Below are 115,343 nucleotides of genomic sequence, written 5' to 3'. Positions count from 1 at the left end.
CAAGACGGTATCGACGAAGTCCGTGAAGCCGTTGATTTCTGTCGTTACTACGCAGTACAAGCCAAGAAGATGATGGCAAAACCTGAACTACTTCCAGGCCCAACGGGTGAACTGAACGAACTGTTCCTCCAAGGCCGCGGCGTATTCGTGTGTATCAGCCCATGGAACTTCCCATTGGCCATCTTCCTCGGTCAAGTCTCTGCGGCATTAGCGGCGGGTAATACCGTCATCGCAAAACCCGCGGAGCAAACCTCAATTATTGGTTACCGTGCGGTGCAACTCGCTCATCAAGCAGGTATTCCTGTCGAAGTGCTGCAATTCCTACCGGGTACTGGTGCGACTGTGGGTAGCGCAATTACGGCCGATGAACGTATCGGTGGCGTGTGCTTTACCGGTTCAACTGGCACAGCAAAACTGATTAACCGCACACTCGCCAACCGCGAAGGCGCGATTATTCCATTAATCGCCGAAACTGGCGGCCAAAATGCCATGGTAGTGGACTCTACCTCTCAACCCGAGCAAGTGGTTAACGATGTGGTTTCATCGTCATTCACCAGCGCGGGCCAACGCTGCTCCGCACTGCGCGTGCTCTTCCTCCAAGAAGACATCGCCGATCGCGTGATCGAAGTCCTGCAAGGCGCCATGGATGAGTTAGTGATTGGCAACCCAAGTTCAATCAAAACCGACGTAGGCCCCGTGATTGACGCCACCGCCAAAGCCAACTTAGATGCGCATATCGATCATATCAAGCAAGTCGGTAAGCTTATCAAGCAAATGCCGCTGCCTGCTGACACTGAGAACGGTCACTTCGTGTCGCCAACTGCCGTGGAAATCGACTCAATTAAAGTGCTGGAGAAAGAGCACTTTGGCCCAATCCTGCACATTATCCGCTACAAGGCAGCGGATCTTAGCAAAGTGATCGATGAGATCAACAGCACAGGCTTTGGTTTAACCTTAGGTATCCACAGCCGTAACGAAGGCCATGCCCTTGAAGTTGCAGATAAAGTGAACGTGGGTAACGTGTACATTAACCGCAACCAAATCGGCGCTGTGGTGGGTGTACAGCCTTTCGGTGGTCAAGGCCTGTCAGGTACAGGCCCTAAAGCCGGTGGCCCACACTACTTAACCCGTTTTGTGACTGAAAAGACTCGCACCAACAACATCACCGCCATTGGTGGTAATGCGACATTGTTATCACTGGGTGATGGCGAAGAGTAATATCGCTCACCTGTGAGAGTTGAAAAAAAGCCAGACTAAGTCTGGCTTTTTTATTTGGTAATGAATGCTTATACCTAAATTCAATTCGAGAAATGAACACAGGAATCAGTGGCACCTTCTAAACTTCCGTGGTCTTGGTGTCGGCAGTTAATCCTAAAAGAGTGACGCCCATATTTTGCTTACGTACATGTCTCGATAAACTTATCAAATCAATGATTAAGCACCGTCATTTCAGTGACTCGCAGCAAGTACGACCGTGACATCCATGTCACTAACGGTCACTTCCATGTAGACGCTTAATCCTGCTAACCACAGAGTATCCTGTTAGCCTGAACATGCCTCAATTTTGTCTTTTCATTGCAAAATTTAACAATGTGTGTCTTGATAGATTTCACTTATGAATCTTCTTTTTCTTAGATAATATAGACTTATCTATTTATAATCATTAGTAAATATTAAATAAATTCTATTTAGGGACATTTAGAAATGTCAAAAGCTCATTTTTAAAAAGCCTAACCCCATCTTCTGATCTAGTTTCCAAATAAGAATAAATATCGCCAAATGTTATGTTCCTGCCATTATATTGAGTTCTTAACAACATTTTGAATAGACTTTTTGCTCGTTTTGAATCAGAACCACCATGAAACTCAATTGGTTTTAAAAATGGAAATTCTGGCGACTCATTATAGGCTCTAAAAATTTCCATCTCAATATTATCAAATGGTAGAAAAACTACATTATCAATATCCGAAAGATAACCTTTACCGACTTGATCTCCATCCAAAACAGCTAAGACATGTTGTTGTTCACCAAAACAATTCATTTCTATATTTCTATTTTTAAGGTCTATTACTTGCGTAGCCCCACCAATGTATATGACTTGAAACTTGTAAAAACAAGTTTCATTTGACACTAGGTACTCAATATAATCTTGAAGGCATTCATCCTCAGTAAGAATATATCTATCCCACCCTTTAAAACCATACATTATGCTTTTTATATAATTGTATGACCTCTGAAATATTTTCACCTCGAGCTCTTCTGCCTCAGCATAGTACAACTCTTCCTCTAATAAAGTTTTTATTAAAGCTAAAGAGTGAGTAGTAAAAAGGATATTAACCTGGTATCGTTGGCAATATTTCCTAAGCATTTCAACTAATTTAACTTGTGCACTTGCATCTAGAGATATGTCAATTTCATCGACAACTATAAGTTTTGTTCTTTTCCTAAACTGTTTATAAAGATTTATCAAAAAATATTCACCTGAGCTAAGATAATCCTCCCTAATATAATACCTTTGCTCATCATCTTTAATAATGAAATAATACAACTCCCTTCCAATTAATATTTCTTTTAAACTGTCAAATCTATTCCCACCATAAATCGAGTTTAAAAATATAATCAGATCATTGGGTGTATTATAGTCACCAACAGAAATCCTAGCTCTTAACTGCTCATCCATTCCAGCAAGCCGCTGAAAGTGGTTAAATCTCTCCCCGTGCGGTATAGGTAGCTCTACAGTAATTAACCCTCTAATATCACTAGGAATATTCTGTTTCGTATCGATCGAATTTACAAATTTGCTATACGAAAAAACTATCGGTTCACGCCCATCATCGAAGCTATAAGTAATTGAACTGTCGCGATTAAAAATGTAAGGGGCAGCGGTTTCCTGGAAAGTATTATTTATAGACAAATTTCTGATTGCACGAACTAATGTAGTTTTCCCAACACTATTCTTACCTGCAATGCAAATTATTTTGTTCTTAGTTAAATCAACCTCAACAGTCAAATTGCTAATATGCTGAACTTCCTTAAGTGTTACTGTAAATTTCATCTTAATTTACCGACTGTCTAAGAAACATTTCAATCACTGTATTCCCGTACTTACGCCTCAACTTATTAACATATTCAGGATCCATTGAGTTAAATGCAACTAATTTATTCGTAATATATCTAGTACCTACCTCTACAACAGTTCTCTCTTTACTTTCCTTGTTATATTTAATGTTATTATTTGTGAAATCAATAAATTTATCTTTATCTGTAAAATAAAGATATATTAGTGTTTCTAACTTTTTCTTTTCTGAACTAGGAATTGTAACTGTACCATTAGGCAATATATTCAATCCTAATAGTTTAAATGAATTTCCAATGTGGTTAAATTTTGTTTTAGACTGATTTAACGAAATACTATCATTTACATGCTCACATAATAAACTTTCTATTTTTAATACAATGTCATTATCAAGCCTATCGTTCACACTTGATATGATAAGGTCATCAGAATATCGAGTGTATACTAATTTATTTTCATTTGCATATTTTAGCAGTGCAGTGTCAAAATCTAAAAGACACAAATTACTCAAAAGAGGAGACGTTGAAAAACCAGCTGGTAACTTATCCTCAACAACAGTAAGATAAACTATCAAGTCAATATAGTCTTCTATATCTGAAATTGGGAAGTTATCAATCTGATAGCGTAATGAAATTTCAATATTATCCCTATTCAAACTACCATAGAAATTAGATATGTCCGTCTGAAGAAAAAACTTACTCCCAGAGTGTTTCTCGATAGCATCTCTTATACTTACACCTTTCGTGTACGAGTACACAACATCTTTATTATATTTAGCATAAGCAAGGATAGAACTATTGATAAATTTATGGATATACTTCAACTCTTTTGATGCCGAAAAAACTTCTCTGTTGTTAACCATCAACTTTTTATAATTACTTGACAGATCAAAAACAATAAAGTCGTTGAAAGAAAACTTATCATGAAAAATCGACAAAAAGACTTTATCTAAACTTCTTTTTTCCACAATGAAAGACCAACTTAACGATGAAATTATGGAATTATATTATAATTAATCGCTGTTATAATCTAGCAATAGGTTTATGTATATTGAAATATAATCAAACTAAATATAACGACATTATCAAATAGAGGTTATGCAAGCGTTTCGCAATGCAGACTGTTTACACTGAATAGTTCGAGGAATTGGCTTACTTTCATGCACTGTATCTGAATAAGTAATAGCACTTAATCAAGATACGAGTGCATTCAGTAAAATGGTTCATGACCCGTAGTGACCTGCTTAATGACTGGAGATGCTCCTAGTCGCGAGGTATGGGTCGAATCTAATTGAATCCAGATAAAATTGCAACGAAAAATACTGAATTAAATGCGCGGTAAAGAGACAGGACGTCTGCGTAGCTTTCGGGGGGACTTTCGGGGGGAAGGGACACCCCATAGGAAGCGTTAGCGATTTTCGAATAAGCACGAAGCCACTAATCAATGCATGTAACTTCGTTAAGGGCGTCTTGGAGCATCCAAAGAGGATAGGACGAGCAGTCCTCCTTGGTCAGGTGTGGGGTGAAGCCCCACGACCTTGATTCACCTCGGCCGAAAGGCCGCAATCAAAAGATGGAACACAACGGTCAGGGTCAAGCGTCTAACGCAATAGCATAAGGACGCTTAATGCCCAAGTGGCTTGCTTCGAGATATGACCAGTACAAACGCACTTTTCTAACTAACTTACCTGACAATAATTTCTCCAAAACTGAGTCTCACTAAGCAAGAGGCTTCAAAACCAATGTGAGCGGCTTCAAATTGTGAATAGGATGGATTTCAAAGTGATACTAGGGGATTGCGCATAAGAGATAAAAACCTTCATAATCAGCCTTCAATCGATTGATTAATTTTCACTTTATCAAGGTCACTTTCTCAAGGTAGCTATGACATTTTCGTTGTTAGATATTTCTGCATTGGTGTGGTTTATCGTTTCTTGGGCTGGCTACACCGCCTTTGCCCGTAGCAAGGCGAGAGATACAGACTGTATTGCCCGTGGTCTGCATAAGCATAGAATTTACTGGATGCTAGAGGTAATGACCCGCGGCGTGCGTGTGGGGGATGCGGCGCTACTGGCCAACCTTGAGCGCAATATTGCCTTTTTTGCCTCAACAACCCTGTTTGTGCTCGCGGGTGTGCTGACCTTATTTGCCCAAGTTGAGCGACTAGAAAGTGTTATTGCGACGATTCCCTTCGCCACGCCACCGAATCATGCGCTGGTGCAAGTCAAGTTAGCCCTGCTAGTCGGCATTTTTGTGATGGCCTTCTTCCAGTTTACTTGGTCGATGCGCCAATACGGTTTTGTGAACGTGATGATAGGCGCGGGTCCTCTGGACACCGATGGCTCAAATGACAATCTCAAAGCCTATGCAAGACAAATGGCAACAGTGCAAGATCAAGCGGCACACTCCTATAACTATGGTTTACGCGCCTATTACTTTTCAATGGCGGTATTGTGCTGGTTTGTACACCCGATACTCTTTATCTCGGCCAGCTTATTTGTGGTCGCAACCTTATATCGCCGCGAATTCAAGTCCCGTGCCGTTCTGGCGATCACAGCGGCAAAAGGCCATCTGCAAATAGAGAGCCAAGTGCGGGAAACCGCCCGCAACCACAAAATAGAATCATAGCCTTGGCGGTTTAGGCTGCCGCGTCATCTTGATTGGAATTATTGTTCTATACTCTTTGGGTTATGTTTCTATTGAATTACTGGGAGAGTGCCATGAGCGATAACTTATTAACCTTAGATGAAGTGTGCAAAATGCTAGATAAAACACCAGCGACCATTAAACGCTTCGCTCGGGAGAATTTACTCTCAAGTGTTCAAGATGGTGACGAATTAAAATTCCCTGAAGCGGAAGTTAAACGCTACCTCGCCTTTTCACAACGCTTAGGCTAAAACGCATCAAGTAACTCACGGCAAATAAAACTGAGTAATCAGTATGTAAGCCGCTTGAATTTGAATTTGTAAAGGTGGCTTGAATTGAAATGTGATACTCGAATTAAAGTACGCTGCTTAAGTTTAAGTCGTCGATAGCGAGTTAAAACAAACGGTGAATGCGATATGGACAGTGACGCTCAAAGGGATTTGAACTTAGCCATAGCGGTTTGTTGCGAAGGATTGGTTAGGCAAAATCTAGCGGTGTAAACCATAAAACTTAAGCTATGAAACTTTAAGCTATTAAGCCCCAAGCTGTTAATCCAAAAGATTGAACCATTACTTATTATTTAAAGCCTGCTGCAACTGCCGATAGGATAACCACTCCCGCTGCACTTCACTTAGGCCTAAGTCAGCGGCGAGTTGTTGTAATTGCACTTCATATTTAGGCAATAGGGTTTCATCATTGGTCATAATCGCGAGTTCAGCAAAATCCCCTAAACCTTCGATATGATCGATTGTTAGATGAAATTCACCCAGAAAATAGATACTGCGGCGCTTTTTAATTTCCAGTACACACTCATAGCCTAAGGTCTGCAGCATACTTTTTGCTTTTGTTGCTTCAGTGATATTCACGGCTTCACAGCGGTCTTTTTCTGGCCCTTTCACTATCCACAGCATTATCCCCGATGGCTGCATCTCACGGATACACAAGCTCTTGTGCTCACCTTTAAGTGACTGTGATGGCAGATCAAAGTAACAGTCATGCTCAAGGTTATCTTCGAGCATGACCTCGGGATTTCTCATTTGTAAGGCAGCGAAAAAAGCGTGGCGATCCAGTAAGTGGTATTTAAGCTCGACCTCAAACTTACCATTAAAATGGGCATTAATTTGTGGGGCTAATGCTTCCGGCATCGCAGGGTTCATAGATTCATATCCGCTTTTAATGGGTAAAATATATCGCTATTTATAATATTGAGCGCCAACGTCTTAATTCTAAAAGATTAAATAAAAAACCTTAAGCGAGTCTTTGGTACAAGGCCTGATACTCTACACTGTCTTCAATTAAGCTCTGGTGAGTACCAGACGCAATAATCTTCCCCTGACCGAGTAAATGAATTTGATCCATCTTCGCCATAGCCGTTAAACGATGGCTAATCATCAGCAAGGTTTTATCCTGAGCAAATTCAAACAGTAAACTTAAAATTTCCCGCTCGGTGCGTTTATCTAGCCCTTCTGTTGGCTCATCGAGCAATAACAGCGGCGCATCACGCAGCAGCGCCCTAGCAACACCAATTCGGCGCTGCTCACCACCCGAAAGCTGACGTCCACCTTCACCTATCCACATATCCAGCGGCTTATCACCCGTGAGTAAAGCGCCAAGTCCGACCCGCTGTAACACATCAATCAAGCGTGCGTCGTGGGCAGTGCGTTTCTCGCCCTCGATGACAGGTAAGGCTAATACTAAGTTTTCCCGCAAAGTACCCGAAAACAAATAGATGCGTTGGCTAATCACAGTAATCGCATCCCTAAGACCGCGCTCACTGTACTCTGAAAGTGCATGACCATCGAGCTTGATGTGCCCTTGCTGCGCTTGCCATTCTCGGGTAATCAGCGTCAATAAGCTCGACTTACCGCAACCCGTTGGCCCAAGTAACGCGACTTTTTGCCCGGCTTTTATCTCAAGGGACAAACCTTGCAGCACGTTTTGATCGTCTCGATAACCAAAGTGGATATCTTCAATCTGTAATGCGCCAGACTTTGCCCTCAGGCCAGTATCGACAGCAAATTGAATATCGGCCTTTTGTTCAGTGATTTCATTAATTCGCGTTGCGGCCAATACGCAGCCTGATAAATGCTGAAACGCGCCCGCGATCGGCATCATCATCTCGACGCAGGCCATAGTCGCAAACACCATAAGTGCAAACATGGGCCCCGGCGGCACAGCATCACCCACACCTTGAGCGGCTAAATACAGCATCATGATCAAGGCTGAGCCCGTGGAGAGGATCAACATGGCTTGGCTGAGTGCAGTAATATTGGCCATCGCGCCTTGGCTGCGAAAAAGTGCAACTTCAGCATCATTCAGTTTTTGCCTGAATCTGTCGTTCGCGCCAAATAGGCTAAGTTCGGCTTGGCCTTGCAACATATCGAGCAACTGCACCCGATAATGACGCTTGGTCTCGAGCATAGTTCGGCTTGGCGCGTGTCCAAGGCGATAAAATAGCAGTGGCATCACCAGCCAAACAGCGACTAAGAATAAGCAAAGACTCAGTGCAAGTTTGGCATCGAACCAAGCAAGAAACAGATACAAGAGCCCCGTCATCAGAAGGGATGCTGCCATAGGCGTGAGCAGTCGCAGGTAAAGATGATCTAGGGTATCGATATCGGCCACTAAGCGATTGAGCATGTCGCCACGGCGTAGCCCCTGCAGATTTTTAGCACTTAGCGGCAAGAGTTTACGCCACGCCCAAACACGAAGTTCAGTCAGCAACTTAAAGGTCGCCTCATGGGTCGCTAAACGCTCGCCATAACGACTAGCTGTTCGGGCAATTGATAAGAAACGTACCCCGCCCGCGGGAGTGAAAAAGTTAAAGGACTGCGCCGTGACTATCGTCAAACCTGCAACAGCGGTAGCGGAAAGAAACCAGCCCGAAAGTGACAGTAAACCTATGCCAGCCATCAAAGTAATAATGGTCAGCAGCAAGCCCACGGACATCATTAGCCACTGGCGCGAGAACAATCGAATAAAGGGGATCAGCACTTTCATTGGGCATCTCCTTTAGTAGACTCGGCGGCAATGTCGAGTGGAGCGTCACTATCAAGCTGCGTCTCACTTGCGCTTGCCGATAACGATACAAGTTCAATATCCGCCACGGACTCAACATTTTCACGCAGTAAAGTTTGGAATAAGCCGTGTGTGTTAGACAAAGTGGTAAAGTCGCCCCGCTGTACTATCAAGCCTTTATCAAGCACAAGAATAGTATCCATTTGATCTAACTGATCTAATCTGTGGGTCACCATAATGCACATTTTACCCGCCATGGCGCGATTCAGCGCAAAACTCACCGCCTGCTCACTCTGGCTATCTAAACTGGCTGTGGGTTCATCAAGGACAAACAAACTCGCCTGCTGCCCAAGCGCCCTTGCTAAAGCAATACGTTGAGCTTGGCCAACGGATAAACCGGAGGATTGTTCACCGACTGGGGCATCTAAACCCAATGGCTGCGCCTTAACGAAGTCGCCAATATTGGCCTCTGCCAGCAAGTGCCACAGCCTATCGTCGGGCAGAGTTGGGTCGGCTAAGGCAACGTTATCCCGCACTGTGCCATGAAATAACTGCGGTTCCTGTCCAAGCCAAGCTAAGTGCTGTCGCCAATGGGCTAAGTCTAATGCGGATAACTCATGGCCATTAATCAACAAATGGCCCTTGTAGGGTAAAAATCCCAATAAGGCGTTGAGTAAACTGGTTTTACCCGCTCCGCTCGGACCAACTAAAGCTAAGCGTTTCCCCTCTTTTAACTCAAAACTCAGCGGGCCAAGTAAACGCGTGCCATCGACACTGAACACCTCAAGATTGTCGGCACTCAGCGTCTCTATGCTATTGATACGGACGTGGCCGGCAAATTCAGGTTCCGGATGTTCGAGCAAGGTAATCAAAGCTTCTGCCGCGCCTATAGCCTGCGCCTTAGCATGGTAATGAGTCCCCATGTCGCGCAACGGTTGATAAAACTCAGGAGCTAAAATCAGAATAAATAACCCAGTAAATAAGCTGAAAGGAATACCGCCCATGTCAGGATCTGTACTTGAACTAATATTGGCATGGGCGCCATAATAGCCAAAATCTAAGTGACCTAAGTAACTGAAACCAAAGTAAACCGCCAGCACAGCAATCGAAACCGCGGCAAAAAACTCTAAGACTGCTGAGCTTAAAAATGCCATGCGTAGCACCGACATAGTGCGGCTACGAAACTCTTCTGAAGCACTCGCGATCATCTTAAGCTCGGCATCACCACGGTGAAAAAGTTTCAAGGTGCTTAAGCCTTTTAATCTATCCATAAAATGGCCGCTCAATCTTGCAAGCGCACTGAAGTTTTTGCGATTAGCATCGGCAGCGCCCATGCCAACTAAGATCATAAACATAGGGATTAATGGCGCTGTGAGTAACAGGATTAAGCCTGCCGCCCAGTTAATCGGGAATACCGCCGCTAAAATGAGTACGGGAATAAAACCAGCAAGGCTGATTTGCGGAAGGTATCTGGCATAAAAATCTTGTAAATCTTCGACTTGCTCTAAGACTATGCTTGCCCAACTCCCTGCGGGTTTACCTTTAATAAATGCCGGACCTAGCTTAGTCAACTTGTCCATCACTGCCGCGCGAATATGGCCACGTAGACGCTTACCCGCCTCAAAACTGGCGCGTTCACGCCCATAAGCCAGCAAGGCACGCAGTAACATCAAGGCAATTAGCGCAATAAAATGAGGTGTATAGGTATCAATATTCACGCTGGAACTGATCGTTTGGGCATTGTCAGTTAGCGGTATAACTTGCCCTATGATCACGCCATCCAGAATCGTCGCGATAATATAAGCCTGCGCCACCATAGCGACGGCGCTTATCATCCCAAGCCATAACGACAATTTAAGGAACAGGCCACAGGCTTTTTTCTGGGCTTTAAGCCAAACGAGAAGGGATTTTTCTAACGACTTATCCATGGTGCTCCAACAAGAAAACAATTAAGCGACTCGTAGCGGGGATCGACTATCGATAACAACTCAGTTTAAGGGGCTTGCAACAGTTAAAAATTTCCGATAGGGACGCAGTATCGCAGGCATCTACAACAGATGAAACCCTATCACAGACTTTTGCTAGCGGACTCACAAAAACAAGCTAAAGATAAATAAATCTAAGAGTTAACGGAACTTTACCTAGTACTAGCCTGATTTAAAAAACTTAGGTAGCATGAAGCTCTTTGTATTGAATGTCCTCTATCTATGCCAAATAAAAATGCTGGTTTCACCCTGATTGAACTCGTTGTGGTTATTATTATTCTTGGCGTATTAGCCGTAGTAGCTGCACCTAAATTCATTAATTTACAATCAGATGCCTATAAGAGTCAGCTCTCAGGTGCACTGGCTTCGATGAAATCCGCCGTCACTTTATTCAAGGCAAAGTCGGAAATTACTAACAGCGGCACCACGAATAGAGTCGTTTACGACGAAATCCGTGGCGAAAACTATCAGCCTTGGGCTGCCAGTACCAGCGGTATAACGCCAAGTACAGCTTACACGACTCCGCCAGAAATTTTTAAAGCGGCAGGGCTAAATGTGAATGAGTGGTCCTACCGAATTTACACCACCAACGGTACCTATGAAGTTATCGCCACGCCAAAGCAAAAACTGAACCTTGCCACGCCCACAGAAGCGCAAGTCGAAGCGACAAATTGCTATATCGACTATAAATGGGAGACAACGGGCGTTCCCACTTATAAAAAAGTCGACACTGGTTGCTAGGCGACCTTAACGATAAAATATCTATAGAAAAAAACAGCGAGTTAACCAGAGGTTATCTCGCTGTTTTATTTACGCCCTAAACTCATTTAGTTGTTAATGCTTACGTTTACAATTAAGCATTTTTAAAGAGCTAGCGCTTATTGCACTCCACCGTATTTCACTAGCACATGCCAGAGCAACTTAAGTTCATGGGCGACTTGCGCACGATTACCGCGGTCACGCCAATGCTGGGGAGAATGGTATAAATCCCGCGCCGCCACGCCTATGGCATAGGCATCGACTCTGTCTTCTATGGCAATCCGATTAGCCAGCGATGGCATAGTTGGCCCACGGAAATCACTGGGGATCTGTGCCGTATGCAGGCTAAAGCCACCATGATATTGCAGCTCAATATCATATTTATCGCAAATTTTACTTAAGCTTGCGCCAATATCAGTACCCCTAAAGCTGGGGTCCGCCACCAGCATGGCGATATCTTCATCGAGGGAAACATCGCCATGGATCTGCGCCTCGATATAATGGTCAAGATTATTCGATAGCGGCCGCTCGAAACGAGACAGCAAGGAAGCATTGAGCTGATGTCCCAAATAATGGATCACATTCAGCGGCTTAAAGTCGGATTTGCCTAAGGCATAGTGACGCTCAAAACTCTCAGTCAGCAGCGCCGCTAAAATATCATCGAAACATGACAGCGTGCCTTTCTCTTTCGGATTACGATACGAGTCGAGATAACTAAAGGTTGAGCGCGCCATCGCACTCGTATGAGTCAAAAAATAACAGCTTCCAAAACGTGGGGCGGGACCGTCCTGCCACATCCCCAGATCGAGTGCACCGTATTTAGGCCGAGATTTAGTGCCCTTGTATACATCACCAAAAAGCTGATTTTCCCAATGATCCCGTGGGCCACCTAACTCAGGTGACAACTGACCATTAGAAATATGGGTCTCAAACTGGCTACGGTATTGACCATCGCGCAGTAAACCTTCGGCAACAGTCATACCACGGCTGTCGATTCTATCGGGGTGAAAATGCAGCGCAATTCGGCCACAGTTGAGCAATTGTTTAAGCGCGAGTTGCATCTCATGCATGGGGATATTTGACATCTGCTGCACATTTTTAATCACAGCGACGGCTTGTTCACTGCGTCCTCGTGCAAGGCGTTCAATATGCTGTATCGCTGTCATAATCCACCTATAAATGAGAGGCTTTTAACCGTTCCTACAATGCCTCATCCTAAAATAAACGTGAGATAAATCGCAAGCATGCAGAGAACTGCTCTTAAGCCACTCCATCTAAATGACTAAGTTAAACATGAATGACTCAGTTAAACGTGACCGTGAAAACACTCAATAATGCTTTCGCTTGGTTAATTGTTAAAAATTCAGCGAATGACATCAATCACGAACTGAACAGATAGCTAAACCAATTGCGTCATTGATTAATTCTACTCCAATCGACTTTAGTTTATACCACTCTCATTATTGTAGCGTGATCTACCGCTAACTCATTCTAACTCTAGATAAAAAATGCCTATGACTTCAATTGATATTATGAACTAAGCCTAATAGTCATCTTATTCCTTGAAATCAATTAACTTCCATAACCTCAAACTCTGCCATCTAAACTTGCGCCTAAAAGATAAGCGAGGCCGAGTGAAAGCCGCTGACAAGCGATTTATGTGCCAATATGAATGAAACCCTATGCAAAAGTCTTTATTCGATGGCACTTAGGGCCCCGATCCTGTAAGCTGCACGCCCGCCAGCAGACCTGGCTATTGACCATAAATGCAGCAAAGCGTTGCCACAAGAGACCAATCTATGAGTTTTACCTCCCTGGGCTTATCGGCCCCGATACTTAAAGCCGTTGCCGAACAAGGCTACGACACACCTTCGCCAATCCAAGCTCAAGCAATTCCCGCTGTGCTTCAAGGCAAAGATGTGATGGCGGCCGCCCAAACAGGAACAGGTAAAACAGCAGGTTTCACCCTACCTATGCTCGAACTCCTGAGTAAAGGTAACCGTGCCCAAGCAGGCCAAGTGCGCGCATTAGTGTTAACTCCAACACGCGAATTGGCGGCTCAGGTTGCAGAAAGTGTTGAAACCTATGGTAAAAATTTACCACTGCGCTCAGCGGTGATATTTGGTGGCGTGCCTATCAATCCACAAATCGCGAAATTGCGCCACGGTGTCGACGTATTAGTCGCCACACCAGGTCGATTGATGGATTTGTACAATCAAAAAGCGGTGAAATTCAGCCAGCTTGAAATCTTAGTATTAGATGAAGCCGATCGCATGCTCGACATGGGCTTTATCCGCGACATCCGTAAGATCCTGGCCATTTTACCTAAGCAACGCCAAAACCTGATGTTCTCAGCCACCTTCTCCGATGAAATTCGTGAGCTGGCAAAAGGCTTAGTGAACAATCCGGTCGAAATTTCGGTCACGCCACGTAACGCGGCGGCGACCACAGTAAAACAATGGGTTTGCCCTGTCGATAAGAGCCAGAAATCGGCACTGTTGATCCAACTCATCAAGCAAAACAATTGGCAACAAGTGCTGGTATTCTCGCGCACTAAACATGGCGCTAACCGTCTGGCGAAAAGCCTTGAAGATGCGGGTATTAAAGCCGCCGCTATCCACGGTAACAAGAGCCAAACAGCGCGCACTAAAGCCTTGGCCGACTTTAAAAATGGTCAAGCTCGCGTACTGGTTGCGACCGATATCGCCGCCCGTGGTTTGGACATTGACCAATTGCCACAAGTGGTTAACTTCGACTTACCGAACGTGCCTGAAGATTATGTGCATCGTATCGGCCGTACTGGCCGCGCTGGCGCATCGGGCCAAGCCGTGTCACTGGTAAGTAACGAAGAAATCAAACTGCTAAACGATATCGAGCGTTTAATCAATCGCGTATTAGACCGAGAAATGGTTGAAGGCTTTAACCATGAATTGCCAGAATCACGTTTGGGTGGCGGCGGAAAAAGTAGTGGTAAATCAGTACCAAGCCGTAGAAATACCCGCAGCTCAAACCAACCTAGCTCACGCGATGGTGCCCCAAGAAGCGCCGAGCATAAAGATGGTCAACGCAGCGGTGACGTCGCGCGCGGTCACAAGCCAAACGACAAGAATCCAAGACACAGCGGTGAAGCCAGTAGCGCACCCCGCAGTGATGCCAAGCCTCGTCCACCACGTTCAAACGATGGCCGAGCCAATAGCGCAGGCGCTAGTCGTCCAACTGAAAGCCGTTCAGGTGCTGGCGAGAATCGTGGCCAAGCGGGTGAGAATCCTTACGCCAATGGCCCAAAGAAAAACACCCGTCGCCCAAATAACGGTGCGAGTCGTCCAAGACATTCACAGGATTAATGCAAAAGCTAAGCAAACTTGCTTAGCGATTTAGTCGTATTAAGTCCTAAACAGAAACGCCCAACTCCGTATGGAATTGGGCGTTTTTGTTTGTCTTAGTTTGTCTTTATCGATGCTTAGCTCGTTATCTACGCTTTGAACAATAATCGGCTTGAACAATCACGGCCTTAAACAACCTAAAACGGCAACCTAAGCTAATTCGCCTTTGTATCTGGCAACTGCTGTAAGACTTCATCCGTAAAATAGGGTTCATCTTCAACCCAAAAAATGTAGTCTAAGCCTAGGTAGTTTTGCGCAAAATCCAACAGCTCAGGCACAGTATTCTTTTTACCCGTTTTAGGATTAATCTGCCGCAAATTACCGTCTTGCACCGCCATACCTTTCACCAGTGTCGCTGGGTACTCTTTAATAAAGGCATAACTTTGTGCCATATGACTTTTACGGTAAGGCATCAGATCTGGGCCACCCACACCCATGTTGAGCGATTTGGCTTGCGCAAATAAGCCTCGCATATAGCCTTTGTCATTCCATGGCAGCCATTCGTGCGGCAAAAAGTTCAAATACACCATAGCGGTTGAATGCTGAAATGACTCAGCTAATACCTGAATATTCTCGCCAATCGCATCGATATAGGCTTTAGGATTAAAATCACTGGGGAAGGTGGTCGTTCCATCGGCGTTTTCAGTCCCCACATCAATTGAGCTTTCACTAAAGTTAATGCCCGCAATTTTCCCATCAAACTCTTGGCCAAGCTGACGCACCAATTGTTGATAACGCGCACGCACTGAGGGCTCCCACATTTTGGCTGACCAGCCATACTCATCATCCGTCACCGGTTTATTGGGATCACGCTCTGGCGCGCTCAACATGCTTTGCTTCAACACACCGCCTTGATAAATAGGATCATCGAGCAAATAATGCGGCACGTTGACTCTGGGCGTAAAGGATTTCTCTTGCAGCTGGAACCACAATTTTTTGCCTATCGAATCGAGATACGCAATATCGGCCCTAATCGCGCTGAAATCATATTCGCCCTGCTTAGGCTCTAAACTGCGCCAAGTATAAACAATCTGCGCACCGCCAAAACGGGGATCGCGCAGCGCCTTGTCGGCACGAATGTTTTCTCCGTTGGCCTCACGATGATTAATGTAGATGAAGTGCTGTAACGGTTGCGACTCTGACTTAGACTCCGGTTGCGGCTCTGGCTAAATTGATGCAGCGCTCGCTGCGCTTAAAAAGATGCTTAGTAAAATAGTCCATCGAAACATAAATACTCCAAACCGATGCAGCCTTATCACCTGACAAAGCCGTTAATCCGCTCATTTATTTTTTACTCAGAATCACTTCTAACACAGGCAAGCTGAGGGGCATATCAATTAAGCAGACAAATACAAAGTGTTACTTAATCGCCCAATAAGATTCGAGGTGAAGTAGACACAAAGGTGTAGTGACTACAGCTATAAAACCCAACAAAAAAGGGAATAAACCTGAGTTTATTCCCTTTAAAAATAGAGCGAATTAAATCGAGGTACGATTCAACTCAAGCTAGGCCAAACTTACTTCATTGGCCAAGCGCGGTAAGATTTCCCTTTAATGCGGCCGCCAGTAATTTTGTTCAGTGCTTTTTTGGCAACCTTACGATTAACGGCCACATAGGCGCGGTAATCTGTCACTTGGATTTTACCCACCTGTGAGCCTTCGATACCGTTTTCGCCTGTCAGCGCGCCTAAGATATCCCCTGGACGCAGTTTTTCCTTCTTACCACCATCGATCTGCAGAGTGATCATGGTTGGCGCTGCAGGCGTGTTGCCGAGCAGGCTTTCAGATGGCAGTGATTCACTGGTAATTTCGCGCTCTAAATACTCTTCTAACAAGGCAATTTTATAACCGTCTTGGTCGTTATAGAAGGTATAAGCGGCACCTTTACTGCCCGCACGGCCAGTACGACCGATACGGTGAATGTGCACTTCGGTGTCATAGGCGACGTGATAGTTAAACACGGCATCGAGCGCATCGATATCCAAACCACGGGCAGCAACGTCAGTCGCCACTAATACACAGGCACTCTTATTAGCAAATTGCAGCAGGGTTTCGTCCCTGTCTCTTTGCTCTAAATCGCCGTGCAAAGCCAATACGCTAAAACCTAAACCTTCAAGCTCATCGGCCACTTTTTGGGTTTCGCGTTTAGTGTTACAGAACACCACAGCACTTTCAGGCTTATGTTCTAACAACAATAATTGCAGCGCTTGCATACGCGCCTTGTCATCGTCTAAATGATAAAAATGTTGGGCTATGCTTAAGCTGTCGTGATTACCTTCAACTTTAACCATGCTTGGGTCATACATGATTTGTTTAGCAATCGATTGAATTTGCTCAGGGAACGTCGCGCTGAATAGCAGCGTCTGACGCTCACGCGGGGCTTGTTCGATAATCGCATCTAGAGCGGGTTGGAAGCCCATTTCTAACATGCGATCGGCTTCATCGAGCACTAACATGTTGAGATTGCTTAAATCTAAGCGATTGCGATCTAAGTGATCGACGATACGACCCGGCGTACCCACAATAATGTGTGCGCCGTGTTCCAGCGAGCCAACCTGTGGCCCCATAGGCACACCGCCGCAAAGTGTCAGTACTTTAACGTTATGAATACCACGGGCAAGGGTACGGATTTCCTGCGCCACTTGGTCGGCCAACTCGCGGGTTGGACATAACACTAAGGTTTGAATGCGAAAGCGTTTAACGTCTAACTTGTTCAGTAATCCTAAGCCGAAGGCGGCCGTTTTACCCGAGCCAGTTTTACCCTGACCTATCACATCCTGCCCCGCTAAAATGGGTGGCAAACTTTGCGCCTGAATTGGCGTCATCTCGTTGTAGCCCATAGAAGAAAGGTTCTCAAGCAGTTCGGGTTTTAGCTTAAGAGTCGAAAAAGCCATTGATGGATTAGGCTTAGTATCAGAGTTGCTCAAGGTGAATATCCTGTGGTGGGTAACGAAGCGGCTGCTAGGTTACTGAAATTGCGTTACTTATCGATTAAACTGTTCTATCAAGATTCAGGTTAGCTTTGGACTAGCTTGAGTTTAGATTTAAGCTCTAGGCTCGCTCAACCCAAAAGCACGGCTATTGTAGCAACAAAGCGCGGCTTTTGCCTCAAGTCCTTAAGTAATAGACATAGCAGGCGTGAACAGCAACAAAAAAGCCCTGTAGCAATACAGGGCTTAGACTTAGATTTAGGTTTGGGTTTAGAATTCTCTCAGCGCGGCAGATTTAACAAATTACGCGATGTGGCCGAAACGCCCTGCTTGATAATCGCGAATCGCCTGCTGAATTTCCGCTTGGGTGTTCATCACAAAGGGCCCCATCTGGACGATTTTTTCACGGATAGGTTTACCCGCAAACAGTAACATCCCAGCGCCGCGCTCATCGGCTTTAAGCTTAAGCACACTTTGGCTATCGAGCACTAAAAACTCGCCCTGATGATATGACCACTGTGAATCTTCACCTTTACTTAAGTCACCTTGGTACAAGTACAAGGCGACAAACTCATGTTGAGACAAATCGAGCGTGGCCTCAGCATTTGGTGCTAGGCTCAAATCAGCAATGCCTGCTTCGCCCGCTAACCCTTGAATAGCTGCACTAATAAGCGGTTGATCTTTAAAGCCCCAATCACCCGCTAAGGCTTTTAAGCTAGCACCTGTATCATTGGCCACTTCAACGCTTGCGCTACCCGCGGTATCTTGATACTTCGCTGGACGCAGCTTGTCTTTGGCGGGCATATTGACCCAAAATTGGAATCCATGCAGACCATCGACAGCATCGGCCAGCGGCATTTCAGAGTGCACTACCCCGAACCCAGTACTCATCCACTGCACATCGCCGGCACGAATAGCCTTCACATTGCCCATTTGGTCACGGTGCTCAAAACCGCCCTTACGAATATAAGTGAAGGTCTCCATTCCGCGATGGGGATGTGCGGGGAAGCCACCAATAAAATCTTGTTCATCATCGGATTTTATTTCGTCGATCATCAAGAAAGGATCAAATTTAGTCGTCACAAAATCGGCGACACGGCGAATATTGACCCCATCGCCATCCATCGCGGCTTGGGCGGAAAACTGACTTAATACTTTCATTGCTGCTCTCCTATCGGTTGAGCAAAGCGATACGTGAAACGCCAAGACCGTACGGCTAACACAAGACGCAAACGCTTTGCTGATGGAGGCAGAATAACAAGGAAGTTTACAAAAGAATAACGCGAAATCACGACCTAAACATTCGAAAAAATAGAACGGTATGCAGGAAGGAGCGAGTAACCTAGTGTTCTAACTGGATAATAAAATAGTGGTTTAGTTGCCAAATCTTGCACTTCGGATTTGAACTCGTGGCTATCAAAAATAGCGTTAACAAAAAAATTTAAATTATTATGGTACATAAAAAACAAACCTTAAATCTGAATGAAATAACTTCCATTCATTAAAAATGTATTTCCGCACACTGTATACAAATACAACCAACACAAAAAATACTATAAAAATCTAATTTAGTTCATTTAGAAACAATGAGGATTTAACAATAATTGCTGCTTACCAAGCAAAATACATAGCGAATTACTGAAGTCTAAGAAGAAATAATAAATTATTACATTTGTTTCAATATAAACTTACTGACATCTGTCTACTTATCGGGAGACCATACGAAATAAATAAAAATCAAAACATTTACAATTAGCAACCAAATCTGTTACTTTTAGCGTTCATGGATTAATGTGATTACAGGAAGTACAATGAAACGCTTATTTATACTTTTAGCTTTACTCATTTCCACTACAGCATCTAGCGCAGACGAAACCCATGGTTTCTCTGCAGGCTTGGGTTTAGGCTCAACAGAAGACTATGGGGGCTTTACCCATTATGATTTTGCCTATCGCTATCAATTCACCCCAGATTGGGGAGTAGAAGTAGGTTACACACCATTTCAAAGTGAGCCTTTTACCGCAGCAATACATGGTATTTTTGACGATTACGTGTTGGAGAACTCTTATTCCTCTCGGCTTGCTGGCACATATACATACCAAATATCAGCAAGACATAATGCGATATTTAAGGCCGGATTATCTCAATCTAAAGCTAATTATCAATTGAATGACTACGGAAATAGTAGTGATGATGTTATAACTATAGAGGAGTATTCAGACGATGGCTATGGCTTATATGCCGCATTAGGTTGGCGTTGTCGTTTTTATAATGGCTTCGAAATTATGACAACATTAGCCTACCAGGATTCTGGAGTATTTGAAATGACGAGCTTCACTGTAGGAATAGGCTACAGTTTCTAAAGCTATAAATTTAAAACCCATAATGCCAGTAAATACTGGCATTATGTTCCCAATAAAAAATTTAACTTAGAATTATAGTAAAAACCCATTTTTATCATAATTAATTACGTTATTTCTATTAACGCTATATAAAATTTATAGCAAATGCTGAAGAAAAATTTCCCATTCCACAGCTGATTAAACTATATCCCATAACTATATTTCCTAAGAATAGTCATCTTATATTCACTGAAGACACTATTTTAAGCAAATATCTATACATAAAAAACGCTATTGCAGATTGGCAATAGCGTTATATTTGAGATGGCAAGTTAATAAGTCTAAAGTCTCATCATTATTCTATGGGTCATCGAATTTATTTTTAGTAACTTACTCCGCCCATTTACCCATAGTGCATCTGTCATTACTGCCAAAGTCTCGCACTGTGGCGACATTCTCGTAGCCCAGTTCGATAAGCTTAGCCCTGAGTTTCACAGCCTGCTCAAAACCATGTTCGAGCAGGATATAGCCGTTAGGCTTTAAGTAATCTCGGGCAGTGTTGGCAATATAATAAAGATCGGCAAAGCCTTCCTCGGCGGCGGTTAACGCGCTTTGGGGCTCGAAACGCACGTCACCTTGGTGCAAGTGTTCGTCTGATTCATCAATATAGGGCGGATTTGAAACGATTAAATCAAAGTCCCGTGACTTTACGGCACTGAACCAGTCACTCTGGAGAATTTCGACCTGTGGCAGCTTTAAGTTCTCGCGGTTCGCGATAGCCAAAGCCACGGCATCATCGACTTTATCGACCGCGGTGATTTGCCATGACTCACGCTCAGACGCCAACGCCAGCGCAATCGCCCCAGTGCCTGTGCCTAAATCGAGCACTTTGGCGTAGGTGGAAAGCGGCATGTTCAAGGCGGTTTCAACCAGAATTTCCGTATCAGGACGCGGGATCAAAGTGGTGTCGTTCACGATAAAAGGCAACGACCAAAATTCGCGCTCACCGACAATATGTGCCACAGGTACGCCTTTTTGGCGTTTCTGTACCATTTGCTGGAAGCGTTTCCACTGTTCAACCGTTAGGGATTTTTCAGGCCAAGTATACAAATAGCTGCGGCTTTTATTGAGGCAATATAACAACAAAACCTCTGCATCCAGATGAGCGGATTCAGAGGTTGATGCTAACTGCACATAAGCCCATTGCAGGGCTTCGGCTATGCTAGATTGATCTGACAAAATTACCCCTGCTCGTCAGCCAGTGCGGCTAACTGATCGGCTTGATGCTCTTGCATCAGAGGCAATAAAATAGCATCGAGATCGCCTTCCATCACTTCGTTCAAGCGATATAAGGTCAAGTTGATGCGGTGTTCGCTCACGCGGCCTTGCGGGAAGTTGTAAGTACGTACACGTTCGGAGCGATCGCCACTGGCAACCAGACTACGACGGGTCGATTCTTCGGCGCTACGGCGTTTTTCGTCTTCAACAGCTTGAATACGTGCGGCCAGTACACTCATGGCTTGGGCACGGTTCTTGTGTTGCGAACGTTGATCTTGGCATTCCACCACGATCCCAGTAGGAATATGGGTGATTCGAATAGCTGAGTCAGTTTTGTTAACGTGCTGACCACCCGCACCCGATGAACGATAAGTATCGACTTTCAGATCGGCTGGATTAATTGAAATTGCTTCCGCTTCAGGCACTTCGTGAAGTACCACAACAGTAACCGCTGAAGTATGCACACGTCCTTGGGATTCGGTTTCTGGCACACGCTGTACACGGTGGCCGCCGGATTCAAACTTAAGTTTGCCGTATACGCCGTCACCGCTGACCTTCATGATCACTTCTTTAAAGCCACCATGTTCACCTTCGTTACAGCTCATGATTTCAATCTGCCAGCGATTCGCTTCAGCATAACGGCTGTACATGCGGAATAAATCACCGGCAAAAATAGCCGCTTCGTCACCGCCTGCACCAGCGCGGATCTCAACGAAGGCATTTTTATCGTCGTCAGGATCTTTTGGCAATAATAGAATTTGCAATTCGTCTTCGAGCTGCTCGAGTTTGGCCTTAGCGGCTTTCATCTCTTCCTGCGCCATTTCACGCATTTCAGCATCGTCTTCTTCCAGCATTTCTTTGGCAGAATCGAGATCGGCCTGCGCTTGCTGATAGGCTTTAAAGCCAGCAACAACGTCTTCTAACTGAGCATATTCTTTCGATAACGCACGAAACCTGTCTTGATCGGAAATGACGCTAGCATCACCCAGCAAAGCCATGACTTCTTCATTGCGCTCGAGCAAGCCTTCCAGCTTGCGGATAACGGATTCCTTCATTTAACTCGCTAACCTTAGTTTTTATCTAATCCAAGCGCTGATCTTAACTGACCGAGAGTATTCAAATCGCCCTGACGACTCGCTGCCGTGAGGGCCTGTGTCGGTGCGTGGATAAGTTTGTTGGTCAGGCGATTGGCTAGTTCAATCAATACCTGCTCAGTGTCTGAGCCCTGGGCTAATTTATTCAAGGCGCGTTCCACTAACTCATCTTTTACCGCCATGCTCTGGCTGCGATACTCGCGAATACTGTCGACCGACTCTAAAGAACGGATCCAATCCATAAATAGGAAAGATTGTTCTTCAGTAATTACTTCAGCTTGCTCGGCGGCTTCTTTTCGAGAAGCCATATTCTGTTCAATAATGCTATGCAGGTCGTCCACTGTATACAGAAACGCGTCATCCAAATCGGCGACTTCCGGCTCAATATCCCGGGGAACTGCTATATCAACCAATAACATAGGTTGATGGCGACGCTGCTTTAGCGCTTTTTCGACCATGCCTTTACCTAGGATAGGCAGAGGGCTGGCGGTAGAGGATATCACGATATCGGCTTTTGGGAGATAATCTGGTATCTGCGCCAGTGTAATTGCTGTTGCGCCAAACTCCTCGCACATGCCTTGGGCACGTTCTAACGTCCGATTTGCTACGACCATTGAAGCCACGCCGTTGTCTTTAAGATGCTTCGCAACCAGTTCTATGGTTTCACCTGCGCCAATCAACAGTACTTTAGTGGTCGATATCGATGAGAAAATATGTTTCGCCATGCTTACCGCGGCAAATGCCACAGAAACTGCAGCGGCGCCAATTTCAGTGTCAGTGCGGACTTTCTTAGCGACTGAAAAAGTGTTCTGAAAGAGTCTATCTATGGTTAGTGCAACCGTACCAGCCTCTTTGGCCTTAACGAACGCTTGCTTTACTTGACCGAGAATCTGCGGCTCACCAAGGATCAAAGAATCGAGCCCAGAGGCTACGCGCATCAAATGCCTGACGGCATCTTGACCGTGATAGTTATAGAGACAAGGTGCTACATCCTCATGATCTAGGCCGTGATATTCTTCAAGCCACGCAATAATGTCGGCCTCATCGCCGTTGTTGCAATACAACTCAGTGCGATTACAGGTTGAGACAATAACGGCTTCACCCGAGCGTGTACGACTGGCCAGACTCTTCATAGCATCATGAATTTTGTCCGGAGAGAAGGCAACTTTCTCACGCAGGTCTACCGTGGCTGTTTTATGGTTAATACCGATTGCTACAAGGCTCATCTGACTCTTTCTAGATTCTTGGCGACTCTCTTAATAAGGGCATTCTACTGAATTGGCCCAACTAAAAACAGAATACGCTTAACAAAACCGAATAAAGGTCTAACTTCTTACCTAAATTTTCTATCAATAATAGGTAAGGCAAAATTTGCCCCAAGGGAGCAAATCTAAGTGACCGCCGATGGAAATTTTACGTTTGGCATTGGTATTCTTTCCAAGCCCTCGTATCATAAGGACTTTGGTATATCAGTCATAGATGAATAATTTGAAGCGCCTCACAAAAACCATTTTCTCTTGTTTTACCTTAAGCGCCCTACTCTTGCTGGCGGGGTGTGAAACCTTGCCGCCGATGACTGACTTAAGCCCAATCACAGTCAATGATGCGCGCCAAGCCAAAGCTTGGGAATTACAGGGAAAACTAGCGATAAAAACTCCCGACGATAAACTCAGTGCCAATATCTACTGGCGCCACAGTGAAGATCGCGATGAACTCACACTCACGACTATGCTAGGTACAACGGTGTTGACGCTTAATTCAACCTCGAACTCTGCTCATTTACATATCGATGGCAAAGATTTTCGCGACGATAATGCCCAGCGTTTACTCGAGCGCGTCAGCGGTTGGTCCATCCCCTTGGCCGATTTACCTTTATGGAGCACCGGCCAAGTTGGCCCGAATGATCAAGTACTTGAAAGCGATAGCCAAGGCAAACCTAAACAGCTCACGAACACTCAAACCCCACCGCCTTGGCAGGTCACATTTTTAAGTTGGCAATCCCAGAGCGGCGCCAACGTGCCCCATCAATTAAAGCTTGAGCGTGGTGACTTACAACTCAAACTACAATTGAATCAATGGCAAGCCCTCGGCAAGCCTGCAATCATACTCGAAGAGAAACCTTAGCATGCCCGCAGCAATTTCACGCCATTGGCCAGCACCAGCAAAGCTTAACTTATTCTTACACGTGAATGGTCGCCGCGCAGATGGTTATCATGAACTGCAAACCTTGTTTCAGTTTATTAATTACTGTGACATGCTCGATTTTAAGGTCACTGAAACCGCAGAACTGATTTTGCACTCCAATATCTCTAATGTTGTCGCTGATAGCGATAACTTAATTCTGCGAGCCGCAAAATCATTACAACAAACCACAGGCTTTACTGGTGGCGCCGAGATCTGGTTGGATAAACGTCTGCCCATGGGCGGCGGTTTAGGCGGCGGCTCGTCAGATGCCGCCACCACTCTCGTCGCATTAAACAAGCTGTGGGGCACCCAATTATCGACCGAAGCATTAGCCAGTATCGGCCTTAAATTGGGTGCCGATATTCCTGTTTTTATTCATGGTTTCGCCGCTTTTGCCGAAGGTGTAGGTGAACGCTTACAAGCGGTAAATCCGAGTGAGCCTTGGTACTTAATCATCGCACCTGATGCCCATGTTTCCACCGCTGAAGTATTCCAAGATCCACTTTTACCACGTGATACCCCGAAACTGGCCATAGATACCCTAATGAACCAACCTTGGGCAAATGATTGTCAAAAACTAGTCGTTTCTAAATACCCTCAAGTTGCCAAGGCATTAGGCTGGCTGCTAGAATATGCGCCGTCGAGAATGACAGGAACAGGCGCATGCGTGTTCGGGGAATTCACACAAAAGCAACAAGCTCTCGCAGCCTTGGCGAAATTACCGTCTGAAATGCAAGGATTTGTTGCACAAGGGATGAATCTTTCGCCGCTCATCACGCGACTCAGTCACCCTTAAACTACTTTCTTCTAGAGTAACCACTTAACGATAACGCCTCGGGTTCCTCCCGTCCCTACATCGTCGTTACTCTAGCCACTAAAATATAAAGCAAACGCCTGAGGTTCATACAGTGCCCGACATCAAGCTCTTTGCTGGGAACGCCACCCCCAGTCTCGCTAAAAAGATAGCCGATCGTCTATTTTGCAAACTCGGAGACGCAGTGGTTGGTCGTTTCAGCGATGGTGAAATCAGTGTCCAAATTAACGAAAATGTACGTGGGGCCGATGTGTTCATCATCCAATCCACTTGTGCGCCGACAAACGACAACCTGATGGAACTCATCGTGATGGTTGACGCGCTGCGCCGTGCATCTGCTGGCCGTATCACAGCTGTTATTCCTTACTTTGGTTATGCTCGTCAAGACCGTCGCGTTCGTAGCGCCCGTGTACCTATTACTGCAAAAGTGGTTGCCGATTTCCTGTCTAGCGTGGGTGTTGACCGCGTTCTGACCTGTGACCTGCACGCTGAGCAAATCCAAGGTTTCTTCGACGTTCCTGTTGATAACGTATTTGGTAGCCCAGTGCTACTAGAAGATATGTTAGCGAAGAACTTAGATAATCCAGTCGTTGTTTCTCCAGACATCGGTGGTGTTGTTCGCGCTCGCGCAGTAGCAAAACTGTTGGATGATTCTGATTTAGCGATCATTGATAAACGTCGCCCACAAGCGAACGTTGCGCAAGTTATGCACATCATTGGTGATGTTCAAGGTCGTGACTGCATTATCGTTGACGATATGATCGACACAGGCGGCACTCTGTGTAAAGCGGCTGAAGCCTTAAAAGAACATGGTGCGAACCGCGTATTTGCTTACGCAACTCACCCAGTGTTCTCTGGCAAAGCGGCTGAAAATATCGCTAACTCAGTGATTGATGAAGTGATTGTGACTGACACAGTTCCTTTAAGCCCAGAAATGTTGAAAGTGGCTAAAGTAACTCAGTTAACTATGTCTGCGGTACTGGCTGAGGCAATTCGTCGCGTAAGCAACGAAGAGTCTATTTCTGCCATGTTCCGTCACTAACTGTTCCGTCACTCATAGTAGTCACTGAACGTTCTGACTAATCAGAGTGGTTCCGATGCACAGCTTACTGTTTTAACGAATCACTAAGCTTGCAGAGCTAATTACTCAGACATAAAAACGCACTCCTCGGAGTGCGTTTTTGTTAGTGTATTTTTTAAGCAAGCTTCTGATCATCAGATGTAAACTGGCTTCTACGCATTAGATTTTAAAATTACTCACCGCACGGAATAAGAACTCAGCCTGCGCCTTAAGCTCATCCGATGCGGACGCATTTGCATCTGCCGCATGGGATGACTCCTCAGCGATATCGCGGATCACCACCACGTTCTTGTTCACTTCAGCCGCCACCATGCTTTGCTCTTCAATCGCCGCAGCAATTTGAGTACTCATATCCATGATGTTACGCACATCTGTATTGATAAGCTTAAGTAAGGCACCAGCACTTGCCGCTTGCTCCGCACTCTCAACACCTTGTTTTTGGCTCGATTCCATCAATTGCACAATCGAGCGAGTCCGCGTCTGTAAGGTCTGAATAATGTTCGCAATCTCTTGGGTTGACGATTGCGTCCGCATCGCTAAGTTACGTACTTCATCGGCAACCACAGCAAAACCACGGCCCTGCTCACCCGCACGCGCCGCTTCAATCGCGGCGTTCAAGGCTAAAAGATTGGTCTGCTCAGCAATGCCGCGGATCACATCTAACACGCTACCGATAGTCTCGCTGTCACGTTCCAATTCATTAACGACCGCTGCTGAGCTATTTAGCTGCTCAGCAAGTGACTGGATTTTATGTATCGTTTGCTCAACCTCTAATTGACCACTTTGAGCATTATCGTGGGTCTGACCCGCTTTTGATGCCGCTAATTCGGTTGTTTTAGCGATTTCCTCAATCGTTGCGCCCATCTCAGTGATTGCTGTTGCGACCATGTCGGTCTCATTAAGTTGTTGACCCACACCTTCGGAGGCGAGCATGGCATTTTCTGAAACACGTTTACAGGAAGTGTTAATCGTTGCGACCGACTCAATCACTTGCTCAATCAGCTGTTGGAAGCTACTCACCATGCTATTGAAATGCTGTGCAATTTCACCGAGTTCATCTTGGGTAGAAGCATCACACCTCAATGTCAGATCTTTACTCACCTCAATGCGAGAAATGATCTGAGTGATACGCTCAACAGGCGCGATAATACTGCGGATAATCAAGTAGGTAATGATTGATAGTAGTAACGCAATAAAGATAAACACAGTAATACCGACATTAACACTACTACTCTCAGCATCATCAATGGCCTTAAGCGCTAGGTTATGTAAGTCATTCGCACTACTTTCAGTTTCTAGGTTAGCAGCGATAAGACGCGCCATAGTGCCATCCTTCTCTGTCAAACCAAGCTGCTGCTCCTTATTAATTAAGCTTTTGAAATCTTTCTGATACTGAGTAATAAGCTCTTCAATTTTCCGTTGAGTATCAACATCAATACTCGAAGCATGGAGCTTGTCATTAAACTTACCAATATTGGTATCGAAGGTTTCAACATAACTTAACTCACGACGTAGCATAAAATCCTTTTCGTTACGCCTAAGTTGTAGCATAGCCACTTCGAGTGCGGGCTGATCAAATTCCTTCAGTAACGTTTCAACATTATGTACCGCAGTACGCAATGTGCCGTACAAACCTGTTTTAGGTGTTAAGCCAATTTCCTGCTGTAGTAACACCACTTCAGAGAAAGCGGCTTGATACTGATTTAAATTACGGTCAAAACTTTCAAGCGATGCCGTCGACATACCGTAGTCTTTAAACACTCTCTCTAACTCGGGGACAATACTGTCGATTGCCATGTGGCTTTGCTTATGCAGCTCGACATATTTTAAATCCTTACGAGCGAAGAAATCCTTTTCGTTTTTACGCAGCATCAAAACATCGCGCTCTAACTCAAGCACACTTTGAGCTGCATGAGAGAGTTCCGAATCAACCGAATTTGAATAGAGTTGTAATCCAAACATGGCAATTAGTGCCGAAATAGACACTGCAGCACTGAGTAACAACTTTGAGCGGATTAACATAGAAAGTCCCCGAATATATAATCTATCTTAAAAAGATAGCTGGAAATTAAGCCTTTAACAGCGCAAACATAGCAATACATTAAAAGTTCACATCAAATACTTTGATAGCTTGTCGATTTAAGCTCCCATACTGTGAGTAGCGCATTATTTTTAACTTATTTTTAGCTTGGTTCTTCAGGGTGATACCCTATCGTTCCTACAAAGTATTTCGTTTTAATTACATTAAATATACCGTCTTAAAGTGGATGTAATTGCCATAATATCAATTAGTATAAAATGAATTACTTCATTAGCTTAGCTGTACTTTCTCGATGGGATTCTACTACAAATAACAAAAATATTACGCTGGATAATTAATCTAAATAAAATATATTTTTTAAGGTTCCAAACCTTTTGTAGCGCCCACTGCGTCAAAACTACAACACTCAATCATTATGGCAGGAAATTACAGTGACAGCAGGGATCCTCCCACTCAATGGCTCAATGTCTGACTTTGAACTGGTCACCTTAGCGAGCCAAGGAGACAGAACTGCCTTCAAGTTGCTGTATCAAAGCCATTACCAACGTATTTACGCCCTATCACTGCGCCTTTGCGGCCATAGCGCTATGGCTGAAGAAATTACCCAAGAGTGTTTTATTTTAGTGTGGCAGAAGTTGCCACAATTTCGAGGTGAGAGTCAGTTTTCCACTTGGTTACACAGTATTTGTGTCAATCAGGCATTGAGCAGCATTCGTAAACAAAAGTCCTTTTGGTCACGATTTATTCCGCTGGAACATGAAACTGAACCCTTAAGCTCTGATAGCAGCTATAGCGGATTAGATAAGTTAATTTTCAAACTGCCAGAACGCGCTCGCATGGTTTTCGTACTCTGTGCAATCGAAGGTTATCAACATGATGAAATCGCTGACTTACTCGGCATTGCCGTCGGTACCAGCAAGACCCAATACCATAGAGCTAAGCAACTACTACAGGAGATGCTGTAATGACGTTAACGCCGCTTTCCCGTGAACAACAGCTTGAGCAACTGATCAATTGCGCGCCCAAAGAGATGTCGCCTACACATGATCTGTGGCAAGGCATTGAAAAACGCATGGATAAAACGCTGATACCCCAAACGTACAAATCCCAGAAGAGTCACGCTTGGGCGATAGCGGCCTCGTTTATTATTCTAGCGGCGTTGGGATATACCCAATTGCCCTATTTCAACTCATTCATAATGCAGCAGACAGAGCTTGCCCAGAACCAAGCTATGCCAGAGCAACCAGGGGATGCGGCCTTACATTTATTACTCACCCAAATTGCAACATCACACCAAGCGCAAGTGGACAACCTAGAACAGGCGCCAAATGCGCTAATGTGGCAAACGAGCAGCTTCAGCGCACCCGTTGAGCAAGGTTTAACTGAGCTAAGGCTCGCGGCAACACAGATTTACCAAGCTTTACAAGCGAATCCAACCGATAAACAACTTTGGCAACTGTGGCTTTGGGTGCAGCAGCGTGAGCTCGACCTATTACAACAGGGCCAAAAATTACCCATTAGAAACTCGACACAAGGAAACACCCTATGAGTAACCGCAATCTCACTAAAGCTAGCCTATTGGTTTCGACACTCTGTTTAGGCTTAATGGGCAATGTGTTAGCAGCACAAAGCGTTGATAAACAGTTAAGTGTCAGCAGCGACACTCAACTGCAGATCAAAGTCCAACGCGGTGATGTGACCATTCAAACATGGGATAAGAGTGAAGTGAGTGTCACTGGCACATTAGATGAATTGAGCGAAGGCTTTGTGTTTGAGCAACAGGGAAATAGTCTCAATATCGAAGACAAGATGCCTCGCCACTATAATGGCAATAATGACAAAGGATCACAGCTCACCATTAAAGTCCCAAAAACGGTTAAACTCAGTGCAGATACCATATCTGCCAATCTGCAAGTTGCCGAAACTCAAGGTGAACTAGATTTGAATACGGTAAGCGGCAATATCAACGCCAACAACTTAAGTGGTAAACCTGAGTTACATACAGTCTCTGGTGATATCACAACCAAAGCACTTGATGGAAAAATCAAATTAGAAACCGTATCCGGCACGATTCAGGACACTGACAGTAAAGGAGAAATGAATTATCGCCTCGTTAGCGGTGACTTAAAAAGCCACACTCAGGCAGAAAAAGTCACGATTGAACAAGTCTCAGGTGAAGTGAATGCTAACTTTAGTGTCACCAAGGAAATCGAGCTCAGAACCGTCAGCGGAGATTCACAAGTGTCACTCGCTAAAAACTTCAACAAAGCGAATTTAGAAAGTGTGAGTGGCGATATTACCGTGATCTTTAATGATGTCCCCGATGCAAGCTTCAACTTAGATGGGGGTCCTGGTGGAAAAATCAACAACGGTTTAACCCAAGATGTACCGCAAAAACAAAAATATGTACCAAGCACAGAGTTATCATTCCAAGCAGGCTCTGGTGCAGCCAACGTGAAGATGAATACCATCAGCGGTCATCTGATTTTAAAGAAACAGTAATAAAAGCTATTTAGCACAAATAAAAATGCCGCCAAAGTAAAACTCGGGCGGCATTTTTTATATCAAACTCATCAGACTGAAGCTATCTCTTCAGCCGTCAAATATCGCCATTCACCCAGTGCTAAGGTGGGGTCTAATTCAATTTGCCCAACACTTTCCCGATGCAACCCTTGCACATGATTGCCCACAGCGGCAAACATACGCTTCACTTGATGATACTTACCTTCGGTGATGGTTAATCGCACTAATTGTGGATCAATAATCTCCAGTAACGCTGGCTTAGTTAGACCATCTTCACCGCGCAATTCAACGCCAGCGGCAAATACCGCAATCAAACTAGCATCCACAGGCTCAGCGAGTTGCACTAAATAGCGTTTGCCACATTCTTTCTTCGGTGAGGTGATCTTATGCGACCATTGGCCATCACTGGTAATCAACACGAGCCCTGTAGTATCGGCATCTAAACGACCAGCAATGTGAAGAGTTTCTGGCTTAGGCACATCCACTAAGCTCAATACCGAAGGGTAGGTTTCATCTATCGTCGAGCAAATAGTGTCTACCGGTTTGTTAAGCATTAAATAACGCTCGCCCACTAAGACAATCGGCTCGCCTTCAAGGCAAACACACATACCTTCAGTCACTTTAAAACCCGAGTCTTTAACGACTAAGCCATCACAAGTAATATCACCGCGATGCAGGGCTTTTTTCGCTAATGAGCGAGTCAGTGAGGTACTCTCACAGATAAATTTGTCTAAACGCACGTTAATACTCAACTTCAATAAAGAAAACTGCCGTATTATGAAGCCGACCAGTTCAAAGGGCAAAGAATTGCTGCTCAACGCGACCTGTGTTTCTATATTAGCCCTTACGCATTGACAGTAATCACCATAGGGAAAGATGCTATGACTGAATTCCAAAAGATGATCACAGGCCAAGAATATGATTGTCTTGACAGCGAACTCTTAAGTTTAAGAGCACAACAGCAGCGACTGAATCGACAATTAAATCAAACGATTGCTCAAAATAGCACTGAGTACGGCCAACTCTGCCAACAACTTATGCCCCTTAAATCGCCAGCCGCAACTATCTCCACGCCGATTTTTATCAGTTATGGCATCAATCTCACTCTTGCTGACAAAGTGTTCATCAATGTCAATGTCACCTTGCAGGATAATGCCCCCATTTTTATTGATGAACAGACTATGATTGGTCCCAATGTACAGTTTTATACCTCAAGTCACCCACTTGATGCCGAGCTACGTTGCTCAGGTTTAGAAACCGCTAAAGCGATTCACATCGGTAAACGGGTATGGATTGGCGGCGGCGCAATCATAATGCCAGGAATCACTATTGGTGATGATGCCGTCATCGGTGCTGGCGCCGTAGTAACTAAAAATGTCGAAGCCAAAACAGTGGTTGCAGGCAACCCTGCAAAACGAATTAGGCAACTGAGTTAACCCTATTTTAAAATGATAAATCGAAGTGCTCGCTTACCTGAAAAGGCCTGCATACGGTAACTTTGCAGCTACTGACTTAAATATGCTCACTGGTAACCTTTAGTTACATATCACTCAAGATAAATCCACGATAAACAGTGTAATGACCTTGTTTCGATTCCTAGTAAGGCATTAACATAGTTCATTGCGCCTGAAGCAATCCCATTTTGCCAAAATAACAGCCCCAATAATGGGCACAATAATAAACTCGAAGGAAACAACATGAGAAAAGTACTCATTGGGGGACTGTGTGCCTCACTTATCGCAGGCCTGACTGCCTGTAATGACAAGGCTGCCGAAGTTAAAGCACCTGAAACTGCTAAAACAGCCACCGCAGCGGCAGTGACTCAAGCACTAGGTTCTGGAATTGAATTTGCTAATTTTGATAAAGCGATTCGTCCACAAGACGATTTCTATAAATACGTTAACGGCACTTGGCTAAAAAACACTGAGATCCCAGCCGATCGCACTAGCATTGGCGCTTTCTACGATTTACGTGAAAAATCACGTGACGACGTAAAAGCTATTATCGAAGAAGTGGCTGCAACGCCCAATCTCGCCGCTGGTACAGACGAGCAAAAAGTGGCCGATTTATATCGTTCATTTATGGATACAGAGACACTCAATAAACTGGGAGTCACACCAATCCAAGGCGAATTTGATGCTATTAATGCCTTAAAAGATAAGAATGAATTAGTGAAGTACTTCGCCCACAGCCAAATCGCTGGCGCGGGTACCCCAATAGCATTTTATATCGATATCGATGCGAAAAACTCTAGCCGTTACGCAACGCATCTCTATCAATATGGCCTAAGCCTGCCAGAGAAAGACTACTACTTTAACGAATCAGAACGCTTCGTTAATATCCGTAAGGCATATGTCGCCCATATCGAAAAAATGTTTACCCTTGCGGGTCTTGCTAACCCTAAAGCCAGTGCTGAAGCTATTTTAGCCTTAGAAACGGCCATTGCTGCCAAGCACTGGGATGTGGTTGAAAACCGCGACAGCACTAAGACCTACAATCTATATCAAGTCAAAGATCTGCCAACACTGGCACCGGATATCGATTGGGCAGGCTACTTAGCCGCTCTTGGCGCTGACAAGCAAACCGATATCATAGTGAACCAACCTAGCTATATCCAAGGGTTAAACGAAGTTTTAAAAACGACTGAGTTAGCCACTTGGAAAACCTATATGCAATGGCAAGTGCTGACGCACGCGGCGAGCAATCTGAGCGAAGCGTTAGACAATGAAAACTTCGCTTTCTTCTCTAAAACCTTGAATGGTCAAGAAGAACAAGAACCTCGTTGGAAGCGTGGCGTTGCAGCCGTCAATGGCGTTCTTGGTGAAGTCGTGGGTAAAGTGTATGTCAAACGTCACTTCACTCCAGAAGCCAAAGACCGTATGCAAGCACTGGTTGAAAACCTGCGTGGTGCTTACGGCGACAGCATCAAAGAATTAACTTGGATGAGCGACAGCACTAAAGTGGCTGCGGCGGATAAATTAGCAAAATTCAACCCGAAAATCGGTTACCCGAACAAATGGGAAGATTACAGTAAGCTGACCATCAAGGCAGACGACTTAGTCGGTAACGCTATGCGTGCCAGCGAAGTTGAACATGCTAAATCACTAGCCAAACTGGGCGCGCCAATCGATAAAGACGAATGGCACATGACGCCACAAACGGTTAATGCTTACTACAACCCAACCATGAATGAAATCGTGTTCCCTGCTGCCATTCTGCAACCACCATTCTTCAATTTGGCGGCTGACGATGCAGTCAACTACGGTGGTATTGGTGCGGTAATCGGCCATGAAATGGGCCACGGTTTTGACGACCAAGGCGCTAAATTCGATGGCGAAGGCAACATGCGTGATTGGTGGACAGAGCAAGACTTGAAAGAGTTCTCTGCTCGCGGCCAAGCGCTAATCGCACAGTACGATGGTTACGCAGTGTTTGATGATCTGCATGTCAACGGCAGCTTAACCTTAGGCGAGAACATTGGTGACTTGTCAGGTGTGACTATCGCTTATCGTGCTTATAAGAAATCGCTTAACGGTAAAGATGCACCCGTTATCGATGGCTTAACGGGCGATCAACGTTTCTTCATCGGCTTCACGCAAATTTGGCGCGCAAAAGCTAAAGAAGAAGCCATGCGTAACCGCGTAGCGACCGATCCACACTCACCGGCGGAATTCCGCGCACTGGGTGCACTATCTAACATGCCTGAGTTCTACACTACATATGATGTAAAACCTGGCGATGCCATGTATATCGCACCAGAGAAACGCGTAAAAATTTGGTAAGCCAAATTTAAATCACTGTTCAGCGGCATAAGCTGGCCAACAATGGCGCTCACTGTTACAGGTGGCGCCATTTTTATTTCCTTAAACCACTGAGTTATGAATGTGAACCCATGCGCAAGATGAACAAGTCTTCATGGTTGGTTCAGCTTTAATTAAGCAATAGAAGCCTATGGTGGATACGTGACCTGAATAACTCACCCATAAGGAAGTAGGCCGCATGACTAAGTTATTTCGTACCTTTTTTATTTTTCTACTCTTATTATCGAGCCGTGCTGGTGTAGCAAATCCTCTCGACATCAGTGACAGTAAAGCAGAACGTGGTAATTACAGTGCAAGACAGGCATCAAGCCATGACCTACAAGGTCTATATGCACTCAGCAGTCAGACCTTCGATGCGCCTCATCAATCCTCGAATGACTTATCAGTGCTCCATCACCAAGCCTATGATGCACAAGCTGAGCTCGCTCAATTACTCACCAATATTGCCCATTATTCACAGGCACAAGTGATTGTTCCGCCAGTAAAGAGTTACCAAAGAGCTGCCGATAAAGTGGCGACAAAATTTAACGGTGATGCCAGCCAAATTACCGACCTTGCAAGAGCAAGTATTGTGACCGACAGCATTCAAGATCTGATGCATGCCTACCAAACTTTGAATGAGCACACCCAAGTTGTGAAACAAAAAAACCGCTTTGCTGAACCTAAAGCCTCTGGCTATCGCGATCTCAATCTACTGGTACGCTTACCCCAATCAGGCATGATTGCTGAAGTGCAGTTACACCTACAGGATATCGCTGATATCAAAAATGGTCCTGAACACAAGGTATATGAAAAAATACAAAGGATTGAGGCCAATGCTCGTAAACAACAACGTTCACTAAGTGAGTTTGAACTCGCGCAGATTGCCCAATTACGTCAAGAATCACATAAGTTGTACCACAAGGCATGGCTTAACTATAAACGGGTTGATGAAGCCAGTTTATTAAGAGCCTCAGTCGCTTAACTAAAAAGCTTCCACTCTTGCGCTGGTTATCTGTAAAGGTGCCAGCGCCTTTTTTTATATTTTACAGTGCCTGAAAAAACATATTAAAAATAAGCTGAAAAATGCACTCTCTCGCATCAAAGTGCCATTTGAGTATATAATCCCGCGCCATAGCCCTATCAGCAGGAAATGCCATGCACGACATTATTGAGCAACTCCAAGAACGCAGCGAAACTGTTCCTGTACCACTCGAATTACCCACATTTGAGCAGCTCGTCGAAGTCGAAGAGCAAATCCTGATTTCATTGCCAAGGGAGCTAAAAGAATACCTGCTGTATGCCAGTGATGTGATTTACGGCACGATAGAGCCAGTAACAGCATCGGATCCCTACTCGCACACCTACCTGCCCGAAGTGACTTGCTATGCGTGGTCCATCGGTATGCCAAGGGACATGATTGCCATTTGTCAGCAAGGTGATGCTTTTTACTGTATCGACCAAGATGGTCAAGTACATTTCTGGAAAAACGGCGACTTTACCGATATCTATTGGGAGTCGTTTTGGGAATGGGTTGAAGAAATCTGGTTAAAGATCAAATACTAATTTTACTTTTATTGCATTGAGAACACGATTATGTCTAAGAACATTGGCTTGAATGCCATCGAAATGAGCTACTTACGCCAGTCACTCAGCTTAAGCGCGGCTCAAGTTGGTGCTCTGACTAACCATAGCGAAGCCGATGTACTCGCCTGGGAAAGCGGTGAACAACTAGCACCTGATCTGGCGCAAAAGAAACTGCTTGATATTGATGACATCATTGAGATGCAAGTGCTCAACACCTGCGATGGTATCGAAGAACTATTTAAGAAAGAACCTAAGCGTCACTTAGCCTTCGTGGTCTACCCCACTCAAGCGGTTTACACACAATACAACCCAGAATTCTTAAGTTCACTGCCTTTTACTGAGCTGTACAACACGGCCGCTTGGCGCATCAAGAAAGAGTGCAAACTGGTCCTAGAAGTCGACGTCAGCCTAGTGGCTCTCGAAGTGGAGGCCTACAAAGCCTTCCGTGAACCGACCAAAATGAGTGAAAGCCGCGAAAGTCGTGCAAAGTGGGCAGCGACGCAGTTATAAACTCAACCGTCACAAGTTTAACCCTATAAAAATAAAGGCCAATATCATTATTGGCCTTTTTTATTAGAGATCACACCACCCATCATAAATGACGCACCATTCCGAATGAAATGACGCTAAGCGGTAGTTAGAAGTTCATCGTGAATTTAGTGTAAATGTAGCGGCCCATAGGATTATGTACTGAAATAACATAGCCGTAGAGATCCGTATCACCGTCACCGATAGCAAATGGTGGCTCTTCATCAAATACGTTGTTCACGCCTAGTGTCAGCTTGAACATTTCATTGAAGCGATAAGTACCAGACATGTCGACCAATAATTGAGAGTCGATCATACGAGACTTATTACTGTCAAAATCAAGTACACCATCGAAATTGATATCTGGGGTATCTTCAAATTCACCGATGTAACTCAAATTAATATTGGCGGCAAAATTATCCATAGTCCAGTTAGTGGTGAGTAACCAGCGATGTTGAGGAAACTTATACTCACCCGTGTAATCCAGACCATCTTTCTCAAAATTATGTAAGTAGCTGTACTCTAAGCCAAACTTCAAATCCCCATAGCTATCTAACTCAAAACCATAATGACTAGAGACATCCATCCCTTGTACATCTTGAGAGCTTAAGTTGATAAAGCTTGAATGGATAATACTGATCGGTCCTAAAGTTTGACCTAGCTGTGGCGTTAAGCGCTCGCACACAGTGCTATTTTGATCGTTACAATTTGCAGTATAGATATCGCCTAATGGCTGTTTATCAATTTTGTTGTCTTGCGTGATGCTAAAGATATCAAAACCCACATCAAACGTCTGACTCGGCGCCCAGATCATACCGACGTTCCAAGTTTCGGATTCTTCAGCATCCAGCTCAGAGTTACCTTCAAATTCAGTGTTGTAATCTAAGGCTTCACAGTCAACATTATCGGCAGCGCAACGGTAAGTATCGACAAAGAAACTACTTTCGCGAGATGGACCAAGACCGATTTGCGCTAACGAGGGTGCACGGAAGCCCGTAGACCAAGACGCGCGCGCCGTTAGCTCGTCAGTCACTCCCCATTGAAAGGCGACTTTAGGGTTAGTCGTTGAACCAAAATCGCTGTAATGATCATATCGACCAGCGAGTTGCAACTCGAAGTTATCCGTGACTGGAATAGATAATTCCATATAAGCGGCATATTGCTCACGGGATGCCGCCGCAGAGACAGCTTCAGTACCAAAAATCAATCCACGTTGGAATTGCTCATCGGGCACATCACTGACATCTTCTTCGCGATATTCAGCTCCCGCCGCCATCATGATGTCGCGACCGGCCAAGGTAAATGCTTGACCAGATATGTTAGCCGCATAAGATGTCATGTTTGACAAACCTTGGCGTACTAAACTGGTGGTAATAGCGTCAATGACCTCTTGTGAGTTCATCGTGCCGCCGAAAGGATTGTAACGACCCGCATCAATTTCACGTTGCAAATAATCTGTTCTTACCCAGCCTTGGCTGCGATCACCCGTTTGAGTCGACTCACTGCGACCTTTTTGAACAGAAGCTTCCCAATCCCACTCTTTTACTACACCGCGTAAACCAGCAACTAAACGTAAACTATCGGATTCAATATCCCAGCGTCGCGCCCCCGCATCAACCGTACGGAAGCGACCAATTTCAATATCTTTCCCCCAAGGATTATTCGGGTGAGATCCAGGTACAGTTAAACCAGCATCCTCGTCAAGTGGTGTCGGTGCTCCACCTGCGATTGAGGTATTGTGCTGCGCCGCTAACTCTAAAAATGCTGTTAAATCATCATTAAAATGATAGTCAAATTGGCCAATAGCCCCTACGCGCTCCGCAGCCGGCGCAACAAAATTGTATGAGCCGTACTCAAATAAACAACTTCCACTCGCGGTTGCACTATCAGCGGGACAAGCAGGGTCGATAGTTTTAACACCATCAACATAGAAATACCCAGGAAAACCACGGGAAGAACGAAAATCTTCACCACCATAAGGTGATTGATTTGAAACACCAAAACGTCCTAAATCAGTCGCAGCTAAAGTATCATTTTTGAAATAGTCGAGGATAACCGATGCGCTACCCTTATCGGACTTCATCCCCCACACCATATTCGCTGTAGTTTCATCGTAGCCAGTGCCTGAAGCATCACCGTAACCAAGATTGACCTCAATGCCTTCAATATCTTTTTTCAGAACAATGTTAACCACACCCGCGATCGCATCAGAACCATAAATAGCCGATGCACCGTCCTTCAGTATGTCGATACGTTCAATAGCTGATACCGGAATATTATTGATATCAACAAAGGAATTAGTGATACCTTCGGCAAAAGCACTCGCCGCAACACGACGACCGTTAATTAACACTAAGGTCGCGTCTGGGCCTAAACCACGTAGACTGATAGATGCGCCGCCGTTGGCGGTTGAATCTTGGCTGTTTCCTCGGGTAGAAAACGCGCCAGCACCATTGGCAGGCATGCGTTCAAGTAATTGCTGCAGGTTATCAAATCCCATATTGGCAATATCGTCTTTACTGATCGATTGAATAGGGGAAGGGCCTTCAATATCGGTACGTTTAATACGGGAACCCGTTACTTCAATACGTTCAACTTTTTCTGCACCTTTATCGGCAGCATGGGCCACTGTTGGCGCACATGCCATAGCAATTGCGATTGCACAAGCACTGGGTAGAATCTGAGGTCTGTTCATACATTTCCCTTGTTTTATTTATCTCATTAAAATTATTTTAACAATAAGAAAACCCTAAATTAACAATAAACAAGGTAATGAGTTACAAACCAAAGTCAATGGCAGAGATATAAAAAGTTAAACTTTTGTTACATTTGAGGCGGTGTATTTTCCTCATACGAGAATCAAAGAAGGTCTAGGCACTAAAGATTCAACCTACAAGACAAGTCGCAGTATTTGAATATCAGAATTAAAGGAAGAAATATGGAAGACAAGATTATTTATCAAGCAGAGTTTGAACCCCATTTAGGTTGGTATTGGTTGCTTTCAGGGGCCGCCTATTTCAGCCTGAGCATAATAGGTATTCCCTTGTTATTACTTTGGTTTCCAATAGGGCTGTGGGGGACTCGCCGCTATATTAACAACATGAGTGCGCAGCTCACCAGCAATAAACTTATTGTCAGGAGGGGCATATTAACTCGTACTGAAAACACAGTGCCTTTGGACAAAATTACCGATATGGCATTGATCCAAGGCCCAATTATGCGCCTATTTGGTCTGCATAAACTCACGGTAGAAACCGCAGGGCAATCGGGCGCAGGCGCATTGATAAGCTTAGTCGGCATAGTCGATGCGCCTCAATTTAGAACCCGCGTATTAGAACAAAAAGAACGGCTTACCCAACCCTTGCACCCAACAATCCCATCGGCACAGCCAGATAATACGCTGTTACAAATCGTAGCCGAAATGGCTGCAAGCTTAAAACGCATTGAAACTTTACTCAGCCAAAAATTAAACGGATAAATTGAATAAAACAACTTTTAGTTCAATCACTTTACCTTTAATGTTGAGCCACTCACTTAGCGTTAGCGCAGCCTTAGCATGAGGGAGTGTTCGATTCCCCAGATTAATTTTCAACAGGCATTTTTAATAACGACATGACAGAATCTTCAGTAACTTCTCCTTCATCCTCTTGGATGACACACCTAACTCTCGGCATTAAAGCCATGGGCCCAGGTGTTCTTATGGCCGCAGCGGCGATTGGCGCATCCCATTTAGTCGCCTCGACTCGGGCGGGCGCCGAATTTGGTTGGCAACTGGCTTGGGTTATTCTTGGGGTGAATTTACTTAAGTATCCCTTCTTTGCAGCTGGCGCACGCTACACAGCTGCCACAGGGGAGAGTCTACTGCACGGCTACCAAAAACAGGGCCGAGGTTACTTACTGCTGTTTACTGGGCTCAATGTGATCGCCGCCATTGCCAGTACAGCAGGGGTGTGCATGTTAACCGCCGCTATGTTGACCCAATTTATTCCGCTCCCCATCGATTGGTTAGCCCTACTGGTATTGCTGAGTTCATTGGCTTTACTGATTTTAGGCCATTATCAACTGCTTGATAGACTCACTAAGATCATCATGTTCGCCCTAACCTTAACCACCTTAATTGCCGTGGCCTTGGCTTGGGATCACGCTCAACCATTAGCGAGCAATTTTGTCTCTCCTTCACCTTGGCAATGGGCCCATGTGGGATTTTTGGTCGCCATGATGGGTTGGATGCCAGCACCGATTGAAGTCAGCGCTTGGAATTCTCTCTGGTTGCTCGAAAAACAAAAAAGCCAGACGGTCACGAAAGCGCAGGCACTGCTCGACTTTAACTTAGGCTATATCATCACTGCGATCCTCGCGATCGTGTTTTTGTCCTTGGGCGCTTTAGTGATGCACGGCAGTGGCGAACACTTTTCAGATTCCGGCGCACAGTTTGCTAATCAATTGATTAATCTTTACAGCCAAGTGATGGGCGGCGAGAGTCGTTATCTTATTGGTATTGTGGCATTTCTGTGTATTTTCAGCACAACAGTAACAGTGATTGATGGCTATAGCCGTACCTTAGATATGGGCTGGCAGTTACTCACCTCAAAGACCAGTTCAGACAAACGCCTCACAGGGATTATGCTCGCCATCAGTGCCTTTGGCTTATTGCTGATCCTCTTCTTTAAAGGTGCACTCTTACCGTTACTCGAGTTTGTGATGATCTTGGCCTTTATGACCACAGTCATTTTTGCTTGGTTAAATTACCGCTTAATGACCAGCAAACAGCTTCCCGAGACAGACAGATATGGGACTAAGATGAAACTCCTCTCTTGGTTTGGCCTGATTTATCTACTGATTTTCGCGGCACTGTTTATCTATTGGTACAACATCATTAAAGGTTAATTGCCCAGAATGTTTATGCCGGAGCAATAAATGGCCTTAACTAACTGCCATTAAATTCCCGCTGAATTCTGCAATTAAGGTGGTTTGGGTATATAATGCGGGCTCTTAAACCAGACAGCGCAGCCGCGCCAAGAGATGACCATGATTAATAATGATATTTTGCGCCGTTTGCGCTTCGTGTTTGATTTTAGCAATGCAAAAATGATTAAAATTTTTGCTAAAGCTGGAAGAGAAGTGCCTGTCGAAGAGATGATTGATCTTCTACGTAAAGAAGAGGAAGAAGGTTATAAAGCTTGTAACGACACGACCTTATGTCAGTTTTTAGATGGTCTTATCATAGAGAAGCGCGGTCTACGTGAAGGTGCAGAAATTCCAGCGCCCGTTTCACGTTTAAACAACAACCTCATCTTTAAAAAACTGAGAGTTGCCCTCGAAATGCGTGAAGAAGACATAGTAGCAGCTTTGGCTTTAGCCGAAGTGCAAATGTCAAAATCAGAGCTAAGCGCCCTGTTCCGCAATCCAGACCACAAGAATTTTAAAGAGTGTGGCGATCAAATACTGCGTAACTTTATCCGCGGCTTATCACTTAAGTATCGCGGCGTATAACGCTAAACTTATGACATAAAACGCAGCTTAGGCTGCGTTTTTTTATATCCGTTTTTATCTACACCTGAGCTTGTTTGGATATAAACAAGACCTTAACAATTCCATCTCAACAACCTCAGAAATCCTGTTTAAAACAGCTGACTTTTTTACTGCTGCAAAAAAAACCACAAATACCTCGTTCCACGGACAACAAAGATCACATTTCATGATAACCTTACGTGACTTACAGCACGTATTGACCACTTAAACAATAACTCAAAAGGTTACCCATGGACGATAATAAACGCCCCCTCTATCTTCCGTTTGCAGGACCTGCCATTCTTGAAGCCCCACTGATTAACAAGGGCAGTGCATTTTCTGAAGAAGAGCGTATTTTCTTTAACCTCGAAGGCTTAGTCCCCTATGCCATTGAAACGATTGAGGAGCAGGCTTCTCGCGCCTACGATCAATTTAGAAGTTTCAATAACGACTTAGACAAGCATATTTACCTACGTAATATCCAAGACACAAACGAGACCTTATTTTATCGTTTAGTGCAAAATAACATCAGCGAGATGATGCCCATCATCTATACGCCGACGGTAGGTTTAGCTTGTGAACGTTTCTCGAAAAACTATCGCCGCAACCGTGGTTTGTTTATCTCCTATCCGAACAAAGATAGGATCGATGACATCCTCAATAACTCGACTCGTCAAAAAGTTAAAATTATCGTAGTCACTGATGGTGAACGTATTTTAGGTCTTGGCGATCAAGGTATTGGCGGCATGGGGATCCCTATAGGTAAACTGTCACTCTACACTAGCTGTGGCGGTATCAGTCCGGCTTATACTCTGCCTATCACCTTAGACGTAGGCACAGATAATCCGCAGTTGTTAGAAGATCCTATGTATATGGGTTGGCGCCATCCACGCATCGGTGGCGAAGAATATGCCGAGTTTATCGAAGCCTTTATGCAAGCCGTCCACGTGCGTTGGCCAGACACTTTAATTCAGTTCGAAGACTTTGCCCAAAAGAATGCCATGCCGATCCTAGAGCGTTATAAGGATCGCTATTGCTGCTTTAACGATGATATTCAAGGTACTGCTGCGGTTGCCGTTGGTTGCTTGCTCGCCGCGTGTAAGGCTGCGGGCACTGAATTGAATCAACAACGTATCGCCTTCCTCGGTGCTGGTAGTGCCGGTTGCGGTATTGCCGAAGCTATCGTGGCACAAATGGTGTCTGAAGGGATCAGCGACGAGCAAGCTCGCACTCAAGTGTGTATGGTTGACCGTTGGGGCTTATTGCTCGACAACATGCCTAACCTGTTGCCATTCCAGCAAAAATTGGCGCAGAAATGCACCAACATTCAAAATTGGAGCAATTTCAGCGACAATATTTCACTGCTCGATGTGGTTAACAACGCCAAGCCGACAGTGCTGATTGGGGTATCTGGCGTTCCAGGACTCTTCACCGAAGAAATCATCCGTGCTATGCACAGCCATTGTGCTCGCCCGATTATTTTCCCTATGTCGAACCCCACCAGCCGCGTAGAAGCGACACCGAAGGACATTTTGCATTGGACCTCAGGTCAAGCACTCGTCGCTACTGGCAGCCCGTTCGAGCCAGTCGTTGTCGATGGTGAAACCTATGAAATTGCACAGTGCAACAACAGCTTTATCTTCCCAGGTATTGGCTTAGGCGTATTAGCGTCTGGCGCACGCCATGTATCCGATGCCATGCTGATGGCTTCAAGTCGCGCACTTGCCGAATGTTCGCCACTGGCAATCGATGGTACAGGTCCATTGTTACCTAAACTCGAAGATATCCATGCGGTGAGTAAGCATATTGCTTTCGCCGTAGGTAAAGTCGCAGTTGAACAAGGGTTAACGCTGCCAATGAGCGATGAGATCTTACAGCAGTCGATTGAAGGCAATTTCTGGAGTCCAGAATATCGCCGCTACAAACGCACTTCGTTCTAAGCATAGCGTTGCCGCGACCCAAGTCGCAGTAAAGCAGCTTAGTTGAGCGTTTGTGCTAGCCAGCAAAAAGCCCGTTACTTTGCAGTAACGGGCTTTTTCATTTCAGGCACAGTTTTTCATTTCAATAGAACACTAAGGTGCCATCACCTGTTTAAAGCTATTGAGCAAAGCACGATCGGTACGCGCTTTCTTTAACTTACGTAGGCTTTCTTTGAGCGATTCATCGGCTAAGCGCGTAAAAATACCGTTATATTCTTGCTCTTGGATTGCACTATCGGTATCGGCTTGCTCAGAAATTTCTTGGGCGACACGACTCAATTGCAACCAAGCATTCGCGATATAGAAACCGTGGAATGCGGCTTGTTCGATTAGATTACGCGCACTGGCAGGTAAAGATGTCCAAGCTTGGCTAAATTTACCCTCCCTGTCTTCCAACAGTTCGGCACACAAACCTTGGTACGCTGCTAATAAGTCACCCGGTAATTTAGCCATCGGTAACACTTTATTCGCAACATTGTAAGAAATCTGCTCGGCAGTTTCGCGGTAAACAGCTGATAATTCGCTCATAAAAATCTCGATTCGCATCCCAAAAATAGACTTAAAACTGGCCACTCACATATAAACCATAAACGCCGTTACCCGCAATCGGCGTAACTGTAATCCCCTCATAGGGTTGAGTAAAATACCAACCCGCCAGCGCTCCAATCGCCGCGCCAGCTAACACATCCTCGAGGTAATGTTGGTCGCTCGCCACTCGGGTGTAGCCCACATAAGATGCGGCAACATAGGCAGGTAAACCATATTGCCAACCATAGCGCTGCTGAATAAACGTCGCCGCCATAAAGCTGTCTGAGGTATGACCCGATGGAAACGAATCATCGCCACTATCGTCTGGCCTGTCTTTACTCACACCATACTTAAGACCTTCAACAATTAACCGACTCGACACCGCTGCCTGAATTAACTGCCAACTACCATCATAACCCTCTTCATAAAACAAGGTCGCGCCCATCGCAGTAGCGGGTAATAATAAATGCAATACATCGCCAGAGGTTTCTAAATCTGAGCCTGCCCAACTAGTGCCACTCATCATGAATAATGCAGCACAGAGTAATTTCTTCAAGGGTGATTCCTTTGTGGGATAATAACCAAGGCGGAGTTTATACCTTGATCATTAACCGAATGCAAAATTGCTATACATCTATATTAAAAATGAACAAACAAGTTATGCTAAGCTAATAATTAGCTATTGATTTTAATGCGAACAGGAATCTTTTTTGCTACATCAACTTAGGTATTTATCATTCTCCTTATTGCTGCTTCTACTGCCGCTTAGCAACGCTATGGCAGAAGAAAAAACTCAGGTTGATAAAATATTTGCAAGATTTGAAAGCGGCGTCCCTATGACCCGTGAAGAAATCGAAAGCAATCTAGTGTTATTAAGCAAACTAATTTCGACTGACGATGTCACCCGTCATGAAAAGCTGCAACTGCTTAAATGCTGGGATCAGAATACAGAAAACGACACAGCTATTGCACTGGCACTTAAAAATACTAACCAAGCACTGAGCAATATTCCGCCAACCGCCTCCCCCCATTTCATTACCGACCTCACGCTCTGCCGCTCTTGGTTTCTGCAATTAAGTGGTGATATGGATGGCGCGATGGAAGGCTATAATCTCAGTGTTAAACGTGCCTATGAGCATGAAGACCTTAAGCTAATCGCCGACTCGCGCAGCATTCGCGGCGCACTTTACTCTTATATTGGCGATTTTTCTGCGGCATTAGACGATCTCGTCACTGCGCAAGATCTCTATGAATCACTCAATTTAAGCGGTTGGGCTAACATTAACCTTGCCGATGTTGCTACCAGTTTTAGACGTTATGGTGATCCCCAAAGTGCAATCCGCTATTACACCAAACTCAAAGCTCTCTATCTAAAAAACAATAACCAAGAACAGGCAATGTATGTCAACTCGGACATTGGCCTTGCCTTAGATGAACTCGGTGAACATCAACAGGCCGTAGATAATTTCTTAGTAAGTTATCAATACTTCAAGGAACATCAGCAGGAAAAAGTGGCAGCAACTATGGCAACGAATATTGCCTACAGCTTAATCAAACTCAATCGTCTAAACGAAGCCGAAAAGTATTTAATCGAAGCCGATACTGTTATTAATGAAAAAGATCTGACCGATTACAGCTTCATGAAGCTTTTTATGGCCGAGATAAAGTTTCAACAAGCTCGCTATAAAGAGGCGCTTACCGAACTTGAGCAAGGGGAAAAAGCCTTTCGCACTCTGCAGAATAATCGGGGACTCACTCAACTGCTGCAGCTTAAAAGTAACATATATGTGGCGATGAATGATTTATCTGCCGCCTACGGAGCGCTGCAAGAATTTGTTACCCTAACAAAAAAAGTCGATGGCAATTCTCTCTCCCATCATACGACAGAATTAAAGGTCAAGTTTGATACCAGTCGGATTGAATCTGAAAATCAACGCTTGATTGAAAACCAAAACCTTAAAGAACAAGAGCTCGCGCTACTCGAAAAGAACAAATCACTGCAACACATTATCCTATTACTAGCGGGCTTTATCCTGACGATAGTTTCTATATTCGCTTATAAACAAGTACATAGAAATCGCCAACTGCAAGTTATTGCCCTCACTGATTATCTTACCAAACTCCCTAATCGTCGGCATATTTATGCCCAAGCCGCGAAATATTTTCAGCAAGCCTTAAAACATCAAAGCCCTTTTTCAGTGATTATTTTTGATGCTGATCACTTCAAAAAAATCAACGATAACTTCGGCCATGAATTAGGCGATCGCGCCCTTATGACCATTGCAAATGCAGGCCGAGCCTTATCAGGTAATAAAGACCTCGTTGGCCGCATCGGTGGTGAAGAGTTTTTAATCCTATTGCCTAACACTGATGCCACACGTGCGTTAGCGCTGGCGCATCAATTGCAGAACCATATTAGCCGCCTTAGCGCACAGAATTTACCAGCAGAACTCAAATTGACCGTTAGCGCTGGTGTCGCCACTTTAGAACCACAAAATAATACGGAAGATGCATATCAAGATAAAGATTTTGCCACCTTGCTAAAGCGGGCCGACAATGCTCTTTATGAGGCTAAAAATGCGGGCAGAAATTGTGTGAAATCAGCCAAGAATGAGGCTTTAAGAGAGAATTAAACGGCCTTATGCCAAAACACTTGATGTTGTAATGGCGGTGGCAAAGTGCCAAACCATGTCTGATACAAACGACTAAATTCACCTGAGTCTTTCATTTTCTCAAGCTCTGTTTGCCAACTGATAACGGTTGCCGCCGACGTCCCTTTAGAAAAAGCTAAATAGAGATTAATCTCCGATACTACAAACACTTGGCGGATATCTGTCTCACTCGCGCCTACTTCTTCGAGTATCTGCTTTACCGCAAGATCCGCTTGGCACCAAAAACGAATTCGAGAAAACAGCAACTGTTTCGCCGATTGCTGCGGAAAACTCGCCACCAGCAAATTATCCACGCCCGCTTGTTGTAGCAACTGCGCACCCGCCGATTCCCGATAAACCCCCACAATATCTGTCGATTGAAGTTCAGCAAGTTGATCGAGAGCGATAGGATCTGCCGCCCTTGCGTACAATGCAATTTTGCTGGTTGCAATAGGACCGATAAAATCAAACTGGTCAGCTCGCTCATCATTAATTGACGTAGCAAAAAGTAAAACGTTCGCAGAGGTATTGGCAATCGAATACGCCCGAGCCCAAGGTAACACATCGATTTTTTCACTCTGACCCAGTCTTGATTGCAAGGTATTGACTAAGTCCACCGCAAAACCTTGCGGCACACCATTTTGCTCGTAACTCATGGGAGGCCAAGCTTCGGTCACTAATTTCAACTTCTCAGGCGCCGCAAAAACAAGATTAGGCATCAGACCTAATAAGCTCATCGCAAGAAAACACGCCCTAAGGGGAAACGCACTCAGCATACGAATACCAAACGATAAACATTAGACCTAATCATAGACTCAATCCCAACAGCAAATAAACAAATACCCCAAAGAAAATATCGCCTCACACCCCCTTCTGAGTAAACTCGTCCTCAATAAGTGAAAACTGCTATCATATTGCCACCTAGCCAAGAGCCTCGCTGCCATCAATTCATGTCAACTTTAGCCAATCAAACCCCAAGCCAATCCTATGCCAGCATGCTGTCGCGGCTCGCTCTGCAAATTAAAACGTGGGGAAAAGCACTCGGATTTGCGCAGGTTGGTATTTGCGATACGGATTTAACCGCTGAAGAAGCCAAACTCCAAGCATGGCTAGACAAAGGTTTTCATGGCGAAATGGCCTATATGGCCACCCATGGAATGATGCGCGCTCGCCCGCAAGAACTGCATCCGGGCACAGTGCGGGTGATCTCCGTACGGATGGACTATTTGCCACCCGAAGCTGGCTTTGCTACGAATCTCACCGATCCCAACTTAGGTTATATTTCCCGTTATGCAGGAGGTCGCGACTATCACAAGTTGATCCGCGCTCGACTTAAAAAGCTGGGAGATCAAATCAGTGCAGAGTTAGTTGCTCTCGGTTTCGATGCTGCTGACTTTCGCCCCTTTGTTGACTCAGCCCCTGTACTTGAGCGCCCCCTAGCCGAAAAAGCCGGTATAGGCTGGACAGGTAAACACTCACTCATACTCAACCATGAGGCTGGCAGTTGGTTCTTTTTAGGTGAGCTACTGATCAATTTGCCTCTACCAGTGGATATTCCCATTCAAGAAGGCTGTAACACTTGTGTCGCCTGCATCACCTCCTGCCCAACGGGTGCAATCGTAGAACCTTATGTGGTCGATGGCAGACGCTGTATTTCCTATCTCACCATTGAACTGCAGGGCGCTATTCCCGAAGAATTTAGGCCACTCATGGGCAATCGCATCTATGGCTGCGATGATTGCCAACTCGCGTGTCCCATCAATCGCCAAGCGCCGCTGACTGAAGAAACTGACTTTCATATTCGTCCGCAGTTAAAGCAACCAGACCTTCTCAGCCTTTTTGCTTGGAGCGAGGCCGAGTTCCTTAAACAAACTGAAGGCAGCGCCATTCGCCGCATTGGACATAAACGTTGGCTACGTAATATTGCAGTAGCACTGGGTAACGCTCCCGCAAGCCCAAGGATTATTGCCGCACTTAACGCCCGCAATCACAGCGAAGATATCGATGAGATAGTGCGTGAGCATATTGAATGGGCGCTTAATGCCCAGCAATCGCGCCTTGCTGAAAGCGCAGCAACTGAACAACAAAAAGCCCGCCGCAAAACCGAGCGCATGGTGCGCATTATCGAAAAAGGCTTACCGCGAGATGCTTAAGTCAATCGGCAAGCAATAAACAACAACGGATGCATAAGCATCCGCTGTTACTAACTCAATAAACTCAGTAAAAAAATATTTCACTCAAGCATAATATTAACCAAGGCGGCGACGTAGTTCTCGCGTGGCATCGACCATGTTTTTCAGTGCGGGTTCAACTTCATCCCAAGTACGGGTTTTTAGGCCGCAATCTGGATTGACCCACAGCTGACGTACGGGCACTTTTTGCGCCGCTTTCTCGATTAAGTGCACCATGGCCTCCACACTTGGGGTGTTTGGTGAGTGAATGTCATACACACCGGGGCCGATTTCATTGGGATATTCAAAATCTTCGAAGGCATTGAGTAACTCCATCCGTGAACGCGAAGTCTCGATAGTAATCACATCGGCATCCATGGCGGCAATCGCGGCAATCGTGTCGTTAAACTCGCTGTAACACATGTGGGTGTGGATTTGAGTCTCATCAGTCACGCCAGCAGCGCTGAGTTTAAAGGCATTGACCGCCCAATCTAAATAGGCTTGCCACTCACTTTGTTTCAATGGCAGACCTTCACGGAAGGCGGGCTCATCGATTTGTATAATGCCAATACCTGCATTTTGTAAGTCCACCACTTCATCACGAATCGCCAGCGCCAGCTGAGTCGCAATCACATCGCGGCCGATATCTTCACGGGCGAATGACCAATGCAGAATCGTCACCGGGCCAGTCAGCATGCCTTTTACAGGCTTGTCGGTGAGACTTTGGGCAAACTCGGCCCAATCAACCGTCATCGCCTTTGGACGGCTAACATCACCATAGACCAACGGCGGCTTAACACAGCGTGAACCATAACTTTGCACCCAACCATTTTTGGTAAAGCCAACGCCCGCAAGCTGCTCACCAAAGTATTCCACCATATCGTTGCGCTCGGCCTCACCATGAACCAACACATCGATACCGAGTTTAAGCTGGCGGTCGATAGTATCGCGGGTGACTTGCTGCAATTGCTCTGTATATTGTGCATCACTCAGATCGCCCTTGCGCCAACGACTGCGTAGTCCACGGATTGCTGGTGTTTGTGGGAAGGAGCCAATGGTGGTGGTCGGCAACAGAGGTAAACGGTATTTCTGCTGCTGCACTGCTTGGCGTACGCTGAAATCACTGACGCGCTCATAATCGGCAGATGTCAACGCGGCAACGCGGGCAATCACTTGACTGTCGGCGGCCTGCGCTTTCGCCTCACGGCGCGCCAAACAGGTTTGCACAATCTCTTTTGCCGCGACCGATTCAGGTGCCAGTAGCAATTGGCGCACATTGGCCAGTTCGAGTAATTTCTGCTTCGCAAACGCGAGTTGTTGACGCAGCGCGGGCTCAAGCGTGGCTTCCACCTCTAAATCCACAGGGCTGTGCAGGAGTGAGCAAGAAGTACCGATCCACAAGCGATCTCCGAGATCACGGGCCACCGCGCCTATGCGTTCGGCAATCAAATCCGCCTCTGCCGCCCACACGTTGCGACCATTGACCACACCCGCCGACAGAATTTGATCTTGACCAAGCGCATTGGCAAAGACTGCCAATTGATCCGGCGCTGTGACTAAATCGACATGCAACCCCGCAACAGGCAAAGCCGATACCAGCGCTTGATGGTGTGCGATACCGCCGTAATAACTGGTAAGAAGGATCTTCACCTTCGTAATGCTGAGGGCTTGATACGCCTCAGTGATCGCCGCTTGCCATTCGCCATCCAATTCCAATGCGAGAATGGGCTCATCGAGCTGTACCCATTGCACTCCCTGAGCAGCAAAACGCGCCAAAATGTCAGCATAAGCAGTTAATAAATTGGGTAATAAACTTAACTTATCAAACTCTTGGCCCACGGTTTTAGCTAGGTACAAGTAGCTAACAGGGCCGAGTAGCACAGGTTTTGCTTTATAACCTAAGGACTGCGCTTCGCTGACTTCATCGAAAAATTGCTCATAGGCAATCGAAAACACTTGGTTTTGGCTGAGCTCAGGTACCAGATAGTGATAGTTAGTATTGAAATACTTGGTCATTTCAGAGGCTGGCGCATCTTGGCCCGTTGGCGCTCTGCCGCGGGCAACACGGAATAAAGTATCGAGATCGATTGCCCCTTCACCACGATGACGCTCAGGAATGGCATTTAAAGTCGCGCTTAAGGTCAGCACTTGATCATAAAAGGCAAAATCACCTACGGGAACTTGCTCAATGCCCGCAGCAGCTTGCCACTGCCAATGGGTGTGGCGAAGTTCACTCGCCACTTCACGTAATTGTGCCTGAGTGCTCTCACCACGCCAGTATTTTTCTAAGGCAAATTTCAATTCACGACGACGCCCAATACGGGGAAACCCAAGACTATTTAATTGCATACTCTATCTTCCTTTATTTGAGATAAGCCATATTCGGCACTTGCACCCACCAGATTGTTTTCTCTTGGCACTTTTCAGCATTTCAGCCTTGATAAATAACAATGGGCGTCTGGACGTCTAGAAGTTTATTGTGTTAGTCTCTATTCCAGCAACCGAATTGATTTCAAGCACAACATGAGCGAAATTCACTTGGAGTGAACATGATCGAACTAAGACACCTGCGAACCTTAATGGCCCTGAAAGAAAGCGGCAGTTTGGCGGGCGCAGCCAAAAAACGTTTTGTCACTCAATCCGCCCTCTCCCACCAGATTAAGGAGCTGGAGCAAAGGATTAACTCGCCCATTTTTGTGCGTAAGAGTAAGCCACTGTCATTCACCCAAGAAGGTGCACGCCTGCTGCATCTGGCCGAAGAAATTTTGCCTAAGGTGTTAGAAACCGAGACAGATTTGAAGAATGGGCTGGAAACCGAAACCAATCAGTTGCGTGTCGGCATTGAGTGCCATAGCTGTTTTCGCTGGTTAATGCCTGTAATGGAGCAATTTAGGCAAGATCATCCGGCAGCCGAGTTAGACTTGTCGAGCCGTCACCTATTCGACTCGCTCAATGCCTTAGAAATGAGTGAACTGGATATTGTATTAACCTCAGATCCTGTGCCTGGGCATTCACTCGCCTACCAGCATTTGTTTGATTTTGAAGTGAAGTTAGTGGTTGCTAAGGATCATCCTTTAGCGAAAGAAGCCTATGTCACCCCTAAGCAATTAGCACACTTGCCTATTATCAGTTATCCAGTGCCGTTGACACGTTTAGATATTTATCGCCACTTTTTAGAACCTGCGGGCATAGAGGCGGGCGAGCAAAAAACCTGTGATTTAACCATGATGTTATTGCAACGCATCGCCTGTAAAGACGGCATAGCCGCACTGCCAAGCTGGTCGATTAATGAAGGACATGGACTGAGTCTCGCTACGGTAAAACTCGGCCAAGAAGGTCTGAAACGACCGCTATTTGGTGCCTATCGCCGCCACAGTGCTAACTCTGCATTGATCCAAAATTGGTTACAACTGGTAGCGAGGGAAGGTTTATCCCGCCAGCAGAAGACGAATTAATGCGGGTGACATAGAGTAAAAAGCCTGCGAATGCAGGCTTGTTTATTGAGTCAAATGACTATTTCATAGCATCAACAAATTACAGCGGATTCATCAACAATCCACGCATAGACAAGACTCGGCGCAGTATCAACCCTGATGAATTAGGATTACGGGTCTGACGCAAATTATGGGCGATCATAAACTCTTGACGCAGATCCTGATCGAGATCTAACGCCTCGAACGCTTCGATGGTTAAGGTCTGTTGTTGATTATCAATCAATGACTTAATCACACTTAAAGGAAATGACTGTTCGGCATTAGCATTTAAATAGGCAAATGCGGTCAGTGCGATAATTTGGCCGAACACACTGAACAGAGCTAAGGTTTGTACTTCGTCAGCATCAACCTCCACACCTTCCATATCCGCTAAGCTATCTACCGCATCCGTTGCAATATCTTCAGTCAGCTTCCAATAACCTTGGACCAACTTTTTATAGGGCTGTGGCAGTTCATCGAGGCGTTCTTTTAAATAGAACGTAAAGGCGTAGCGATAGATATTAACTTGACCTAAGCGGATCAAAGCTTCTTTCAACGAGCGAGTTTTGTGATTTTCCACTACAGCAGCCTGTGCGGAATTACTGCGCATAAGCATGTGCGCTGCCAATGCGGGATCGCTCGAGATAATGTCAATCACATTACGAATGTCGCCTTCAGCAAGAATCGCTTTTTTGAGTGGAATTAGAATTCCTCGGCGGCCAATCACTTGCTCTTCGTTCGCTATGATAGCTCTAACTTGAGTAAAAACCTGTTGCTCAAGATCAGTCATAAGACACTTTACACCTGTTTATTAACAATAAGATGATTCGGTTACAGCTCACATCATACCTAAAATACTAAGAATTTCAGCCATAAACAGCAGAGTAAAATATAAATTACTCCTATTTAGTAATGACTGCCCGCTAACACTATAGATAACGACAATTAAACCACTCTACTAAAACGATATTCAAGACTATACCTATTTTAAGATTTATTCTTTGAACTCAGCGTAAAAAATAAAAAGCCAGACTGAGTCTGGCTTTGTTATTAAATAGCTCATTAATATTTAGAAGCGGTAGCCCACAGTGAAACGAATATCACGGCCTCGACCAGAATAGTAACTATCCCCCCAATCGCCACCGTAATAACCAGCACTGACATAATCTTTATCGAATACATTATCGATACGCAGACTGGCAAGCCAAGCATCACGATTATAATTCAAGGCTAAATTACCAAGCACGTAACTTGCTAGCTTATCACCTTGATTAGCGTTATCGCCTTCGATAAAACGATCACCCGTGTAGATAGCTTCGGCAAATACTTGGAAATGCTCAGCAAAATCCATGCTGACATAACCGCGTCCCGTGTGTTTTGCCACCCAAGACAGCTCTTTGCCATCGTTAGCACCATCGGTAAATTCGGCGTTGGTATAGTTATATTCCAGCCCTAGCTGCAGCGCTTTAGTGATCTGCCAATCCCAATCGGCACCCGCGCCATAACGACGAGATGCGTCAGCATTGACGTTTGCACCGTTGAAATTTCCACCTATGGGTTTAACTGCACTCGAGTCATAAACAATTTCATCCTCTAAATCGAGACGATATAGGCTGACTCGTAGGGTTTGACTAGCGACAGCCCAATCCCAACCCGCCTCATAAGAACGGCCTGTTTGCGGCTTTAAGCCAAATACGCCCGGCGATGTATAAGCTTGCTCATCCACTTTAGCAAAACGGAAGTTATCATCAGCGCGCACATAGAGTCTGTGCTCCGCAGTTGGTCGGTAATTTAAACCCAGTTCGAATGCATGGGCATTTTCATCTAAATCCATGCCATTAGGATAGACATTGCCATCGACTAACTCGTCGGTCACCCGCGCATAACGGCCACCCACAACGTAACTTAAAGTATGGCTTAAAGGCACTGTAGCTTGTAGATAGGCGCTTTGCATTTGCTGCACATTACTGCGCGCCATAGTGTCAAAATCAGCCTTGCCACGGCTGATGTCTAAACCTGTGACTAGGTTTAGCTCGCCTTGACGCGTACTGTAATTCGCTAACGCTTTAGGGCTAAACATTAACAGTGAGCGTGTGTTATGGCTGTTCGCCCCCCAATTAAGAGAAGACACTAAGGTATCGCTGTAATCTAAATCCGCCGCCAGCGCCCAGTTTTGATTAAGCTGATGCTGGTAACCCGTTCGCGCCGCAGTGGTCATCTCGTGGGCATACTCTACCTTATTTGATGAAGCACGGGGATCGTCTTTAAATTGCTTTTCAGTAAGCGAGCCCGGATTTTCACGATCGTTATCGTAGTAGCTGGTTTCAACAAAGAACGAGTCTGTGGCTGTTTTATATTGAATGCGGCCAAGAATAGAGCCGGTTTCATTGGCATTATGCTGGCGATAGTTGTCACCTTGGTTGTAACTACCTGTGAAAAAGTAACGCCAATCTTTGTTGATCGCGCCAGACACATCACCACGACCTTCATAGGTATCAAAACTGCCGCCGGATAACTGCACGCTGCCGCCAGTATTTTCAGGGGACTTAGTGACAATATTAATCACCCCGCCCACGGCTTGATCGCCATAAAGTACACCTGCACTACCCGATAAAATTTCAATACGATCCACTTGATTAAGCGGAATGGCATTAAGGCTAGGCGCTGCGATATCGATATTATTGAGACGACGACCATCAAGTAAAATCAGCGTGTTATTAACGGCAGTGCTGGCGCTAAAACCACGCATTGCAAAGCTAGTTCCAATATTGTTATCCGAAATTTGAATACCGCTTTGACCGCGTAAGACGTCGGTCAAATTAGTCGCGCCACTCATTTCAATAGCCGCAGCATCAATCACATTCACATTGGCGGCAATATTTAACGGGGTCTTATCAGAGCGGCCGATCACGACAAGATGCTCGTCGACTTTAGCTGTGCTGGTATCGTCAGCCGCCACAGCGGGCGCGATAATTGAAAAACTGCAAAGGCTGCCGATCAGCAGCGCGATTTTTGTTGGATTTGTTCCCATTTTACCTTTAACTCCTGCAAGGAAAACGGGGCATTGACGCCACGATACCGTTAATTCAGTCGTAAATACTGACGGTGATTATCGCATTTTGAGATCTGCCCACCGAAATCTCAAAAACACCTTTAGGGCCGGTCTCCGGACTTAGGCTATGTTAATCCCTTAAAAATTGGATTAACGCGAGACTGACCTTTGACATTCTGACTTTCGGGTTCAGTCTTGAACACACCAATCAAACGCGGTCTTCTCTCACCTTTTACCGTTGCGGGGGCAGTGCCAGAATTTCACTGGCTTCCCGATTATCTCACGACGCTATCATCGCAAGCACCACAGAAGGTTGACTCAAAATTAGGTTCAAAGGGCGTACAACCTGTTAACGCCCAACAAGGCTCAGGGCATATCAGACCTGAGCGCGCGCATTATAGACGTCTATACGGATGAAAGTCCATTAATCTCAAGTTAGCGAGAAAACTCACATGAGCTAGAAAACACCATCCCAGTTTTTTGCCGCAGGTTTTGGTCTGTCTTTGCTCAAAATCGCCTGACGCTGCTCAGGGGTTTCGCATTGGGCAACGGGGGTCAAATCCAGCGGTTTAATCACTAACGAGTCAGCAGGTTGCACTGGCGACTTGTCGAACATTGGCAAATTCATCGACCAAGAGACCAGCTCCCCCTTTTCACTGATGCCGACATACCCCTCATTTCCCCGACCTAACCAAGTCAGGCGAGGAATACGTGCAATCAACTTCTCCACATTTTCACGGTTTGCGCGATAACCAACGGGCACCACTTTGCCATCGGGACGCGTAAACACAAAAGAGGCTGGCCCTTGGGTAATTACGCTGCCTTCCTGCCAATATTTATCAAGAATCTCTTGGGCATAGTGAAAGCCAAACATATAAGCGTAGTCAGTATCGTCGGCCACTATTTGCGGCACGGCCTTATCCCGCAGTAATAAAAAGCCTGAGCCGATACTGATAATCTCCTTTACCCCTGTGATATCGGTTTTTTTAATCCAATCGACACCACAGTTAATCCCATCACCCCAAAAATGTGCATCCCCCGTAGGACTTAAAATCGCAAAGGCACAATTGTTTGCCGTGATACTCGCCACATCCTTTAAGGCGCTGCGAATAGGATAGGTATCACTGCGCCAGCCCCAACTCACCACAGAGCCATCCTTTTTTAAGGCGGCATAGGTGCTTTGAAAATATTCAATCTTTGCCACATCCGTAAGCTGCGGGAGCAACTTTTTCATATTGGTCGACTCTTCAACCTGCCCCCAAATCACTGCGCTACCTTCTTTTTTGAGAGCAACAAAACTGCGTCCCTTAGCAAAGATATCGACTACATCAACTAATTGATCCTGCACATGTAAGCTATTGCCGCCATAGGGGCCATAACCCCAAGTGTGCACCTTGCCGTTAGCATCGAGGGCGGCAATGGCCTCTTGATTAGCGAACAACTTGGTAATATTGGTCATGCGGTTTTGCAGGGCTTTGTCGAGGCTCAATTTCCCTACATTACCCCAGTAAACCACAGTGCCATCTTGACGTAGCGCGGCAAACCCGTCCTTGACTGGGACGATTTGCTTAACTTGCTTAAGCTGCTCCGTCACCTCCCGGCTATCACCGCCAGCATAACTGTCACCCCAAGTGATCACCTCACCGGATTTAGTTAACGCCGCAAAGGCCGAACTGTTGGTGACCACAGTCTCGACTGCGGGTAAATCACAGGGAATATGGCGATACTGTGGACTCGGATTTTCCTTAAGTTGGAGCAATTTGCCGTTATCAAACTGCAGCAATGACTCGTTATTACTTTCCACAACGGCCATAGGCTGAGGATCGCTACAGCCAGAGATCTGCATGGCAACCATGCCCGCGAGTAAAGCCTTAGGCCAAGTGATTCGATAAGTGAGCATTACTTATTTCCTTATATTTGCTTGGAGATGTCATTCAATGTTGTGCAGCGGACAGAGCGAGAATGGATTTACCTAACATCGCCTAATGTCAAAAATGGGCAGAATTCTAGCAGCTTGTTGATAAAAAGACGAAAATGCTCACAGTTTACTCTGCAAGTCCCCTCCTCAAGCTAGCGCCTAACTGATGGCATGCTATTCTAAGCACCCATCACCGCTGTTTAAAGGAGTAACAGTATGACTCGCCCTATTATTCTGGATTGCGATCCCGGCCATGACGACGCTATTGCGCTCATTTTAGCTCTCGCCCATCCAGAGCTGGTTCCACTGGCCGTCACCACCAGCGCCGGTAACCAAACGCCGGATAAAACGCTCAATAATGCCCTGCGGATCTTAACCTTATTAAATCGCAGTGATATTCCTGTCGCTGGCGGTGCAGTCAAGCCATTAGCTCGCGAATTAATCATTGCCGACAATGTCCATGGTGAAACCGGACTCGACGGCCCTGCATTGCCTAATCCAAGTTTTAGTCCTCAAGCCATTACCGCAGTTGAATTAATGGCGCAGCAAATTCGCCAAAGTCATCAGCCAGTAACCTTAATTCCCACAGGACCGCTGACTAACATCGCCCTTTTACTGGCGAGTCATAGCGAGTTACACGATAAAATTGAGCGCATAGTGCTAATGGGCGGCGCAGCTGGTGTCGGTAATTGGACCCCAGCCGCCGAATTTAATATTTTTGTCGACCCCGAAGCCGCCGATATTGTCTTTAAGTCAGGTATTCCCATCACTATGTGTGGGCTCGATGTGACTCATCAGGCGCAAATCATGGATGAAGACATAGAACGCATTCGCGCGATTCAAAATCCAATTGCTCAGTGCGTCGCCGAATTATTGGATTTCTTTATGATTTACCACAGAGATCCTAAATGGGGCTTTATTGGTGCGCCATTGCACGACCCCTGCACTATCGCTTGGTTGCTTAAACCTGAGCTATTTGAGGCGCAAGATTGCTGGGTAAGTATTGAAACCCAAAGTGAGTTGACCTTAGGCATGACAGTGGTCGATCGCTATCAGCTAACAGGTAAAGCCGCCAATGCGACTGTGCTGTTTGGGATCGATAGGCAAGGCTTTGTCGATTTACTGGTAGACAGTTTACGCGTCTATGATGCAACTTATCTCAATCGCAGATAAAAATAACAGTGAGTCTTCTATGAGCCAGATACTCGTTATCGGCAGTGCAAATGCCGACCATGTGATGAAATTTGAGTACCTGCCAGCTGCAGGGCAAACCTTAATGAGCCGAGATTATCGCCTCGAACTGGGCGGTAAGGGGGCCAATCAAGCCGTCGCCTGCGCGCGCTTAGCCAAATCAGGTTCACGCACTGATTTTATCTGCCATCTCGGCCAAGACAGTATCGGCGATGATATGCGTCAAAGCTGGATGAAAGATGGCATCAGTGCGGAAGGGATCCGCCAAATAGCCGGACTGAGCACAGGCACTGCCATGATTTTTATCGGTGATAACGGTGAGAATACGATTGGCGTTGCCGCAGGTGCTAACGCCAGCCTTTCACCTGATGACTTAGAAGCTCATTACGCCCTGTTTGCTAATGCTGAGTACTTGTTAACACAATTGGAAACGCCCGCTGCCACAGTGGCAAAGGCGCTGCAAATAGCCAAGAATCTTGGCGTGACGACTGTACTAAATCCAGCTCCAGCGACGGCACTTGGCCAAGATGTACTCAAGTGGGTAGATATTATTACCCCCAATGAAACCGAAGCAGAAGCCTTAACGGGAGTTGAGATCAACCATATTGATGATGCACACATGGCAGCGCAACTTCTCCACCAGCAGGGAGTAAAGATTGTGGTCATTACCTTAGGTAGCCGTGGCGCATTTATCAGCAGCCCAGGTTTTAATGGGCTAATACCTGCGTTTGAAGTGCAGGCCATAGACACAGTCGCCGCAGGGGATACCTTCAATGGCGCCTTAGTTGTGGGCTTAAGCGAGGGCATGTCGATTGCTGCAGCCGTTGGATTTGCCAATGCAGCCAGTGCCATTACTGTCACTCGCCCAGGCGCACAACGTGCGATTCCCTATCGACAGGAGCTTTCGTACTAAAAACGTAAGACGTTCTGAAATAGACGCCCTGCGTTAGAACAAAAAATTATAATTTATAAATCAAACACATAAATAATAGCTCCTGAGTACTTAGTTCACTAAAGCTAAGTACTCACCTATGTTTACCGCTAACAATTTTGCCGCCAATAACGATGCAAGCTTTCAACCTAAAGTTGCATATACATAATTTACACGCTGATTTCATTCCCATTTAATGAAGATTGCTTATGCTGGCAGGTGCATGTCCGAGTCAAAACGGCTCGGCTACCCTTGTTCAAATAAGGAAGTACCAGATGAAAGCAAAAAGCACAGCTTTACGTAACGTGACCAGCACTAGCCTAATCGGCCTAGGATTATTATTCGCTAGCCAAGCGAGTGCCAACGAATGTGAACTGAAAATTGCCGCCACTGATGCAATGCAATTTGACACTAAAGAGCTGTCTGTACCTGCAAGCTGTAAAGAAGTGACCTTAACCTTAACCCACTCAGGCACCTTGCCAAAAGCAGCAATGGGCCATAACTGGGTATTAACTAAGGCTGCCGATATGTCAGCCGTAGCGACCGAAGGTATGAGCGCCGGTCCTGATGCAGCCTATGTCAAAGCCGGTGATACGCGCGTTATCGCACACACAGATTTAGTGGGCGGTGGCGAATCAACGTCGATCACCTTTAGCACTGCCGGTATGAGCGCCACCGAAGCCTACCAATTCTTCTGCAGCTTCCCAGGTCACTGGGCGATTATGCAAGGCAGTTTCAAGTTAAAAGCTTAAAGGAATGGCTTAGCCTCACCTTAAGTTAGTCAATAAAAAAGCGGATCTTAGGATCCGCTTTTACATTTCAGCCATTGCACTAATCCATCATGGTCTTGGTTGGATGACTAATGGCGCAAAGCTCGTCATCGCATTGCCGTTAGCGCCGTTCAAGTTAGGATATTCAACCCCTTCCTGTAAGGTGTAATACACGTCGACAAAGTCATCGTCATTAGTGAACCAAGCATCCGGCATCACACTTAAAATACCATTGGTGATTTGCGGGATCAGCGCATAACCCTGAGCTTCAGGATCGGGGATCGACTTTAAGATCTGCTCCGCCGCTTCCAACAGCTTAGTGGCCAACACTTTATAGTTAGTACCATCGTCATGCTCCATTAAGATCATGTCCGCAGCCGCCCAACGATAACGCTCCCAATGTATGATGATTTGATTCGGATAATAGGTCGTATCCGCATAATCTAAATAGGGCATTTCGACGATATCAAGCACAGGCTCTTCACGGCTTGGATCAACCCCAGTCACTATGCCGTAAATTTCGGCACGACCAGAAATCCACGGCTCATGGTCATCCTTCAAGGATATTTGTTTGATCACTGTGGTTGAAATCGGCTTATCTGCCACCGCCTGTGTTTGTGCACGGCTCAGTAGCGCGCCCTCTTTTTTCGCCGATTGTGCTTCGGCAAATGTCGCCCGCATCACCTCTAAGCCAGCCACAAAGGCTTTTTTACTATCGATACCGACCACAAACACCGGCTGCTGCGGTAGGTTATACACGTCTAATTGATGCACTTGCCCATGAATATCAAAGGCTTCAATATAATCCCACTGACTCTCGTCACCATCGGGCTCATAGGCAAATAAAGGAGACTCACCTTGCTGCCATGAGGTCAGCATGGCTTCATCCGCTAGACGCACTTGCACCAGAGAATCCGCTTTGGCACTTAAGCCCTTCACTCGGCGAATTGATGCATCGGCTTTGGTGATCACATTATCATTGAGCCTATGTTGGGACAGAATCTCATCGGCATTTACTGCCAACTGATACTGGTTTATTTCAGTCTGTAAGATAGGTGCGAGCTGCGCATATTGATGGCTTAAATCTAACGCCAATGCCCGTTTAGTATTGGTTAACTGCGCTTGTGCATCCAAAGTCGAATCCTTTAGCGACGCTTGTAGTAAGCGTAACGCATCTCCATCTAAGGCTTGGCCATAACTCAGGGTTGCCGAAGCTGACAAACACAGCAATAAACTGGATTGAAGTAGTTTCATAGGAGTTCCCTTACCTTGATAAAGTTAAACGTGCGTTCGAATTACTTACATATGAGCACAGAGCAGCATCTAAGTAAATCAAATGATAATAGTTATCGTTAATTATTAATGGTATAGGGTACGTAATTCCGGCTAAATACGATAAAAACAAGCTAATGACAGCATCAACAGATCAGTCCAGCCGAACAGAGTGTATGAAGATAAACGAGGAAATAGGATGAAATGAATTAATATGCACAGTTTCGCGAGCGACAAAAACACAAAAGGCAGATCTTAAGATCTGCCTTTTGCTGTTCATCGCCAGAGTGACGTTTCAGAACGCTTTGAACGCTCCCTTACGATCACACTGGCTTGATAAGACAAGGTTAAACGAATGAGTGTTACTCTTCGTCGAAATCATCTTCATCAAGATCTTCGGCATCAGTAGCCGCTTCAGCCGCTAATGCTGCGGCTAATTTTGCTTTAGCTTGTTTCTCTGAGCGACGTTTATTGCGCTCAGTTAACGTGCCTAAAAACACTTGTAATTCAGTTAAGCCCCAAGCTTGCGCTTCGGCTTCAGTCGCAAAACCATCATGGCTCTTAGACACAACTGTTTTAGTTGATGTCATGCGACGAGTGATTTCAGTTTTCCAACCGTTGTCGCCCTGTGTCACGCGAAAATCGTATTTTTTGCCCTTGCTCATTCTGCTCTATTTCCTAAATGATGCTTGTCACGTTTGTCTTATCAAGCGAACCAAACGCTCATCATAAAACAAAAGGAGCGCAGTGTACTTGATTTCGGCCCAGAAAGATCGCCCAGATGAAAATATTCATGCCAGTTTCATCGACTCGCTCAGTGGAGTCAATGCTCACATCTAAAGCAACACTGTGCATATATCCCGACCATCCTCTGTCGAAGGCAGTTTATCGCAAGCTAGCGTGCCTTAGATAATCGTCGTGCAAACGGTATATATTCTTGTTTATGTCATACAAATAGGCTTTTTCAGTCACATTAACACTTTAGAGTTTCTGATTAATATTAATTATTTACATCATTACTCATAGGTAAATCTGATGAAACTACACCCTATTTCGTCGCTCTCACTCGGCCTGTTAATTGCCACGAGCGCTTTATTAGCCGGTTGCAATAATGACGATGATAACGCCGCTATCACGCCACCCACCAGCAAACCCGTTCCTGCTCAAGTGGGAGAAAGACCTTTATTCCTCGTACGTCAAATGCAAGACAGCACACTTAAAACCCGCTTAGAACAATGCACCACTGACAGTTTTTATCGCAGCGAATTTTCTATCGGTCACCGTGGCGCGCCAATGAAATTCCCTGAGCATACAAAGGAATCCTACCAAGCGGCTATCGATTCGGGCGCAGGCATAGTTGAGTGTGATGTCACCTTCACCGCCGATAAAGCTTTAGTTTGCCGCCACTCACAGTGCGATCTTGCCAGCACGACCAACATTTTAGCCATACCCGAACTTGCCAATAAATGTTCGATCCCATTCATTCCTGCCGATCCCGCCAATGGCGTCAGCGCATCGGCAACCTGTTGCACTAGCGATATTACCCTAGCCGAATTTAAAACTCTCAAGGGTAAGATGGAAGGCAACAATCCAAAAGCGACCACTGCGGCCGAATTCATCAATGGCACCCCAAGCTGGCGCACCGATCTTTATGCTGGCAATGGCACCTTGATGACCCACGCTGAAAGTATTGAAATGTTTAAAAAAGCCGGCGTGAAAATGACGCCAGAGCTCAAAGCGGCGAGCGTATCTATGCCCTTCGATGGTTTTACTCAGCAGGATTACGCGCAAAAAATGTTAGATGAATACACGGCGGCGGGCGTCGATGTTTCGCAAGTATTCCCCCAGTCATTTATTTTGGATGACATCAAATATTGGGTCGCCAACGCACCTGAATTTGCGAAGCAAGCCGTGTTTCTCGATGACAGATACGATTATAACAGCGCCTTTGATCCGCAGAACTCAGCCACTTGGTCACCATCAATGGCGGATTTAAAGACCCAAGGCGTCGAAATTATTGCGCCGCCACTCTGGGTATTAGTCGCCTTAGATGCGGATAAGAAAATCATTCCTTCGGAATACGCTAAGGCCGCTAAAGGCGCAGGGCTTAAGATCATCACTTGGTCGCTAGAACGTTCTGGTTTATTAAAAAATGGCGGCGGCTTTTACTATCAAAGCATTACCGAAGCGATAGATAACGAAGGCGATACCTTTGAATTACTTAATGTACTGGCGAAAGATGTCGGCGTGATTGGAGTGTTCTCCGACTGGCCCGCTACTGTGACTTACTATGCTAACTGTATGGATTTATAAGTCATCGATATAGAAAACAAAAAATGCGTTAACGATTAATCGTTAACGCATTTTTTTATTGCGAAAATAATCTATATCTCGCCGCGAGCTATTTAAACAGGTGCTGGATATTCTTTAAATCGCCCTTACCTTCGGCAATTTCTTCAGGCGTTAAACCTGTAACTTCGTGCGGGAAAACTAACCAGTCTTCAGAGGCATGAATGTAATAGTCGGGTTTTAAAGGCACTGCGGTATTTTTTGGCTTGTAATAAGGGCAAGCGATACGGATATCGGTTGGCATATTTAGGCGCATCAGTTGGCTGAGTTTTTCTTTTAATGCATGAATACTACGGCCAGAGTCAAACACGTCATCCACAATCAACAAACCGTCACTCGCGTTCGCATTTTCAACAATGTAATGCAGGCCATGCACTTTGATTTCTTTGCTTTGTTTGTCGGTGCCAATCCCATAATAAGAAGAGGTACGCACGGCAATGTGATCAGTTTCAACTTGTTTAAAATCGAAAAACTCCTGTACCGCGATCCCGATTGGAGCACCGCCACGCCAAATACCCACGATAAATTGCGGACGAAAGCCACTCTCATACACTTGCGAAGCTAATAAAAATGAATCTTCCAGCAATTGCTGCGCGGTAACAAAATACTTTTCTGACATGACACAGTCCCCATCACATTGATTTTATTCTTAGGTCGTTAAAGCAAAAGCTTATGACCCCTGTAAGGTCTGTTCGGCGGGTAAAGGTTCCCAAAACACTAGAACAGCTTTGCCTTAGCAAGTGTAGGCAGCCGCCGAATTTTGGGAGCGAATTTTATACCAAAAAAATGCGATGTGCTGCAGTAATAGTAAGAACTTGCGTGACAACAGACATTTATTTTGCCTTTTAAAGCCAAAAGCAACAAAAAGGCCACCCTAAGGTGGCCGATAAACAAGCGAACAATACCGCATTAAACGATAGGCGTAATCACATGCTCACCTACTTTTGTCTTAGTGCTATAACCACGGGCCGTTGCGACTTGGAAATCCTTCGACAAAATGGTATCCACATAATGCCAGTCGCTGCGCACCTCATCAGCGGTAAAGGTGAGCGTCATAAAGCCTCGGTCTTTTAAGTTAGCGTACTTAAGATCTGGCACTAACTCGACGATTGCCGCCTCGGTCGCGGGGATCTGTTCCGCTGGCAGATTCAAGTAATATTCAAGGCCTGGCGATGATACTGAGCTAGTCGCAAACTCAACACCCACAGTATCGCCTTGCACGTCTTTAAGCTCGTTTGCCCATGCATTATGGGTGTCACCCGCGATCACAACTAGATTGAGATTTTTCGATTTAGCCGTACCTAAAATCACTTCACGCTCATAGGCATAACCATCCCAAGCATCTAAGTTGTACGGGATTGCAGGTAATTGCAGCAGCCCGATAACTTCTGGCGTGAGTAAGGCTTGATTGGCTTGAAGATATTGCAGCTCTTGGGCGGTCAGCGTGGGATCATTTGCCGCCGCACGGGCCGCTAACTTAGCTAACGCACCTAACATGGCAAATTGGGGAATGCTCATCTGCTGAGTGGCAATCGCCGCCGGCAATGACATCTTACCCATTAATACCTGCTGTCCCAGTACTTGCCACTTGCCTGTCGACTGTAGCAATGTGCCCTGCAGCCATAATAATTGCGTCAACCCCAGCATAGTGCGAGTGGTCGAAGTGACATCGGCAAGGAAACGCTCACCCGCAAACGAGCCCGTGGTAGGATCCATATAATCGGCATAATCGAGCTGTTTATCACGGGCTAATACGCGAGTATCCAGCATATGCAGATCGACGAGATTGCCGTAACTGAAGCTGCGGTAAATCTCTTCATGGTTCCCTTCACGCCATGGGCGAATCGGTAACCACTCGAAATAAGCTTGTAGTGCCGCTTCTTTACGAACGGCAAAATCTCCTTCGCCTTCGTTGTGATTCTCGGCACTATCACGCCAAGTATCATTGGCCACTTCATGATCATCCCACACTGTGATAAAAGGCACTTTCGCGTGTAACTTTTGCAGACTCGCATCGGTATGGTACTGACCATGGCGAGTGCGGTAATCACTCAACGTCAGCAACTCATTGGCGGGTAACACTTCACGCCCCAATTCGGCAGCATGCTCACTGGCATAACCACCGCGGGCATATTCATAGATGTAATCGCCTAAATGCACAACAGCATCTAAATCATCCTGCGCCGCCGCTAACTCATAGACGTTAAAATAACCGGCAGGAAAGTTAGCACAGGACATCACGGCTAATTTGACTGAGCTAACGTCACCCTCAGGCAGAGTGCGGGTTTTACCCACAACTGAGGTTTTATCACCCGTCATAAAGCGATAAAAGTAGGTTTGCCCGGCACGTAAACCACGGGCATCAATCTTAACCGTGTAGTCACGGCTCGCATTAGTGACAGTCTCACCTGTGGTCACTAATTGATTAAAGGCCGCATCGCTTGCCACTTGCCAACTCACTTTTACATCGCCCTCAGACTCAGGCGTGACACGGGTCCAGAGGATCACGGCATCGACTGCCGGATCGCCACTGGCAATTCCATGTAAAAATTGCGCGGGTACAGAATTATCATCATTACTATCACTACAGCCCATCAAGCCGTAAGAGATCACAGCAACACCAACACCTTTGGCCGACATAGCCAAAAAATCACGACGAGTTACGGTACGATTCATTATTATTCCTTGTTAGATAAGGCTTCACTGGTATGAGGTCTAATAAGACCACGATTGTGAGATATCACTGTTACATATTTGTGACATCTTTGTCAGCCTTTTATGATATCTATCAATTCAAACACTTATACTGGATAGCGTACTTTATTTGTGCAGGACTGGCGTAGCTTACAGAGAAGCTGCTAACATCGGTGCAGGCTAACGCAGCGTGTGAAATGCACGCCAGAGAATGGCAAGAAAAGGAATTTATACAATGAAAGTCAGCGATATTATGAGTGATCAAGTCATCTGCATCAGCGATGGCGCCAGTTTGAAAGATGCCCACCATCTGATGCAAACCCGTGGCGTACGCCACTTACCTGTGATTTCTGAAATTGATGGCACCCTCGTTGGCGTACTCACCCATAAAAAGATGATCGCCAGCGTGATGACTATGTTGAACAAATACGGCCAAGGCGCGCTCGAGCGCAAGGAACGATACACGCCGATCACAACTGTAATGGATAAAGAGTATCAGCATCTCACCGCCGACGAGCCTTTAACTGTGGTGGTGGAATATTTTATCGAAAACAAACTCGGCTGCTTGCCCGTCGTCGATGTCGATAAAAAGGTACTCGGTATCGTCACTTCATCGGACTTTATTAAGCTGTGTCGTACTCTGCTGCAACAGCAAGTGTAACGTTTTACGCTCCCTTTCTGCCATGTCAGCCTTTTGCTACGCAAGGCTGACGCTGTCTTTTTTATAAACTGTGTTTTCTATAGAAAGAAAGGATTCCCTTGGCTAAATTACTCTCACAAGAACAATTTATTCGCGCCTATGAATGCGCAGAATTAGGCTGTATTGCCAATCAACAACTACTCGCCAAATTACTCGCCGATCCCGATTATGACGCTTTACATGAATACAGCGCCTACTTTGGCAAAGCGGCGGCGCAAATCACCTGTATCAGTGACTTACAAAGTATGGAGGAATTGCATTTTGTCGCGGGGAACTTGAATTGGGACGATCATGAACCAAACATGGTCAGGGCGATTATTGAACATCCACTCTGCGACGCAGGTACCGCCTTATTACTCTACTGGTACGGACAAGGCTTTTATTACTCCACGCCAGAGACGCTCGATACACCTTTTGGACAGCTATTCAAAACCATAACCGATAGATTTGTTGAGCGCGGCTATGCCAGTTATAAAATCCATTTTGACCCGATTAAAGAATGTTTCATGCCCTCATTAGAGGACGTTCTTACTAGAGGATGCCAAATTCCAGGGGCTATTTTTGCCCCTTATAGCACTATGGAAATCGAAACCTATGAAGGGCACCCAAGGTATCTACAATTTAAAAATGAACTACTGAAATCGGGCAAATGGGGCAACCAATAAGCGTTGACCTTTTGATATCAGAACAGTTTAAGCTGGGGTTACTGGCGGAATACGCGTAAAACGCTGCCAGCGACCCGAGCGCCAACGCTGCACCATAATCAATCCACGCACCCACTCATCTGCCGCAACGGCAAGCCATGCAGCAAGCACGCCATAACCTAAATGCAAGCCAAAGAACCAAGCAAAAAATACCCCAATACCCCACATGCTAAAAAGACCTATACGCACAGGGAACGCCACATCACCCGCGCCCTTGAGCGCCGAGATAATCACCAGATTAAACACTCGCCCTGTTTCAAGCGCGATGGAACCCGCAAGCAATAACGCTGTTAGTTGGATGACTTCTTCGTTTTCACTCAACCAGCCGACAATAACGAATCGCTGCCAGTAGAAGACTAATACTATGGTCAGTGAAGCGACAAAGCCCACCAAACAGTAACGCTGCACCCGAGTGGTGATTTCATCGAACCATTGTTTACCCACATAATATCCAGTCTGGATTTGCGTCGCCTGCCCGAGTGCGACTGCAAAACAATAGATAAAACGGCTAATGTTCAAGCCATAGGTGTAGGCCGTGAGCGATAAAGTGCCCATCTGGCTGATAAAGTAGATGATGGTCATCTGAGCCACATTGTAAGACAGCATCTCGCCAGCATTGAGCAGGCCAATACGCATCACACTCAAATAAGTGCTGCGCGGTAAAAGCTTAAGTCGTTGCAGTGGCAGCGGAATTTGCTTATGCCGGATCACCATCAGCATGATACACGCACCGATGATCTGGCTGGTCACTGTCGATATCGCCACCCCTGTTACCCCATAAACAGGTAAACCAAAAGGTGAATACAGGGCAATATAATTACCGATCACGTTCATTAAGCCAGTGCTCGAGGTGACTAACATGGCCGAGCGGGTAAAACCGTAACTACGCAAAATAGCGGCGAAGGCAATGTTCATCACTAGCCCTATGCTCAAGCTGCCGCAAATCACCAAATAGTCATATCCAAAACCAGCCACATCGTGCTCAAGCGCAAATAAGCCGATAATGCCCTTAGCACCAAAGAACATAGATGCACCCATGACCAAGGCTAATACCAAACTCAATACGACACTCGCCACGCCTATGTCTATAGCCTGCTGCGGTTGGCCTGCCCCATTGCTTTGGCTAATCAAAATACTCGCGCCCGTACTCACCATCATGGACATGACCATCATGAAGAACATCAGCTGAGTCGTGAGTCCCACTGCGGCAACCGCATTATCGGAATAATGGCTCAGCATAAAGATATCGCTGATCCCAAGCAGAGATTGCAGCAAGGTCTCGATAAAAATCGGCCACGTCAGGGCAACTATGCCCATACGCTGTTGCAATGTTTTGGGTGCTTTTGCCACGAAAGATTCCTGCAAATAGAGAACGAATAACGAGTGTGGTCGCTGGCTCAATGTGTCGCTCAAACAGCATCTTGGCAACCTATATTTTAGCCAAGAGACTGAAACCCACTTTCACAAATAGACACCAAAGTGCTATCGAACGCACAATCAGGCGGACATTTAACCGCATTAAGCCTGACAGTCAATTAAGTTGGTAATTTTCTTACAAGACACCCTACAACTCAATCTGTAATAGTGAAAAAGATGCCGACTGCAACCGTATTCATTACTAAGTTAATACCAAAGTTAATTTCCGCAATCATGATAGAGCTCATGGCTGAGTGTGAATCTAGGCTACCAATTCAATTAAGCTGCCGATAAACTCAGCCCATTGCAGAACAGCCGAGCGCACTAAAAATTGAGGGAGTATTAAATGAGCCAACTCTATTTAGAAGAGGGAATTAAACAATTGGTTAGCGAGTTTATCGCGGCGGGCTGCCCATCGGTGCGAGAGCAAAGTATTGAGCAACGTAGACAAGGTTATATTGCCAGCACTGTACTCGCAGGTGAGCCTGAGGAGGTGTTCGAGGTTAGATCGATTTCCATCGAAGGGGCAGAATTAACTCTGTTCAAACCCTCGGCGGCAGACAATTTACCTATCGTCATTTACTACCATGGTGGCTGTTTTGTCAGTGGCGGCGTTGAAACCCACAATCAACAACTGCGAAAACTCGCCAATGATTCTGGCGCACTGGTGATCGCCGTTCGCTATCGCCTCGCCCCAGAACATGTTTATCCCGCTGCCCACGACGATGCCTGCCATGCCGCAGAAGTCATCTATCAACATTGCCACCAATGGGGCGGTGATAACACCAAGATCACCCTAATAGGCGACAGCGCCGGCGGCCATTTAGCCCTAGTCACTTGCCTGCGTTTAAAAGCCAAAGGGCAATGGTTGCCACAGAAACAAGTGCTTATCTATCCTATGCTCGATGCCACCGCGAAGAGCCAAAGCTATAGCGACAATGGCGAGAAATACATCATCACCCGCGACACCTTGCTCACAGGTTTCGATCTGTATTTAGATTGGCACCCCAGAACCGATGCAGAAGCCAGTCCACTACGCCGTGATGACTTAACGGGACTGCCCGAAACCCATATCATCACCGCCGAATTCGATCCACTCGTCGATGAAGGTGAACAGCTATTTAGGAATCTATTAGAGGCTGGCGTCAATGCCCACTGCCGTCGTTATCTTGGCGTCATCCATGGCTTCTTCCAACTCTCGGGCGTGAGCCGTTCCGCTCGGGATGCCATGGTGCAGGTGACCAATATAGTGAAGACAGCCTAACGTCATACTTGATGATTAATTCATTCATAAAAAAGGCTTTCTATCAAGATAGAAAGCCTTTTTTAACCGTTTGATATTCAGATTTAAACGGTTTTCTTTCGATACGCCAAGAACAACAAAACTATACCTACGGCTAAAAACGGTAAGCTCAGAAGTTGTCCCGCACTTAAGAAAGTTTCAGAGTAAGCCGCTTGGCTAACTTTAATCGACTCAATCGCAATTCGCGCACTAAACACCGATACCAGAAACAGGCCGAAAATAGCCCCATGTCTTTGTTTAATCTGCGTGTATTGATACAAAGCATACAGACCAATAAAGATAGCTAAATAAGCGAAAGCCTCATAGAGCTGTGCTGGATGTCTTGGCAACATGTCGACACGGGCAAATATAATGCCCCAAGGTTGAGTCGTAGGATCGCCTAAAATTTCTGAGTTGGCAAAGTTTGCCATACGCACAAAAAAGCCAAAAATGGCGGTGGCGATCGCGAGTCTGTCCAATAAAAACAGGAAGGGTAGCTTCACTTTACGTTGGTAATAATACAAGGCCAGAATCGCGCCTAAACCACCACCGTGGCTGGCGAGTCCGCCTTCCCAAATCGCCAAGATCTTAAGCGGATGAGCAAAGTAATAAGTCGGATCGTAGAACATACAATGGGCCAAACGCGCACCCACAATAATGCCAACCACACAATAAATCAGTAAATTATCAAGGGACTCAAGATCGAGATTTTCCTTGATATAAATCCGCTTCATCACCTGAAAACCAGCAGTAATAGCAACAGCAAACAGGACTCCATACCAATGTATTTTTAGTCCCATAAACGAGATTAATACAGGATCGAGCTCCCACACTAAGTGTTCCAAATTCAATTACTCCATAACACTTGGTACATAGAGGTACGCCAAAAAGCATGTTTTACGTGGTTAAACGCCAATAGACAAGCCTTGTCGCGGGGATATCTTACTATTGAGTCAAATTTAATGACTCAGAGCGACCTTGGTTTAGCCGAATGAGGCAATGTCAACCAAGTTACCATTTAACGAATCAACTGGCTAAATTTAACTGACTTTAGCGCCCCCCCCTACCTGCTCAGACGTTGGATGATGTCACTATGCTGTGGATATTGGGCTAACAAAGTTTGTTGGCTAAACAGCTCAAAATCATCAAAGGTAAAACCAGGCGATACCATGCAGCCCACTAATGAAAAACCATCTTGATTCATGGCTGAACCAAAGATACAGCCCTTAGGGACTAAAAACTGTGGCCGCTCGCCTGCAGCTAAATTAAGCCCTAATTGCGCCGTCGTTAGCACCCCATCAGGATCAATCATGTAAATCGTCAGCGATTGCCCCGCATGGAAATACCACATTTCATCAGCTGTCAGACGATGGAAATGGGAAACCTCTCCCGTACGCAGCAAAAAATAGATACTGCTCCATAATGCCCGATTCTGATCAAATGCCGTTTCTGAACGATAGGATGAGCGGTAATAACCGCCTTCAACATGCTGCTCTAGCGCTAAATGTTCAATAAAATCATCTGCAGTATGCATTATAAATCCCTGTGTAAAATTAAAACCACAATTAAGGCCCTAGATTCTACTCGAAAATCATCTGTCCACTAAGCACCGCAATGAAGCTTTTTGAACATAAGCACAAACGCTAAAGTTCAAGACATCACGACTGACTCGATACGATCGCAAGGCTTAGGTTTTAAGCCTCAACAGGGATACAACTCTGCGCCATCGAACGCTCTGATGCCTTGGTAAAATCGCGACGACAAATAAATTGTACGGCATATTGTTATGGTTTGTTGTTACCCACAAAAGCGGCTAAATTGTAATGAGTTCGCAGGATGCATTCGCGGCTAAAGCGCCAAAGAGTAGTTTATCTATGATAACTTGGACACGCGGACTTAAGGTTGGGTGATTTTCCACAGGGATTTTAATCGATGATCAAAATAGAAGAAATGGCTTTAGTCCTTGATGCACTTCCTGATCCTACTTTTGTTCTGTCAAAAAGTGGTAAATACATTGCCGTCTTCGGTGGTAAAGATGACCGTTATTACCACGATGGTAGTGGCCTAATCGGCTTGTATCTTAGCGATGTGTTAAAGGCTGACAAACTCAATTACTTTTTACAGGTTATCGAAAGTGCATTAATCAGCCGAAAATTACTGATCGAAGAATATGAATTGAGCAATAAAGATATCAAAGGCTTACCCGATATAGGCCCTGAACAACCCATTTGGTTTGAGGGACGCATTCAAGCACTAGACTTTCTGGTTGATGATGAGCCAGTGGTGCTTTGGGTCGCCAGTAATATTTCCAAGCGGCATGAACTTGAACTGCAACTACGTCAACTAAGCGATACCGATCAGCTGACAGGGCTGTATAACCGTCGCCGCTTAGAACGTGATTTAACCTTTCAATTCGATATATTTCAGCGCCACCGTATTCCCACCTCAATCTTGATCCTCGATTTAGACCATTTAAAGTCCATCAATGATCAGTTGGGTCACTATGCTGGCGATCAAATCATCATCGCAGTTGCCGAAACCTGCCGAACTCAATTTAGAAAAACCGATAGCGCGTATCGTTTTGGTGGCGATGAATTTGTGATTGCCCTACCTGGGGTAGAGCATTCGCAAGCGGTTGAATTTGCAGAATACCTCTGCGATTGCTTTTACACTGAACTGCAAAAATATGCGGTCAATGGCTTGTTTGCCACCGTAAGCATTGGAGTCGCCTCTATCGAACCATTGGATAAGTCCTATGAAGAAACGCTTAAGCGGGCCGATACGGCCTTGTATGAAGCTAAACGTAACGGTAAAAATCGAGTTATATCAAATACAGCCTGAGCGGGCTGAACATTTCAAACCACACATAGCAATAACAAGCGCCCTTAATAAATGATAGCCACAAGTGCTCATAAGAAGCGCGAATCAAAAGAGCAACAAACAAAAAAGCGAACCAAAAGGTTCGCTTTTAAACACATTAAGCTAATGCCAAATAACAGAATTAATTCAGGTCTTTCGCAGCTTTACGGGCTTGATGCAACTTCTTATAGCTTTCAATCAATCTTAAATGCGGCTCAATGCCTTCGAGCTGCATGCTGGTCTTAGTTAAGCCATAAAAACGTACTTTACCTGTGACTGAGCCAACGACGTTGTCCATCACTTCTTTACCGAACATACGGTTGAAGTTATGGATAAAATCATCAAGTTCTAACTCTTCATCTAAGGTCACTTCCAGCACAGCATTCATGGCTTGGTAGAACAGGCCACGTTTAACGGTATTGTCGTTAAACTGCAGGAACTCACCGACCAGCTCAATCGCGTCTTCGTGTGCACCGAGTGCCAAATAAATCAGGATCTTAAGCTCAATAATCGTCAGTTTTCCCCACACGGTATTTTCATCAAATACAATGCCGATTAAGGTGCGAATATCCGTGTAGTTATCGAGTTGGCTTTCTTCTAAACGGTTGACCAAATTAGCCAATTGCTTAGTGCTTAACGAATGTAGATTTAAGATATCTTCACGGTACGCCAGCGCCTTGTTGGTGTTATCCCAAATCAAGTCATCAACTGGATAAATCTCAGAATAATCAGGAACTAAAATACGGCACGCCGATGCGCCTAAATCGGTAAACTCGGCGATATACACCTCTTTACCTAACGCTTCTAAGATCCCAAACAGGCCGTCAGCTTCTTCTTCGCTAGTGCCAGAAAAATCCCATTCGCAGAATTCATAATCAAATTTACTGCTAAAGAAGCGCCATGAAATCACTCCTGTTGAATCAATAAAGTGCTCAACAAAGTTTTCTGGCTCGCTGACCGCCATGCTGTTAAAGGTCGGTTTTGGCACATCATTTAAGCCTTCGAAGCTGCGGCCTTGCAGTAATTCAGTTAGGCTACGCTCTAACGCCACTTCAAAGCTTGGATGCGCGCCAAAGGAGGCAAATACGCCGCCAGTTTTCGGGTTCATCAGGGTGACGCACATCACTGGAAACTGGCCGCCGAGTGAGGCATCTTTGACCACAACCGGGAAGCCTTGCTCTTCTAAACCGTTAATGCCCGCGAGGATGCTTGGGTACTTTTCTAGTACAGACATAGGCACATCGGGCAGGACAATTTCTTGCTCAATGATTTGACGTTTTACAGCGCGCTCAAAAATCTCTGACAAGCACTGCACATGGGCTTCTTGCAGATTATTACCCGCACTCATGCCATTGCTTAAGAACAAGTTTTCAATCAGGTTCGACGGGAAGTAAACCGTTTCACCGTCGGATTTACGGGTGTAAGGAATCGCACAAATGCCACGCTTAATATTGCCCGAATTGGTATCAATCAGGTGCGAGCCACACAGCTCGTCGTCGGGATTATAAATCTCTAAACAATAGTCATCCAAAATACCCGCTGGCAGCGCATCGTCTTCTTCTAACGCAAACCACTTTTCATTGGGATAATGCACAAATTCGCTATTGGCGATTTCAGTCCCAAAGAATTGATCATTATAGAAAAAGTTATTATTTAACCGCTCAATAAACTCACCGAGTGCCGAACACAGCGCGCTTTCTTTGGTCGCGCCTTTACCATTGGTGAAACACATTGGCGAAGCCGCGTCACGAATGTGCAGTGACCACACGTTCGGCACGATATTGCGCCATGATGAGATCTCTATCTTCATTCCAAGATCGGCGAGCATGCCCGTCATATTGGCAATGGTTTGCTCCAGCGGCAGATCTTTACCCAGAATAAAGGTGCTCGATGCGCCATTAGGCTGGCCCATCAACATGGCATTGGCGTCTGAATCTAGGTTCTCAACGGTTTCAATTTTAAATTCTGGACCCGTTTGCACCACTTTTTTAACCGTACAACGGTCAATCGAGCGCAAAATACCTTCGCGATCTTTCTCCGAAATATCTTCGGGTAACTCAACTTGAATTTGGAAAATCTGATTGTAGCGATCTTCTGGATCGACAATATTGTTCTGCGACAGTCTAATGTTATCCGTTGGAATATCACGGGCTTTGCAATATACCTTCACGAAATAGGCCGCACACAGGGCTGACGACGCTAAGAAATAGTCAAACGGACTAGGGGCAGAACCATCACCTTTGTAGCGGATTGGCTGATCGGCGGTCACGGTAAAATCATCAAACTTGGCTTCAAGTCTAAGATTGTCGAGAAAATTAACTTTGATTTCCATTGAATATGATTTCCACTAAATATGCGAGTCTGTAGCAGCCCATCGACCAAGTCGCGTCATTGGTAATGAGTCATTAAGGGTGAATTATCGGTGTTTTTGGCCCATTAGTCTTGGGTTAATTATGTTAAAAACCATAATCAGGGCATTTACGGCTGAGCTTGACGGTTTGAATAGCAGGGTTAAGCGAGTACTTAGATTGAGTCTCAAGAAGGCGAGGAAACCAATGAATCGCAGAGTAACACTCTGCGCAAAAACACATTATGGATGTTTTTCAGTTTCTCGCTTAACCAACAGAAAGGTTAAATACATCTTAGTCGGTAATGACAAGGCCATGCCAAAGGCGACACACATAGCGCTGATAATAATCCCTTGCACGCCCATCGCCTCAACAGTTTCATTAAAGTTATGCAAGTAGATGCCCAGCGCAATAAGACAAATGCCTACAGTAATGCAGATTTTCAGCGTTAGGATCAACTTTTCATTCGTCACAACCCTGCCCTTACTGTTCGCCACTATCTACACCAGGCTGCACCAGCTCTAGCTAATTTTGCATCAATTTTAGCTAATATAGTGAACTCATTGGGCCCATATAGTGTTGATAAAGATCAAAAGAAAGGCCTAGATTCACAGCATAGTTAACAATTTTGGAATAAATCAACAGCGCGCATTTTATCGATTTCCATTACATTTTTGTTAACTTAAACACTTAAGAATGCGGGAAATTAGCTATACTGCCCTGCAATAAAAGAGATGTTCATCATGGAGTCGTCAAGCATGTCTAATTTCAGCCTACGTAATAAATTACTGCTGTTGTCGTTATTCCCTTTAATTTTTACCTTGTTCGTACTCATGACAGTTTCTTACTATGTCGAAAAAGACGCCCTTGCAGATGAAGTGACGACCTTTAGAACTAAGCTCATCGGTGAACGTAAAACACAAATAAAAGAAGCCACCGAAATTGCCGCAGGAATAGTGCAGTATCAGTTGTCTTTAAAAGAAAATGGCAATGTAAACCAAGCGCTACGTGATATCCGTTTTGGCAGTTCTGGTTACTTCTTTATTTACGACTCCCAAGGTAAAAACCTGTTCCATGCCGTCATGCCCAACCTCGAAGGGCAAAATAAAATTGATATGACAGATCCCCGCGGCACTAAAATCATTGTCGGTTTACTCGATGCCGCTAAAAAAGGGGACGGTAACTTCTCGTTCTACTTTCAAAAACCCAATACCAATGAGCAAATTGAAAAAATCGGTTACTCCATGATGATCCCTGGCACTGACTGGATGCTAGGCACGGGAGTCTATATCGATGATATCGACACTGTCGTTGAGGATTATCGTGCGACGGTCACTGAGCAGATGATCGAAAAATCCTATGCCATTCTGTTAATTGCGCTGTTACTCGCCGCGATTACTGTCGCTGTTATTCTGATCACCGCCCAACGTATGGTCGCGCCAATTAAAAATATGGCGAATAACTTAAACGATATCGCTAAAGGCGAAGGCGATTTAACCAAACGTCTTATTGTTAAAGGTGAAGATGAAATTGCACAACTAGGTCAATCCTTTAACCTATTTGTCGATAAACTCCAAACCATCATAGGCGATGTGGCAAACGCGACGGCTAAAGTTAAAACCGCCGCCAACGCGATTCACGATCAAACCAAAGTCATGTCGAGCCAACTCATCAGCCATAACAATGAAACCGATCAAGTGGTTACCGCTATTACTGAAATGTCAGCCACCGCCAGCGAAGTAGCGCAAAATACCACGCAAGTGGCTGAAGCGACTCACGCTGCCACTGGCGATGTAGCCAATGCTCAGCGCTGCGTCGATGCTTCTTTAGAAGAAATTTCGGCACTCATGGCGCAAATCAACAATGCGGCGGGCAGTATTCAATCCTTGAGCGAACAGTCTAAAAAAATCAACAACGTGCTGTCAGTGATTGGCGGTATTGCTGAGCAAACTAACCTATTAGCATTAAATGCAGCCATCGAAGCGGCCCGCGCCGGAGAACAGGGCCGAGGCTTTGCCGTGGTGGCCGATGAAGTGCGTAACTTAGCGAGCCGAACGCAATCAAGCACTTTGGAAATCAATGAGATGCTATCTGAACTGCACAAGCTTGTCGCACTGGCAGTAAAAACGATGGAAGAAAGTCAGCAAAGCTGCGTGCGCTCGGTAGACTCTTCCCGTGCAATTTCTGAAAGCCTAGGCTCAGTGACATCGGCGGTCACGGCAATTAACGACATGAGCACCCAAATTGCGACGGCGGCCACGGAACAAAGCTCTGTGACCGAAGAAATCAACCGTAATGTGTTCGCCATCCAAGAGATTGTGAATGAGTTACTCCATTCCAGCGAAGATGCTGCCAGAGTCAGCCAGACCGTGTCGCAGGAAGGAATTAACTTAGGTAAGCTCGTCGGTCAGTTTAAGATTTAAAATATTTTCAATGGGTTGCAAGCTAGAGAAGACATAGCAACCCATTGGTTTGCTGCAAATGTAAGATAAGGTCTCAGCCTTGCTGAGACCGATGGCAGTGGAATTGAAGGATTGTGGGATTTTTTAATTTCAAAAAGTAAAACTTAAATCCCATTGCCTACGTATATAAGTCCAAATACCCAATCCAATAGAAATGGCCATGTTCTCAATATTTAAGAAAAATCCCTTAAAAAAATTAACTCAGCAATACAATGCCAAGCTTGAACAAGCGATGCATGCCCAGAGAAAAGGCGATATTAGATCCTACTCAATGCTGACCGCTGAAGCCGAGCAAATCGAAAATCAAATAAAAGTGTTAGAAACAACAAACCATAAATAAACCTTCAAAGCAAAAACACTCAGCAGACAAACTACCAAGAGTCAGCTTGAAAACGTGCCAATCTGGCCTCTGTTACTGTGCATTGAGTCAATTGCATCAACTCACCTAAGGTAATCGCAGGATTGTCTGTGATAAGCCGAATCAGCTTAGCGTCTAAGGGCTCTAGCTTATCCACATGTTGCAGCAAGGCTGACTCCAACTTTTTGATAAGATAACCAAACTGGTCATCTTTGGCCGTTAACTGCTGTGCCTGTAACTGCTCGGCTTGTAAACGAGCGGTGCAGGATTGGATCTTGATCGCCGCGCCAACAATGCACCAATTCCTCGAACGCCGCACACGCTTAAGCTCGCAATCATATTGGGTTGCAATCGCTTGAGCTTGTTTAACCGCCTCCCGCCCAATTCGATGAATCAGCGAGGGCAGCGAGATACTAATGTCGTCGTTCATAACGCTTGGTTCATCGCCGCTCTTTTATGCCTGCATGGGAAAAGCCTGCTCGACTTTACATTCAAATACAAAAATTCAATGCGCGGCAGTGTACTCTGCCTCACTTTATTCTAAAAGCTCCGCCCTCTGCCGGATAAGATTTGATGCGATGACGCTTTGACTCATTAACCCACATATTTTGAGTGAGTTTCGCACCAAGTTTGTAGCTTATTTTGTAAATCGCGCAGCTTCTTTGGGTAATGGCTCTGCTTGGCATAAACCATGTACAACTCATGTGGATAGCATTGCCATTGGGGAACGAGCAAAGTGAGTTTGTGCTGAGCGATATCCTCCTCTACCAAATAATAAGGCAGGCTAGCGATACCTGTACCACTCAAAGTAAGCAGATGTGTAGTGGCATAGTTTGAACTACACAGTGCAGGCTCAAAAGTGAGCGTGAGACTGTCCCCTGCGAGCGGTTCAAACACCCACTGAGTTTCGCCCGAAGACAATAGACGATAATGGCGTAAATCATCAGGGTGATGAACTTCTGCGGCTGCGGGATGTGTGGGCGCAACCACTAAGACATGGCGAATTCTGCCAAGATATCTGGCGATCAGATTATCGCTGTGCGCAATGCTTGTTCTTAAGGCGAGATCAAACTTGCCGAACTCAACATCTTGAATATTCTGCTCAAAACACAGTTCGAGTTTCACTTGAGGATACTCAGCAATAAACTGAAGCAGCATAGGACTCAGCAATTTTTTGCCCAGTTCCGTTGGAGCGGTGAATTTTAAAGTGCCACAGGAGTCCTGTGTTAAATCCTGCACTAAACGCCCAGCTTCATTGGCCAGCCTCTCGATTTCGCAGGCTTTACCATATAACGCTTGCCCTGCTTCGGTCATTGATACTCGCCGCGTGGTTCGGTGGAGTAATTGACAACCCATTTCATCTTCAAGGGATTTAACATGGCGCGATACTAAACCTTTAGAAGCCCCGAGTTGTTCAGACGCAGCGCTAAAACTGTGCATTTTGGCAACCAGCATAAATGACTGCAGATGGGTGAGATTCATCAATTAAATCCATTAACGAAACAATGTGGTGATTATATGCGCTTTTTCTATTTAATTAACCAGACTATCCTCAATTCGTATTCAATTTAGGAGCATGTCATGAAAATAGTCGTAGTGGGTGCATCAGGCACAATCGGACAAGCCATAGTCCGCTTATTTCATTCAACTCAGCATGAAGTGATTCAGGTAGGGCGAACAACGGGGGATGTCCTGATAGACATTCGGGATGAAAATTCACTCCATCAAGGGCTAGAAAAAATCGGTAAAGTCGATGCAATGATTTCAGCCATGGGTGATGTTGTGTTTAAACCCTTCAACGCTATGACCCAAGCAGACTGGTATACAGGGCTCCAAAGTAAGTTATTGGGGCAAATACAGTTAGTGCAAATAGGTAGCCAATACCTCAACGCTGGGGGGAGTTTTACACTGACCAGTGGCATTATTGCCGATGTCCCAGTAAAAGATGGCATCAGTTCAGCCACAATCAATGGCGCACTTGAGCATTTTGTTACCGCCGTCGCGGGTGAATTACCTGCGCAGCAGCGGATAAACATTGTCAGCCCAACGGTATTAAGCGAGTCGTTAGCGAGCTATCAGGACTATTTTCCCGGTTTTAGTGCAATCAATGCCGACACATTAGCCAAGGTTTATTTGCGCTCAGTCATGGGCAGAGAAAACGGCCGAGTGCTGAAAGCCTTTTCCAGCTGCGGCACAGTGTCCTAACAGCAGTGTCCTAACAGGACAACCTAACCTTGTAACGCAAGGCGCGTAATCAGTCACAGTTAAAGTCTTGAGCGTTGCGCTGGGATTGCCTACAATAGCGTACGCTTTTTCACTATAGACAACGACAGATCACGACCATGACCGACACAACATCATTACCTGCTTTACCGGATCGCCTTTCCGTTAACCCACGCAGCCCACACCATGTGGCAGAAATTTTCGAGCACGATATCGGTATTAAGCTCAACGGCAAAGAGCGTTTTGATGTCGAAGAATATTGTATCAGTGAAGGTTGGGTAAAAGTGCCAAGCAAATCCTTAGACCGTCGCGGCCAACCTCTTTTGCTCACAGTAAAAGGCACAGTTGAAGCCTTTTATCGTTAAGCTTTAGTGCAAAGAGCTGGATCATAACAACGGCCAATCTAATTGGCCGTTTTTGTTTGCCCAGCAGCAAATGATACTAATTCAATACTACTTGCTGAAACTGCACCAGTGCAGTGAACGACTATTCGGAACAGCTATCTAGTCGGTTTTTGGCGAAATGGATTAAATCAAATAGCATTATGCATGCCTACTTATTTGAATATCATTAAGTTTATTTGGGGATTCGCTAGAGAAAAGCGTTAGAGAGAGAGGAGAAATAGTTGATGTCTCGGTAACTCCAATATATAAAGGTCCTTCCAGAATACCGGCAGGTATAACAGTAAATGCTCAAGGTAGTGGTGGTTTCTTTGAAAGCATTACTCTTCTTAATCCTCGTGGAATGTAGATCATGACCCTATCTGTATTAAATAGCATTTTAGTCCCCCCTAACTTCCCTAATGAATCTGGGATTGGTAACGTTTGGCCTTCTATAGATGAAGGTCTTAGTTTTCCCAGTGATTACATTGCGTTTATTAATCATTATGGCACAGGAAGAATTGCCGATTTTATTGCGATATTCAATCCATTTACTACAAATTATGACCTTGATTTTTTTGAGCAGAAGAAATCAATCATTGAGGATTTCAATTACCTTAATAATGAAGACCCAGAGTATTTTAAATATAACCTCTATCCAGAAATTAATGGCCTTTTACCAATAGGCGTAACGGATAATGGTGATTGCATATTTTGGGTTGTTTCCGATCTAAAAGACAGTGAGACATGGGGCACTGCAATAATCGCATCTAGATCGCCAGATGTAGAATATTTTGATGAAAATATAACCTCTCTATTGACTGGTTTATTGTTAAGAAAAATAAGATCAGGATCATTACCTAATAGTTTCCCTCCTAAAAATGTTACCTTTGAAAAAATTTAAACAAAAAATAAATGGTCATCCGCAATAAATCATGGACCGCCACGGCCAACCACTGCTACTCACAGTAAAAGGCACAGTTGAAGCCTTTTATCGTTAAGCCTTAGCGCAAAGAGCTGGATCATAAAATGAGTAAAGGCTAGCCGTGGGAACCCTAGCTAGCCTTAGATAACAAACACAGTCTTCCTTAGGTTATTGTTTGCGCACTAGTTTATCCGCAAGATAGTCAGCTAATTCAGCAAGAGGGATATGAGTCATCACACCGTCTTTGCGGCACTTAACTGACACACACTTCTCGGCCTCTTCTTTATCCCCAACCGTTAAGATATAAGGCACTTTTTGCTTGTGAAAGCGTTTCATTTTGCGGGCAACTGAGTTTTGACTGATATCAACCAACACTCGCATGTCTCGTGCTAAACATAGTGCGGCTAACTGACGGACAAATTGGCTGTTTGACTCATTTACAGAGGCAATAGCAACAGGTACAGGATGTAACCAAACAGGAAGGTTACCCTGTGAGACTTCCAAGAGAATCCCCAACCAACGCTCGATAGAGCCATACATAGCTTGGTGCATAATCACTGGCCGTTCGAATTCACCTTGCTCATTTGTGTACTGAACATCGAATCTTTCAGGCAAATTGAAATCAAACTGGATAGTGCCACACTGCCAGCGTCTTCCCATAGAATCTGTCAGTGACAATTCAATTTTGGGACCATAAAAAGCCCCTTCGCCAGCTTGATACTCGGCATCAAAGCCCTCAATCTGGCAAGCTGAATCCAATAGCTTTTGTGCTCGGCACCATTGCTCATCGCTGCCTAATGCCTTCTCAGGTTTAGTCGATATTTTTACGTCTAAATTATGGTAGCCGTAATCACCATAAACCTGCTTTGCACGCTGGAGAAAACCACGTATCTCCTCCTCTGCCTGAGACCAACAGCAAAAAACATGGGCATCATCCTGAGTGAACTGGCGTGCGCGCAGGCAACCATTTAACGAGCCTGAGGATTCATTACGGTGCACCAAGCCAAACTCAAATAGTCGCAGTGGCAAATCTCTATGGCTATGTACCCCGCGCTTAAACAGCAAAATATGGGCAGGACAAGACATAGGTTTTAAAACATATTCATCCATGTTTTCCTTTCCGCCACCGAAAAACATGTTCTCTGCAAACATGTCCATATGCCCAGACGTTTGCCATAACTCCTTCTTCATAAAAACAGGCGTGTTCACTTCCTCAAAACCATTTCGGCGATACACGCGCCTCATGTGTTCTTGAATATCTCGGAATAACGCCCAGCCATTCGGGTGCCAAAAAATCATACCCGGCGCCTGTGGTTCAGAGTGAAATAGGTCAAGTTGTTCTGCAATTTCGCGATGTGTTTTCATCATTATCTCCTGAGTAAAATCTGAGCGAAATACAAAACCAAGGTATAAAAAAACCCTCTGGCGATGTCGCTCAGAGGGTTTTTTTAAAGACGCAAAAAACTACCCCCCGAGAATTCTCGTGGTGGTAGTGGTGGTATTAATTGCGCTTATGTATATTTTTTTCATGCGCCAGTAATAACAAATCATCCCTATCGCAGCAAGCATTTTGTTTATAAAAAAAATAAATGGCAGACAAAATAAACGGCCATCCATAATGAATTATTAGACCGTCGCGGCCAACCTCTTTTACTCACAGTAAAAGGCACAGTTGAAGCCTTTTATCGTTAAGCTTTAGCGCAAAGAGCTGGATCATAACAACGGCCAATTAATATTGGCCGTTTTGTTTGCCTATTCTACTTCTGCGGCTAAACCATAGGCCTGGTAAATCTGTTTTACACGGCCCGATGCAGCCATATCAAGCAGCGCCCGATTAAGTTCATCGAAAATAGCAGCATGGGTAGAGTTACGGGACATACCAAAATAATGTTCGATCCGATTCGACTGACGGTAATCGGCATAGCTAAAACGATCGTAACCGAGATGCTTGAAGGCATTCTCAATGGCGGCACGATCGAGCACCACCATAGTGTCGAAACGCCCCATGATAAACATGCGAGCCATGTTTTCATCATCGGTAGACTCAATTTTACGTAGCGCGGGATCCGTATTAAAACGCTCAAAATAAACTGTGCCCCGTTTAACCCCTACAGTAACCTGATACAAATCCTCATAGGACTTAATCCGTCCTTCCTCGCCGGCTTTTACGAGAAACAAAATATCGCGAGTCTGAGTGCCGATAGGACCAAGAAACCGTACAAATGCCTCTCGCTCTTCGTCTCGTATCGTGCGCGGTACAATGTCGACCGTGCCTACCCGCAACTCATGAATGCTGCGTGCAAAAGGACGAGCGCTCCATTCGACGCGATAACCGACCTTAGCCGCCGCTTCCTCAAGAATATCCTTTAACGGACTCGTCATAGTATTAGTTCGCTCATCAAGCACCATCTCAGGAGGACGATGCCGAAAATCGGCACGCAACACGTTAGAAAAAGTAGCCGATTGCACCTCAGCGGCGACAATGATGCCCGAGAAAAAACCACAACCAAGCACACACAAAATTGCGTAAACAGAAGGCAACGAAACAAGGATACTTTTAAAATACATAGAGATGCCCGCGAATTTATATGTTGCATTTAGCATAACTCAAAAAATCGAAAACTAAAGTGCATAAAACATAGGCCCAGCCTGTAATTGTGATAAAGCGCATTGATTAAACCGTATAGAGCGGGTTAAAGTGTGACCACAAAGTAAAAAGTGTGACCACTTAAGGAAAATGCAGGGCAAACTCGAACTCAATCATCGAGCACGCCATTTAGGGAAGAAGAAGCAAATCAGCAATGTGCGCCCAAACTCTAAGCAGACAAGTCTGCCACCACTTTCCAAAATAATAAGTACATTTGATTAGCGGGTTATGTCATCGGGTTAACTATTGACTCGCATTACTTCAGGGACGTAAATGACCGATTTCAGCAGCATTCTTTTATCCTACGGGATACTTCTCTCTGGCCTTCTTGTCACAGTGGGTGTGATGTATGTGTTGCTCAAACATCGCGATGCAACCGTCAAGTTGCCCGTTGATCGTGAGCAACTGACCCGTATCCCCGCCTATGGCTTACAAGAGCAAATCCATGATCTGCAATTAGATTTAATCGGCTGCATGATGATGGGACTATTGATTGTTTGCCTTCCATTTGCCGCCAGCAGCATCCAAGCGCATATCACAGTCGGAAAATTCCCTTGGTTGTTCGCCTTAACAGGTTTAATAGGAGTAATTTACTTCGGCATTAAAACCTGGAAACTCTTTTCCAAACTAATCAAATTACGCCTCGGCCATACCGCAGAAATCGCCACAGCCAATGAGCTCATAGGCTTACAAGCATTGGGTTATCAAGTGTTTCACGATATCCAAGCCGACGGCTTTAACATCGACCATCTTGTGGTAGGCAAAAATGGCGTATTCGCCATTGAAACCAAAGGCCGCCATAAACGGAACAAAGACCTACTTCAAACCAATGGAAATGGCCCAGGCTCTGGTAAAAAAGGTTATCAAGTATTTTACAAAGACGGGCGATTAAACTTCCCCTCGTGGACAGAAACCAAACCAATCGAACAAGCAGAACGCCAAGCCAAGTGGGTCAGCCAATGGTTAACCAAGGCTACAGGGGCACCAGTATCTTCAACCCCAGTCCTCGTATTCCCCGGCTGGTATGTCACCTGTCAGACCAAGCCACCGTTCCCGATCGTTAACCACAAACAATTAGTCGGCACTATCCCGAAACTGAAAACCCAAGATCTTACCCAGCAACAAGTCGACACCATCATCTACCAAGTCGCCCAAAGATGCCTAAGTAAAAGCGAGGCGGGGAAATGAAATCCATGGAATGTTTCTAACACTATTAATTGAAATTAATCTGAGGCTTTCATCTTGAATATCTAAATAGTTATAAGTGTATGGTCATGGAAGCAACTCGAATAGTAATATTTCTATACTCGCCAGTAGGGTATAGGCGTTAACTTCAAAATAATAAGGAAGTGTAAATGGCTAATATATACCCCCGAGGCTCAGAGTGGCGTAAATGGGATCTACATATTCACTCACCAGCATCATTTCACTGGGATGGACAAAAATTTAACGCCGATCCCAATTCACCTGAAAACACTCGACTTATTGACGAAATGATTAAGACCTTGAATGAAGCAGAGCCTGCTGTATTCGCCATTATGGACTATTGGACTTTTGATGGATGGTTTGCTTTAAAGAAACGCCTAGCACAACCTGATGCACCAAAATTAAAAAAAACCGTTTTTCCAGGAATTGAATTGAGATTAGTCGCACCTATGGAAGGGCGTTTGAATGCTCATGTTTTGTTTTCAGATAAAATTGATGACCAAGATTTACAGGATTTTAAAACTGGACTAAATGTTGCGCTTATTAACCGGCCTCTATCTGATCACTCATTAAAATTCCTAGCACGGCATGTCGGTGCAGATTTACTAAGAGAAAAAGGATTCAGCAAAAATGATGTTGACCAGAATGATGAGAGCGCTCTTAGAGCGGGTTCTACTATTGCAGAGATCACCTGTGACAGTTACCAGAAAGCAATACGAAATGTTCCAAATCAAATGGCGCTTGGCTTCATGCCATTTGATACTAGCGATGGTTTAGCTGAAGTAAAGTGGAAAGAACATTATTCCTACGTTCTTGGTCTGTTCGATTCATCGCCAATATTCGAGACTAGAAATCCTGATCTATGGGCTGCATTTACTGGTATCGAAACAGAGACAAACTCACGTTGGTTCAGTAATTTTCAAGCTGCTTTAAGTAATATACCTAGACTTGCAGTTTCAGGTAGTGATGCTCATAGATTTGTAGGTGTCAAAGGTAATAACGATTGCAGAGGATATGGTGACTATCCCTCTGAAAAAGCTACTTGGATCAAAGCAAATCCAACATTCGAAGGACTTAAACAAGCTATAAAAGAACCTGCAAAGCGTTCGTTTATAGGAAAAACACCATCGAAGATACAGCTAGTAAATGAAAATCGAAGTCGTTTTATCGAAACTTTAGAAGTGAATAAAACTGAAAACTCAACATTTGCAGACTCTTGGCTTGATAAAACAAAGCTTCAATTAAACCATGACTTAGTCGCCATTATTGGTAACAAAGGGAGTGGAAAAAGTGCTTTGGCAGATATTGTCGCATTACTAGGTAACTCCAAACAAAGCCATCATTTTTCCTTCTTAAAAGCAAACAGATTTAGAGGGAAAACTGGCGAACCAGCAATCCACTTCAATGCAAAAGTAACATGGGGGGATACAAAAGAACTGGCTAAAAACCTAAATGAAAATCCTGCTACAGAAAATGTAGAACTAGTAAAGTATATTCCTCAAGGCCATTTTGAAGAACTTTGTAATGCACATGTTTCAGGTCAATCCGACGCATTCGAAAATGAGCTTAGAGCTGTTATTTTCTCACATGCTGATGACTCAATAAGATTGGGTGCCTTCGATTTTGAGCAATTAATAGAGCAGCAAGAAAGTTCATTACGCAGCCAAATTGAAAGTTGTCGTAGTCAACTGCACAAAATAAATGAGCAAACTGCATTCATAGAAAATCAGTTAACCGATGAAGTACGGAAAACATTAGAAGAACTATTATCTGAAAAGCAAAGACTGCTAGATGAGTTAGCCAACACTAAACCTGAAGATGTGCCAGAACCAAATACAGATCTTAGTCCAGAACAACAACAAGTATCTAATCAACTTGCTGCTATCAATCAAGAACTGGAAGAAATAAATAATAAACATGAATTAAATAAAATTGAATTGACCAATTTAGCAGTTAAAAACAAAGCATGTAAGAATATAAAAACAGGTTTTGAAATTTTAAAACGAGCAATTGACCAATTTCACTCTGATTATTTATCTGACGCAACAACTCTTGGCTTACAAATTGATCAGCTAGTAAAAATAGAAGTAGATGAAAAACCAATTACTTCTATTGAAATTCAAAATATCAATAGGGACAGTGAACTAAAAGAAGCCCAGCTTAGACTGAACACTGAAAAACTGGAACTGATAGAAAGAAAAGTTCCATTAAGTGCTCAATTGAATGCTCCGCAACAAGCTTTTCAGCAATATCAAGATCAACTTAAATCTTGGAATGAAAAGAAAAGCGCACTGCTAGGAACAAATGAAGATCCTGATACTCTTGAGGGGCTAAGACATAGAAAAATTCAATTGGAACAACTACCTAATCAACGAAAAATTTTGCATGAACAGAGACTAGATTTGACTCGTCAGATCTTTAGCGCCCTCGAAGAGCAAAAAGCTTACCGAGAAGCACTTTTTTCTCCGGTTCAATCCCTAATTCAAAGTAATGCCCTTATACGTAATGAATATAAATTACAATTTCGAGCTGAGCTAAGTACAACTAGCGACCTCATATCAAACAAATTATTCTCTTTAGTAAAGCAAGCATCAGGAGAGTTTAGAGGTGAGCTAGAAAGTATATCTGTCATAAAAGATTTAATGGATAAGCATGATCTGAATGATGTTGAATCTATGCTAAGTTTCACTGAAGAATTACATAAAAAGTTAGAGATTGCATCAAAAAATCAAGTTGGAATATCTTCATTGCTAAGAAAAGATCGGACTGCTGATGAAGTTTATGACCTAATTTATGGCTTAGAATACATTGAACCTCGATATACTTTAATGTTTCAAGATGCACAAATAGAGCAGTTATCACCAGGACAGAGAGGAGCATTACTTTTAATTTTCTATCTACTTGTTGATAAAGGTGACACACCTATTATCTTAGATCAACCCGAAGAAAATTTAGACAATGAAACAATTGTTAGCTTGCTTGTCCCTGTATTGACTGAAGCTAAACAAAAAAGACAAATTATAATGGTCACGCATAACCCTAACCTTGCTGTTGTCTGTGATGCTGAGCAGATTATTCATAGTGAGTTCGACCGAACAAATGGCCATAAAATCAAATATACTTCAGGTGCAATAGAATGTAGCGCAATCAATAGTAAAGTCGTTGATGTTCTCGAAGGCACGATGCCAGCATTCAATAACAGAAGAATGAAGTATTTGTAATGCTATTTTGTCTGTAATTGGCCTAACTTATTGATATGGAAATCTGAGCTAAAAATTACACATTAGTCAAAAGTTGCACCAAATACAGCATTGTTGCACCAGTGACCTTCTAAAACATGGATGTTTTAGCAGAGCTTACAGGGATGTATTTACAGCGAGTCACTGGTGTAACAGTGCGAGAGCCTGCGGCAGGCAATTGGGAAGTACAGTTGCCAAAAGCCATGCAAAAGTAACTTCGCACCACTCAATTCAGCAGAAACAATTCTTCTGAAACCCATTTAGGTAAACATAACTAAACCCCAAATTGCAGGCAATAAAAAAGCGAAACGCTAAGGGTTCGCTTTTCATCAAACGTTAGACCTGAATAACGATTTAAAGTGGGGGTATGATTCCACACCACTATTGGGATTTATAATGGGTGGACAATTTAACTAAAGTAGAAAGTTGTGATTGGGGTGATAAGATATTGGATGATGCTCTTTCTATTCTAAGAGGTAAAAGATTGTGAAAATTAGATATCAAGAAGGTGATATTTTTATTATTCCTACAGAGGGTAAATTTGCCATCTGCCAAATTGTTTTTGCCCCAAAAGGGAAGTTTAAGCAAGTCATAGGTTTCTGCGTCCTATTTGTACAGGATAATAAAGTTTTTAAAAGTGATAATGTACTTCGCCCTCTTCCTATCATGGATATGGGGAAAGAGATAAAAGTTATATTTACTGGGAATCAAAATGTAAAAAATGGTTCTTGGGAGATAATTGGACATGCAGACCTGACCGAAGATAAAGACGAGTTAAGGATCTTTAATTACGCAGGAGGACTATATAAGGGAGAGGAAGAAATTAAACGAATCCCTGTCTCTGAGTATAATAACTATACCCCAATGGAGGTGTATGGTTTCGAGCTTGTTAATAGCTTATTGGCAAGCCTGTAACACCTCCGTTTTATCAGCCAGCGTCTCGTATTTGGGAAATGTCAGAACAAGCATAACTCTGTACTAAACCGTTACACCAGAAGAGGCATTGTTGCACCAGTGACCTTGGTTCCTACAAGGACGCTAATGTCACTGGTATGGCTAATATAAGAACATCAATAGCATGCAAAAAACTACGGCAGGCAATAAAAAAGCGAACCAATCGGTTCGCTTTTTCATGCTTCAAATTCGCTGAAGCCGAAGAATGATAATGGCGTTACTGCCGACGATAAGGCAAGGAAGCCGATGCTTTTCGCCACGGAGTTGACTGGTGTCAATGAGTAGCGAAAAGTGTTGGCTGACGCCGAATTATCTAGGCCAAGTAGCCATTATTAATTACTCGTAGTCTGATAATGGTGCACACGAACACATTAGGTTACGGTCGCCGTAAACATCATCAATACGATTCACGGTTGGCCAGAACTTGTTAGTGCGCACTGCTGCACTTGGGAACACGGCCACTTCGCGGCTGTATGGACGCGTATCGAACTCTGGGTCCATGATATCGGCCATAGTGTGCGGTGCGTTGTGCAGCGGGTTGTTGTCTGCTGGCCATTCGCCCGATTCCACTTTGGCGATTTCAGCGCGGATTGACACCATAGCGTCGATGAAACGATCGAGTTCCACCTTAGATTCAGATTCCGTCGGCTCAATCATCAGGGTTCCCGCAACAGGGAAGCTCATGGTTGGTGCGTGGAAACCGTAGTCATTCAAACGCTTAGCGATATCCATTTCGGTCACGCCTGACGCTTCTTTCAGTGGACGTAGGTCGATAATACATTCGTGCGCCACGCGATCGTTACGGCCACGGAACAATACTGGGTAGTGTTCAGACAGCTTCTTCATCACGTAGTTAGCGTTTAGCAGCGCAGTTTGGGTCGACTTTTTCAGGCCCTTTGAACCAAGCAGCTTAATGTACATCCAGCTGATCGGCAGAATGCCCGCGCTACCGTAAGGTGCTGCTGATACGGCGCCGTTGTTGTCGCTCACGCGGCCCGGTTTCACCACAACGTGACCCGCAACAAATGGAGCTAAGTGTGATTTCACGCCGATTGGGCCCATACCTGGACCACCACCGCCGTGTGGAATCGCGAAGGTTTTGTGCAGGTTAAGGTGTGATACGTCGGCACCGATAAAGCCAGGAGACGTTAAACCGACCTGAGCGTTCATGTTAGCGCCGTCTAAGTACACTTGACCGCCGTGCTGATGCACTATGTTGCAGATTTCGCGGATAGATTCTTCATACACACCGTGGGTCGATGGGTAAGTGATCATGATGCAAGACAGGTTTTCAGCCACTTCGGCAGCTTTAGTCTTCAGATCTTCTAAATCGACGTTACCTTGCTTATCACAGGCAGTAACTACCACTTGCATACCGGCTAATTGTGCCGATGCAGGGTTAGTACCGTGGGCAGATTGCGGGATCAAACAGATGTTTCTGTGCGCATCGCCGCGTGACTCATGGTATTTCTTGATGGCTAACAAGCCAGCGTATTCACCTTGAGCGCCTGAGTTTGGCTGGATACACACAGCGTCGTAGCCTGTGATGTTCACTAACCAAGTCGACAGCTCTTCAATCAACTGGGTGTAACCTTTGGCTTGATCCAGTGGGCTGAATGGGTGCATGTTGGCAAATTCTGGCCAGCTCACAGGGAGCATTTCAACCGCTGCGTTTAACTTCATGGTGCATGAGCCCAGTGAAATCATCGAGTAGTTAAGTGCTAAGTCTTTGCTTTCGAGACGTTTGATATAACGCATCATCTCGGTTTCGCTTTGATAGCGATTGAACGTTGGGTGGCTTAAAATCGCATCTTGGCGCACGAGTGCAGCCGGAATCGATTGGCTACCTTGGCTCACGATTTGCGCATCTAATGCGGCAACATCTAAACCATGTCCAGCACCTAAAATCACATCAAACAGGGCTTCGATATCTGTGCGCAATGTGGTTTCATCTAAGCTTACGCCCACAATGCCGTCGGCATCGAAACGTAGGTTCATTTCAGCAGCCAGTGCGCGTGCATTAACAGCAGCAACATCTAAGCCTTTGATGCTGATAGTATCAAACCAAGTGCTGTTGACTAAGCTCACGCCCTTCGCTTGTAAACCAGCCGCTAAAATATCGGCGAAACGGTTAATGCGTGATGCGATGGTTTTCAGGCCATCTGGGCCGTGGAATACGGCGTAGAAAGACGCCATGTTCGCTAATAAAATTTGTGCAGTACAAATGTTTGAGTTGGCTTTTTCGCGACGGATATGTTGTTCGCGAGTTTGCATCGCCATACGCAGTGCGCGGTTACCACGGGCGTCTTTTGACACACCAATGATACGGCCAGGCATAGAACGTTTGTGTTCGTCACGGGCAACGAAGAAAGCCGCGTGTGGACCACCAAAGCCCATTGGCACGCCAAAACGCTGTGCACTACCAAATACCACATCGGCGCCCATAGAGCCCGGTGATTTCAGTAATACCAAAGACATAATGTCGGCTGCAACAGTCACAATCACATTCTTCGCACGCAGGGTTGCGAATAATTCGGTGAAGTCGGTGATTTGACCGAAACGGTTAGTATATTGGAACAAAGCACCAAACAGCTCGTAGTTAACGGCTTCGCTTGCAGGGCCAACTACCACTTCAAAACCAAAACACTCAGCGCGAGTTTTCACTACGTCTAAGGTTTGCGGGAACACATCATCGGCAACGAAGAAGATATTGGCTTTTTTTGCTTTAGAAACACGTTTTGCCAGCGCCATCGCTTCGGCAGCAGCGGTTGCTTCATCTAACAAAGAAGCAGAAGCCAAATCTAAACCCGTTAAGTCCATCGACACTTGTTGGAAGTTTAGAATGGCTTCTAAACGGCCTTGGGCGATTTCTGGCTGATATGGCGTGTATGCCGTGTACCAACCTGGGTTTTCAAATACGTTACGCAGGATCACGTTTGGCACTTGAGTGCCGTAGTAACCCATACCTATGTAGCTCTTAAATACTTGGTTTTGGTCCGCTAAACCATGAATGTAAGCAATGCCTTCGGCTTCGCCGCAGGAATCACCAATGCTCAGATCTTGGCTTAAACGGATCGACTCAGGCACAATTTGCGCGGTCAGATCGTCCAGAGACTCAGCACCAACATAGTTCAGCATGGCTTGCTGTTGGCTGCTATCTGGGCCGATATGACGACGTAGGAATAAATCGTGCTGTTCTAACTGAGTGAGGGTTTGCTTGGTCATGATAAACCTTGTTCCAGATTTGCCGAAATTCAGAACTGTAGGGTACTGATTAACGGACTGTTGTTATGTCAATCTTGCGCTAAAACAAACGAAGCCCCTTAGGGCTTCGTTAGCGTCGACGATTATTCTTCGTCGATAACAGCTTGGTAGCCTTCAGCATCCAGCAGAGCGTCGACTTCTGATTCGTCAGAAGGCATTACGCGGAAGAACCAGCCTTCGCCGTAAGCACTGCTGTTAACGAGTTCTGGCGAATCTTCCAGCGCTTCGTTCACGGCAATCACTTCGCCAGAAATGGGGGCATAAATGTCAGACGCCGCTTTTACTGATTCAGCTACAGCACAGTCTTCACCCGCAGTCACAGTGTCGCCAACTTCTGGGAGTTCAACGAAAACCATGTCACCTAACAGCTCTTGGGCGTGCTCAGTGATACCTACTGTGTAGCTACCGTCTTCTTCCTTGCGGATCCATTCGTGTGAAGAGGCGTATTTCAGTTCTGTCGGAATATTGCTCATTGTTCTTGTTCCTTGTTCCGTTTTTTTAAAATGCTTGTTTACCGTTGCGCACAAAGTTTGGCGCCACTACTCTAACAGCCACACGTTTTTTACGCATTTCGACTTGTGCAGTATCCCCAATCGAGCTAGGAACACGTGCCATCGCAATAGAATAGCCCAATGTTGGCGAGAAAGTCCCGCTGGTGATCACGCCTTGTTGCTCTACACCGGCTGCGTCAGTGAAAAATACTGGCATATCATGGCGTAACACGCCCTTTTCTTCCATCACTAGACCAACAAGTTTGCTGGTTCCGGCATCGCGAAGTGTTTCGAGGGCTTTACGGCCGATGAAGTCACGGTCGCTTGGTTCCCATGCAATAGTCCAGCCCATGTTGGCGGCCAATGGGTTGATGGTTTCGTCCATGTCTAAGCCGTAAAGATTCATACCAGCTTCGAGACGCAGCGTGTCACGGGCACCGAGACCACAAGGTTTAACCCCTTGATCTAACAATGCTTGCCACAAGGCTTGGGCTTCATCTTCTGGGACGATAATTTCGTAGCCCGCTTCGCCTGTGTAACCCGTAGTCGCAATAAACAGTGAGCCAGCTTGCTTACCGAAGAAAGGTTTCATGCCTTCGATGGCGGCGTTTTGCTCGGCACTGAACACGGCAGCGGCTTTCGCTTTTGCGTTAGGACCTTGAACGGCAATCATCGCCAGCTCAGGACGCTCAGTCACAGTGACATCAAAACCTTGGGATTGCTTGGCGATCCAAGCGAGATCTTTTTCGCGGGTCGCTGAGTTCACTACCACGCGGTAGTTAGTGTCAGTGAGGTAATAAGTGATGAGGTCGTCGATGATACCGGCATTGTCATCTAACATGCCGCTGTATAAGGCTTTACCTGGCACTTTAAGTCTAGCCACATCGTTCGCCAGCAACTTACGTAGAAATGCACCAGCGTCGCTACCTATCACATCAACCACAGTCATGTGGGATACGTCGAACATACCCGCGTCTTGACGCACAGCGTTGTGTTCTTCGATTTGTGAACCATAGTTGAGGGGCATATCCCAACCGTGGAAGTCGACCATCTTAGCGTTTGATTCTAAGTGCTTGTTAAACAGAATAGTTTTGTTAGCCATTGTTATCCCTTTTTGCGGCCTTTTTCAGGTCTCTGCCTAGTGTAGGGTGTAGATACTAGGGTCTAAAATGCGGCGAAATTATACCTTGCGTCACAAATTTGTATACAGGAGATTTTTCTAATCCGAAGCCATTGCCATTAGATTTTCTCATCTTCAACATGTAATTTTTTTACATGCGAAGGCCAGATTTGCGCAGCTTGCAGTCAAATTGCTGATATTGTCAGCAATTCTGATCACATTAGCGCAACCTAGGCTAACGGCACATCTTAGGCAGTGCCGACTTATTACCCATGGCCTGTTGTATGAACACTGTTTTCAGCCCAGCGACATTATCAACGAGATTTAATCCCAGATCGCGAATCGCCTTTTTGACTGGGTTTGAACCTTCGAATAGGCGTTTAAAGCCCTCCATCGACGCGATCATCTCCATTGCATCGGCTTTGCGCCAACGTTCCAGTGCACGCAGCTGCGCATAATCGCCGATATCTTTACCCGCTTGCTGTAATTCGCTGATCACTTCGATAATGCTGGCCGCATCTAAAAAGCCGAGGTTCACCCCTTGGCCAGCCAGCGGATGAATAGTATGGGCAGCATCGCCTGCTAATACTAAACGGTGACGGGCAAAATGGCGGGCGTAGCGCATCCGTAATGGAAAAGCGTGGCGCTCGCTTTCCAGCTTGCAAATCCCTAAACGACCGTCGAAAGCCGCAGTTAAGTTGCGCTCAAATTGCACTTTGTCCATCGCCAATAATTCAGTGGCGCGCTCAGGCGGCACCGACCAGACGATAGAGCAGAGATTGTCTTCATACAGAGGTAAAAATGCTAGCGGGCCGTCCTGCAAAAACACTTGGCGGGCGGTGGCAAGGTGTGGCATTTCGGTACGAATAGTTGCGACGATTGCGTGGTGGCCATAATCCCAAAAGGTCAGCGGGATCTTGCATTGCTCGCGCACCCAAGAGTTGGCGCCATCAGCGGCTATCACAAGTGCAGCACTGACACTTTCTATTTCAGAATCGGCGCCATTGGCAAGGGTCAACCAAGCTTCGCGCTCACCAAAGGCAATGCGTTCTAAGCGTTGGTTTTGAATATGGGTGATATTGTCAAACTCACTGGCGCGTTTGGCGAGGGCAAAGCTAATGGCATCGTTTTCGATAATCGCGCCGAGACTGGTTTCGCTGATGCTGTTGGCATCAAAGGCAATTTTACCGAAACCGTCTTTATCCCACACCGCCATTTTTTGATAAGGCGTGGCGCGGGAAGTGTCTAAATAACTCAATGCCCCTAAGTTTTCTAACAAGCGCTGGCTCGCCTTATTGATGGCGCTCACCCGTAAACGCGGCTCGCCGCTCACGGCCTCAGTGTGGCCCGCATCGATAACGACGACATTCAGATCGGCCTGCGCCAATCCAATCGCGGTGGCGAGTCCCACCATGCCGCCACCCACAATGGCGATGTCATAGGCTTGTGAACTTAACATGGGTACATCCTTTTCGCGTTGCGATACCAGTAAATTGCGGAGTTATTTCCAGCCCATTGCCTTTTGAGCGACGGGGGTTTTCAGTGGCGGAAACCAAGACAAGAGCCGTAATCCTACGTTACGACCCAGCGCCATCGGCCAATATTGGTTTGAAAAGCCACGGACTAAAAATTCGATATTTCGGATAGTGCTGTTTCTGTCGTGCTCGCGGGCATTAAGGTACGCATGGGTCACAGCAGCGGAGCCGATATCGTCACCCTGAGCTAGCGCCGTTTGGATCACCTCGAGCAAACTCACCACATCCCGCAGCCCTAGGTTAAACCCTTGCCCCGCAATCGGATGCAGTGTCTGCGCCGCATTGCCGATAAACACGCATCTGTGATGAATTGGCCTTGGCATATAGGACAAATTAAGCGGATACGCATGGCGCGCGCTGACATCGATAAACGTGCCCGCACGATAACCAAATGCCTGTTGCAGCGCCGCTAAAAACTCAGCCTTAGGCGCGTCTTGCATCTGTTTAGCCCGCGCATCATCGAGCGCCCACACGAGAGAAAAGCGAGGTTGACCTTGAATATCGGCCATAGGCAACAACGCTAAGGGACCTGTTTGGGTAAAGCGCTCATAGGCCCAATGTTTGTGAGGCCTATTGGTTGGCAAATCGGCAGTTTGAATATTGGCAATAATGGCCGTTTGTTCGAAGGCCACTTGAGTCACGGGCAAATTAAAACTGCTGCGCACTTTGGATTGCAAACCATCTGCGGCAACCACAAGTTTGGCTTGAATTCGCTCGCCCGTATCGAGCACTAAGGTGTGACCTTCAACGGCGGGTTCTACTTGGGCAAGCTTAGCGGGGCAATAGAGTTTGACATTACTCTTATTCAACTCGTTAAACAGCACTTGGCCAACCCGTTCAAGCTCAACCACTTGGCCTAGGGCATCTAAATGAAACTGCGCCGCATTGAGTTCTGTCATGCCAAAGTGGCCGCGATCCGACACATGGATATTTTCAATCGCCGTGCCCAAATGGGCGAGCTTTTGCCATAAACCTAAACGGGATAATTCGAAAATAGAACCGTGGGCGATAGCAATAGAGCGGGCATCGAACCCGGGGTGTTGCTTATCGGGAAGGTGCGCTTCGATTAAGGCGATAGAAAGTGGCCGAGCTGCGGATAGAGAAAGACGCGCGAGAGCTAACGCTAGGGTCGCCCCCGCCATCGCACCGCCTACAATTGCGATGTCGACGTGTTGAACTGAAGTATCCATGTGATTTGTGGCCGTCATGGGGATCTCATTCAAGCTTTGGCATAACACTAAGGCATGTAAACATAAAAGATGTAAACATCAATGCTATGCACTCAAAAACACCAGTGCTATGGACTCAAAGGCAGGTTTGCCCACCTTTGACATCTAATGAAGCCACTACTGTGTTAACTTATTGAACATTAAACAACCGCGGTAAATTAATGCACCACCGCAGTATCGTCAGCCTCGCCATGGGGAAGCTCAGGACCAAACTCCGAGTAACACATGATGGCTGCAATACGTACAAACTCGAGTAATTCAGTGTAAGCGGCTTCGGATTCTTCATCGTCGGCAACATCAAATTCCACTTGGGCAATTTCCGCCAAGTCTTTGATCACTTCACGTACTTCTGCCGAGGCTTGATTCAGTTTCGGCTGAATAATCGCCATGCCAGTCAAAAAACTCTGGGTCCACAGAGACAAGGCTTCAACACGTTGGCTGAGCGGCTCTTCTTCTTCGGGCAACAGCGGCATGAAACCAAATTCAAAATCCACTAAACGCGTCACTGAATCGTTAAACAAATCACACACTAATTGGTGCAACTGCGCTGGCAAAGGTTGACCATCGTTCATCAGGTCGAATAAAGGCTTGATCCAAGTGTCGCCAGTTTGCTCTACACCACCGCAGATTAAACCGACTAAAGCACCGTGAACTTCTACCGGATGCTGGCCGATTTCAGCCGCATCTAAGGCGAGTTTTAAGCTGTCGATACGTAACGAAGGAGGGGTTGCCATATCAGATCCCAATAAGATTTTTCCAGCAGCAATGCTAGCAGAGATAAAGACTTGAACCAATACTGAATCCCAATAATGGCGAAATCGGCCACGCCCTGATAAAAAACTATCCAACTGCTCACACAAACAGCAAACAAAACCGTCAAAGACCAATCCATTTGCGGCTTACCTTGCACTTTTAAGATCAGCCCTATATAGTCCGCCCTAAGAGGCTAACGAAAGGATCACCCGCGACATGAGTAACAGTGCTGTTGAAATTACCCTACTTGGGCGCACCTACTCTATCGCTTGCCCGAAAGGTCAAGAGGATGCCTTACGTACGGTAGCGTTGGGAGTTGAACAACAACTCAGTGCGTTAAAAACCCGAACCAATAGCCTAAGCCGTGAAGAAATTGCGATCATGGCGGCGCTGAATATTGGACACGAGTTGTTCCAAGAAAAGCAAAAAAATAAGCACTACATGCAACAGATGGACGACAGGATCAGCTTGCTGCAGTCGACCCTCGAAAGTGCCTTAGTTGAGCGTTCAACTAAATAGATTTAAACTGTGCACCTTAGTGATTTAACACTCATTGAGTTAAACCAACTGACGCACAGTGAATGGCTAAACTGGCTTATTTAAATAAACCAATGCTTTAGCGATTCAATACCGTTTTGCTCCCTGGGATGCATGCCAACTGGTAATGTCCCTGTGCCGATAATTTTTATCTCAGGGTGAATGCTTTACTGACATTGTGCATGCTCGGCTTGTACCGAGAAGCCTTAGGAGGTAATCATTTACCCGCCTTGAACCTACGGTTCAAGGGCTACACCGGTAGCGGCATTCTGGGGAGCATCTTAATTCTATGTCTACATCTTCCAAACTTTCTCATTTGAATCCCCAAAGCGACACGGCGCAACTTGCCGTAGAAGTCGCTGATGCCGTAGATGTCACAAACTATGCGGCAAATATCGCACTCCATACAAAAGAAAGCCGCAATCTGTTACGCAAAGCCATTCGCACCGCCCGTAAATCCCTCTCCGAAATAGAGCAAACCCAAGCAAGCTTAAACGCCTGCCAGCGAATGCTCGATGCATTGCAGGCCAACAAAGCGCAACATGTGGCATTATATCTCACCCACGATGGCGAACTCGCCACGCCACCGCTGATCGCTGCGCTGTGGCAAATGGGCATAAACACCTATCTGCCTAGGTTACATCCCTTCAATGCCGGACAATTATTATTCCTGCATTACACCGTAGATACCCCCATGCAACCCAATCAATTCGGCATCTTAGAACCTAAATTAGATGTGCGCGCCATTATCCCAGTGACAGAGTTAGATGTTGTTATCACACCATTAGTGGCTTTTGATTTAATGGGAAATCGTATGGGCATGGGCGGCGGCTATTACGATAGGACGCTGGCAAACTGGCAGCTTAAAGGTAAACCTTTGCCTATGGGTTACGCCCACGACTGTCAGCAAGTGACGAGTTTACCCTGCGAGTATTGGGATGTGCCTTTACCGTTCATCATCACCCCAAGTCGGGTACTGACATTTTGAAAAAGAAGGATCGAGAAACTAGAAACTAGAGCCATGCCGTGGCGTTCTAGAGCCTTCTCTACCTTAAATGCCGGCCACCATCAACATTATGGCAACGACCGGTGACGTAGCGGCTATTCAGCAGATATTCCACTAAGTCGATAATTTCCTCATTCCCCGCCTCTTTCGGCAACAGCGCTTTGGCTAAGGTTTTTTGCTGATAGGCAGCATCATCACCCGCATTAAATAGGATCATCGCTGGCGCAATCGAATTCACTTTGACCTCGGGCGCAAACTTGGCGGCAAAGGATAGCGTCATATTGTGCAGCGCAGCTTTACTGGCGGCATAGGCGATATGCTTCTGACTGCCCTTCTCTGCCACATAGTCAGTAATATGAATCACATCACTGCCGCCGATTTCATCGCCAGCACCCGCACGTAGCTGCGCCTCTAAGGCCAAGTTCAACTGATAGGGCACACTCACATGCACTTGCATCATCCGCTGCAGCACTTGGCTCGGCGCAAAAGTGGTACTCTTTAAAGATTCATTCTTTGTAAGCACAGGATCAGGCAGCCAGTCAGAGGCATTGTGAATAATGGCGCGAATTTGCGGCAATTTAGCTAACTCAGCAATTAAGGATCGCACTTGGGCATCGTCATAAAAATCGCAGGGATACAGAGTCGCACCTAAGGTGGTAAGCTCATCAATACTAGCGTAATGGCTGCGATAAGTACCAATCACGCGCTGACCTTGGGCGAGAAAATGTTTGGCTAAGGCGTAACCTATGCGTTTACCCACGCCTGTGATAATGATGGGAGATGTCATACCTATCCTTTTGAGTCGTTATTTGTCAGGCTTTACCTTGTTCACTTAAAAATCAGCAATCAAGTTAAACTGATTAATAACCAAGATGTTACTGCACTCATTTGAATTTAACCTAACAAAAAGCCAAATGAGATGCTGATCCGTTCTACAATCGCTTCGATCTAAAACCCTTTATTCTGCGTATAGGGTAGAAGAAAACCAAGCTTAAGTACTCAAGCCAAGAGCTTAGACCAAGTATTGTGATCAAGTCATCAGAGGTAATACCGATGGAACTGCGGATTTTTTACGATGGGAATTGTCCATTATGTAGCGCCGAAATGCGTCAACTGAAAGCGCGCGATCCGAAGAACTTGATTGCGCTTGAGGATTTAAATGCGCCAGACTTTAGTGAGCGCTTCAGCCATATCGATAGAGACTACGCCAATACGATTCTCCATGGCGAAACCGCAACAGGCGAAGTGTTACTCGGGTTAGATGTCACTTGTAAAGCGTGGGCACTGACAGGAACACGCGCTTGGATCCAACTATTACGCCTGCCCGTGATTAAAACTGTCGCCGATTGGTGCTATCTCAGATTTGCAAAACACAGATATCGCATCTCCTATTTACTGACGGGCAAAGCCCGCTGCGACGATAATTGCCAACTGCCCACTAAGCGCCGCTGATCGACTGAATTAGCTTAGTAAAGTGTAAAACCTAGGCATAAAAAAACGGAGCTCAATGGCTCCGTTTTTAATTCGTCATAATCTAAAAAGATTATCCGAAAGATTATTTAACGAAATCAACGCCTAGTTTGATATCGCCTTTCAGCGTATCTAACATAGAATCACGAGCGTTAGCTTCGAATGCACTCACTTCACCGTAAGGCAGTACTTTTTCAATACCGTTTTTGCCTAACAGCACAGGTTGTGCGAAGAATTCAGCATGCTCGCTGCCGCCGTCAACATAGGCGCATTCAACGATGTTAGCTTCGCCTTGCAGACCACGAACCAGAGACAGACCGAAACGGCAAGCCGCTTGACCCATAGACAGAGTCGCGCTTCCGCCACCGGCTTTAGCTTCAACCACTTCGGTACCCGCGTTTTGGATGCGAGTCGTCAGACTTGCCACTTCTTCGTCAGTGAAAGTCGCGCCTTCAACTTGAGACAGTAATGGCAGAATGGTCACGCCGCTGTGGCCGCCGATCACATTCACTTTAACGTCAGCAACGTTCAGGCCTTTTAATTCGGCGATGAAAGTTTCAGAACGGATCACGTCTAGAGTCGTGATACCGAACAGACGGTTCTTATCATAAACACCCGCTTTTTTCATCACTTCTGCAGCGATAGCCACAGTCGTGTTGACTGGGTTAGTGATAATGCCAACCAAAGCCGTAGGGCAAGTTGCCGCTACTTTTTCGATCAGGTTGCGAACGATACCCGCATTGATATTGAACAGATCTGAACGATCCATACCAGGCTTACGTGCAACACCAGCAGAAATTAGAACAACGTCAGCACCCACTAGGGCAGGCGTTGGATCTTCACCAGCAAAACCTTTGATTTCAACAGCAGTTGGAATGTGGCTCAAGTCAACCGCAACACCCGGAGTTACCGGTGCGATATCATATAGAGACAATTGAGAACCCGCAGGCAATTGAGTTTTTAACAGTAGGGCAAGAGCCTGGCCGATACCACCAGCAGCACCAAGTACAGCAACTTTCATAGTTATCTCCGTTATTTCTCGGATATGTGTGACATGGATCTAATTTGCGTTGGCGTCACATTACTGGAATGTCACAACAATTTCAATTATCCCTTAGTCGTGGGACAAAAGAATTCCGGAATAACGCAGAAGCAATGTAGAACAATTACTCAAATTGGGATTTTTACGCCCCCAGCAAACGCTTAACCACTGGGGCTTAGTGAATTTTTATTCAACCAATCTGGTTATTTGTTGACAATTTTTCTAAAAATATTCAAAATGGGCCTGTTTTTTTGAATAACGAATAATAATATTATGCAAACGACCAAGAATCAGGATGACCTTGTTAGAATTTTTAAGTCGATTTTAAAAGAAGAGCGCTTTGGCTCTCAGAGTGAAATCGTCACCGCCTTGCAAGCTGAAGGCTTTGGTAATATTAACCAATCAAAAGTGTCACGCATGCTCAGCAAGTTCGGCGCAGTGCGGACTCGCAACGCTAAGCAAGAGATGGTGTATTGCTTACCAGCCGAATTAGGCGTACCCACCGCGGGTAGCCCACTGAAGAATTTGGTACTCGACGTCGATCACAACCAAGCTATGATCGTCGTGCGAACTAGCCCAGGTGCCGCGCAGCTTATTGCCCGCTTGTTGGATTCTATCGGTAAACCAGAAGGCATTTTGGGTACGATTGCCGGTGATGACACTATCTTTATTTGCCCATCGAGCATCCAAGATATCGCCGATACCTTAGAAACCATCAAATCTTTATTCAATTACGCAGAATAAAAAAACAGGTCAGTGAGCTGACCTGTTCTATTTTACCTGTACATTTTGAAGTACTATACCGCGCTGGTTATTTGGCCATTGTCCCGATTACGTTACACATTCCAGCACAATATCTAACTCACAATATCTAACTCACAATATCTAACTCACAATATCTAACTCACAATATCTAACTCAACTATAACGATATCAGTAAGCCACACTGATGCGCTGGTTTGGGTGAGCGCCCTTTTCGGCTTCATCTACCATGGCTTTTGCGTAATCAGTTACAGAGATACGGCTTTGACCATTAGCATCGGTAAAGAAGCTGTCGCCACCAAGACGGTACGGGCTTTCACTCTCACCGGGATAAATCTCAGCAGCTGGGCTCACAAAGGTCCAATTGATTGCCGTTTGCGCCGCACGGAATACCTTCAAGGCTTCACCCTGAGCTAACGCCTCATCTTTATATACTGCGGGGAAATCTGGGCTAGAGACCAGCGTCACACCCGGCGCCACTTCTAAACTCCCAGCACCACCGACCCACAATAAACGTGGCACGTTAGCGTTAGGCAGCACATCCAGTAAACGCTGAACCGTACTCGCCACTAGACCATGATTTTGTTGGGCGCGGCCACCAACGGCGGCAATCACGACATCTACGCCAGCAAAGGTATCGGCGACCAATGGCTGCTCTAAATCCACGGCACGTACTGCCACATCAGCCACGGATAACTTGCTTGGATCACGCACTAACGCTGTCACTTGATGTCCACGACTCTGTGCTTCTTTTAAAATTGCACCACCGATCCAACCCGTTGCACCTAAAATTGCGATTTTCATTTCATTGTCTCACTCAGATGATTTACATTGGATCCAGTTTACTTGCAGTTTTTCACCTAATAAACATCAATAATTGAGCATGATTGTTTCAATATAGGGTACTAATGTGGATAAAATTGCCGCAATACGCAGTTTCGTCGAAGTCGCAAACTGTGGCAGCTTTACCAAAGCTGCCGAACATTTAGACCTCAGCCGCCTGCAGGTTTCCCGTCATATTCAAGAAGTGGAGCAGTGGTTGAGTTTACGCTTATTACACCGCACCACGCGCAGCGCCAGCTTGACTTTGCAGGGTGAGGAAGCGCTACAATTTTGCCAGCGGATCTTAAGTGAAGTTGCGGCCATGGAGAGCCGTGCCCACAGCCATAACAGTGAACTGGTAGGCAGTATTCGTATCGCTACGCCTATTGGCCTAGGGCAGCACAGTCTGTTTGATGTCGTCGATCGCTTTATTAAAATTCATCCTAAGGTCAACATTCAACTGGTGATGTCGGACAGTTTTGCGCAATTGGTAGATGAGCGAGTCGACGTGGCGCTACGTTATACCGAGCAACCCGATGAGAATCTCATAGCTCGGCGTTTGATGACCATAGATGCGGTACTTTGCGCGGCGCCGAGCTATCTTGATAGCGCAACGCCACTCCTCGAACCCATTGATCTGCTGGCCCACAACTGCCTCATACACTCAGCGCAACAAAACTGGCCTTTTCTAAAAGAACTGCAAGCCGAGCACGTCAAAGTTACAGGGAATCTTAGGGCTAACGATATGGGAGTGTTGGTCAGTGCGGCGCTACGTGGACATGGCATAGTGCGTTTACCCTGTGACTTAGCTAACCAATACCTTGCCAGTGGTCAGCTCAAAGAAGTCCTATCCGAATTTACGACACCAGGCCAAACCCTGTGGGCGGTATATTTGTCCCGCAGTTATCAGCAAAATCTAGTGCGCGCTTTTATCGATTTCACCGCCCTGCAATGGCAGCTCGATATCAAAAAATGGGTTCCCGCGCATTAGCATAAAAAACGCACTTAGGCGTTAGCTTAAGTGCGTCTCGATTGATGCTAATTCGGCTTGATTATAGAAAGCTTATTCGTCGAACTGCAGCATAAAATCCAGTGCGGGGGCAAAGAAAGATGAACCTGTCATCGCCTTAGTAAAATGCATCAAGTGATCATGATTGCCTGCGCCATCACCAAACATCATGCTATGCAGCATCTTTTCAAAATGTTCTGGCGTGCGGCAGTTAGAGATAAACATTAATCCCTGCTCCTTCAGCGACCCATAGGGCATGCTCTGGCGCAGGATTTCCATCGACTGACCATTCGCATCTTTAAGATTCACCCGCTTGATATGGCTGGTCAGTGGCTTATCTTCTGACTCATACTCGATATTATCTTGCTTAGTGCGACCGATAATATCTTCTTGTTTTTTAACCGGCAATCTATGCCATTTACTCAAGTTATGGGCATACTTTTGCACGTGAATATAGCTGCCGCCCCTAAACTCAGGATCTTCATCACCAACCAGAGCGACTTCCTGACGGTGACGCCCCTTAGGATTTTCGGTGCCATCGACAAAGCCGGTTAAATCGCGGCTATCCATAAATCGAAAGCCACGCTCTTCTTCAACTAACTCCACTAAATCTTCAAACATTTGGCTGATTTCATTCGCCACTAAATGCAGAATATCGTAACGATCACTGCGAATATGCACGAATAAATCATATTCAATTGCAGGCGCTTCACGACTGCCCACTTGCATCGCAGGGAAAGGTTTGAGCAGTTCTGGGCGAGCAGTAGGATAGAGGCTATCCCAATAATTAGCACCAATACCAACAAAACCATTGAATGCACTGTCGGAATATTGATCTGTCAGCTCATAAATATACTGCGCAACGTTGGCAAGACAGGGACGTAATTGCGACTCGACATTGTCATTGGCATTAAACATCAAATAGACACTGTGTAAGTTCCCCTCTGCACACACACCCAACTGTTCACGCGGCATATTTTGAATATCCATTTGGTTATCACCCTTTTTCTAAATTCATTTTCGGCAATATTATCCGCAACTTTACCTAAAAATGACATTAACTAACGCACAGTTTGCTCTGATCTGTTTATGATAATGCCAATTGCGGAGCATTATCCCACCCCAGACCCTTAAACATAAAAATTGACGAGACCATTAAAGTCTCGCCAATCAGTTAAATCGAATCAATGACGTCAGGTTCACTCAGTGTTGAGCTTACCTTAGCATTTATCTTAGTGTTAATAGCCTGCGGCGTGACCATCCTTGCGACTCTCAGAGGCCGCACGATATACGCCGGTTTCGGCATTAAATCCAATGGCTTGATAGCCACCAAACTCCCCAAGTCCATCACGCAGCACATGGCCTTTCTTAATCAACTCACGACGGGTTTCTACCGGAAAACCTGATTCCAGACTAACATAGCCGCCATCATTCATCACTTCGCCTGTGGGCTCGGTTGACCCCATATGCAAAATTCTGGGGGCATCGCCCGCTTCTTGCAAGTTCATTTTAAAATCAATCAGATTCATTACAATCTGCGCGTGCATTTGTGGCTGAGTCGCGCCGCCCATCACCCCAAAGCTCAGCCAAGGTTTACCGTCTTTGGTCACAAAAGCCGGAATAATGGTATGGAATGGACGCTTGCCCGGTGCGTAGGTATTAAAACGCCCTTCCGTTAAATCAAACATTTGCCCGCGGTCTTGCAGCACAAAGCCGAGATCCGGCGGTGTCATCCCTGACCCCATACCACGGTAATTACTCTGAATGAGTGACACCATGTTGCCATCTTTGTCGGCAGTAGTCAGGTACACAGTATCGCCATGTTGCAACGCTGGATTACCCGCATCGACACTTTTGGCGGCTTTTGTAGGGTCAATCAACTTAGCGCGATCATAGTTATATTTCTGTGAGATAAGCTCAGTAACGGGCACTTTATTAAAGGCCATGTCGGCATAAAACTTAGCTCTGTCGGCAAAGGCGAGTTTCTTTGCTTCGACAAATAAATGAACATATTCAGGACTATTAAAGCCCATGGCAGCCACATTAAAGGGCTCCATAGTTTTTAAGATTTGTAGCGCCGCAATGCCTTGACCATTAGGTGGCAGTTCCCACACATCGTAACCACGGTAGTTCACCGAAACGGGATCTATCCAGTCGCTAGTATGGCTCGCTAAGTCATCATAACTTAAATAACCACCTTGGGATTTCATGTACTTATCGATACTTTTGGCGATATCACCTTTATAGAAAGCATCGCGGCCGCCCTTGGCAATTTTCTCATAGGTGTTAGCAAGCGCGGGATTTTTAAAGATTTCCCCTACGGTAGGCATCTTACCATTAGGCATATAGGTTTCTTTAAAACCGGGGAATTTAGCCAGTTTTTTACCACTACCATCAAGGTAATAGGCAATCAACTCTGACACAGGGAAACCATCACGGGCGTAATGAATGGCAGGCGCGAGGTTATCGGCCATAGCTAATTTGCCGAACTTACTATGCAGTTCATACCAACCATCCACTGCGCCGGGCACAGAAACCGGCAAAGGTCCAAGCGGCGGTAAATAGTCTAATCCGAGGGATTTAAGCTTTTCTAAACTTAAGGATTTGGGACTGCGCCCCGATGCATTAAGACCATAGAGGCGTTTATCTTTTGCGCTCCAAACGATAGCAAATAAGTCCCCCCCGACACCCGAGCCCGTTGGCTCGACTAATCCTAACATAGCGTTAGCGGCAATCGCTGCATCGACCGCACTGCCGCCCTGCTTGAGTATATCAATAGCGACTTGCGTGGCTAAAGGCTGACTGGTCGCCGCCATCCCTTGGGTTGCATACACTTCTGATCGCGTTGCGAAGGCTTTACCTGTGATCCTATCCATGGCCATCACTCCTGAAGACGATATTGCCGTTGCTACAATAACGAGGGTGCAAATTGAATTTATTGTTTTTATCATAATTCCTCCAAAACCGGAGGATAAAAGTAGCAAGGATGGTCGAAAATATCACCAACCAATACCGCATAGACCCAAGTTAAACGTAAGCAAAAATGTCGTACTTTAGTTGGCTATGCTATATCAGCATTGAATAAATACTCATCGCTTAGATTGGGTCCCCACAGTTTGAATATGCTGAAGATTCAAACAACACGAGCGAATGCGGCTCAGTCGTTACCCCAACTTTTTGGCCGATAGTGAGCTGCATCATTTGGCTACGCACCTCCACATAATAAGCATGGGAAGCGGCTTCAATTTTGACCCAATAATGACAAAAGGCGCCTAAGAAACGTCGCTCAGTGATAGTACCAACGCCCTGTTCATCGGCGCTGAGCGTCAATTGCTGTGGTCGCAAGAATACTGTTCCGCTGAACTCGCTCGGCAAATTTAATGGCGTGAGGCTGGTTAAATGACCTATGGGAGTGACAACACTGTGCCCATCAAACACTGCTGCAGGTAAGTAATTACCGCTACCTAAAAAGTCCGCCACATAGCGGCTGTTTGGGGCGGCATATAAGGCTTCGGCACTACCATGCTGCACTATGATGCCTTGATTAAAGATGGCTAAAGTATCTGCAAATACAAAGGCTTCATCCTTGCTATGAGTAACAAACACCGCGCTGACATTACGCTGTTTTAAGATGCTGCGAATTTCCGCCATCATCTCGTAACGCACTTGGGCATCAATATTAGAAAAAGGCTCATCAAGCAGCAATAATTGCGGCTCATAGGCAAGTGCCCGCGCAATCGAAACTCGCTGCTGCTGACCGCCAGATAATTCATGGGGATAACGCTGTGCCAACCCTTCAAGTTTGACCAAGGCTAGCATTTCATCCAAACGTGCCTGACGCTCTGCGCCCGACAATCTAGCCACCCCAAAGAGGATATTTTCCGCCACAGTCAAATGAGGGAAAAGCGCATAGTCTTGAAAAATCATGCCGATGCCGCGCTGCTCGCTAGGTACAAACTGGCTATCGCCACTCACTATGCGACCATTAATCTGGATTTCACCTTGGCTTATGGCCTGTAATCCAGCAACTGCACGCAATAAGGTCGTCTTGCCACAACCGCTTGGGCCTAACAACGCCAGGATTTCCCCTTGGGCGAGCGTTAAACTCAAACCCTTAAGTACTTGCTGGCCCTGATAATCGCTATGAATTTGCTTAAGCTTGAGCGTACTTGTCATCAGCTGTGGTGCTCCAATGAACGGTTTAAATAAATAAGCGGCACTAAACCCACCAGTACAATCACAATAGCAGCTAATGCGCCGTGCTCGAGTTTTTCATCGGACGCAAACTGGAATACATAAGTTGCAAGATTCTCAAAGCCGATAGGCCGCAGCAATAACGCAGCGGGCAGTTCCTTCATGCTTTCGATAAACACCAATAAAGCGCCCGCAAATAATCCCTTGGCAAGTAAAGGCAAATGCACCCGCCGCAAAAGTTGCCTAGGAGTTTGCCCCATGGTCAGGCTCACCATGTCTAGCGATGGCGAGATGCGTTTATAACTGCTTTCAACACTGCCAATCGCAATTGCCACGAAACGCACACAAAAAGCAAAAATCAATGCCATCACACTGCCTGTAAGGATAAGACCAGGGCCTGCTATACCGAAAAGATCCGCCAGATCGTTAATCGCAAAATCTAGCATAGTTAAAGGCACTAATACCCCAATAGCCAGCACAGTGCCTGGTAAGGCATAGCCCGTCGAAGCTAACCGTGAGGGCAAAGCATCACTCTGTCTTGGGCTTATCCGGCGAACGAACATAAGCAGTAAGGCGATTAAGCAACAGAGTAAACTGGTGATCAGCGCAAGACTGAGGCTGTTAAGACTCAATTGCCAAAAACTCTTATCCCAGCTTTGTTCAAAGTAACCAATGGCATAGGATAATAAAATCCCGAAAGGTAACAGAAAGGCTAATAGCAATAGCATGCCGCAAAAGCTGAGTGCTACCAAGGTTTGAGTCATCGAGAGTCGATACAAGTCAGTGACTTGTATACGTGATTGTTTTTGGAATAACTGCTGTTTACGACGGGCAAAACGCTCAAATCCAATCAGACTAAATACCACCAGCAAGATAATCGCCGATAACTTAGCGGCGGCGGTCAAATTGCCATAACCCAACCAAGTGTCGTACACGGCTGTCGTTAAGGTAGGCACGGCAAAATAGTTAACCGTTGCAAAATCAGCGGCCGTCTCCATCGCCACTAAAGCCACCCCAACGGCGAGCGCAGGCCTTGCCATAGGCAAAGATAAACGCCAAAAACTTTGCCACGGTGAACAGCCCATAATGCGCGAAGCATGGGCCAAACTTAAGGATTGCTCCATAAAAGCGGTACGCGTCAAGAGATAAATATAGGGAAACAATACCAGCGACAACATACACGCCGCGCCGCCTAAGGTACGAATATCGGGGAAGAAATAATCCTGCGGTGAGTCCCAGCCAAATATCGAACGAAGACCGCGCTGCACTGGCCCCGCATAATCGAGTAAATCGGTATAGACGTAGGCAACAATATACGCAGGCATAGCGAGGGGCAATAATAGCGCCCATTGCAAATATCGCCTGCCGACAAAGTCACAACGAGCCATCAACCAAGCGCAAGGTAACGCGAGTAATAACGCCCCCAGACTCACCCAGAAAATCAGCAATAAACTGTTAATGATATATGTCGGCAGAACCGTTGCCATCAAGTGCCCAAACACGGCTTCGTCAGGCTGAAAAGCTTGAAATATCAACGCAAATAGTGGCAATACCAGCAAGGCGGCCACGGCATAACCAGCAAGCGACCAGCTTCTGGCTAATCCTAAAATCATGTCAATCCTTAAAACGTCACAGCGCCAATCACTGGCGCTGATAACCTAAATCTGCATTTTGTCGCTAGCACTGGAGCTAGAGATCAAACTGCACTTCATCTAATAGCTTAACCGCCGCTTGGTGATATTCTGCCAACTTAAAAATGGGCAATTGATCTGACTTAAACTTACCCCATGAAGCCACTAAAGATGAAGGTGCCACATCGGCTTTCACTGGATATTCCATATTCACATCGGCATAGGCCTTCTGAGCAACATCGGCGGATAAGAACTCCATCAATTTGATCGCATTGGCTTTATTAGGCGCATGGCGAGTGAGTACCATACCAGACACATTCACATGGGCACCGCGGTCAGCTTGGTTCGGGAAGTTGAGCGTCACAGCTTCGGCAATCGCCTTTTGCTCAGGATCCTGCAACATATTGCCGTAATAGTAGCTATTACCAATGGCGATCTCACACACACCTTCTTTTACTGCGGCAATTTGCCCCCTGTCGTTCCCCTGAGGTTTGCGGGCTAAATTAGTTTTCACGCCTTGTAACCAAGTTTTTGCCTCAGCTTCACCGTGATGAGCAATCATAGATGCGACTAACGCTATGTTGTATGGATGCTTACCACTGCGAGTACAAATCTTTCCTTTATATTTGGGTTCGGCTAATTCTTCATAGGTCAATTGCTGCTGGCCTAAACGATCCTTGGCTGTATAGAGATTTCGCACCCGCATAGTCAGGGCATACCACTGGCCATCGGGATCGCGATACTGCGCAGGAATATTGCTCTCTAGGAGGGGATTTTTGACTGGAGAGGTTAGATCTTTATCCACTAATTCAACTAAACGTGAAAAATCAGACGTCAGCACAAGATCTGCTGGGGATAAACGGCCTTCACGGACGAGACGCTCGGCAATACCGTCTTTAGCAAATACCAAATTCACACCTATGCCAGTTTCTTCGGTGAAACGCGTCAGGATAGGCTCCACCAAGAAAGCTTGGCGATAAGAATAAACGGTTAATTTATCATCTGCATTCGCTGAATGCCCAACCGACATTAACCCAACAATAGCCGCGCAAGTTACCCATTTCATTACCGAATTCTCCCCAAAGTGATGACGTGTTCAGCAAAATTAGAACACTAACGCATTAATGATAATGCTTATCAGTTTCGCAAGAGTAATAGATACGGAACTCGAGAGCAAGCAGCTAATTAACTTTATGTTTTTAATGGCATTAATCTGAAAATTTGAGATTATCTCAAATCAAACTAAACTGAACCTTAATTCGATTAAAATGCTTTCAGGAGGCGTTATGTTAACTGTTTTGCTGCTAGGCGTAGCCGCAATTGCGCTATTTTGCTTATTCAAACTCAATAGTCGTCCCAAAAGACATAAACACTCTTCTCAAGCTGCTGATCCCAGCATTAATAAGACTCACAGTTTTCACAGTGTGAGCATTGTGAATAACGGCAGTTGCTGTGAGCAAATTGAAGCGCTTTCTGGAAAACGATTTTTATCGAAAGATGCGCCCGAAATTCCGATGGAAGAATGCACTATGGCAAACTGCCAATGCCGCTATCAACACCATGAAGACAGGCGCCAACTAGGCAATGATCGCAGAGTAGAATATGGGGTTACTCGTGAGTTATTCGGCGCTTTTGGTGAACAAAATCGCCGTGATAGGCCAAAAGGAAGACGCGCAACCGACGGTTGAGCATCCTCTGCGGATTATTGGGGACGAGTTTGAATAAATGCAGGTAAATCACGCATTTCACTGAACCAAAGTGCTGTCGCAGGTGCAACCTTACGCCAATCTAGCTCTGGATGTCTAAAATCCACATAATCGAGTAAGCAAATCAAAGCTAATTGCGGTGCTTGAATCGTGGTTTGGGTGATCACAGTTTGAAGCTCAATCTGCATAAGGCCGCGCAGCAGTGCTTGTTCAAAACGTGCAGTCCAAAATACTGATCTCACGCCTTCTTCTTCACGCATTTGCTCTTGGCGTAATTTCACCGCGCTATCGATTAAGCCTTTGACTAAAGAATACTGACACTCCAGCACCCAGTTATTATTTGAGATCCCAAACATCTTACGATCGCCAAGCTCTGCATCTAGGTAACGCATGATCACTTCACTATCGAATAGTGCTACACCATCGTTGGTAATAAGACATGGGATCTGTCCTAACGGGTTAGCATCGAGTAATTCTGCGCTGTTTTCAAAGGGATTAACTAACTGCTCTTCAATATTGTTAATCCCTAGATACTGGATTAAGGCTCTTACACAACGGGCATAGGGCGAAGCTTGAGAACTTAACAACTTCATCAAAAATTTCCTTTTGTTTGCATTAAACGCTATGGCTTTTTAGGGGCAAGAACGGAAACAAGTTTACTCTCGCCTTCTATGTAAAATTGAGATTACCAGTATTTTTCAACGGTAATTTGCCCAGGAGCACGGCGTAAATTCTTCACTAACCCTTTATCGAGTAAAGCGGCTTGCGCACCATTAATCATACCCGGATTGCCGCAGATCATAACTTGAGAGTCAGCTGCGTTTAAGGTTAATCCTGCCTTTTTTTCGATTTCACCCGAGACTATTCCCTCGGGAATGCGGCACTGCAAAGCATCGGCAAAGGGTTTACGGGTCACACTCAAGACTAATGTAAATTGTTCAGGGTATTTGCGTTCTAAATTACGCAGCTTATCAAGATATGCCAAATCCTGTGCCTCGCGCACGCCATACACAAGCACGACTTTTTCAAAACGCTCCCAAGGTTCATCGGTGTCGAGCATAGACAAAAATGGCCCTACTGCTGTTCCTGTGGCTAAAAACCACAAATGCTTCCCTTGGAGTTCACCCTTAGGAATTTCAGCTAAGGTCATAAAACCGGTCGCGGTTGAGGTAATTTCAATTTCATCGCCTATTGCAAGGTTGTGTAATTGAGGCGATAACAGGCCATCCTCTACCGCAACGGCGAGCACCTCGGCATAGGGTTTATCGGGAGAATTGACTAAGGAGTAGGCTCTAGCCACACGCTTATCATCTTGCATTTGACTTAACTTGATAAACTGACCAGGAATAAATGGAGCTAACTCGGCAGCAATGCGCAATGAGAATAACTTATCACTCCAATCAATACGTTCTATCACTTGTCCCCTAATCCACATAACTTGCCCTCAAGCGAAACGTTAAATAGGCTTCCAGCATAGACTTTTTTCTGCACAACAAAAACCCCTTATATAA

General features: G+C 45.5%; 97 protein-coding genes, 1 other RNA gene, 1 pseudogene and 1 riboswitch (1 of these 100 running past the window's edge). Of the genes and pseudogenes, 48 read left to right on the top strand and 51 right to left on the bottom strand.

The features are described 5' to 3' along the window. Positions 1-1,218 carry the final stretch of a bifunctional proline dehydrogenase/L-glutamate gamma-semialdehyde dehydrogenase PutA gene (gene putA, locus AAA952_RS03490; RefSeq protein ID WP_338254445.1) on the top strand. 1,977 nt of this gene lie to the left of the window's left edge, so the window shows 1,218 of its 3,195 coding nt (coding positions 1,978-3,195); the start codon falls outside the window, past its left edge; it ends in the stop codon at positions 1,216-1,218. A gap of 466 nt (positions 1,219-1,684) precedes the next feature. Here putA and AAA952_RS03485 read toward each other — a convergent pair whose 3' ends face one another. Both AAA952_RS03485 and AAA952_RS03480 read right to left on the bottom strand, forming a co-directional pair. Next, positions 1,685-3,055, bottom strand: a complete 1,371-nt coding sequence (locus AAA952_RS03485; RefSeq protein WP_198571862.1) for an AAA family ATPase — start codon at positions 3,053-3,055, stop codon at positions 1,685-1,687. A gap of 1 nt (position 3,056) precedes the next feature. After that, positions 3,057-4,043, bottom strand: coding sequence for a reverse transcriptase domain-containing protein (locus tag AAA952_RS03480; RefSeq protein ID WP_198571863.1), 987 nt, complete (start codon positions 4,041-4,043; stop codon positions 3,057-3,059). 916 nt (positions 4,044-4,959) lie between these two features. On the opposite strand from AAA952_RS03480, the gene AAA952_RS03475 reads away from it, so the two are divergent. Further along, a complete protein-coding gene (locus AAA952_RS03475; RefSeq protein ID WP_131524297.1) occupies positions 4,960-5,703 on the top strand; it encodes a DUF599 domain-containing protein in 744 nt (247 codons plus the stop codon). A 92-nt stretch (positions 5,704-5,795) separates the two neighbouring features. After that, the gene (locus AAA952_RS03470; protein ID WP_006082937.1) at positions 5,796-5,972 is read left to right on the top strand and encodes a helix-turn-helix domain-containing protein; all 177 of its coding nucleotides are present in this window, start codon (positions 5,796-5,798) and stop codon (positions 5,970-5,972) included. Between the two features lie 318 nt (positions 5,973-6,290). Here the strand turns inward: AAA952_RS03470 and cyaB are convergent, their stop codons facing one another. From cyaB to cydD, 3 genes are all read right to left on the bottom strand, one after another. Further along, on the bottom strand, positions 6,291-6,878 hold the full coding sequence (cyaB, locus tag AAA952_RS03465) for a class IV adenylate cyclase (RefSeq protein WP_113939036.1): 588 nt from the start codon (positions 6,876-6,878) through the stop codon (positions 6,291-6,293). Between the two features lie 91 nt (positions 6,879-6,969). Next, positions 6,970-8,721, bottom strand: a complete 1,752-nt coding sequence (cydC, locus tag AAA952_RS03460; RefSeq protein WP_338254429.1) for a heme ABC transporter ATP-binding protein/permease CydC — start codon at positions 8,719-8,721, stop codon at positions 6,970-6,972. Beyond that, positions 8,718-10,667, bottom strand: a complete 1,950-nt coding sequence (gene cydD, locus AAA952_RS03455) for a heme ABC transporter permease/ATP-binding protein CydD (RefSeq protein WP_338254427.1) — start codon at positions 10,665-10,667, stop codon at positions 8,718-8,720. Before cydD ends, cydC begins: the two co-directional genes overlap by 4 nt. A gap of 279 nt (positions 10,668-10,946) precedes the next feature. On the opposite strand from cydD, the gene AAA952_RS03450 reads away from it, so the two are divergent. Next, the gene (locus AAA952_RS03450) at positions 10,947-11,465 is read left to right on the top strand and encodes a type II secretion system protein (protein WP_263266145.1); all 519 of its coding nucleotides are present in this window, start codon (positions 10,947-10,949) and stop codon (positions 11,463-11,465) included. 137 nt (positions 11,466-11,602) lie between these two features. On the opposite strand, the gene AAA952_RS03445 is transcribed toward AAA952_RS03450, so the two are convergent. Beyond that, on the bottom strand, positions 11,603-12,649 hold the full coding sequence (locus tag AAA952_RS03445; protein WP_338254423.1) for a DUF3626 domain-containing protein: 1,047 nt from the start codon (positions 12,647-12,649) through the stop codon (positions 11,603-11,605). A 633-nt stretch (positions 12,650-13,282) separates the two neighbouring features. On the opposite strand from AAA952_RS03445, the gene AAA952_RS03440 reads away from it, so the two are divergent. Beyond that, on the top strand, positions 13,283-14,827 hold the full coding sequence (locus AAA952_RS03440) for a DEAD/DEAH box helicase (RefSeq protein WP_338254421.1): 1,545 nt from the start codon (positions 13,283-13,285) through the stop codon (positions 14,825-14,827). 194 nt (positions 14,828-15,021) lie between these two features. Here AAA952_RS03440 and AAA952_RS03435 read toward each other — a convergent pair whose 3' ends face one another. The 3 genes from AAA952_RS03435 to AAA952_RS03425 form a co-directional block, all read right to left on the bottom strand. Next, complete coding sequence (locus AAA952_RS03435; RefSeq protein WP_338254419.1) at positions 15,022-15,798, bottom strand: hypothetical protein; 777 nt, start codon at positions 15,796-15,798, stop codon at positions 15,022-15,024. A gap of 585 nt (positions 15,799-16,383) precedes the next feature. Then, positions 16,384-17,760: an ATP-dependent RNA helicase DbpA gene (dbpA, locus tag AAA952_RS03430; RefSeq protein WP_011847678.1), complete on the bottom strand. Its 1,377-nt coding sequence runs from the start codon at positions 17,758-17,760 to the stop codon at positions 16,384-16,386. A gap of 339 nt (positions 17,761-18,099) precedes the next feature. After that, the gene (locus tag AAA952_RS03425; protein WP_338254417.1) at positions 18,100-18,957 is read right to left on the bottom strand and encodes a pirin family protein; all 858 of its coding nucleotides are present in this window, start codon (positions 18,955-18,957) and stop codon (positions 18,100-18,102) included. A 650-nt stretch (positions 18,958-19,607) separates the two neighbouring features. Here AAA952_RS03425 and AAA952_RS03420 point away from each other — a divergent pair. Next, the gene (locus AAA952_RS03420) at positions 19,608-20,159 is read left to right on the top strand and encodes an outer membrane beta-barrel protein (protein WP_113939043.1); all 552 of its coding nucleotides are present in this window, start codon (positions 19,608-19,610) and stop codon (positions 20,157-20,159) included. 369 nt (positions 20,160-20,528) lie between these two features. On the opposite strand, the gene prmC is transcribed toward AAA952_RS03420, so the two are convergent. From prmC to hemA, 3 genes are read right to left on the bottom strand one after another with little or no spacing between them, the layout of a single operon-like run. After that, positions 20,529-21,377 (bottom strand): peptide chain release factor N(5)-glutamine methyltransferase, encoded by an 849-nt coding sequence (prmC, locus tag AAA952_RS03415; RefSeq protein WP_198571870.1) that lies wholly within the window; start codon positions 21,375-21,377, stop codon positions 20,529-20,531. A 2-nt stretch (positions 21,378-21,379) separates the two neighbouring features. Continuing rightward, positions 21,380-22,471, bottom strand: a complete 1,092-nt coding sequence (gene prfA / locus AAA952_RS03410; protein WP_131523734.1) for a peptide chain release factor 1 — start codon at positions 22,469-22,471, stop codon at positions 21,380-21,382. A gap of 14 nt (positions 22,472-22,485) precedes the next feature. Then, complete coding sequence (hemA, locus tag AAA952_RS03405) at positions 22,486-23,736, bottom strand: glutamyl-tRNA reductase (protein ID WP_028761678.1); 1,251 nt, start codon at positions 23,734-23,736, stop codon at positions 22,486-22,488. Positions 23,737-23,989: 253 nt separating this feature from the next. Here hemA and lolB point away from each other — a divergent pair, with 253 nt between their 5' ends. From lolB to AAA952_RS03390, 3 genes are all read left to right on the top strand, one after another. After that, positions 23,990-24,634, top strand: a complete 645-nt coding sequence (gene lolB, locus AAA952_RS03400) for a lipoprotein insertase outer membrane protein LolB (protein ID WP_338254409.1) — start codon at positions 23,990-23,992, stop codon at positions 24,632-24,634. Position 24,635: 1 nt separating this feature from the next. Continuing rightward, positions 24,636-25,490, top strand: coding sequence for a 4-(cytidine 5'-diphospho)-2-C-methyl-D-erythritol kinase (gene ispE, locus AAA952_RS03395; protein WP_338254407.1), 855 nt, complete (start codon positions 24,636-24,638; stop codon positions 25,488-25,490). Between the two features lie 112 nt (positions 25,491-25,602). Continuing rightward, entirely contained in the window at positions 25,603-26,550 is a 948-nt protein-coding gene (locus AAA952_RS03390) for a ribose-phosphate pyrophosphokinase (protein ID WP_006080255.1), read from the top strand. Positions 26,551-26,748: 198 nt separating this feature from the next. Here AAA952_RS03390 and AAA952_RS03385 read toward each other — a convergent pair whose 3' ends face one another. Further along, on the bottom strand, positions 26,749-28,611 hold the full coding sequence (locus AAA952_RS03385) for a methyl-accepting chemotaxis protein (RefSeq protein ID WP_338254401.1): 1,863 nt from the start codon (positions 28,609-28,611) through the stop codon (positions 26,749-26,751). 450 nt (positions 28,612-29,061) lie between these two features. On the opposite strand from AAA952_RS03385, the gene AAA952_RS03380 reads away from it, so the two are divergent. Genes AAA952_RS03380 through AAA952_RS03370 form a run of 3 tightly spaced genes read left to right on the top strand, consistent with a single transcriptional unit; the run spans position 29,062 to position 31,132 of the window. Beyond that, positions 29,062-29,595: an RNA polymerase sigma factor gene (locus tag AAA952_RS03380; protein ID WP_287481263.1), complete on the top strand. Its 534-nt coding sequence runs from the start codon at positions 29,062-29,064 to the stop codon at positions 29,593-29,595. Then, positions 29,595-30,179 carry an anti-sigma factor gene (locus AAA952_RS03375; RefSeq protein WP_338254397.1) on the top strand — a complete coding sequence of 195 codons (585 nt, stop codon included), beginning with the start codon at positions 29,595-29,597 and terminating at the stop codon, positions 30,177-30,179. The genes AAA952_RS03380 and AAA952_RS03375 overlap by 1 nt, the downstream gene beginning before the upstream one ends. After that, a complete protein-coding gene (locus AAA952_RS03370; RefSeq protein ID WP_338254395.1) occupies positions 30,176-31,132 on the top strand; it encodes a DUF4097 family beta strand repeat-containing protein in 957 nt (318 codons plus the stop codon). The genes AAA952_RS03375 and AAA952_RS03370 overlap by 4 nt, the downstream gene beginning before the upstream one ends. A gap of 71 nt (positions 31,133-31,203) precedes the next feature. On the opposite strand, the gene rsuA is transcribed toward AAA952_RS03370, so the two are convergent. Next, positions 31,204-31,956 (bottom strand): 16S rRNA pseudouridine(516) synthase RsuA, encoded by a 753-nt coding sequence (gene rsuA, locus AAA952_RS03365; RefSeq protein ID WP_263171674.1) that lies wholly within the window; start codon positions 31,954-31,956, stop codon positions 31,204-31,206. Positions 31,957-32,034: 78 nt separating this feature from the next. Here rsuA and AAA952_RS03360 point away from each other — a divergent pair, with 78 nt between their 5' ends. From AAA952_RS03360 to AAA952_RS03340, 5 genes are all read left to right on the top strand, one after another. After that, complete coding sequence (locus tag AAA952_RS03360) at positions 32,035-32,589, top strand: sugar O-acetyltransferase (protein WP_338254390.1); 555 nt, start codon at positions 32,035-32,037, stop codon at positions 32,587-32,589. A gap of 261 nt (positions 32,590-32,850) precedes the next feature. Next, positions 32,851-34,935: a M13 family metallopeptidase gene (locus tag AAA952_RS03355; RefSeq protein WP_338254388.1), complete on the top strand. Its 2,085-nt coding sequence runs from the start codon at positions 32,851-32,853 to the stop codon at positions 34,933-34,935. A 217-nt stretch (positions 34,936-35,152) separates the two neighbouring features. Further along, the gene (locus tag AAA952_RS03350; protein WP_338254386.1) at positions 35,153-35,938 is read left to right on the top strand and encodes a RelA/SpoT domain-containing protein; all 786 of its coding nucleotides are present in this window, start codon (positions 35,153-35,155) and stop codon (positions 35,936-35,938) included. A gap of 173 nt (positions 35,939-36,111) precedes the next feature. After that, a complete protein-coding gene (locus AAA952_RS03345; RefSeq protein ID WP_113939053.1) occupies positions 36,112-36,519 on the top strand; it encodes an SMI1/KNR4 family protein in 408 nt (135 codons plus the stop codon). A gap of 30 nt (positions 36,520-36,549) precedes the next feature. Further along, positions 36,550-37,050 (top strand): DUF4447 family protein, encoded by a 501-nt coding sequence (locus AAA952_RS03340; protein ID WP_113939054.1) that lies wholly within the window; start codon positions 36,550-36,552, stop codon positions 37,048-37,050. A 127-nt stretch (positions 37,051-37,177) separates the two neighbouring features. Here AAA952_RS03340 and AAA952_RS03335 read toward each other — a convergent pair whose 3' ends face one another. Then, entirely contained in the window at positions 37,178-39,763 is a 2,586-nt protein-coding gene (locus AAA952_RS03335) for a TonB-dependent receptor (protein WP_338254383.1), read from the bottom strand. 243 nt (positions 39,764-40,006) lie between these two features. On the opposite strand from AAA952_RS03335, the gene AAA952_RS03330 reads away from it, so the two are divergent. From AAA952_RS03330 to AAA952_RS03315, 4 genes are all read left to right on the top strand, one after another. After that, the gene (locus tag AAA952_RS03330; protein ID WP_263203933.1) at positions 40,007-40,546 is read left to right on the top strand and encodes a PH domain-containing protein; all 540 of its coding nucleotides are present in this window, start codon (positions 40,007-40,009) and stop codon (positions 40,544-40,546) included. Positions 40,547-40,680: 134 nt separating this feature from the next. Next, positions 40,681-41,955, top strand: a complete 1,275-nt coding sequence (locus AAA952_RS03325) for an Nramp family divalent metal transporter (RefSeq protein ID WP_263181952.1) — start codon at positions 40,681-40,683, stop codon at positions 41,953-41,955. Positions 41,956-42,096: 141 nt separating this feature from the next. Continuing rightward, positions 42,097-42,561 carry a YehS family protein gene (locus tag AAA952_RS03320; protein ID WP_168824742.1) on the top strand — a complete coding sequence of 155 codons (465 nt, stop codon included), beginning with the start codon at positions 42,097-42,099 and terminating at the stop codon, positions 42,559-42,561. A 269-nt stretch (positions 42,562-42,830) separates the two neighbouring features. Next, complete coding sequence (locus tag AAA952_RS03315) at positions 42,831-44,519, top strand: NAD-dependent malic enzyme (RefSeq protein WP_105250164.1); 1,689 nt, start codon at positions 42,831-42,833, stop codon at positions 44,517-44,519. A 132-nt stretch (positions 44,520-44,651) separates the two neighbouring features. Here the strand turns inward: AAA952_RS03315 and AAA952_RS03310 are convergent, their stop codons facing one another. Both AAA952_RS03310 and AAA952_RS03305 read right to left on the bottom strand, forming a co-directional pair. Further along, a complete protein-coding gene (locus AAA952_RS03310) occupies positions 44,652-45,086 on the bottom strand; it encodes a DUF3069 domain-containing protein (RefSeq protein WP_263161490.1) in 435 nt (144 codons plus the stop codon). A gap of 31 nt (positions 45,087-45,117) precedes the next feature. Further along, positions 45,118-45,642 carry a phosphatase PAP2 family protein gene (locus AAA952_RS03305; RefSeq protein ID WP_113939058.1) on the bottom strand — a complete coding sequence of 175 codons (525 nt, stop codon included), beginning with the start codon at positions 45,640-45,642 and terminating at the stop codon, positions 45,118-45,120. A 220-nt stretch (positions 45,643-45,862) separates the two neighbouring features. On the opposite strand from AAA952_RS03305, the gene AAA952_RS03300 reads away from it, so the two are divergent. Beyond that, positions 45,863-47,719, top strand: a complete 1,857-nt coding sequence (locus tag AAA952_RS03300; RefSeq protein ID WP_338254368.1) for a tetratricopeptide repeat-containing diguanylate cyclase — start codon at positions 45,863-45,865, stop codon at positions 47,717-47,719. Here AAA952_RS03300 and AAA952_RS03295 read toward each other — a convergent pair. Next, on the bottom strand, positions 47,716-48,513 hold the full coding sequence (locus AAA952_RS03295) for a substrate-binding periplasmic protein (RefSeq protein WP_338254366.1): 798 nt from the start codon (positions 48,511-48,513) through the stop codon (positions 47,716-47,718). The two genes, AAA952_RS03300 and AAA952_RS03295, sit on opposite strands and share 4 nt — an antisense overlap. A 174-nt stretch (positions 48,514-48,687) precedes the next feature. Between AAA952_RS03295 and queG the strand changes: the two genes are divergently transcribed. Then, a complete protein-coding gene (queG, locus tag AAA952_RS03290) occupies positions 48,688-49,890 on the top strand; it encodes a tRNA epoxyqueuosine(34) reductase QueG (protein WP_263169435.1) in 1,203 nt (400 codons plus the stop codon). Positions 49,891-49,986: 96 nt separating this feature from the next. On the opposite strand, the gene metE is transcribed toward queG, so the two are convergent. After that, entirely contained in the window at positions 49,987-52,257 is a 2,271-nt protein-coding gene (metE, locus tag AAA952_RS03285) for a 5-methyltetrahydropteroyltriglutamate--homocysteine S-methyltransferase (protein WP_338254363.1), read from the bottom strand. Positions 52,258-52,457: 200 nt separating this feature from the next. Between metE and AAA952_RS03280 the strand changes: the two genes are divergently transcribed. Continuing rightward, positions 52,458-53,363, top strand: a complete 906-nt coding sequence (locus AAA952_RS03280; protein ID WP_338254361.1) for a LysR family transcriptional regulator — start codon at positions 52,458-52,460, stop codon at positions 53,361-53,363. 79 nt (positions 53,364-53,442) lie between these two features. Here the strand turns inward: AAA952_RS03280 and AAA952_RS03275 are convergent, their stop codons facing one another. The 3 genes from AAA952_RS03275 to AAA952_RS03265 all read right to left on the bottom strand — a co-directional run bounded on the left by AAA952_RS03275 (position 53,443) and on the right by AAA952_RS03265 (position 58,333). After that, positions 53,443-54,171 (bottom strand): HDOD domain-containing protein, encoded by a 729-nt coding sequence (locus tag AAA952_RS03275; RefSeq protein ID WP_105250172.1) that lies wholly within the window; start codon positions 54,169-54,171, stop codon positions 53,443-53,445. Positions 54,172-54,450: 279 nt separating this feature from the next. After that, entirely contained in the window at positions 54,451-56,412 is a 1,962-nt protein-coding gene (locus AAA952_RS03270; RefSeq protein ID WP_338254358.1) for a TonB-dependent receptor, read from the bottom strand. A 109-nt stretch (positions 56,413-56,521) separates the two neighbouring features. Next, positions 56,522-56,756, bottom strand: a riboswitch (cobalamin riboswitch). Between the two features lie 134 nt (positions 56,757-56,890). Further along, positions 56,891-58,333 (bottom strand): hypothetical protein, encoded by a 1,443-nt coding sequence (locus AAA952_RS03265; RefSeq protein WP_338254356.1) that lies wholly within the window; start codon positions 58,331-58,333, stop codon positions 56,891-56,893. Between the two features lie 234 nt (positions 58,334-58,567). Here AAA952_RS03265 and rihA point away from each other — a divergent pair, with 234 nt between their 5' ends. From rihA to azu, 3 genes are all read left to right on the top strand, one after another. Further along, the gene (rihA, locus tag AAA952_RS03260; protein ID WP_263169443.1) at positions 58,568-59,524 is read left to right on the top strand and encodes a pyrimidine-specific ribonucleoside hydrolase RihA; all 957 of its coding nucleotides are present in this window, start codon (positions 58,568-58,570) and stop codon (positions 59,522-59,524) included. Positions 59,525-59,543: 19 nt separating this feature from the next. Next, complete coding sequence (gene rbsK, locus AAA952_RS03255) at positions 59,544-60,455, top strand: ribokinase (protein WP_338254353.1); 912 nt, start codon at positions 59,544-59,546, stop codon at positions 60,453-60,455. Positions 60,456-60,748: 293 nt separating this feature from the next. Further along, positions 60,749-61,225 carry an azurin gene (azu, locus tag AAA952_RS03250; protein WP_028759449.1) on the top strand — a complete coding sequence of 159 codons (477 nt, stop codon included), beginning with the start codon at positions 60,749-60,751 and terminating at the stop codon, positions 61,223-61,225. 87 nt (positions 61,226-61,312) lie between these two features. Here the strand turns inward: azu and AAA952_RS03245 are convergent, their stop codons facing one another. After that, entirely contained in the window at positions 61,313-62,497 is a 1,185-nt protein-coding gene (locus AAA952_RS03245) for a DUF3103 domain-containing protein (RefSeq protein WP_338254349.1), read from the bottom strand. Between the two features lie 380 nt (positions 62,498-62,877). Beyond that, complete coding sequence (locus tag AAA952_RS03240; RefSeq protein WP_105250177.1) at positions 62,878-63,180, bottom strand: DUF3622 domain-containing protein; 303 nt, start codon at positions 63,178-63,180, stop codon at positions 62,878-62,880. A 370-nt stretch (positions 63,181-63,550) separates the two neighbouring features. Between AAA952_RS03240 and AAA952_RS03235 the strand changes: the two genes are divergently transcribed. Next, positions 63,551-64,828, top strand: coding sequence for a glycerophosphodiester phosphodiesterase family protein (locus AAA952_RS03235; protein ID WP_338254347.1), 1,278 nt, complete (start codon positions 63,551-63,553; stop codon positions 64,826-64,828). Between the two features lie 88 nt (positions 64,829-64,916). On the opposite strand, the gene AAA952_RS03230 is transcribed toward AAA952_RS03235, so the two are convergent. Together AAA952_RS03230 and AAA952_RS03225 are read right to left on the bottom strand one after the other, a co-directional pair. Further along, positions 64,917-65,483, bottom strand: a complete 567-nt coding sequence (locus tag AAA952_RS03230; RefSeq protein WP_028759331.1) for a phosphoribosyltransferase — start codon at positions 65,481-65,483, stop codon at positions 64,917-64,919. 290 nt (positions 65,484-65,773) lie between these two features. After that, positions 65,774-67,540 (bottom strand): alkaline phosphatase D family protein, encoded by a 1,767-nt coding sequence (locus AAA952_RS03225; RefSeq protein WP_338254343.1) that lies wholly within the window; start codon positions 67,538-67,540, stop codon positions 65,774-65,776. Between the two features lie 253 nt (positions 67,541-67,793). Here AAA952_RS03225 and AAA952_RS03220 point away from each other — a divergent pair, with 253 nt between their 5' ends. Next, complete coding sequence (locus AAA952_RS03220) at positions 67,794-68,219, top strand: CBS domain-containing protein (protein ID WP_113939069.1); 426 nt, start codon at positions 67,794-67,796, stop codon at positions 68,217-68,219. A 98-nt stretch (positions 68,220-68,317) separates the two neighbouring features. After that, positions 68,318-68,923 (top strand): DUF4274 domain-containing protein, encoded by a 606-nt coding sequence (locus tag AAA952_RS03215; protein ID WP_113939070.1) that lies wholly within the window; start codon positions 68,318-68,320, stop codon positions 68,921-68,923. 27 nt (positions 68,924-68,950) lie between these two features. Here AAA952_RS03215 and AAA952_RS03210 read toward each other — a convergent pair whose 3' ends face one another. Continuing rightward, the gene (locus tag AAA952_RS03210) at positions 68,951-70,312 is read right to left on the bottom strand and encodes an MATE family efflux transporter (RefSeq protein WP_338254339.1); all 1,362 of its coding nucleotides are present in this window, start codon (positions 70,310-70,312) and stop codon (positions 68,951-68,953) included. 412 nt (positions 70,313-70,724) lie between these two features. Here AAA952_RS03210 and AAA952_RS03205 point away from each other — a divergent pair, with 412 nt between their 5' ends. Next, positions 70,725-71,642, top strand: coding sequence for an alpha/beta hydrolase (locus AAA952_RS03205; protein WP_338254337.1), 918 nt, complete (start codon positions 70,725-70,727; stop codon positions 71,640-71,642). 83 nt (positions 71,643-71,725) lie between these two features. On the opposite strand, the gene lgt is transcribed toward AAA952_RS03205, so the two are convergent. Beyond that, positions 71,726-72,505 carry a prolipoprotein diacylglyceryl transferase gene (lgt, locus tag AAA952_RS03200; RefSeq protein ID WP_131523760.1) on the bottom strand — a complete coding sequence of 260 codons (780 nt, stop codon included), beginning with the start codon at positions 72,503-72,505 and terminating at the stop codon, positions 71,726-71,728. Between the two features lie 218 nt (positions 72,506-72,723). Continuing rightward, the gene (locus AAA952_RS03195; protein WP_338254335.1) at positions 72,724-73,194 is read right to left on the bottom strand and encodes a cupin domain-containing protein; all 471 of its coding nucleotides are present in this window, start codon (positions 73,192-73,194) and stop codon (positions 72,724-72,726) included. 398 nt (positions 73,195-73,592) lie between these two features. Between AAA952_RS03195 and AAA952_RS03190 the strand changes: the two genes are divergently transcribed. Then, positions 73,593-74,501 carry a GGDEF domain-containing protein gene (locus AAA952_RS03190; RefSeq protein WP_338254333.1) on the top strand — a complete coding sequence of 303 codons (909 nt, stop codon included), beginning with the start codon at positions 73,593-73,595 and terminating at the stop codon, positions 74,499-74,501. A 160-nt stretch (positions 74,502-74,661) separates the two neighbouring features. On the opposite strand, the gene AAA952_RS03185 is transcribed toward AAA952_RS03190, so the two are convergent. Further along, on the bottom strand, positions 74,662-76,851 hold the full coding sequence (locus AAA952_RS03185) for an OsmC domain/YcaO domain-containing protein (protein ID WP_219250409.1): 2,190 nt from the start codon (positions 76,849-76,851) through the stop codon (positions 74,662-74,664). Between the two features lie 258 nt (positions 76,852-77,109). Continuing rightward, positions 77,110-77,340: a hypothetical protein gene (locus AAA952_RS03180; RefSeq protein WP_113939077.1), complete on the bottom strand. Its 231-nt coding sequence runs from the start codon at positions 77,338-77,340 to the stop codon at positions 77,110-77,112. Positions 77,341-77,625: 285 nt separating this feature from the next. Between AAA952_RS03180 and AAA952_RS03175 the strand changes: the two genes are divergently transcribed. Further along, positions 77,626-79,290: a methyl-accepting chemotaxis protein gene (locus tag AAA952_RS03175; protein ID WP_263146578.1), complete on the top strand. Its 1,665-nt coding sequence runs from the start codon at positions 77,626-77,628 to the stop codon at positions 79,288-79,290. Positions 79,291-79,489: 199 nt separating this feature from the next. Continuing rightward, positions 79,490-79,669: a DUF6435 family protein gene (locus tag AAA952_RS03170; protein ID WP_198571902.1), complete on the top strand. Its 180-nt coding sequence runs from the start codon at positions 79,490-79,492 to the stop codon at positions 79,667-79,669. A gap of 31 nt (positions 79,670-79,700) precedes the next feature. Here AAA952_RS03170 and AAA952_RS03165 read toward each other — a convergent pair whose 3' ends face one another. Next, a complete protein-coding gene (locus AAA952_RS03165) occupies positions 79,701-80,117 on the bottom strand; it encodes a ribosome recycling factor family protein (protein ID WP_286991713.1) in 417 nt (138 codons plus the stop codon). Between the two features lie 164 nt (positions 80,118-80,281). Then, positions 80,282-81,169, bottom strand: coding sequence for a LysR family transcriptional regulator (locus tag AAA952_RS03160; RefSeq protein WP_338254324.1), 888 nt, complete (start codon positions 81,167-81,169; stop codon positions 80,282-80,284). Between the two features lie 99 nt (positions 81,170-81,268). Here AAA952_RS03160 and AAA952_RS03155 point away from each other — a divergent pair, with 99 nt between their 5' ends. The 3 genes from AAA952_RS03155 to AAA952_RS03145 all read left to right on the top strand — a co-directional run bounded on the left by AAA952_RS03155 (position 81,269) and on the right by AAA952_RS03145 (position 83,194). Then, positions 81,269-81,892 (top strand): short chain dehydrogenase, encoded by a 624-nt coding sequence (locus AAA952_RS03155; protein ID WP_338254322.1) that lies wholly within the window; start codon positions 81,269-81,271, stop codon positions 81,890-81,892. A 137-nt stretch (positions 81,893-82,029) separates the two neighbouring features. Continuing rightward, positions 82,030-82,275 (top strand): DUF3297 family protein, encoded by a 246-nt coding sequence (locus tag AAA952_RS03150; RefSeq protein WP_006080205.1) that lies wholly within the window; start codon positions 82,030-82,032, stop codon positions 82,273-82,275. 388 nt (positions 82,276-82,663) lie between these two features. Beyond that, positions 82,664-83,194 (top strand): SMI1/KNR4 family protein, encoded by a 531-nt coding sequence (locus AAA952_RS03145; RefSeq protein ID WP_338254313.1) that lies wholly within the window; start codon positions 82,664-82,666, stop codon positions 83,192-83,194. Between the two features lie 189 nt (positions 83,195-83,383). Here the strand turns inward: AAA952_RS03145 and thrS are convergent, their stop codons facing one another. Further along, on the bottom strand, positions 83,384-84,583 hold the full coding sequence (thrS, locus tag AAA952_RS03140) for a threonine--tRNA ligase (protein ID WP_338254311.1): 1,200 nt from the start codon (positions 84,581-84,583) through the stop codon (positions 83,384-83,386). Positions 84,584-84,838: 255 nt separating this feature from the next. Here thrS and AAA952_RS03135 point away from each other — a divergent pair. Then, positions 84,839-84,907: pseudogene (locus tag AAA952_RS03135) on the top strand (DUF3297 family protein); the annotation flags it as partial. Positions 84,908-84,967: 60 nt separating this feature from the next. On the opposite strand, the gene AAA952_RS03130 reads toward AAA952_RS03135, so the two are convergent. Next, the gene (locus tag AAA952_RS03130) at positions 84,968-85,783 is read right to left on the bottom strand and encodes a substrate-binding periplasmic protein (RefSeq protein WP_338254309.1); all 816 of its coding nucleotides are present in this window, start codon (positions 85,781-85,783) and stop codon (positions 84,968-84,970) included. A 352-nt stretch (positions 85,784-86,135) separates the two neighbouring features. On the opposite strand from AAA952_RS03130, the gene AAA952_RS03125 reads away from it, so the two are divergent. From AAA952_RS03125 to AAA952_RS03115, 3 genes are all read left to right on the top strand, one after another. Then, the gene (locus tag AAA952_RS03125) at positions 86,136-87,050 is read left to right on the top strand and encodes a nuclease-related domain-containing protein (RefSeq protein WP_338254307.1); all 915 of its coding nucleotides are present in this window, start codon (positions 86,136-86,138) and stop codon (positions 87,048-87,050) included. 167 nt (positions 87,051-87,217) lie between these two features. Then, positions 87,218-90,289 (top strand): TrlF family AAA-like ATPase, encoded by a 3,072-nt coding sequence (locus AAA952_RS03120; protein ID WP_338254305.1) that lies wholly within the window; start codon positions 87,218-87,220, stop codon positions 90,287-90,289. A gap of 504 nt (positions 90,290-90,793) precedes the next feature. Next, complete coding sequence (locus AAA952_RS03115; RefSeq protein ID WP_338254303.1) at positions 90,794-91,222, top strand: Imm26 family immunity protein; 429 nt, start codon at positions 90,794-90,796, stop codon at positions 91,220-91,222. A 375-nt stretch (positions 91,223-91,597) separates the two neighbouring features. On the opposite strand, the gene gcvP is transcribed toward AAA952_RS03115, so the two are convergent. The 6 genes from gcvP to AAA952_RS03085 form a co-directional block, all read right to left on the bottom strand. Next, positions 91,598-94,486 carry an aminomethyl-transferring glycine dehydrogenase gene (gcvP, locus tag AAA952_RS03110; protein ID WP_338254300.1) on the bottom strand — a complete coding sequence of 963 codons (2,889 nt, stop codon included), beginning with the start codon at positions 94,484-94,486 and terminating at the stop codon, positions 91,598-91,600. A gap of 122 nt (positions 94,487-94,608) precedes the next feature. Then, a complete protein-coding gene (gene gcvH / locus AAA952_RS03105; RefSeq protein ID WP_011845766.1) occupies positions 94,609-94,998 on the bottom strand; it encodes a glycine cleavage system protein GcvH in 390 nt (129 codons plus the stop codon). A 25-nt stretch (positions 94,999-95,023) separates the two neighbouring features. Further along, positions 95,024-96,118: a glycine cleavage system aminomethyltransferase GcvT gene (gene gcvT, locus AAA952_RS03100; RefSeq protein WP_338254294.1), complete on the bottom strand. Its 1,095-nt coding sequence runs from the start codon at positions 96,116-96,118 to the stop codon at positions 95,024-95,026. Positions 96,119-96,371: 253 nt separating this feature from the next. Beyond that, positions 96,372-97,595, bottom strand: coding sequence for an FAD-dependent monooxygenase (locus AAA952_RS03095; RefSeq protein WP_338254291.1), 1,224 nt, complete (start codon positions 97,593-97,595; stop codon positions 96,372-96,374). Between the two features lie 42 nt (positions 97,596-97,637). Then, positions 97,638-98,879, bottom strand: a complete 1,242-nt coding sequence (gene ubiH, locus AAA952_RS03090) for a 2-octaprenyl-6-methoxyphenyl hydroxylase (protein WP_173496723.1) — start codon at positions 98,877-98,879, stop codon at positions 97,638-97,640. A gap of 179 nt (positions 98,880-99,058) precedes the next feature. Continuing rightward, a complete protein-coding gene (locus AAA952_RS03085; protein WP_105252998.1) occupies positions 99,059-99,634 on the bottom strand; it encodes a UPF0149 family protein in 576 nt (191 codons plus the stop codon). A gap of 235 nt (positions 99,635-99,869) precedes the next feature. Here AAA952_RS03085 and AAA952_RS03080 point away from each other — a divergent pair, with 235 nt between their 5' ends. The 3 genes from AAA952_RS03080 (at position 99,870) to AAA952_RS03070 (ending at position 101,178) form a co-directional block, all read left to right on the top strand. Then, positions 99,870-100,172 carry a cell division protein ZapA gene (locus AAA952_RS03080; RefSeq protein ID WP_105250206.1) on the top strand — a complete coding sequence of 101 codons (303 nt, stop codon included), beginning with the start codon at positions 99,870-99,872 and terminating at the stop codon, positions 100,170-100,172. Between the two features lie 117 nt (positions 100,173-100,289). Further along, positions 100,290-100,470: non-coding RNA, 6S RNA (ssrS, locus tag AAA952_RS03075), on the top strand. 9 nt (positions 100,471-100,479) lie between these two features. After that, positions 100,480-101,178: a 5-formyltetrahydrofolate cyclo-ligase gene (locus tag AAA952_RS03070; protein WP_338254285.1), complete on the top strand. Its 699-nt coding sequence runs from the start codon at positions 100,480-100,482 to the stop codon at positions 101,176-101,178. A 58-nt stretch (positions 101,179-101,236) separates the two neighbouring features. Here AAA952_RS03070 and folM read toward each other — a convergent pair whose 3' ends face one another. After that, positions 101,237-101,983, bottom strand: a complete 747-nt coding sequence (folM, locus tag AAA952_RS03065) for a dihydromonapterin reductase (RefSeq protein WP_338254283.1) — start codon at positions 101,981-101,983, stop codon at positions 101,237-101,239. 266 nt (positions 101,984-102,249) lie between these two features. Here folM and AAA952_RS03060 point away from each other — a divergent pair, with 266 nt between their 5' ends. Continuing rightward, on the top strand, positions 102,250-102,648 hold the full coding sequence (locus AAA952_RS03060; RefSeq protein ID WP_263163568.1) for a thiol-disulfide oxidoreductase DCC family protein: 399 nt from the start codon (positions 102,250-102,252) through the stop codon (positions 102,646-102,648). Between the two features lie 103 nt (positions 102,649-102,751). Here the strand turns inward: AAA952_RS03060 and mdh are convergent, their stop codons facing one another. Next, positions 102,752-103,687: a malate dehydrogenase gene (gene mdh / locus AAA952_RS03055; protein WP_105250210.1), complete on the bottom strand. Its 936-nt coding sequence runs from the start codon at positions 103,685-103,687 to the stop codon at positions 102,752-102,754. Between the two features lie 294 nt (positions 103,688-103,981). Here mdh and argR point away from each other — a divergent pair, with 294 nt between their 5' ends. Next, positions 103,982-104,452, top strand: coding sequence for a transcriptional regulator ArgR (gene argR, locus AAA952_RS03050; protein WP_006080175.1), 471 nt, complete (start codon positions 103,982-103,984; stop codon positions 104,450-104,452). A 189-nt stretch (positions 104,453-104,641) separates the two neighbouring features. On the opposite strand, the gene AAA952_RS03045 is transcribed toward argR, so the two are convergent. Continuing rightward, positions 104,642-105,274, bottom strand: coding sequence for an NAD(P)-dependent oxidoreductase (locus tag AAA952_RS03045; RefSeq protein ID WP_338254267.1), 633 nt, complete (start codon positions 105,272-105,274; stop codon positions 104,642-104,644). A 106-nt stretch (positions 105,275-105,380) separates the two neighbouring features. On the opposite strand from AAA952_RS03045, the gene AAA952_RS03040 reads away from it, so the two are divergent. After that, positions 105,381-106,283 (top strand): LysR family transcriptional regulator, encoded by a 903-nt coding sequence (locus AAA952_RS03040; RefSeq protein WP_338254265.1) that lies wholly within the window; start codon positions 105,381-105,383, stop codon positions 106,281-106,283. 72 nt (positions 106,284-106,355) lie between these two features. Here the strand turns inward: AAA952_RS03040 and AAA952_RS03035 are convergent, their stop codons facing one another. From AAA952_RS03035 to AAA952_RS03015, 5 genes are all read right to left on the bottom strand, one after another. Next, a complete protein-coding gene (locus tag AAA952_RS03035; RefSeq protein WP_338254264.1) occupies positions 106,356-107,291 on the bottom strand; it encodes a Dyp-type peroxidase in 936 nt (311 codons plus the stop codon). 248 nt (positions 107,292-107,539) lie between these two features. Continuing rightward, on the bottom strand, positions 107,540-109,252 hold the full coding sequence (gene ggt / locus AAA952_RS03030) for a gamma-glutamyltransferase (RefSeq protein WP_338254263.1): 1,713 nt from the start codon (positions 109,250-109,252) through the stop codon (positions 107,540-107,542). Positions 109,253-109,397: 145 nt separating this feature from the next. Further along, positions 109,398-110,477 carry an ABC transporter ATP-binding protein gene (locus tag AAA952_RS03025; protein ID WP_105250215.1) on the bottom strand — a complete coding sequence of 360 codons (1,080 nt, stop codon included), beginning with the start codon at positions 110,475-110,477 and terminating at the stop codon, positions 109,398-109,400. Then, the gene (locus AAA952_RS03020) at positions 110,477-112,108 is read right to left on the bottom strand and encodes an ABC transporter permease (protein ID WP_338254259.1); all 1,632 of its coding nucleotides are present in this window, start codon (positions 112,106-112,108) and stop codon (positions 110,477-110,479) included. Before AAA952_RS03020 ends, AAA952_RS03025 begins: the two co-directional genes overlap by 1 nt. A gap of 76 nt (positions 112,109-112,184) precedes the next feature. Continuing rightward, positions 112,185-113,192, bottom strand: a complete 1,008-nt coding sequence (locus AAA952_RS03015) for a Fe(3+) ABC transporter substrate-binding protein (RefSeq protein ID WP_338254257.1) — start codon at positions 113,190-113,192, stop codon at positions 112,185-112,187. Positions 113,193-113,412: 220 nt separating this feature from the next. On the opposite strand from AAA952_RS03015, the gene AAA952_RS03010 reads away from it, so the two are divergent. Then, positions 113,413-113,814, top strand: coding sequence for a hypothetical protein (locus tag AAA952_RS03010; RefSeq protein ID WP_219253284.1), 402 nt, complete (start codon positions 113,413-113,415; stop codon positions 113,812-113,814). 14 nt (positions 113,815-113,828) lie between these two features. Here the strand turns inward: AAA952_RS03010 and AAA952_RS03005 are convergent, their stop codons facing one another. Further along, positions 113,829-114,425, bottom strand: a complete 597-nt coding sequence (locus AAA952_RS03005) for a glutathione S-transferase N-terminal domain-containing protein (protein ID WP_131525196.1) — start codon at positions 114,423-114,425, stop codon at positions 113,829-113,831. 92 nt (positions 114,426-114,517) lie between these two features. Then, the gene (locus AAA952_RS03000; protein WP_105250220.1) at positions 114,518-115,267 is read right to left on the bottom strand and encodes a ferredoxin--NADP reductase; all 750 of its coding nucleotides are present in this window, start codon (positions 115,265-115,267) and stop codon (positions 114,518-114,520) included. Positions 115,268-115,343 lie beyond the last annotated feature (76 nt).

The sequence above is a fragment of the Shewanella sp. M-Br genome, from assembly GCF_036245925.1.
Classification (GTDB): domain Bacteria; phylum Pseudomonadota; class Gammaproteobacteria; order Enterobacterales; family Shewanellaceae; genus Shewanella; species Shewanella oncorhynchi.
This window is presented reverse-complemented; position numbering and strand designations above follow the sequence as displayed.

Coding starts and splice junctions, on each gene's coding strand:
- AAA952_RS03275 (WP_105250172.1), bottom strand. CDS start 54,171: ATGACTGATCTTGAGCAACAGGTTTTTACTCAAGTTAGAGCTATCATA.
- cyaB (WP_113939036.1), bottom strand. CDS start 6,878: ATGAACCCTGCGATGCCGGAAGCATTAGCCCCACAAATTAATGCCCAT.
- AAA952_RS03160 (WP_338254324.1), bottom strand. CDS start 81,169: ATGAATCTCACCCATCTGCAGTCATTTATGCTGGTTGCCAAAATGCAC.
- lolB (WP_338254409.1), top strand. CDS start 23,990: ATGAATAATTTGAAGCGCCTCACAAAAACCATTTTCTCTTGTTTTACC.
- AAA952_RS03080 (WP_105250206.1), top strand. CDS start 99,870: ATGAGTAACAGTGCTGTTGAAATTACCCTACTTGGGCGCACCTACTCT.
- AAA952_RS03355 (WP_338254388.1), top strand. CDS start 32,851: ATGAGAAAAGTACTCATTGGGGGACTGTGTGCCTCACTTATCGCAGGC.
- gcvP (WP_338254300.1), bottom strand. CDS start 94,486: ATGACCAAGCAAACCCTCACTCAGTTAGAACAGCACGATTTATTCCTA.
- AAA952_RS03010 (WP_219253284.1), top strand. CDS start 113,413: ATGTTAACTGTTTTGCTGCTAGGCGTAGCCGCAATTGCGCTATTTTGC.
- metE (WP_338254363.1), bottom strand. CDS start 52,257: ATGCAATTAAATAGTCTTGGGTTTCCCCGTATTGGGCGTCGTCGTGAA.
- AAA952_RS03345 (WP_113939053.1), top strand. CDS start 36,112: ATGCACGACATTATTGAGCAACTCCAAGAACGCAGCGAAACTGTTCCT.
- cydD (WP_338254427.1), bottom strand. CDS start 10,667: ATGGATAAGTCGTTAGAAAAATCCCTTCTCGTTTGGCTTAAAGCCCAG.
- AAA952_RS03095 (WP_338254291.1), bottom strand. CDS start 97,595: ATGTTAAGTTCACAAGCCTATGACATCGCCATTGTGGGTGGCGGCATG.
- AAA952_RS03245 (WP_338254349.1), bottom strand. CDS start 62,497: ATGAAACTACTTCAATCCAGTTTATTGCTGTGTTTGTCAGCTTCGGCA.
- gcvH (WP_011845766.1), bottom strand. CDS start 94,998: ATGAGCAATATTCCGACAGAACTGAAATACGCCTCTTCACACGAATGG.
- AAA952_RS03475 (WP_131524297.1), top strand. CDS start 4,960: ATGACATTTTCGTTGTTAGATATTTCTGCATTGGTGTGGTTTATCGTT.
- AAA952_RS03120 (WP_338254305.1), top strand. CDS start 87,218: ATGGCTAATATATACCCCCGAGGCTCAGAGTGGCGTAAATGGGATCTA.
- AAA952_RS03360 (WP_338254390.1), top strand. CDS start 32,035: ATGACTGAATTCCAAAAGATGATCACAGGCCAAGAATATGATTGTCTT.
- AAA952_RS03340 (WP_113939054.1), top strand. CDS start 36,550: ATGTCTAAGAACATTGGCTTGAATGCCATCGAAATGAGCTACTTACGC.
- AAA952_RS03350 (WP_338254386.1), top strand. CDS start 35,153: ATGACTAAGTTATTTCGTACCTTTTTTATTTTTCTACTCTTATTATCG.
- queG (WP_263169435.1), top strand. CDS start 48,688: ATGTCAACTTTAGCCAATCAAACCCCAAGCCAATCCTATGCCAGCATG.
- ggt (WP_338254263.1), bottom strand. CDS start 109,252: ATGATAAAAACAATAAATTCAATTTGCACCCTCGTTATTGTAGCAACG.
- AAA952_RS03155 (WP_338254322.1), top strand. CDS start 81,269: ATGAAAATAGTCGTAGTGGGTGCATCAGGCACAATCGGACAAGCCATA.
- AAA952_RS03370 (WP_338254395.1), top strand. CDS start 30,176: ATGAGTAACCGCAATCTCACTAAAGCTAGCCTATTGGTTTCGACACTC.
- AAA952_RS03335 (WP_338254383.1), bottom strand. CDS start 39,763: ATGAACAGACCTCAGATTCTACCCAGTGCTTGTGCAATCGCAATTGCT.
- AAA952_RS03470 (WP_006082937.1), top strand. CDS start 5,796: ATGAGCGATAACTTATTAACCTTAGATGAAGTGTGCAAAATGCTAGAT.
- thrS (WP_338254311.1), bottom strand. CDS start 84,583: ATGATGAAAACACATCGCGAAATTGCAGAACAACTTGACCTATTTCAC.
- AAA952_RS03445 (WP_338254423.1), bottom strand. CDS start 12,649: ATGACAGCGATACAGCATATTGAACGCCTTGCACGAGGACGCAGTGAA.
- AAA952_RS03150 (WP_006080205.1), top strand. CDS start 82,030: ATGACCGACACAACATCATTACCTGCTTTACCGGATCGCCTTTCCGTT.
- AAA952_RS03315 (WP_105250164.1), top strand. CDS start 42,831: ATGGACGATAATAAACGCCCCCTCTATCTTCCGTTTGCAGGACCTGCC.
- rbsK (WP_338254353.1), top strand. CDS start 59,544: ATGAGCCAGATACTCGTTATCGGCAGTGCAAATGCCGACCATGTGATG.
- AAA952_RS03325 (WP_263181952.1), top strand. CDS start 40,681: ATGACAGAATCTTCAGTAACTTCTCCTTCATCCTCTTGGATGACACAC.
- AAA952_RS03085 (WP_105252998.1), bottom strand. CDS start 99,634: ATGGCAACCCCTCCTTCGTTACGTATCGACAGCTTAAAACTCGCCTTA.
- AAA952_RS03205 (WP_338254337.1), top strand. CDS start 70,725: ATGAGCCAACTCTATTTAGAAGAGGGAATTAAACAATTGGTTAGCGAG.
- gcvT (WP_338254294.1), bottom strand. CDS start 96,118: ATGGCTAACAAAACTATTCTGTTTAACAAGCACTTAGAATCAAACGCT.
- AAA952_RS03225 (WP_338254343.1), bottom strand. CDS start 67,540: ATGAATCGTACCGTAACTCGTCGTGATTTTTTGGCTATGTCGGCCAAA.
- AAA952_RS03300 (WP_338254368.1), top strand. CDS start 45,863: ATGGCAGAAGAAAAAACTCAGGTTGATAAAATATTTGCAAGATTTGAA.
- AAA952_RS03015 (WP_338254257.1), bottom strand. CDS start 113,192: ATGAAATGGGTAACTTGCGCGGCTATTGTTGGGTTAATGTCGGTTGGG.
- ubiH (WP_173496723.1), bottom strand. CDS start 98,879: ATGACGGCCACAAATCACATGGATACTTCAGTTCAACACGTCGACATC.
- AAA952_RS03230 (WP_028759331.1), bottom strand. CDS start 65,483: ATGTCAGAAAAGTATTTTGTTACCGCGCAGCAATTGCTGGAAGATTCA.
- AAA952_RS03440 (WP_338254421.1), top strand. CDS start 13,283: ATGAGTTTTACCTCCCTGGGCTTATCGGCCCCGATACTTAAAGCCGTT.
- cydC (WP_338254429.1), bottom strand. CDS start 8,721: ATGAAAGTGCTGATCCCCTTTATTCGATTGTTCTCGCGCCAGTGGCTA.
- argR (WP_006080175.1), top strand. CDS start 103,982: ATGCAAACGACCAAGAATCAGGATGACCTTGTTAGAATTTTTAAGTCG.
- AAA952_RS03280 (WP_338254361.1), top strand. CDS start 52,458: ATGATCGAACTAAGACACCTGCGAACCTTAATGGCCCTGAAAGAAAGC.
- AAA952_RS03425 (WP_338254417.1), bottom strand. CDS start 18,957: ATGAAAGTATTAAGTCAGTTTTCCGCCCAAGCCGCGATGGATGGCGAT.
- AAA952_RS03265 (WP_338254356.1), bottom strand. CDS start 58,333: ATGCTCACTTATCGAATCACTTGGCCTAAGGCTTTACTCGCGGGCATG.
- AAA952_RS03375 (WP_338254397.1), top strand. CDS start 29,595: ATGACGTTAACGCCGCTTTCCCGTGAACAACAGCTTGAGCAACTGATC.
- AAA952_RS03005 (WP_131525196.1), bottom strand. CDS start 114,425: ATGAAGTTGTTAAGTTCTCAAGCTTCGCCCTATGCCCGTTGTGTAAGA.
- AAA952_RS03045 (WP_338254267.1), bottom strand. CDS start 105,274: ATGAAAATCGCAATTTTAGGTGCAACGGGTTGGATCGGTGGTGCAATT.
- hemA (WP_028761678.1), bottom strand. CDS start 23,736: ATGAGCCTTGTAGCAATCGGTATTAACCATAAAACAGCCACGGTAGAC.
- AAA952_RS03420 (WP_113939043.1), top strand. CDS start 19,608: ATGAAACGCTTATTTATACTTTTAGCTTTACTCATTTCCACTACAGCA.
- AAA952_RS03020 (WP_338254259.1), bottom strand. CDS start 112,108: ATGATTTTAGGATTAGCCAGAAGCTGGTCGCTTGCTGGTTATGCCGTG.
- ispE (WP_338254407.1), top strand. CDS start 24,636: ATGCCCGCAGCAATTTCACGCCATTGGCCAGCACCAGCAAAGCTTAAC.
- AAA952_RS03125 (WP_338254307.1), top strand. CDS start 86,136: ATGACCGATTTCAGCAGCATTCTTTTATCCTACGGGATACTTCTCTCT.
- AAA952_RS03235 (WP_338254347.1), top strand. CDS start 63,551: ATGAAACTACACCCTATTTCGTCGCTCTCACTCGGCCTGTTAATTGCC.
- dbpA (WP_011847678.1), bottom strand. CDS start 17,760: ATGGCTTTTTCGACTCTTAAGCTAAAACCCGAACTGCTTGAGAACCTT.
- AAA952_RS03000 (WP_105250220.1), bottom strand. CDS start 115,267: ATGTGGATTAGGGGACAAGTGATAGAACGTATTGATTGGAGTGATAAG.
- AAA952_RS03485 (WP_198571862.1), bottom strand. CDS start 3,055: ATGAAATTTACAGTAACACTTAAGGAAGTTCAGCATATTAGCAATTTG.
- AAA952_RS03240 (WP_105250177.1), bottom strand. CDS start 63,180: ATGAGCAAGGGCAAAAAATACGATTTTCGCGTGACACAGGGCGACAAC.
- AAA952_RS03185 (WP_219250409.1), bottom strand. CDS start 76,851: ATGGAAATCAAAGTTAATTTTCTCGACAATCTTAGACTTGAAGCCAAG.
- AAA952_RS03295 (WP_338254366.1), bottom strand. CDS start 48,513: ATGCTGAGTGCGTTTCCCCTTAGGGCGTGTTTTCTTGCGATGAGCTTA.
- prfA (WP_131523734.1), bottom strand. CDS start 22,471: ATGAAGGAATCCGTTATCCGCAAGCTGGAAGGCTTGCTCGAGCGCAAT.
- AAA952_RS03130 (WP_338254309.1), bottom strand. CDS start 85,783: ATGTATTTTAAAAGTATCCTTGTTTCGTTGCCTTCTGTTTACGCAATT.
- azu (WP_028759449.1), top strand. CDS start 60,749: ATGAAAGCAAAAAGCACAGCTTTACGTAACGTGACCAGCACTAGCCTA.
- AAA952_RS03385 (WP_338254401.1), bottom strand. CDS start 28,611: ATGTTAATCCGCTCAAAGTTGTTACTCAGTGCTGCAGTGTCTATTTCG.
- AAA952_RS03190 (WP_338254333.1), top strand. CDS start 73,593: ATGATCAAAATAGAAGAAATGGCTTTAGTCCTTGATGCACTTCCTGAT.
- mdh (WP_105250210.1), bottom strand. CDS start 103,687: ATGAAAGTTGCTGTACTTGGTGCTGCTGGTGGTATCGGCCAGGCTCTT.
- AAA952_RS03145 (WP_338254313.1), top strand. CDS start 82,664: ATGACCCTATCTGTATTAAATAGCATTTTAGTCCCCCCTAACTTCCCT.
- AAA952_RS03035 (WP_338254264.1), bottom strand. CDS start 107,291: ATGGATATTCAAAATATGCCGCGTGAACAGTTGGGTGTGTGTGCAGAG.
- folM (WP_338254283.1), bottom strand. CDS start 101,983: ATGACATCTCCCATCATTATCACAGGCGTGGGTAAACGCATAGGTTAC.
- AAA952_RS03195 (WP_338254335.1), bottom strand. CDS start 73,194: ATGCATACTGCAGATGATTTTATTGAACATTTAGCGCTAGAGCAGCAT.
- rihA (WP_263169443.1), top strand. CDS start 58,568: ATGACTCGCCCTATTATTCTGGATTGCGATCCCGGCCATGACGACGCT.
- AAA952_RS03165 (WP_286991713.1), bottom strand. CDS start 80,117: ATGAACGACGACATTAGTATCTCGCTGCCCTCGCTGATTCATCGAATT.
- AAA952_RS03220 (WP_113939069.1), top strand. CDS start 67,794: ATGAAAGTCAGCGATATTATGAGTGATCAAGTCATCTGCATCAGCGAT.
- AAA952_RS03170 (WP_198571902.1), top strand. CDS start 79,490: ATGTTCTCAATATTTAAGAAAAATCCCTTAAAAAAATTAACTCAGCAA.
- AAA952_RS03450 (WP_263266145.1), top strand. CDS start 10,947: ATGCCAAATAAAAATGCTGGTTTCACCCTGATTGAACTCGTTGTGGTT.
- AAA952_RS03270 (WP_338254358.1), bottom strand. CDS start 56,412: ATGGGAACAAATCCAACAAAAATCGCGCTGCTGATCGGCAGCCTTTGC.
- AAA952_RS03025 (WP_105250215.1), bottom strand. CDS start 110,477: ATGACAAGTACGCTCAAGCTTAAGCAAATTCATAGCGATTATCAGGGC.
- AAA952_RS03175 (WP_263146578.1), top strand. CDS start 77,626: ATGTCTAATTTCAGCCTACGTAATAAATTACTGCTGTTGTCGTTATTC.
- AAA952_RS03320 (WP_168824742.1), top strand. CDS start 42,097: ATGATTAATAATGATATTTTGCGCCGTTTGCGCTTCGTGTTTGATTTT.
- AAA952_RS03060 (WP_263163568.1), top strand. CDS start 102,250: ATGGAACTGCGGATTTTTTACGATGGGAATTGTCCATTATGTAGCGCC.
- AAA952_RS03330 (WP_263203933.1), top strand. CDS start 40,007: ATGGAAGACAAGATTATTTATCAAGCAGAGTTTGAACCCCATTTAGGT.
- AAA952_RS03310 (WP_263161490.1), bottom strand. CDS start 45,086: ATGAGCGAATTATCAGCTGTTTACCGCGAAACTGCCGAGCAGATTTCT.
- AAA952_RS03070 (WP_338254285.1), top strand. CDS start 100,480: ATGTCTACATCTTCCAAACTTTCTCATTTGAATCCCCAAAGCGACACG.